Genomic DNA, 109,914 nt, shown 5'->3' on the forward strand with positions numbered 1-109,914 from the left:
TAACTTCGATCGACAAATATGTAAAGACTGCAGCAGAATGGGGACACAAAGCCATCGCGGTAAGTGATCATGGCGGTGTACAAGTATATCCGGAAGCATCCAAAGCGGCCAAGAAAAACGGAATTAAGATGATCTACGGCCTTGAGGCCAATGTAGTGAACGATTCAGTTGCTGTTGTTATGTCACCGCAGCCGTTGGAACTGAAATCTGCCACATATATCGTCTTTGATATCGAGACCACAGGTCTGTCTGTGACCCAGAACAAGATCATCGAGATTGCGGCAGTGAAGATGGAAGACGGTAAAGAGGTTGACCGTTTTGCTACGTTTGTAAATCCGCATGAGCGCATTCCATATAACATTCAGCAATTGACTAACATTAACGATGAAATGGTGAAGGATGCACCTGAGCTGGAGCCGGTTATCCATGATTTTGTGAAATTTGCCGGAGACGGCGTATTAGTTGCGCATAATGCGCGATTCGATATGGGATTTATTCAGGCGTCGCTCAAACAGCTGGGTCTGCCGGAGCTTCCGAACCCTGTCCTCGATACATTGGAACTGGCACGGTTGTTATATCCAAAAATGAAGAACCACCGTCTGAATACGCTGGCGGATAAATATAAAGTAGCACTGGAAAGTCATCACCGGGCGATCGACGATACGATCGCTCTCGCAGGCATACTGAATGGATTGATTAATGATGCTGCCCAGATGAAAGGCCTGACCATGCTGGATCGGCTGAATGATTATGTTGGGGTTGATCTCTCGAATACGCGTCCATTTCATTGCGGAATCTATGCTTTGAACGATGTCGGCAAAAAGAATCTATATAAACTGGTGTCGCTTTCCCATACGGAGCACTTCAAACGAGTGCCTTGTATTCCAAAATCGAAGCTCATCAATTTGCGTGAAGGCCTCATTATTTTATCCGGATGTGAAAAAGGTGAGTTTTTCGAGGCTGTCCTCAATAAATCGCTTGAAGAGGCGGAAGAGATAGCGCATTTCTATGACATTCTGGAGATCCAGCCTCTGACGATGTATATGCATTTGGTGGACAAAGGGCTGGTGGCTACACCTGAAGAGTTGAAGCTTGCTGTCCGTAAAGTAGTCGACATTGGTGAAAAATTGGGGAAACCGGTAATTGCCACAGGCAACGTGCATTATCTGGAACCGCGCGACAAGCTATATCGGGATATCACCATTCACGGAATTACAGGTTTCAGCCCGCTTAAAGATCAACGTAAACCGGATGCTCACCTAAGAACGACCGATGAAATGCTGGAAGAGTTCCAGTACCTGGGTCAAGATAAAGCCTACGAGGTTGTCGTTACGAATACGGTTGAATTGGCGGATCGATTCGAGGAAATCAAACTGTTCCCGGACAAGCTGTTCACCCCGATTCTGGAAGGTGCGGACGATGAGATCCGTAATACCTGCTATAATACGGCCAAGTCGATTTATGGTGAGGAACTGCCGGAAGTCATTGTGGCACGACTTGAGAAAGAATTGAAGCCAATTATCAAATACGGTTTCTCTGCCAACTACCTGATCTCGGAACGCCTGGTTAAAAAATCGAACCAGGACGGTTATCTTGTCGGCTCCCGGGGATCGGTTGGCTCGTCTGTTGTTGCTACTTTCCTGGGCATTTCCGAGGTTAACCCGCTGCCTGCTCACTATATTTGTGTGAATCCGGAGTGTAAGCACAGTGAGTGGTTCCTGGACGGCAGCGTGCCGAGTGGATTTGACCTTCCTGAGAAAGAATGTCCTGATTGTGGAGGGCGATTAAAAGGTGAAGGGCAAGATATTCCGTTTGAGACCTTCCTTGGTTTCAAAGGGGACAAAGTTCCCGATATCGACTTGAACTTCTCGGGTGATTATCAACCGCATGCCCATAACTATACGAAGGTGCTTTTCAGTGAAAAGAGTGTATTCCGTGCGGGGACGATTGGTACGGTCGCTGAGAAGACGGCGTTTGGTTTTGCCAAGAAATATGAGGAAGAACATCATAAGAAATGGCGCGGGGCTGAGCTGAACCGTCTGGCTTCCGGTTGTACCGGGGTTAAACGTAGTACAGGGCAGCATCCCGGTGGTATTGTCGTTGTTCCGGACTATATTGAAGTGGAAGATGTAACGCCCGTACAGTTCCCTGCGGATGACGTTAACGCAGAGTGGAAAACAACACACTTTGACTATCACGCCTTCGAAGAGAATTTGCTGAAACTGGATATTTTGGGTCATGATGATCCAACCATGATGCGGATGCTGCAAGATTTGACGGGTGTTGATCCAACGACCATTCCGATGAATGATCCTAAAGTTATGAGTATGTTCAACTCGACGGAGGCGCTGGGTGTTACGCCAGAGCAGATTCGTTCGCCAGTAGCAACTTTTGGTGTACCGGAGATGGGGACAAAGTTCGTACGTCAGATGCTTGTCGAATCTCAGCCTTCCTCTTTTGCCGATCTGCTTCAGATCTCTGGATTGTCTCATGGTACGGGGGTATGGCTCGGCAACGCACAAGATCTAATCAAAAATGGAACGTGTAACATCAAAACGGTGATTGGTTGCCGGGATGATATCATGCTGTTCCTGATCTATAAGGCAGGCATGGACGCCAGTCTTGCCTTTAAAATTACAGAAAGCGTACGTAAGGGGCGCGGTTTGCCGCAAGAATGGATTGATGAGATGAAAAATTGCAAGGTGCCGCAATGGTACATTGATTCCTGTCTGAAAATCCAGTACATGTTCCCGAAGGCCCACGCGGCCGCTTATGTTATCTCGGCAGTACGTACAGCGTACTTTAAGCTGTATCACCCGATTGAATATTATGCGACATATTTCACAGTCCGCGCAGATGAGTTTGACATTGAACTGGTATGTCAGGGATACGAGCCCATCTATCGGAAGATCGTTGAGATTGAGCAATTAGGTTTCCAGGCACCACCAAAAGAAAAAAATATGCTTCCTGTTCTTGAGATGGCTCTGGAAATGGCAGCGCGCGGATTCTCGCTCAAACCGATTGATCTGTATCGTTCGGAAGCGACGAAGTTTATCGTTGACGGAAACTCACTTATTCCTCCGTTCTCTGCATTGGGGGGAATCGGGGATAATGCTGCACGCAATATCGCTGCGGCAAGAGAGCATGGAGAGTTTCTGTCGATTGAAGATTTCCAGCAGAAGTCCAAAGCAAGTAAAACAATTGTAGAATTGCTGACGGGCATGGGATGCTTCCGTGGTTTGCCGGAAAGCAATCAATTATCACTGTTCTAAAATGGTAAATGGAGTAACCAGTCAGGGTTTGTCATTTGAATACGTAAATTTTTCTTCATTAGTGGTTAAAATAGCAGAGTGATCGCTTACTTGTCACTATTACCAGACTATGTTATAATTTTTGAAGTGAACGAGATAGTACGAATTTCTAAAGAGTGGGGAAACCCACTCTTTAGTCTTTGGTATACAAGAATCTTGGGTAATGAAGAATTTGCCAGTCATTTTTGCTGGTGTAACCTAAGTTGGAGGTTATCGGTTTTGAGCACAACGAACATTAAATCTACCGTGGAAGAAATGATCCAACCCTACTTGAATGAACAAGGCTTCGAGCTGGTTGACATCGAATACGTCAAAGAAGGCAGCAACTGGTTTTTACGGGTGTATGTCGACAAAGAGGGTGGCATCGACATCGATGATTGCGTCTTGATCAGCGAAAAGCTGAGTGCCAAGCTGGATGAGAACGATCCGATCCCGACCATCTATTTCCTTGAAGTGTCTTCTCCCGGTGCGGAGCGTCCACTGAAAAAACCGGAGGATGTTGCCAAATCCGTAGGCAAAAACGTGTTTGTTACGACCTACGAGCCGGTAAATGGAATAAAGGAATTTGAAGGCAAGCTGCTTTCTTTTGATGACGGGGAACTTGTGATCGAAGCAGGCAAGAAACAGCATGCCATTCTTTATGATAAGGTAGCGAGTGCGCGCCTAGCCATACTGTTTTAAGTGCCTTGTTCACTTTATTAATGAAAAAGACACATCTCACGATAACGGCAAGGTGCTCATGAGTTCAGAGCCTTTCGCCGTTTTACGTATGAGATGCCATGTTTGAAAGGGGGATCAACATTCATGAGTATGGATTTTATTGAAGCAATGAATGAATTGGAGCGGGAAAAAGGGATCAGCAAGGATGTGCTGTTTGAAGCGATCGAGGCGGCATTAATCTCCAGCTACAAGCGTAATTTCAACACCGCCCAGAATGTGCGTGTTGATATGAATCGCAATACGGGAGTTATCCGGGTATATGCCCGTAAATTGATCGTGGAAGAAGTCCTGGATTCACGTACCGAAATTTCATTGCCTGCTGCACGGGAGATCAACCCACACTTCCAGCTGGAAGATATTGCGGAGATTGAAGTTACGCCGCGTGATTTCGGACGTATCGCCGCACAAACTGCCAAACAGGTAGTTACCCAGCGGATTCGTGAAGCCGAACGCGGCCTGATCTACAACGCTTTCGTAGATAAGGAAGAAGACATCGTTACGGGAGTGGTGCAGCGTCAGGATTTGCGCAATATCTACATCGATCTGGGCAAAATCGAAGCGGCTTTGCCGCTGACCGAATTGATGCCGAACGAGAAGTTTGTTCATGGTGACCGCATTAAGGCGTACATCACCAAGGTCGAGAATACGACCAAAGGGCCGCAAATCATTCTGTCCCGTACTCATCCGGGCTTGTTGAAACGTCTCTTTGAACTGGAAGTACCTGAGATTTTTGACGGTGTAGTTGAGATTCGCTCCGTCGCACGTGAAGCGGGTTTCCGCTCCAAGATTGCCGTTCATTCCCGCAATGAGGAAGTCGATCCGGTTGGATCATGTGTAGGTCCGAAGGGAATGCGCGTGCAGACCATTGTGGGTGAGCTGCGCGGTGAAAAAATTGACATCGTTCGTTTTTCCGACCAGGTAGACGAATATGTGGCTAATGCACTTAGTCCTTCCAAAGTGTTGGAAGTTCAAGTATTCGAGGAAGAAAAGATGGCTCGGGTTATTGTTCCCGACTATCAGCTGTCCCTCGCCATTGGGATCAAAGGCCAGAATGCCCGGTTGGCAGCCAAATTGACCGGCTGGAAAATCGACATTAAGAGCGAGAGCCAGGCGGAACAGGAATTCGGCAGAGAGAAAGATTCTTCTTCGGAAATGCATCAAGATTCCGTCTCCGTCGACTAAAGTAAAGCACGGGGGGCGCTAACGTATGAAAACCAAAAAAGTGCCGTTACGCAAATGTGTGGCGTGTCAGGAAATGATGCCCAAAAAGCAGCTGATCCGTATCGTCAAAACGCCAGAGGATGAAGTGCTGATTGATTTAACTGGCAAAAAGTCCGGACGTGGTGCTTATTTATGCGGCAAAGAGTCCTGTTTTAAACTTGCACTCAAAAACCGGTCTCTGGATCGGGCGCTGAAGGGCAAGGTCTCACCGGAAATTTATGAGCAATTGGCTGCTGATTTCATTAAGGTAGAGGATGAATTCAAAGCTGCGCAGGAGCGTGAAGATGATGAATAATAAAACTCTGTCTTATCTGGGACTTTCTATGCGTGCAGGCAAACTTGTAACAGGTGAAGAAATTGTGCTTAAAGCGATCCGTTCTTCCGAAGCTAAAATGGTTATTGTTGCGGGCGACGCCTCGGCCAATACACAAAAGAAATTTCGCGACAAATGCGGAACATATAAAGTTCCACTGGTAATCGGATTTGACCGGGATAGTCTGGGTTCAAGTATCGGTAAAGAAACGCGGGTTGTTCTTGCAGTAACGGATCGAGGGTTTGCAAAAATGATCTCCAAGCAAGTCGGGATAATGTCGGAGGTGGAGTATATTGAGTAAACAGGAAAACAAGGATAAATTGCGGGTTTATGAATATGCGAAGTCCCTTAATATGAGTAGTAAAGAAATTATAACCATTCTTAAAAAGCTGGAAATTCCCGTAAACAATCATATGAGTGTCATGGAGAATGGTTCAGTCGGTAAGGTGGAACAATTTTTTAAAGATATAAAATCCACTGCAGCATCCAAACAAAGCAGCGAAGCAAAATCCGTTGCTACATCGTCAGTGCGCAGTGACAAAACAGTGGACAGCAACAAACCGGCCGGCGGAGCGAACACGCCGAAGAGCAGCAACACATCCGGTAGTCCCGTACAAACAAAAATACAACAGGAAAAGCAGGTAGGTATGAACAATAGACCAAATTCCAACAATAACAACGGCTCCCAAAGACCTAGCGGCCAAGACAGTCGCAACAGAACAAACTCTTCCCAAGGCTCAAGCCAAGGAGGACAATCCAGTAATCGTCCAAGACCAGCTCAAGGTGGACAAAGCAGTACAGCATCCCGTCCGCAAAGTACGGGACAACGTCCAACGAACAGTGGTGGTGGTCAAACAAGAAGTGCAGGCCCGAACAGCGGTGGAAACACAGGCACTGGCGGCAACCGTACTGGTGGCCAAGGACAGAGCTCAGGACAAGGCCAACGCAGAGGCGGCCCAGGCAATTCCGGCAATAACAACAACAGTGGCAACCGTTCGAACAGCGGTGGCGGTGGACGTCGTTATGACGACAACCGTGGCGGCAACTTCCGCGGTAATCGTGGCGGCAAGAACAATCGCAACAGAAATCAACAACAGTACCAACAACGTGAGAAAATTGATAACACACCTAAGAAAATTATCGTACGTGGTGACATGACGGTTGGTGAAACAGCGAAGCTGCTTCATAAAGATGCCTCCGAAGTAATCAAAAAACTCATCGCAATGGGTGTTATGGCAACGATTAACCAAGAGCTTGATATCGAAACTATTCTGCTGCTTGCTGGAGAATTCGGTGTTGAGGTCGAAGTGAAAATTGTTCTTGAAGATGACCGCTTCGAAACACTGGAAGAGAATGATGATCCTGCAGATTTGCAATCTCGTCCACCGGTAGTTACGATCATGGGTCACGTTGACCACGGTAAAACAACATTGCTTGATGCGATTCGCTCAACGAATGTAACGGGCGGAGAAGCAGGCGGTATTACTCAGCATATCGGTGCTTATCAAGTTGAAATTAACAATAAAAAGATCACGTTCCTGGATACACCGGGGCACGAAGCGTTTACCGCTATGCGTGCACGTGGAGCACAGGTTACGGATATTACAATTATTGTTGTAGCGGCAGATGACGGTGTTATGCCACAAACCGTTGAGGCGATTAACCATGCCAAAGCTGCTGGGCTGCCAATTATCGTAGCTGTCAACAAAATTGATAAGCCGGGTGCAGATCCGGATAAAGTAAAACAGGAATTGACAAACTATGAACTCGTTCCCGAAGAGTGGGGCGGAGATACCATCTTTGTTAACGTTTCAGCGAAGCAAAGAATGGGTCTGGAAGGTCTGCTTGAAATGATTCTGCTCGTTGCAGAAGTGAACGAGTACAAAGCGAACCCGGACAAACGTGCCCGTGGTACAGTTATCGAAGCCGAGCTGGATAAAGGACGTGGCCCAGTTGCCCGTATTCTCGTACAGCACGGTACACTGAAAGTCGGAGATGCTTTTGTTGCAGGTAACTGCTTCGGTCGCGTACGTGCGATGGTGAACGACAAAGGTCGCCGTTTAAAAGAAGCTGGACCTTCAACACCTGTAGAAATTACGGGTCTGACTGAGGTTCCAGGGGCGGGAGATCCGTTCATGGTGTTTGAAGATGAGCGCAAAGCGCGTTCCATCGCAGACAAACGTGCCATCACTCAACGTGAATCCGATCTGGGTACAAACACACGTGTGACACTGGACGATCTGTTCCAACACATCAAAGACGGTGAAATCAAAGACCTGAACGTAATCATCAAAGGTGACGTACAAGGTTCGGTTGAAGCATTGAAAGGTTCCCTTGCAAAGATCGAAGTTGAAGGTGTACGCGTGAAAATTATTCATAGCGGCGCTGGTGCAATCACAGAGTCCGACATCATTTTGGCTGCAGCATCCAATGCCATCGTGATTGGCTTCAACGTGCGTCCTGATAATCAGGCGAAAGCGACTGCAGATCAAGAGCAAGTAGACATTCGTCTGCATCGGGTTATCTACAGTGTTATCGAAGAAATTGAACAAGCAATGAAAGGTATGCTTGATCCGATTTACAAAGAAAAAGTAATCGGTCATGCTGAAGTTCGGAGCACGTTCTCCATTAGTAAAGTGGGTACCATTGCTGGATGTATGGTTACTTCGGGTAAAATTACGCGTTCCGCGGAAGCACGCCTGATTCGTGATGGCATTGTCCTTTACGAAGGCAAGCTGGATTCCCTGAAACGGTACAAAGATGATGCCAAAGAAGTAGCTCAAGGCTACGAGTGCGGTATCACGCTGGATAAATACAACGATCTCAAAGAGGGCGACGTGATTGAAGCTTTCATTATGGAGACCGTACAACGATAAGCAAGGAAGCATGAGGTGAACAACAATGGCCAAGATTCGTACAGGTAGAGTGGGCGAGCAGATTAAGAAAGAATTAAGTCTGCTCATCCAGTCTGAACTGAAAGATCCTCGTATCGGCTTTATTACCGTAACGGGAGTCGAAGTGACAGGCGACTTGTCGCAAGCCAAGGTTTATCTGAGTGTCTTCGGTGAACAGGAACAAAAGGATAATTCGCTTAAAGCGCTGGCAAAAGCAAATGGATTTTTGCGTTCTGAACTGGGCAAGCGTATTAGATTTCGTCATGTACCCGAGTTGATATTCAAGATTGATGAATCGATCGCATATGGCAGCCGAATTGAGAAGCTGCTTGGCGATATCGGTACCGACAAGAACGAATCCGAGTAACAGAATAAAGGAGACGGCAATGCACACTTATGAACAGGCGCTTCAGGACGGAAAGCAATTTCTGTTGGAGCATGATGATTACCTGGTCGTGTCGCATGTACAGCCGGACGGTGACGCAGTCAGCTCGACGGTAACGGTGGGCTGGCTGCTGTCATGTCTGGGCAAGACATTCACGATGATTAATGAAGGAGAAATTCCACAGCGCATGCATTTTTTGTGGGAATCTGGCAAGATCGTGAACATGACCGAACAACCACCGGAACGGAAATATAAAGCGATAATCTGTGTGGATTGTGCAGACTTTTCCAGAGTAGGCCTGACTCGTCATTATTTCGAAGAAGATGCTTTCATTTTAAATATTGATCATCATCCGACAAATGACGCGTACGGTACAGTAAACATCATTAAGCCGGACGCTGCGGCAACAGCTGAAATTCTGTTTGATTTCCTTAATCTTTTCCCGTTGACATGGAACAAAGATGTAGCTACAGCAGTCTATACGGGATTGCTAACAGATACAGGCGGATTCCGCTATGCCAATACGAGTCCTAATGTGATGACCACCGCTTCCAAATTGCTTGAACATGGTGTGGATGGACCTTATCTCGCACAGATTTTGCTTGAACAGGTGACGCTTCCCCAAGTCCGTATATTGAATAAGGCACTCTCAAGTCTGCAAATGACTGATGATGGCAAGATTGCTTGGGTAGTCATTACACCAGAAGATATGATTGCTTGTGGTGCGGCCAACGAAGATCTTGAAGGGGTAGTCAATTACCCGCGTAACATTCAAGGTGTGGAAGTGGGCATCTTTTTTAAAGTGATCAACGACAATGCGGTGAAAGTATCTCTTCGGTCAGCTGGCAAGGTTGATGTTGCCGCGCTTGCACAGAACTTTGGTGGAGGCGGACATGTACTTGCAGCCGGATGTCGCTTGGAGGGCAAGTTGGAAGATATCGTCGAACTAGTGCTGAAGCAGGTGAATGCTCAATGGTAAAACCATTTGAAGGGGTACTTCCGGTGTACAAGCCAGCGGGATTTACTTCTCATGATGTTGTGGCCAAGATGCGTCGTATTCTCAAAATGAAACGTATTGGTCATACAGGTACATTGGACCCGCAAGTTACTGGTGTACTTCCGCTCTGCCTTGGACGTGCAACACGTGTGGTGGAGTACATGCAGGAGCTTCCCAAGGAATATCTGGCAACGCTACGACTGGGTCTGTCTACAGACACGGAGGATATGACAGGTGAGGTTATTGAGCGGTCGGAGACGGCTGTTGAGGTGACACAGGAGCAGGTTCAGCAGGTGCTGGAACAATTCCTGGGTACTATCTCACAGGTTCCGCCTATGTATTCTGCAGTCAAAGTGGACGGAAAACGTCTCTACGAGCTTGCTCGTGAAGGCAAAACGGTAGAGCGTAAGAGTCGTGAAGTTACGATCTATGAGCTGGAATTAACAGGCATCGAGAAGCAGGGTGACACTACGGATATATCGTTCCGTGCTTTGTGTTCCAAAGGGACTTATATTCGAACATTATGTGTAGATATCGGTAGAAAATTGGGATATCCATCCACGATGCTACAACTGGAGAGAACGATATCGGCGGGGATCTCCGCTGATCGCTGTCTTCGCTTTGAAGAAGTGGAACAACGTATGATCGATGGAACGCTAGCTGAGGTTTTGATTCCAGTGGATGAAGCCATCGCTTCGATTCCGGCACATACGGTTGGGGCTGAACAGGCTAAGGGAGCGCTTCAGGGCCAGAAATTATCGGCTCGGTTGCTCGAACCGCCTGCGGAGCAACCTGGTCTACTGCGCTTATATGCTCAGGACGGAACATTCCTGGGAATATTTGAGCGGGATGACTTGAAAGCAACGGTAAGAGCTGTTAAAGTCTTTTTGCCGGAATAAAGAGGTCCCGGGTTTGAGTGGCGTTGGTGCTCAGCTTGGCCCTATCAAGTGAAATGCAGGTGAATGATTGTGAAAACCGTAATGCTAACCTATCCGCAGACGTTGCATTCGGCCGATCTGAGCACACTTCCCCAAGTGCTCGCGATTGGTCAATTTGACGGGCTGCATCTCGGACATGCAAGCGTCATTTTGTCAGCTGTCCGCATTGCACGCGAAACGGGCATGCAGTCAGCGGTGATGACCTTTCATCCTCATCCGAAGGAAGTTATGCGCAAAGGGGATTACGAGGGTTATTTGACTCCCTTGAGAGATAAAGAAGACATCCTTGCAGAAATGGGTGTAGACGTACTTTACGTAGTGGAATTCAATAAGGAATTCTCTAAGTTGACGCCGCAGCAATTTGTACATGATCTGTTACTACCGCTTCAGACTCGAACGGCAGTAGTCGGTTTTGACTTCCGTTTCGGTCACAAGGGAGCAGGAGATGAACAGCTTCTTCGTACATTGGGAGAAGGCGAAATGACAGTTGAGACCGTTCCTGCATTCCTGTTAAATGGCGAGAAAGTGAGCAGTTCTCTCATTCGTGGTCTGTTGAAGCGCGGGGAGATGGGTGAAGCCAGTCAATGGCTGGGTCGTCCGTACAGCATCAGAGGAACTGTTATACACGGTGAGAAACGTGGACGGACCATTGGTTTTCCAACTGCGAACCTTGAACTCACGGATCATTACGTTACACCAGCGAAAGGCGTTTACGCTGTTCGGGTCCAGTATGGAGAGCAGGAACTGCGTGGGGTCATGAATCTTGGTGTGAAACCTACCTTTCATGAAAACGGGATGAAACCTACGTTTGAGGTGCACTTGCTTGATTTTGATGGACAAATATATGATGAGGAATTAAAGGTTGAGCTTGTTCACTATATTCGTGCAGAACGAAAATTTGACTCGATTGATGCATTGATCAGCCAGATTCGTGAAGATGCTTTAACTGCAGCACGCCTGTTATCTTGAAGCTCAGACAAAATACAGGTTTACATTTACTTTATCCGGGCAATTATGATATAATGTACTACGTTGTCGATTGAGACAACAGACAACCTTGGCTTGGTTGCTTGCTCTCACCGGCGGCGACGAGGCTAATGGCGATTATAATGAAGGAGGTGAATAGGATGGCATTGACTCAAGAACGTAAACAACAACTGATCGACGAGCACAAAACTCATGAGTCCGATACTGGATCACCTGAGGTGCAAGTTGCTATCCTTACGGAAAACATCAGAAGTTTGACAGACCACTTGCGTACGCATAAGAAAGACCACCACTCACGTCGTGGACTTTTGAAAATGGTAGGTCAACGTCGTAAGCTTTTGGCTTACGTGAAAAACAAAGATGTTAAACGTTACAGCGCACTGATCGAAAAACTCGGATTGCGTCGTTAATTATCGTACATGTTTTCTAAATCAACCTGGCTGTTATCCGTCGTTCTTTTGTCTAAAAGGACAAGCGGAGCTTACAGCCGGGTTGTTTTGTAGATGAACATGTTGCCATATATTTGTAGATGATAGCTCCGCAAGGAGCTTTTGTTTTGCGAGTTAGCATGTTGCAAGATACATAGCTAATGAATGCAGGAGAAGCAGGAAATACTGTGAGAATGCAGAATCCATTGTGTTAGGAACGAATAAAAGGAGGGATTTCATGGAACAGCGTGTTGAAATGCAGCTTGGTGGAAGAACGCTTACGCTTGAAACAGGGCGTTTAGCCAAGCAGGCTAATGCTGCCGTTAAGGTAACGTACGGGGATACCGTTGTATTGTGTACGGTGACTGCATCGAGTGAGCCAAAAGATCTGGACTTTTTCCCATTAACGGTAAACTATGAAGAAAGATTGTACGCCGTAGGTAAAATTCCAGGTGGATTTATTAAACGTGAAGGCAGACCGAGTGAGAAAGCAATTCTTTCGAGTCGTTTGACAGACCGTCCGATTCGTCCTTTGTTCCCGGAAGGTTTCCGGAATGATGTACAAGTTCTGAATATCGTTATGAGTGTGGATCAGGACTGTGAACCGCAGATTGCTGCCATGATCGGTACATCGGCTGCACTGAGCATTTCGGATGTTCCATTTAGCGGACCGATTGGTGGCGTAAAAGTTGGACGTATTGATGGCGAGTTCATCATCAATCCAACAATTGCACAACTTGAGGTAAGCGAGATTGAGCTGGTTGTTGCAGGAACCAAAGATGCCATCATGATGGTTGAAGCGGAAGCGAACGAAGTACCGGAAGAAGTAATGCTTGAAGCCATCATGTTCGGACATGACGAGATCAAGAACATTGTTGCAGTAATTGAACAACTCGTACAAGTGGCTGGCAAAGAAAAAATGGCTGTGAAACTGCATGCCGTTAATGCTGAAGTCAACAGCAGTGTGCGCGAATTCGCGAGCGCTCGTCTGGTTGAGGCAGTTAAAATTGCTGAGAAGCATGCCCGTCAGGATGCCATTGATGCTGTGAATGACGAAACGGTTGCTCACTTCGAAGAGAAGTATATTGAGACTCCTGAACTGCTCAAAGATGTGAAGGAAGTCCTGCACGATATCGTCAAAGAAGAAGTGCGTCGTCTTATCACGCACGACAAAGTTCGTCCGGATGGACGTGGACTCGCTGAGATCCGTCCAATTGAATGTGATACATCGCTGCTGCCACGTACTCACGGTTCTGGTCTGTTCACTCGTGGTCAAACTCAGGCCCTTAGCGTTTGTACACTTGGTGCACTGGGTGATGTTCAAATTTTGGACGGAATCAGCCTGGAAGAAACAAAACGTTTCATGCATCACTATAACTTCCCGCCATTCAGCGTAGGTGAAGCTCGTCCACTTCGTGCGCCAGGTCGTCGCGAAATCGGTCACGGTGCTTTGGGTGAGCGTGCGCTTTCCAAAGTTATTCCTTCCGAAACGGACTTCCCATACACGATTCGTCTGGTATCTGAAGTACTGGAATCCAACGGTTCCACGTCCCAGGCAAGTATTTGTGCAAGCACGCTGGCAATGATGGATGCAGGTGTACCGATCAAAGCACCAGTAGCAGGTGTAGCTATGGGTCTGATCAAAGATGGAGATCATGTTTCCATTCTGAGTGACATTCAAGGTATGGAAGATCACCTGGGTGACATGGACTTCAAAGTAGCAGGAACACCTGATGGTGTAACCGCTATTCAGATGGACATCAAAATTGACGGTATCGATCGTCAAATCTTGTCCGAAGCTCTGGCTCAAGCCAAAGAAGGTCGTATGCACATCTTGGGCAAAATGACCGAAGTAATGAAAACTCCACGTGAGCAGTTGTCACAATACGCGCCTAAAATTACAACGATGCATATCAATCCGGACAAAATCCGTGATGTTATTGGTGCAGGTGGTAAGATTATCAATAAAATCATCGAGGAAACCGGTGTTAAAATTGATATTGAACAGGATGGACGTGTCTTTATCGCTTCTTCCAACCAGGAAATGAATGATAAAGCTAAATCGATCATCGAAGGCATCGTGCGTGAAGTACTGGTCGGCGAGATCTATGTAGGTAAAGTAAAACGTGTTGAGAAGTTTGGTGCTTTCGTTGAAGTGCTCCCGAACAAAGAAGGTCTGGTTCACATCTCACAATTGTCCACTGAACGTGTTGCCAAAGTGGAAGATGTTGTTGCCATTGGTGATTCCATTACGGTTAAAGTAACGGAAATTGACCCACAAGGCCGAATCAACCTGTCCCGCAAAGCTGTATTGACTGCCGAAGCTCCGGCTCAATCCTAGGCTGCGTGCCACCATTTTTTTGAAAAGAAATATTGAATGAAGAGACAGAATGTGAATTTCTGGCTCTTTTTTTAACGTTTAAATATCTTGTTTAATTTGCTGTTCTATCCCTTAAAACCTTTATTCCAGCTTTGGAGATACTTCACATGAACAGCTTGTTTTTATTCATATTCTTGCCCTTGTCCTCATATGATGGGGACAAAGACGGCGGGAGGATGGAGCTGTGGGAAACCAATCCAAAAAGCTGGCGGCTGTTCTTGTCGGTGTGGCAGCAGTCATACTGGTGGGACAAGTGGGCAGTGTACGTACATACATTACGGAAATCCGTGATGGGCCAGGCACGCAAAATGCATTTGATATGTTCAAGGAGGCAACCGGGGAAGAGCAGCTGTTGTCGGCGATCCGGGATAAAGCGGCTGAAACGAAAATCGCTCCAGTAAATGCCAGAGTGGATCGGGTCTGGAAAGCAATACCCGGGTATAACGGACTAGAGATTGATGTGGAAGCCACGTATCGCAAAGCACTTGGTGGGACGTTGAGTACCAAGATAGCGTATGTATATCGACAAACTGAACCTGAGATTCAACTTAAGGATTTGGGTGCACACCCGATTTACCGGGGAAATGCCGAAAAACCAATGGTTTCTTTCATGATTAATGTTGCCTGGGGTAATGAATACATTATCCCGATGCTAGATACGCTGGATGCGGAAAAGGTCAAAGCAACTTTTTTTCTGGATGGAAGCTGGTTAAGTAAAAACGAGGAACTGGCTAAAGAAATTCAAAAGCGCGGACATGAGTTATCGAATCATGCCTATTCCCATCCTAATATGAGTCGATTGAGTACGGAACGGGCCAAGCTGGAGATCAGTAAAACCCAGGACTTGCTCAAAGAAAAGTTGGGCGTTGAAAATCACTGGTTTGCTCCACCTTCCGGCGATTTTAATCAGCAGACAGTTGATATTGCTTCCCGCATGGGACTGCAAACCGTGCTGTGGACACTGGATACGGTGGATTGGCGCAAACCGAGTTCTGAATCGGTTGTAGTGAAAATCGCCAAAAATGTGGAGGCCGGCACATTAATTCTAATGCATCCAACGGCGGCTTCTTCTGGAGCCCTAAAAGGAATGATTGATTCTATACGCGCCAAGGGTTTGATGCTGGGAACGGTAAGCGAAACCCTGTCATCTGAGCGTGTAAAGGCTTCAGCGGTTGAGTGAACGATGTTTTTTTGTTAATATCAAACAGTTGGAACCAAATGTCGATTTCAATGTCGTTTTGAGATCAGGGCAATTATAGAGATGTAGGAGGGCCAACCGTGAAAAAAATTCAGCTGGGCAATGGCCTCAGAGTTGTCATGGAACAGATTCCGACCTGTCGTTCCGTGTCATTCGGTATATGGGTCAAGACAGGTTCTCGTAATGAGCAGCCTGCAAGCAACGGAGTGTCACATTTTATTGAACACATGCTGTTCAAGGGAACGGATCGTTACGATGCAAAGGCGATTGCGGAGCAATTCGATGCGATCGGTGGTAACGTAAACGCGTTCACTTCGAAAGAATACACATGCTATTACGCCAAAGTATTGGATGAACATCTGCCAATAGCTGTTGATGTATTGTCCGATATGTTTTTCCGTTCCAAAATGGATGATGGTGAGCTGATCAAGGAGAAAAACGTCATTTTGGAAGAAATATCAATGTATGAAGATACGCCGGATGACATGGTCCATGATCTTATGGCTTTGGCCGCTTATGGAGAACACCCGCTCGCTTATCCAATCCTGGGTACCGAAGAGCGGCTCAAGGCGATGGATTCAAGCCATCTGCGTGCATATATGAAGGAGCACTATACGATTGAAAACACGGTTATTAGTATTGCAGGTAACATTGATGACAGTGTGATCGATTTGATGGAAAAGCATTTTGGTGCATTTGATGTTAACGGTGTGGCTGAGCAGGTTACCATGCCTGCATTCCAGAGCGGACAGCTCTTCCATAAGAAGAAAACGGAACAGAATCATATCTGTATCTCATTTCCAGGATGTAAAATCGGAGATCCGCTCCAATTCGCCATGGTTGTGTTGAATAATGCAATAGGCGGAGGAATGAGCTCTAGATTGTTCCAGGAGATTCGGGAAAAACGCGGTCTGGCTTATTCCGTTTATTCGTACCATAGTTCCCATGCGGATAGTGGACTCTTCACGATATACGCAGGCACAGCGCCAAAACAGACAAAGGAAGTACTGGATCTGACCAAAGAGGTTCTGCACGACCTGGCGGTAAACGGACTGTCTGAGGATGAGCTACGCAAAGGTAAAGAACAACTGAAGGGCAGCCTAATCCTTAGTTTGGAAAGTACGGGCAGCCGGATGAACCGCCTGGGTAAAAACGAACTGATGCTGGGCAGACATCATACGCTGGACGAAATGATTGCCAAAATTGAACAAGTAACGATGGATGATGTCAATGCTGTACTGGACCTGATGTTTGCAGAGCCGTTTGCGCTCGCTATGGTCGGTGCTTCGGATCGTACCATCGCTGGATTAAGAAGGGATGATTTTGTTGCATTACGTTCAAATTCAAAAGTTACCGGGCAATGAAGATATTAAGTTGCCCCAAAAAATGTCAGAGCTGGCGTCCGGTTTTGACGTAGTTGCAGCACTGCAGGAAGAGGTTGTATTGCAGCCTGGTCAGCGTTCTTTGATACCTACCGGACTTGCCATGGCTATGCCAGCAGGATTGGAGGCGCAAGTTCGCCCGCGCAGCGGCTTGGCTTTCAAACACGGAATCACCTGTCTGAACACACCGGGTACCATTGATGCCGATTATCGCGGTGAGGTTAAGGTTCTGTTGATCAATCTGGGTCAGGAGCCGTTTACGATTGTGCGTGGGGAGCGTATCGCCCAAATCGTGTTTCAAACGGTTCCAGCAGTAGAATTAACAGAGGTAACTGAACTATCGGAAACCGTGCGCGGAGAAGGCGGGTTTGGTCATACCGGTAAATAACGGGTCCCATTTCCGCAGCAAGCTGTCTAAGCATCCTTTGTAACCGAAGATATAACAATTTAATAACAGATTATGTTTTCATGAGTCGTTCCGAAGGGACGGCTCTTTTTGCTGTTTCATGGTAAGAGAAATCTGAATTCAAGCAATGTAGCAAGTTCAATTGTTTCACCCCCCTGTGGGCCACTGCATACGATAAGGCATACATGTGGTGAAAGGAGTGACGTCCCGATGCTGACCGGTGTCCGGATTATAGTCCTGGGCGGAGATGCGCGGCAGCTTGAAGTCATTCAAAAATGCGCAGAGCTGGATGCTACGGTAAGTGTGGTGGGTTTCGACAAGTTGCAGCGCTCCATTCCGGGTATCGAACATCAGGAAATGGTGGATGAAGTGTTCGCTTCGGCAGATGTATTGGTGCTCCCCGTGGTCGGGTGTGATGATCAGGGGAAAGTGAGTACATCGTTCAGTGATACACCGATCTTTTTAAAAAAAGAACATGTTGCAGCATTGCCTGAACATTGTACTGTGTTCACCGGCATGGCAAAGCCGTTTTTACGCGATCTTTGCAGGGAAAATGGTCTACGGCTTGTTGAAGTACTTGATCGTGATGATATCGCACTTTATAACTCCATTCCGACAGCCGAGGGGGCTATCGCCATGGCTATTCGGGAGACGGACTTCACGATCCACGGTTCGGAATGCATGGTGCTTGGCTTGGGTCGAACAGGGTTTACAATGGCCAAAACGCTCCAGGGACTTGGGGCAAATGTACGGGTAGGAATCAGGCGCGGAGAGGATGCTGCGCGCGCTGCCATCATGGGCTGGAAGCCTTTCATGACAACGGATTTGGCCGCTCAAACCGGGGAAGTTGACTTGCTTTTTAATACAATACCGACTATGATAATCACAGCACAAATCCTGTCCAGAATGCCGCAAAAAGCAGTGATTATCGACCTTGCATCCGCTCCTGGCGGCTGTGATTTCAGGTATGCCGAAAAACGCGGTATCAAAGCGCTGCTTGCACCTGGCCTTCCCGGCATTGTTGCTCCAAAAACGGCTGGCGGCATTATTGCCGACGCGTTAATCCGTTTGCTTTTGGAAGAACAAAACGCACGGGAGGTTGAACAATGAACTGGCAGGGAAAAACGGTAGGTTATGCAATTACAGGTTCTCATTGTACGTTTGAAGAGGTTATGCCGGTGATTAGTCGATTTGTGGCTGAAGGTGCCAATGTCGTTCCGATTATATCCAATTCGGTTCTGACTACGGATACACGCTTCGGGACTGCGCAAAATTGGCAAAAACAGTTGAAAGACATAACGGGGAATGATATCATTTCTACAATTGTTGAGGCAGAGCCGTTAGGACCTTCCAAGCTGCTGGATGTGCTCGTAATCGCTCCATGCACAGGCAACACGACGAGCAAGCTGGCTAACGCGATGACCGACAGTCCTGTTTTGATGGCAGCCAAAGCACAGATGCGCAATCAGCGTCCGTTGGTGCTCGCCATTTCTACGAATGACGGTTTGGGGTTGAATGCAGCGAATATTGCCAAACTGCTTGTGGCCAAATATTTGTATTTTGTGCCGTTTGGGCAGGATGATCCGGTAAAAAAACCGAACTCGTTAGTCGCCAAAATGGAGCTGATTCCGGAGGCATGCTGGAGTGCGCTTGAAGGGAAGCAGTTGCAGCCCATGATTGTGCAGCGTTTTGCACAAGCTTGATATTTGAGCTTTGTCTTTCAGCAGGTTGTGTCAGATAAGGTGCTGCAATGGCTTAGTATGGGATAACGGTTACACGCTTGAAGAATGAATAGGGTTGGAGAGACAAAGAAAATCATGGGGACGATATGCTGGGATAAACAGTTTACCTGTGTCCGTGTTCCTTTCATTAAAGGACACTCCTGCTTGCAGCGAAAGCCTGGCAAGCGGGATGTGTGAATGGGGAATGTGCACGTCGTGATCTCGATAACAACCGCGGCCTTTATTGGGATTGTCTGGCACAGTCTTCAAGAGGAGCGGCATAAAATGCCGTATACATTGCTGAAATTATCGCATCGGAACGCTCCCTAGGTAATCCATTTGTTGATTTAAACCATGTCCAGTCTTCTTGCGTACACAAATGGAGGAATAAAGATGCGCATCATGGTACAGAAATTTGGAGGCACGTCTCTCTCCACCGTTCAGGCGAGAGAGCATGTGCTCCGTCATGTTAAACGTGAACTTGAAGCAGGATTAAGTCTGGTCGTCGTTGTGTCAGCGATGGGTCGCCGCGGTGAGCCCTATGCGACAGATACGTTGCTGGACTGGACTGCACAGAACGGAAATGCACTATCTGCACGGGAAAAGGATTTACTGCTGTGCTGTGGTGAAATTATATCTGCGACGACTCTGAGCAGTTTGCTCGAACATGAAGGCATTCCAACTACAGTGCTGACCGGTGCACAAGCGGGTTTTGTGACGGACGACAATTTCGGGAATGCCCGAATTTTGGATGTCCGTCCTATTCGTGTGCTGGAACAGCTACAGAGCGGGCGTGTTGTCATTGTTACAGGCTTCCAGGGTCAGACCGAGAATGGTGACTTTACGACGCTTGGTCGTGGGGGAAGCGATACGTCAGCAACAGCGCTTGGTGCAGCTTTACAGGCTGAGATGGTGGACATTTATACGGATGTGAATGGGATATTGACGGCAGATCCACGCATCGTTGAGGATGCTCGTCCGCTGACTGTGGTGAGTTATGCCGAGATATGCAACATGGCCCATCAAGGGGCCAAGGTCATTCATCCCCGTGCTGTCGAGATTGCGATGCAATCCCAGATTCCAGTTCGTGTAAGGTCTACTTTCGACGATAGTGAAGGGACGTTGGTCACGCATCCAGAAGGATTCCAGGATGTGCAGACAGGCATAGTTGATCGATATGTTACCGGAATCGCCTATGTAAGTAATGTTACGCAAATAACGGTGGAAGTGCCGGGTGGCGCAGATCGGCTGCAGCTGAAAGTGTTCAAAACGATGGCTGAAAATTCGATTAGTGTAGATTTTATAAATGTTACCCCCTCGGGAGTGGTTTATACTGTTTTCGACAGTGATTCCGAGAAAGCCATACATGTATTGCAGGAAATTGGTCTCAAACCGCAAAGTCTTTCTGGCTGTGCCAAAGTTTCCGTCATCGGTGGAGGCATTAACGGAGTGCCAGGCATTATGGCACGGATCGTTGAATCCTTGACACTGGCGGACATCCAGATCCTGCAATCTGCAGATTCCAATACAACGATTTGGGTACTTGTAAAAAAAGAAGATATGGTTCAAGCTCTGAGGGCGCTTCACGCCTCTTTCGAACTTCATTTGTAGCAAGGTGAAGTCAGCGGAGCCTGACCTGTTTTGAAGGAGGAATCGAATTGGACTTTGGAAGATTGATTACAGCAATGGTCACTCCGTTCAACGAGCAAGGGGAGATTCATTGGGAGGCAACTGCACGTCTGATCGACTATCTGATTGTAGATCAAAAGTCTGAAACACTCGTTGTTTCTGGAACAACAGGAGAATCTCCCACGCTTAGTGACAAAGAAAAAGTAGAACTATTCGAATTCGCAGTGAAACATGCGGCAGGACGGTGCAAAATTATTGCCGGAACAGGCAGCAATAATACCGCCCACTCCATCCATCTGACTCAGGACGCTGAACGTGCTGGTGTAGATGGTGTTTTGCTGGTTGTTCCTTATTACAACAAACCAAGCCAAGAGGGAATGTTTAGACATTTTGAAGCCATTGCGAGCGCGACGAACTTGCCGGTTATGTTGTATAACGTTCCTGGGCGTACGGCGGCAAGTCTTTCGCCAGCAACTACGCTTCGTTTGGCACAGATTCCTAATATTGTAGCTACAAAGGAATGTGTATCGTTGGAGCAAGTCACGCAGATTGCGGCAGGTGCACCGGAACATTTCAGGGTGTATTCGGGTGACGACGCTTCGGGCTTGCCTGCTATTGCAGTAGGTGCTTATGGTATCGTTAGCGTCGCAAGCCATGTCGTAGGCGCTGAGATGAAACAAATGATTGATGCCTTCTTCAGTGGTGTGCCTGTACAGGCGTCTCAGATCCATCAGCAGCTGTTTCCGGTATTCAAAGGTCTGTTTGAGTGCCCGCAGCCTCTGCCGAACCCTGTAGCGGTGAAATATGCTCTGACATTACGTGGACTGAACGTAGGATCTGTACGCTTGCCACTGATTCCTCCAACAGAGGATGAGCAAACATTTATTCGTGGCTTGTTTAGCTAATAACATACGATTATGGCATTATATTGTTAACTTTTATAAACCCATAGAAATTACTGAAGAATCGCTCCTCCACCAAGAGGATGCGGTTCTTTTTTTTACGGTGATTGTGAGATTTCTTTCCACAACTGGAGGCAAACGTACAGGTTAACAAGAGAGTGACTTGTTTTTTTTGTTTTTAATCATGTATAATGATGTCAAGTGACTGGGTGCGGTATTTTTTTGAAATTGAAAGCGACATCGTTTCTTGGTGTGGCTTTATGGTGAAAAAGGAAGGAACGGCTAAGAAGGATCATTTCAAATCCAACTAGTTGGTAAAGGGGAATAACTTCGAAGAACTTCTTCCAAATATCGTGAATAAAGGTGCTCTTTTGCATTCATCCCTATTTACGGGCATGAGTGTAATGGACTGCTTTTCTTAACTTACAATAAAATAATAAGGTACGACGTCCAACTACCATAGGAGGTTTAGATTCATTTGTCTAAGAAAAATAACAACGATAAACTGATGATTTTTGCTTTGGGCGGCGTAGGCGAGATTGGTAAAAATATGTACGTCATCCAATACGCTAACGACATTGTAGTCGTAGATGCTGGTCTTAAATTCCCGGAAGAAGATATGCTTGGAATCGACATTGTCATTCCTGACATTTCTTACTTGACTGAAAACCGTGACAAAGTAAGAGGAATTATTTTGACTCACGGACATGAGGATCATATTGGTGGTCTGCCATATGTTCTGAAACACCTGAACGTTCCCGTTTACGGAACAAGACTTACGCTCGGACTTGTGGAGAACAAGCTCAAAGAGGCCAATTTGCTCGGTGAAACCAAACGCATCCTGATTGATGCCGATTCCGAGATCCAACTCGGCTCTGTATTGAAAGCAACGTTCTTCGCTACTAACCATAGTATTCCGGATTCCGTCGGCGTATGTGTCGAAACACCTGAAGGCGCAGTTGTTCATACTGGTGACTTCAAATTTGACCACACTCCAGTCAATGGTCAATATGCAGATCTCCAGCGTATGGCCCAGATCGGTACGAATGGCGTACTTGCTCTCTTGTCCGATAGTACCAACGCAGAGAAACCTGGATTTACACCTTCGGAGAAAAATGTGGGTATCGTTCTGGAAGATATTTTCCGCAAAGCAAGCCAACGTGTCGTTGTCGCAACATTTGCTTCCAACGTACACCGGATTCAGCAGGTTATCAATGCAGCTGAAGTAACTGGACGTAAAGTCGCAGTTATTGGTCGCAGTATGGTAAATGTGGTCGGTATTGCTTCTGAACTGGGTTACCTTGAGATTCCAGACGGTATGATCATTGAGCCGGAAGAAGTAGGCAAAATGGCTGCTGACCGTGTAGTAATTCTCTGCACAGGTAGCCAAGGCGAGCCGATGTCAGCATTGACACGTATGGCTCGTTCAACTCACCGTAAGGTGGATATTTTGCCAGGTGATACAGTCATTATCGCAGCAACACCAGTTCCAGGTAATGAGAAATATGTCGGCCGTACGATTGATGAACTGTTCCGTTTGGGTGCCAATGTGCATTACAGCGGTGCAAATAGTGGTGTTCACGTATCTGGTCACGGTAGCCAGGAAGAGCTGAAATTGATGCTTAACCTGATGAAACCGAAATACTTCTTGCCGATTCACGGTGAATTCCGTATGCAGCGCCGCCACGCGGTACTGGCTGAATCTGTAGGTATTGATCCGGACAACATCTTCATTACGGATATCGGTGAAGTGGTAGAGATTCAAGGCGGAGCAGCACGCAAGGCAGGTAAAGTTACTGCAGGTAACGTGTTGATTGACGGTTTGGGTGTAGGCGATGTAGGTAACATCGTATTGCGTGATCGTAAGTTGTTGTCACAGGATGGTATTCTGGTTGTCGTGGTAACACTGAGCAAACAGGATGGCAAAATTGTTTCCGGTCCGGACATCATCTCCCGTGGATTTGTCTATGTACGTGAATCGGAAGGACTGCTTGATGAAGCCAATCGCATCGTCAGCAGCACATTGCAGAAGTTGATGAGTGAGAACGTTAACGAATGGGCTTCACTCAAAACCAATGTTAAAGATGCACTCGGACGCTTCTTGTATGAGCAAACTCGTCGCAGACCGATGATTTTGCCAATCATTATGGAAGTTTAAAATATAACTAACAAAAACATATATTCAGGCACACAGTCGCCTCTTCTCTACGAGTAATATTGGACGGTTCCTCGTAGAGAAGGGGCTTTTTTTGCTTTTTTCCGGCCAGACATCAGTTGATGGAGAATTTGATGATTATTCGGGTATAAGGCTGATGGAACATTCCCCATACTAAGGAAATACATTAAATGTTTCTGGAGAAGGGGATAAATGGAATGAATGAACACATGAATAACAAGCAGACATCGAAATCGAATCAGCCGGAAGTAGAAGTACCGGATATGCCTGGACAGGAAGAAAAGGCCATGTCTCCGGTGACAGAGGCAATCCAGCAATTTGGACAAACACAATCACCGGCAGGGGAATCCAACATCTTCTGTATGACCATTATCGGTCAGGTGGAAGGACATTTAATTTTACCTCCGCAAAATAAAACGACAAAGTACGAACACATCATTCCACAACTGGTTGCAGCTGAGCAGAACCAGCGTATTGAAGGCATTTTGATTATTTTGAACACGGTGGGAGGAGATGTGGAGGCTGGTTTGGCTATTGCCGAAATGATTGCTTCGCTTAGTAAACCAACGGTTACAGTCGTTATTGGAGGTGGACACAGCATTGGGGTTCCAATTGCGGTTGCCTCTACCTATTCTCTGATCGCGGGAAGTGCAACCATGACCATTCATCCAATTCGTATGAACGGGCTAGTCATCGGTGTTCCACAGACTTTTGAATATATGGAGAAGATGCAGGAACGGGTTGTAAGATTTGTGACATCACATTCGAATATTTCCGAGGATATGTTCAAGGAACTCATGTTTAAGACAGGTGAACTCAACCGGGATATCGGTACAGCTGTGGGAAGTGCAGATGCGGTTAAATACGGATTAATGGATGCCGTAGGCGGGATAGGCCAGGCCATCGCTCAGTTAAATCAGCTCATAGGGGACAAAAGACAGACGCTGCAGGCAGGAGGTTATACCCAATGACACTCTATACAGTGATGCCGCCTGAACAATTGTGGTCAGGGATGTGGAAAGAGGCAGAAGACACCCGGGAGATCAAAATGAACGGATTATTGATGCAGGTCAGACCTGTAAATGAAAATGAAGCTGTCATTGTACGTTTGCTCGATTGCCCACTGGAAGCTTATCTGAATCCTGCAAATATGCCTGGTTCTACTGTTCCTCTTTCAGGTAACCCGGGGCCAACATAACGTGACGAAATAAGACAAATTGAGCAGGAAAAGAACATATGTACGGATTATATTTGTATGGTATAATATTCTTCTGGGGGTGACCTGATTTTGGCCAGAAGAAAAAAGAGGAAAAAAAAGGCCGCAGCCTTTAGCGGCGTTTTAAAATATGAAATTTACGGGATTGTGCTTATTACCCTTGCTGTCATTGCTTTGTCGGGTGAAGCGACCGTAGGACGTTCGCTGTCCAAGATGTTTGGATTGATGCTTGGCAAGTTCTATTTTGCGATTCCGCTTATAGGAATTTACTATGGTCTAATGGTGATGATTCATCGGAAATGGCCAAGCGGTTGGACAACGCGGAAGACAGGGCTTGTATTGCTGGTGTTTGCCCTGACCATGATGAGTACGGTCTCTGCCATGCACCAGAAGCTTATTCCGGTCGGTGCGCTTGAGCCTGGTGCCGTAATTACGCAGATACATAATGATATGCAAACCGAGTTGCTCACGCCTGCTGCACCAGGAGAACGGGATTCCATGCTCAATAAGGATATCAGCGGCGGTTATATTGGAGCAGCGCAGTTTGCTTTGTTCCTGTGGCTGTTTGGCAGTTTGGGGGCACGATTGATTATGATCGTCATGTTCATTATCAGTTTCATGCTGGTTACCAATCTTTCCTATGTCGATCTGATTCGAATATTCCGAACCAAGGTATGGGATGCTGGAAGTGCAATGTACAAGAAGCTGGAGTCTAGACCGGCAGCACGCACTGTACCTAGTTCTGCGGGCAAGAAGAACGGAAACACCCGTAAAGTGGTCCCTGTTCCGGTGGATGATTATGAAGAGGATGAAGAAGACATGCCAGATCAGCATCTGCCCAAACGGAAAGCGCCAATATTTTTCCAGCTTTTCGGCAAATGGGGTTCTGATCGGGAACAGGCTAAAGCGGAACGGGAATTGGATCAGGAAAATGATGCTTTGCACTCTGAGCAGGTCGTATATCGTGCTGATCAAGATAAGCTTGCTGATTCGTGGCATGATGAGCCGATTGTCGCATCCGACGCAACGGCTCCCGCAGCCATTCCTGTACAATCGAGGCCCAATTCAGCTCCAATTATCCGTGATTTCTTTGAACATGTCAGAGCCGAGGATGCAAGTAAAGAGGATGACTTGGACGATGCCTATCCTTTCCCGGATGATCTGACGGATAATATGCATGGAGACGAGCCTCCAATCAAGGTTTCAGATGAACTGGTGGATACCAATGAGTGGTCTGGAGCGGGACATACCGGGACAGATGTGATGGACGCTATCGAGGGTGCTATGGATGAAGAATCCACCCTGAGCAATGCCGCTAAAGAAGCTGGCGTTCCGGATGCAGAGGGGCAGGAAATACAGCCTGTGAAGCCACCGCCACCACCTCCTAAACCGTATAAGCTTCCCTCGTTCCGCCTGCTTTCCAAGCCGAACAATGGAGGCAAGGGAGGGGACCAAAAGGATTATATGCAGACCGCACGCAAGCTGGAAGCGACGCTCGAGAGCTTCGGTGTTCGCGCCAAAGTGCTAGAAGTAGTTAGAGGTCCTGCGGTTACACGTTATGAAATTCAACCTGATATTGGTGTGAAGGTTAGCAGAATAGTAAGTTTGACAGACGATATTGCATTAGCCTTGGCGGCTAAAGATATTCGGATGGAAGCGCCGATTCCTGGTAAATCTGCGATCGGTATCGAGGTGCCCAATGGAGAGGTATCTGTCGTAACGATGCGGGAAGTCATGGAGACAGCCACATTCCAGGATGCGGAGTCCAAAGTAACCATTGCATTTGGACGAGATATCTCCGGGCAGACGATTATCGGTAATTTGGCTCGTATGCCCCATTTGCTGGTAGCTGGTGCTACGGGTTCAGGTAAATCAGTTTGTATCAACGGTATTATTACCAGCATCCTTTACAAAGCGAAACCGGATGAAGTGAAATTTCTGATGGTCGATCCCAAAATGGTCGAACTTAACGTATATAATGGGATTCCGCATCTGATGGCACCGGTCGTTACGGATCCCAAAAGAGCTTCGTTGGCTCTCAAAAAGATTGTTGTTGAGATGGAGAAAAGGTATGAGTTGTTCTCCAAATCGGGTACACGTAATGTGGAAGGTTACAACAACCTGATGAAAGATAATCCTGCAGCAGTTTTGCCTTACATCGTTGTTATCGTGGACGAGTTGGCCGACCTGATGATGGTCGCGGCAGGTGATGTGGAAGATGCGATCGCTCGTTTGGCTCAGATGGCGCGTGCAGCTGGCATTCATCTGATCATTGCTACACAGCGCCCATCTGTGGACGTTATTACCGGCGTTATTAAAGCTAATATTCCGTCCCGAATTGCCTTCGGTGTATCATCACAAGTCGATTCTCGAACCATTCTGGATATGGGTGGGGCCGAGAAACTGTTGGGTCGTGGGGATATGTTGTTCATGCCAATGGGAGCTTCGAAGCCTGTTCGTGTTCAGGGAGCTTTCATGAGTGATGAGGAAGTTGAAAATATTGTGAATTATGTGCGTGGACAAGGGGAAGCGCAGTATGACGAATCCATCGTGCCTGAGGTGGATGATTCCATTCAAGCGGCAGATGAAGTACAGGATGAGTTGTATGAACAGGCGGTACAGATTATTTTGGAGGCTAAACAAGCATCTGTCTCTCTGCTGCAACGTCGAATGCGGGTCGGTTATACACGTGCAGCGCGTCTGATTGACTCTATGGAAGCCAGGGGCGTAATTGGTCCTTACGAGGGCAGCAAACCAAGGGAAGTGCTGGTCTCCTTGGAGCAGTACCAGCAGAACAAAATAAGTTCTTAATACACATGTATATGCACAAGATTGAGTCCTCAACCATATTGGTTGGGGGCTTTTTGCATGCCAGAGGACTGAAGTTTTACCATGATGTCCAATGATCGGATGATTTGGTGCATAGGAACGAAGTGTGCTTGTCATAATAACGTTAGCGATTCTGTTAATCCCACAAGAGAAAGGTAGAGCACAGTCGATGCGAAAAATGAACATATGGCTTTTCACTGCTATTTTGCTGATGTCCGCATTGGGAATTCGTTATTTGCTTCCTGGGAATACAGCAACTGAAAGTCCGAACCAGAATACCCCGCAGGTTGAGGAAAACTCCCTGCCCACCTTTAGTACCAACGCCGTGAAATACGGAAGTTATGGTCAGGATGTATATGAGTTGCAAGGGCGGCTGAAGTATTTGGGATTTTACAATGGTAAAATCGATAGCAATTTTGGCAGCAGTACACTGAAATCGGTAAAATGGTTTCAATCTGAATTTGGCATGAAGGCAGATGGAGTGGTTGGAGCCAAAACCAAGCTGAAACTGTACAATGCTTCCAAACAGTGGTCGCCAACAGAAACGCCGCTGCACAAAGATCAAGCTTCAGGAGATGGCGGCAATAACAATAATGCAGACAAAGAGCAAGACAACATGGGTTCAGCGAATTCCATGGGTTTGTCTGAGAACGAAATCAAAATTATGGCTAATGCCGTATATGGTGAATCTCGCGGAGAACCCTTTGAAGGCCAAGTGGCAGTTGCAGCAGTTATTCTGAATCGCGTTAAATCACCAAGTTTTCCGAATACACCTTCAGGCGTTATCTTCCAGCCGGGTGCATTTACAGCTGTAGCAGACGGCCAGATCTATCTGGAGCCGAATGCACAGGCCAAAAAAGCTGTTGAACAGGCAATGAATGGTTGGGACCCATCTGGTGGTTGCCTCTATTATTTTAATCCGAAGACCGCAACTTCCAAATGGATCTGGACACGTCCTCAGGTGAAAACAATCGGGCAGCATATATTCTGTATGTGATGATCTTGGAAGCAACCAGAAGGCGTGACTTCGGTTGCTTCTTGCCTTTTGATTGGGTTAAAATGGTTGTTACGTTTACGCTTCACCATTATCGCATGACAAATGACGCCGTAAAGGGGTTTTGACTTTTGAATACATCAGGATTCGAACGAGGCAGCCGAAAAGAGTTCCGCATACATGTTCTTCCTACGAAACGCTTCAAGACATTTGCAATATCACTTTACGCAGGGGTACCTCTGCGGGAAGATACGGTTACCAAAGTAGCCTTAACGCCTTTTGTGCTTCGACGTGGGACCGAATCGTATCCGGAAACGACACAATTTCGAGAACAGTTGGAGCATTTGTATGGAGCGGGGTTTGGTTTTGATGTCTACAAGCGTGGGGATTACCAAATCGTACAGTTCCGCATGGATACGATCAATGATTCGTTTGTTGGTGGGGATGAGCAATTATTGGATCGCTCTTTTGCCTTTTTGGGAGAAGTGCTTACACGTCCTGCACAGGAGGATGGGCATTTCCGCACATCTTATGTACAAGCTGAACGGGAAACTGTCCGCAAAAAGCTAGAATCCATCGTAAATGATAAAATGCGCTATGCAGCCGAACGCAGCATTGAGGAAATGTGCAAAAACGAACCTTACCGCTTGCACCCATTGGGTGAGCGCAAGGATTTGCCCGGCATAGAACCAGATACACTGACCGCTTCATATCAGGAATGGTTGCAGCAGGCGAGTATGGACCTTTATGTGGTAGGTGACACCACGCTGGAAGAGGTAGAAGACCTGGTCCAACGCTATTTTGATGTGGATCGTGCTTCTACTGTCAATTATAAGACCCAGAAAGCCGTTCGCGGGGACAAAGAAGTGGAAACAGTCGTGGAACGTTTGAATGTTAGCCAGGGCAAGCTTAACATGGGATTGCGTACGTCAATCACTTATGGGGACCAACAGTATGCAGCTGCATTAATGTATAACGGTATTCTTGGGGGATATCCTCATTCGAAGCTGTTCGTTAATGTCCGTGAGAAAGAAAGTCTGGCGTATTACGCATCCTCCCGTTATGACGGTCATAAGGGAATTGCGACCATCCAATCCGGTATTGAAATCCCTAATTACGAAAAAGCTGTCAAGATCATCAAGCAGCAGCTGGATGAAATGAAAAATGGCATGATTAGTGACCTTGAGATGTCCCAGACCAAAGCGATGATTCGTAATTTGCTTAAGGAAATGCAGGATTCTGCATTTGAGATGATTGCGTATGATTTTAACCGCCAGTTATCTGGAAAAGAGCGGACGGCCGAAGAACTGCTGGCTCAGGTAGAACAAATCAGCAAAGAAAATGTTCGTGAGGCGGCAGAACAATTCCGTCTGGATACGATTTATTTCTTGCGTGACGAGAAGGAGGAATAATCGGTGGAGAGCATAAAATACGATCGTTTGCAGGAAACGCTGTATTATGAAGTGATGGATAACGGGCTGCATGTTTATATTTTGCCAAAACCGGGATTTCAGAAAACATATGCCACATTTGCAACCAAATACGGCTCAGTCGACAATCATTTTCAGGTGGAAGGACAGGAAGAAGTAAAGGTTCCGGACGGAATTGCGCATTTTCTGGAACACAAAATGTTTGAAGAACCGACAGGTGATATCTTCGCCACGTTTGCTTCTCATGGTGCATCTGCCAATGCATTTACCAGTTTTGATCAGACCGTTTATTTGTTTTCAGCAACGGAATTTGTGAATGAAAATATACAAACATTAGTTGATTTTGTGCAAAATCCGTACTTCACCGATCAGAATGTGGAAAAGGAAAAAGGGATTATTGCTCAGGAAATTAATATGTATGCGGACAATCCGGATTGGCGTGTTTACTTTGGCCTGATCGAAGCGATGTATCAGAAACATCCGGTGCATATTGATATCGCTGGAACCGTTGAATCCATTGGCACCATTACCAAAGAAACGTTGTATTCGTGCTATAACTCTTTTTATCACCCGAGCAACATGCTTCTGTTCGTCGTGGGTGGAGTAGATCCGCAGGAAGTAGTGGATATGGTTCGTTCGAACCAGGCGAAGAAAAACTACGAGCCTCAAGGGCAAATCAAGCGGATATTTGAACCGGAACCCGATCAAGTGGGAGAAGCCAGACGTGAAGCAAAGTTGGCAGTTTCCCTTCCCAAATGTCTGTTTGGTTTCAAAGAAACGGATGTGGGACTTACCGGAGAAGGCCTGTTACGCCGGGATATAACAACCAAGCTAATGATGGATTTGCTGTTTGGTTCCAGTACTCCGTTGTTTCAGAAACTGTATGATGAAGATCTGATTTCGGACAGTTTTGGATATGAGTATAACAGTTCGCCTCAATATGCTTTTTCTGCAATTGGCGGGGACACCAAAGACCCGGATCAATTACTTGCCCGCATCCGAGAAGAAGTTGATGTTATGGTCCAAAAAGGATTTGATGTCACTGACTTTGAGCGCGCACGCAAAAAGAAAATAGGTGGATATTTGCGTATGCTCAATTCTCCGGAAAACATTGCGCATGAATTCACACGTCAACAATTCCGTGGTGGTGATTTTTTCAACATGCTCCCGTTGTACGAGTCGCTTACCCTGGAAGAAGTAAATCGCAGATTGAAAGAGCATATTCGCTGGGATCAGCTGGCAATATCGCTTGTCGTGAGTCCTTGATATGGAGAGGGGAACAGGACAATTGAAGCCAATTAAGGAAATGACAGTACTTGTAACGGGCGCGAGTGGAGGCATTGGAGCAGCCATTGCTGAGCGCTTTGCGAAGGTGGGCATGAATGTAGTCATCCACTACATGAAATCACATGAAGCAGCCAATGAGGCAGCGAGAAGATGCATGGAACAAGGTAGTGGTAAAGTGATGACGGTATCGGCGGATCTTCGGAGCCGGGAACAAATTGAACGTATGCGTGAGAAGTTGGAATCCCATGGGCTTATGCCGGATATTCTGGTCAATAACGCGGGAATTTCACATTATGGAATGCTGTCTGATGTTACGGAAGAAATCTGGGATGAAGTCATGGCAATTAACCTGAAAGGCATGTTTATGTGTACGCAGGAAATGATGCAGCATATGATCTCACAAAGATACGGTCGAATTATAAACGTGTCATCTATTTGGGGACTGTCGGGTGCCTCTTGTGAGGTGTTGTATTCCACAACCAAGGGCGGGGTAAATGCATTCACCAAAGCTTTAGCCAAGGAGCTGGCTCCATCTGGTGTAACGGTTAATGCCGTTGCTCCAGGTGCTGTTCAGACATCCATGTTGAATCATTTGGATCAAAGCGAACTGAAAATGCTGGAAGAGGAAATTCCGGCGGGCAGACTAGCCCAGCCTGATGAAATATCTTCACTGGTGTACTTTCTTGCATTGCCCGAGTCCGGGTACATTAATGGGCAGATTATAAGTCCGAATGGTGGCTGGCTCACCTAATAAATATTGGTTCGGAGTCCTTTATGAGTGTATGTTCGGGAAACTGCTCCTGCTGAATCTGCTGGTTAAAGTCAATCTTCAATTACTTTAAAATTGCTTGTATATAAAATGTTCAGAAAGCACATATTACAACTGTTGATTTTAAATCTCATGCTTCAGCTAAGGAGGATTTATCATGTCAACAGAAAAAACAGTGCTCTCAAGTTTTGACACATGGAAGAAGTTTTTGGGTGACCGCGTGAAGCAAGCAGAAAAGATGGGGATGAATGAAGAAACCATCAACAAACTTGCATACGAAATCGGTGACTTTCTGGATGAGAAAGTGGATCCAGCGAACCATTCCAACCGGGCATTGAAAGAAATATGGGATGTCGGCGATGCAGAAGAGCGTCGTACGATTGCGCGCCTGATGGTCAAACTGGCCAAACAAAACGCATAAGCTGCACCGATGGAAAGCTCCCGCAAGGGGGCTTTTCTCTAATGATTACAAACGGATTACAGAGCTGTTCTTGTAATTCATTTTCATTTTATATATCATTAACGTGACCCATTTTTAGAAGATGTCTCAGATTGCCGTCCAGTGGATGCGTTCTGTTGCTGTCGAATAATGTGGAATAATGCTTTACGGGGTGTTGAAATGGAATCTAAACAATGGTACATGGAATATAAAATACATAAGAACAGACCCGGTCTGCTAGGGGATATTGCCTCTATGCTGGGGATGCTTGAAGTGAATATATTGACCATCAACGGTGTCGAGGGCAAAACCCGGGGCATGCTGCTGGAATCGGATGATGATGAGAAGATTCGTCTGCTGGGTGAAATGCTTGGCAAAGTGAACAGTATAACGGTTTCTGCTTTGCGTCAACCAAAGCTGGTAGATATTTTGGCTGTTCGGCATGGTCGCTATATTGACCGTGATTCGGACGACCGCAAGACGTTTCGTTTCACACGGGACGAACTTGGGTTACTTGTGGACTTTTTGGGTGAAGTATTTAAAAGGGAAGGCAATCAGGTTATCGGACTGCGGGGGATGCCGCGTGTCGGCAAAACGGAATCCATAATTGCGGGCAGCGTATGTGCGATGAAACGCTGGACGTTTGTTTCTTCCACTTTACTTCGTCAAACCATAAGGAGCCAACTATCGGAGGACGAATTGAACCCAAACAATGTATTTATCATTGATGGGATTGTCAGTACCATTCGTTCAAGTGAACGGCATTATAATTTGTTACAGGATATTATGACGATGCCTAGCACCAAAGTCATTGAACATCCGGACATTTTTGTCCAGGAGTCCGAATATGATTTTAACGATTTTGACATTATTATCGAACTTCGCAACAATCCAAATGAAGAAATTATTTATGATACGTTTACGGGCAGCTACACCGACGAACTGTAACGCTCCGTACGGAATCATGGAATACACAAGCAACAAGCAACAACTTAAGAGATAAACATAAGGAGGAGATGGCATGTCTGAACTGGGTCAGCAGTTAAGAGAGGCCCGGCTGCAAAAAGGGATGAGTCTTGACGATGTACAGGAAATGACTAAAATTCGCAAGAGGTATTTGGAGGCCATAGAAGCAGGAGACTATAAAGTGCTGCCTGGCAGCTTCTATGTGCGTGCTTTTATCAAAACCTATGCGGAAACGGTGGGACTGAATCCTGATGAGCTGCTGGAGGGACATAAAAAAGATGTACCTGCAGAGGAAACGGAAGCAACAATGGAACCGGTTATTCAGAAGCGTTCAAGTCGTCCGGTTGAACGCAGTAACCGTTGGATGTCCGTTGCATTAATGTGGACATTTCCGATTTTAATTCTTGTGCTGTTGTATGTGTATGTCGTGATGAACAAGGATGATTCGGATACACAAGGGCTGGATGAGACCAAGATTACAGACAGCCAGCAGCAACCTCAGGATAAACCGGATAAGCCTGTAGATAATGGCCAGGCTTCTAATCCTCCAGCTGATGAATCAGGAAGCGGGCAAACCAATGAAGGTAAGGCCGGCGGTAACGGTGGCGGAACTACAGATGGACAGACAGAAGGACAGACAGATGGGCAGACGGACGGACAAACGGACGGGGGAACGCCGGATGAGAATGAAGATAACCCGACGGATAACCAAACAGAAAACCCGTCATCTGCTGTAACCGTCGCTGAAGACGGGAAATCAGGCAACATTACGAACTTTAAAGTGAACGGCAGTGCGGGTAAGCCTGTAACGGTTACGATTAAAGCAACAGGAAATAGCTGGCTGGAAGTATATAAAGGCGAAAACTCTAGCGGAGAGAAGTTGGAGTATGGCAATACCGCTGACGGTGACAGCTATACGTTTGAATTGGACAGTACAGGAATGTACATTAAGTCCGGTTACGCTGCAGCGACCACCATTGAGGTTGGTGGTCAGGTCGTAACAGATGGGAAGGCGACGAACCGAATCCGTTTAAAACTTGGGGATGACACGGGAAGTACGGCTACTTCCACTGGACTTGAAGGCAATACTAGTAATAGCACAGAAGGATCAACCGACGGCTCCACCACTGGAGGCGAATAACCAAGTCGACTGCGGGAGACAATAATTTTGTCTTAACTTGCAGTCAACTTTTGGTGAAGTGAGGTGGATGGCTGTGACAGTCAGCTGGATCGTAACAGGTTTAGGGATCATTGTCAGCCTCCTGGGTTATTACTTGACCCCATCTGCCTGGGGCTACGGAATTTTGGGCTTTGGGCTTGCGCATATCCTTCTGGGTGTGCTCGATATGTTTAGACAACCCAATCGCAGCCGTTATTAGAAAGGCAGTTGTATGACGAGCATTTTTGGCAACCACTTGAAGTGGCGCCAAAAATGCTTTTTATTTTGAAATACCTCGTAAAATTAGACTTTTACTTGACCTATCCTCTATAATGTTACAGTACATACGATTAACTGAAAGGGTGACTGGTTTTGAGTTCAGAAAATTCATTTGATATCGTGTCCAAAATGGACTTGCAGGAACTGACAAATGCCGTTACACAAACGGAAAAGGAAATTGGCACGCGTTATGACTTCAAGGGCAGCAAGAGCAGTCTGAAACTGGATAAGGATGCGTTAACGATCGTATCTGATGATGAGACCAAACTCAAGGCTGTCATTGACGTACTGCAATCCAAAATGGCTAAACGGGGTTTACCTTTAAAAAATATTGATTACGCTAAAGTAGAACCGGCTTCTTCGGGTACAGTCCGCCAGCGTTTGAATTTCAAACAGGGGATTGATCAGGATGTCGCCAAAAAAATCAATATTCTGATTCGCGACTCCAAGTTGAAAGTGAAAAGTCAGATTCAGGGTGACCAGCTCCGGGTAACAGGTAAAAGTAAAAATGATTTGCAAGCAGTCATGCAGCTGTTAAACGGTGCGAATCTGCCACTGGATTTGCAATATACAAATTTCAAATAATATAGCTTTTTGCAGCTCGTTTGTTTTTTTGACACTGCAATTGGCGTATATTATACTAAGTGTGCATTGCTGGCAGATAAGCATCAAAGCCCAGTCATCATCGTTTGCTGACTTTGTGAAAAGCAGTACATTTTCTGGAAGTCACCGGAACGTTTTAAACGGGTTTTGCGTTTGAGCGGTTGACTTTATTTTTTGCGTTTTTACATAGTGAGGGCACTGTAGTGCTGATTGACAGCGAAAATTGTAAATTCCTGTTCCGGATGATGAATACGGGATTAAGATGAATGTTTGGAGTATTGGAGGATAAGAGGGAGGGCGTCTTGTGAATTTACCCAACCGGATTACGCTTGCACGAATTTGCTTAATCCCTTTTTTAATGGTGTTCCTGCTCGTTGATTTTCCGTTTTATCCAGAACCGTTGCAATTGGGAAGTTTCTCGCTTCCATATAATCAAATGATTGCGGCTGTTATTTTTATCATTGCAGCCAGTACGGATGGAATTGATGGGTATCTGGCACGGAAAAATAATATGGTCACCAACCTGGGGAAATTGCTTGATCCGCTGGCTGACAAGCTGTTGGTTACGGCGGTGCTGATTTCACTTGTAGAAATGGGCAAGTTGGATTCCTGGATTGCTGTCGTAATTATAAGTCGTGAGTTTGCGGTTACCGGATTGCGTCAGATTGCACTTTTAGATGGGTCGGTTGTCGCGGCAAGTGCCTGGGGCAAGTTGAAGACTGTCGTGCAAATTGTAGCTATTGTGCTGCTATTACTGAATAATTTCCCGTTCTCATTCACGGGTGTTCACGTAGACGTTATTGCCGTTTGGGCTGCAGCGATTATTACCATCTGGTCAGGCATTGATTACTTTATCAAAAACAAAAATTTGCTCCATATATCAAAAGCGTAACTGTTTGAGGTAAAAATGGGTAATCATGAAGGAATCATTTGCACAAAGGGCAATAGGAAAACATCCTATTGCCCTTTGATCACTCACCATGAACAGGAGGATGTTGAATGAAGGCAGAAATCATTGCAGTTGGCACAGAGCTGCTGCTTGGACAAATTGTGAATACCAATGCCAGATATCTATCCCGTGAGTTGGCTGCGATCGGGATTGATGTATATTTCCAAACGGTGGTTGGTGATAATCTGAATCGACTTAGTGAAGCCATTCGCATCGCTCAGGGACGTGCAGACGTCATTTTATTTTCCGGGGGCATCGGTCCTACACAGGATGATCTGACCAAGGATGCAATCGCGGAGGTTTTGAACCGGAAGCTGCATATAGATCGAATGGCCATGGACAAAATTGAGAGCTTCTTCCGAGACCGCAACGTGGACATGACAGAAAATAATCGTCGTCAGGCGATCGTTATAGAGGGCGGAACACCGCTGGCGAACGAAACAGGTCTTGCCGCAGGTAATGCGATATCTGACAATGGCAAACATTATGTGGTAATGCCTGGCCCACCGAAAGAGCTCATTCCCATGTTTGAGCAGGAAGTCAAACCATGGTTGTTCCAGCATGTACTTACAGAAGAAATGCCGATCTATTCAAAAATGCTGAAGTTTGCAGGGATTGGCGAGTCAGCATTGGAAGACCGTCTCCTTGATCTCATTGATACACAGACAGACCCTACGATTGCCCCCTATGCAAGTGAGGGAGAAGTTACGGTACGGGTATCCACCAAGGCTCCGAGTGAGAGTGAGGCCAAGCTGAAGCTGGATGCCATGGAAGTTCAGATTCGGGAACGATTGCCAGAACATCTCTACGCGAACGAGGATGTGCCTATAGAGTACACTATTGTAACCATGATGTCTGATATGGGTCTGACTCTTAGCGCGGCGGAGAGCTGCACAGGAGGGCTTGTCATGCAGAGCCTGACTTCAGTTCCTGGCAGTGCCTCCATGCTTAAGGGCGGAATTGTATGTTATTCCAATGAGATCAAGGAAAAGTTGCTCCATGTGCCGCATGACTATCTGGAAGGTGAAGATGCACCTGGCGCAGTAAGCCCGGAAGTTGCCAAAGTGCTTGCAGAGCAAATCCGCATGATCGGGGATGCAGATTTTGGTCTGTCTGTTACAGGTGTCGCTGGGCCGGGGTATTCGGAACGGAAACCGCCAGGACTTGTTTTTATTGCGCTCGCTGAACGTGGAAAAGAAACAGAAATTCATGAACTGCGCATTAATGGAAATCGGGAGACGGTTCGCATCCGTTCAGCAAAAGCGATTCTCTACCGTTTGTGGCGTAAACTTGTGGAAAGGGACTAAAGCACCCCGGATTGCATTTGCGGGTGGAAGCAAGTATACTTAAAAAAGACGGAAGAACCGTAGAATCAGGCTTTAGAGCCTTGTTTACGGTTCTTTTTTCTGTTTATTGGAAAGTTTCCCTGAGGAAGAGGCGCCTCGGCCTTCACAAAAAAAAACGAATGTATGTTCGAAAAAAAGCTTGGCAAACGTGTAAAAACAAGGTATCATTATCTTATAAACAGTAAAGGGTGTGAGCTTATTGTCAGACCGTCGTGCCGCGCTTGATATGGCGCTCCGTCAAATAGAGAAGCAATTTGGTAAAGGATCCATCATGAAACTGGGTGAGTCGACTCACATGAATGTGGAAATTATACCCAGCGGTTCCTTGGCTTTGGATATTGCATTAGGAACAGGCGGCTTGCCTAAAGGCCGTATTGTTGAAATATATGGACCTGAATCCTCTGGTAAAACAACTGTAGCATTGCATGCGATTGCTGAAGTACAACGAGTGGGTGGACAAGCTGCATTTATTGATGCCGAGCACGCTCTTGACCCACAATATGCAAGTAAACTTGGGGTTAACATTGACGAATTGCTTCTGTCTCAGCCAGATACGGGTGAGCAAGGGCTTGAAATTGCAGAAGCTCTTGTACGTAGTGGCGCTGTGGATATTGTCGTTATTGACTCTGTGGCTGCACTGGTACCAAAAGCAGAAATTGAAGGTGAGATGGGTGATTCCCATGTCGGTTTGCAAGCGCGTTTGATGTCTCAAGCGTTACGTAAGTTGTCTGGGGCAATCAGCAAATCCAAAACAATTGCGATCTTTATCAACCAACTTCGTGAAAAAGTCGGTGTAATGTTTGGTAACCCAGAGACGACACCTGGGGGTCGTGCCCTGAAATTTTACTCCACGGTACGTCTGGATGTACGCCGTATTGAGAGTATCAAATCAGGAAATGACATGATTGGTAACCGTACACGTATTAAAGTCGTGAAAAACAAAGTTGCACCTCCGTTTAAACAAGCGGAAGTGGATATCATGTACGGTGAAGGCATTTCGAGAGAAGGCAGTATCATTGACATTGGTACAGAGCTGGATATCGTTAATAAAAGTGGTGCTTGGTACTCCTACGAAGGCGAGCGTTTAGGCCAAGGCCGTGAGAATGCGAAGCAGTTCATGAAAGAGCATAAAGAGATTGCTGAAATCATTGAACAAAAAATTCGTGAAGCCAGCAACCTGACAACTGCTGTTCCTGCGCCAACGACTGAAGATCAACAAAAAGAAGCGGCAGAAGAACAAGAATTATTTGAAATTAACGAGTAACCCTCTGGACTCCGAAGCTTGTTTAATTGAGCCTGGCTTGATCTAGCTGCTAAGGTAACCGGTATGTACTCGCGCTGTCCAACAGCCTCTGTCCGAATGGGCAGGGGCTGTTGGCACGCTTATTATTAGTGAAAGGCCGGACACTGTTTCCGGCCTTTTGTATTAGCCGGATGTCTTCTGTCAGATACATTAAGCGTACTTTAGTGAAGCCGCTTGGTCTCAAGCAAGATGTGCTATGTTTATTATTTTAAGAAGTCTTTTGTTTGGCTGTGTGCTTTGAGAAGGACATGCAGTCCAGCACCAAGCGATGTGGAAGGGGAGAACTGAATGGATCAACATGATGAGGATTTATATGAAGAAGCAGAGTTTGAGGGAATCTCTCAATTCCCGGATAACGAAGAACTTACCATCACACGGGTTGAACGTACAAAGAGCAGAGAAGCTCGTTACCGAATTACTTTTGGTTTATATTCAATCACGGTTCTTGAAGATGTGATGATTAAATACAGGATGACCCGAGGCAATACGTTTATGAAGAAGGACTTGGAAGATATCATTGTAGCTGACGAGCGTCAACGGACGTATGTGCAGTCTTTGCGATATCTTGAACATAAACCACGCACACGCCACGAATTAAGTCAGAAGCTTCGTCAGAAGGAGTTTGCTGCACCTTTGATTGAAGAGGCGCTGGATCGGCTTGAGAGGGAGGATTTGGTCGATGATGAACAGTTCGCGAAGGAATGGACCAGACAGCGTATGGAGGGCCAGCGGAAGGGAAAACTGTGGATAAGGCAAGAGCTGCGTCAAAAGGGCATTGCCAGTGAGCTCATTGCGGAAGCGTTGGAAGGTGTAAGTGCGGATGCGGAATTTGAGACTGCTTTGACCGCAGGACGCAAAAAATGGAATCAGGTCAAAGGAGATATCAAGGAAAAGAAACGTAAAACGCTTCCCTTCTTGATGCGGCGGGGTTTTTCCATGGATATGGTGCGCCGGGTCGTGAATTGTTTAATTGAAGAAGACGAGGCGGGGGACCCCGAAGATGACGAAGCTTTGTTATGGGATTAGCAGAGAGGACTCTCTATACTGCATTCTCTTGACAATTTCTTTCGTCAAATACTAAAATGGACATGAGTCTGTAAGAAATGGACAACCCTTTTTCCTTCCAAAAAAGCGGTTTCTGTTTTTAAAGATTTATACCATTCATGATTATGGGTTCGCTGGAAACGGTGAATAGTACATGGAAGCATGTACATGTGAAATGAGAATCGGCGGGGGATCGCCGTGAGTATTCGTTATTCCCACACATATGTAAGGTTTGAAAACCGCAAATTGACCCAAGGAGTGCCTTGGAGGAACCAACGAGGAGGTGAACAGTATGGACATCGTAATCACGATCGTTCTCGTTGTGGCCGCGCTCGTTATTGGGTTCGGAGTAGGGTATTTTATTCGCAAATCTCTTGCAGAGGCTAAAATCTCCAGTGCGGAACAAGCTGCCGTGCAAATCGTGGAGAACGCGAAGAAAGAGGCAGAAGCACTGAAGAAAGAAACGGTGCTGGAAGCGAAGGATGAAATTCATCGCATTCGCGCCGAAGCTGAAAAAGACACTCGTGAACGTCGGAACGAAATTCAACGACAAGAAAGACGATTGTTGCAAAAAGAAGAGTCGCTGGATAAAAAATTGGAATCACTCGAACGTAAAGAAGAGCAAGTGGCTAACAAAGAGAAACGAATTGATGAGACACAGCAGCAGATCGAGATGATCTACAAAAACCAGGTGACGGAACTGGAGCGCATATCCAACCTCACCATGGAAGATGCACGCAGTATCATACTGTCCAACGTAGAACAGGAAGTTCGTCATGAGACGGCTCAAATGATCAAGGACATTGAACAGCAAGCGAAGGAAGAGGCGGACAAAAAGTCCCGCGAGATTATTACACTCGCCATCCAACGCTGTGCGGCTGATCACGTGGCGGAGACAACGGTATCCGTTGTTACTTTGCCAAATGAAGAAATGAAAGGCCGGATTATCGGTCGTGAAGGACGTAACATCCGTGCGCTTGAAACCCTTACCGGGATTGACCTCATTATCGATGATACGCCAGAAGCTGTTATTCTGTCGGGCTTTGACCCGATTCGCCGTGAAATCGCCCGTACTGCCCTCGAAAAACTGGTGGCTGATGGACGTATTCACCCGGCACGGATTGAAGAGATGGTCGAGAAATCCCGCAAAGAAGTGGATGAGCGTATCCGTGAATACGGTGAGCAAGCTACCTTTGAAGTGGGCGTGCATGGTCTGCATCCGGACTTGATTAAAATTCTGGGCCGGTTGAAGTTCCGTACAAGCTATGGTCAAAACGTCTTGAAACATTCGATGGAAGTCGCTTATCTGGCTGGATTGATGGCTGGCGAACTCGGCGAAGACGTAACCCTGGCAAGACGTGCAGGTCTATTGCATGACATCGGTAAAGCGCTGGATCACGAAGTGGAAGGATCACACGTCGAAATCGGCGTGGAACTGGCGAAGAAATACAAAGAACATCCGGTTGTAATCAACAGTATCGCGTCCCATCACGGGGATTGCGAAGCGACTTCGGTTATTGCCATGTTGGTCGGCGCAGCAGATGCGCTTTCCGCAGCAAGACCAGGCGCACGCCGCGAAACACTGGAAACGTATATCAAACGACTGGAGAAGCTGGAAGAAATTTCAGAATCGTTCGAAGGTGTAGAGAAATCGTACGCCATTCAGGCCGGACGCGAAGTGCGCGTTATGGTACAACCTGAGAAAATCGACGATGCTGAAGCATTCCGCCTCGCCCGTGACATCACGAAGATGATCGAGAATGAACTTGATTATCCGGGTCACATTAAGGTCACCGTCATCCGGGAAACCCGTGCGGTTGAATACGCAAAATAGAGCATTACGGAAAAGTGGCCGCAGTAGCGGGCCACTTTTCCTGTTGATAGCCTGTATAAGGTATGTCCATAACAAAAACATCTTGAACATGTGATAGAGGTCCTGCGAAGCTGTGGATGCTTTGAAGAAGGCTGCTTGGTAGGGATTAAGGAGGCAGTAACAATGAAAGTTTTGTTTATTGGTGATATTGTGGGTAACGTGGGGCGCAAGGCATTAAAGGAAAACCTTCCCTATCTCAAAACGAAGTATAAGCCGCATGTGGTCATTGTAAATGGTGAAAATGCAGCAGCAGGCCGAGGAATTACTGGCGCAATAGCGAATGAGTTTTTCAACTGGGGTGTGCATGGGATCACCCTTGGTAACCATACCTGGGACAATAAGGACATATTTGATTTCATAGATGATGAACCACGCATGATTCGTCCTGCGAACTTTCCGCCAGGAACACCAGGCCGAGGATACACAGTAGTCAAAGGTGAAGGCAAGGAGCTGGCGATTGTTAATTTGCAAGGACGGACGTTCCTGCCTGCTTTGGATTGTCCATTCCGCGTTGCCGATGAAATTGTGGACGAGCTCCGTCAAGACCATAAATGCATTCTGGTCGACATGCATGCTGAAGCAACGTCAGAGAAGATCGCCATGGGCTGGCATCTGGATGGACGTGCTTCGCTGGTCGTAGGTACACATACACATGTGCAGAGCAACGATGATCGTATTTTGCCAGGAGGAACGGCTTATTTAACCGATGCGGGCATGGTAGGGCCGCGTGACGGCATATTGGGCATGGAGCGTGAAGCTGTGCTGCGGAAATTCTACACTCAGCTTCCAGTACGGTTTGTTGTTGACGATGGCAAGTGGCATTTCCACGGTGTTTTTGTGGAGATTGATGAAGCCACAGGCGCTGCAACACGCATAGAGAAAATTCGTCTCATGGAGGATGAGTGGCGCATGGAATAGGGGTATTGTCCCATTTTGCTGGGAAACCCGACTAAAAAGAAGGAATTTTTTTGCCTCCCGCGAATAACATCTAGTAAGTGGAAACAAACATTCAACATTCCCAGGGAGGTACTTACCATGGAAGTATTAAAAGTTTCAGCAAAGTCCAATCCCAATTCCGTAGCCGGCGCTCTTGCAGGTGTTCTTCGTGAACGTGGAAATGCTGAACTGCAGGCAATTGGAGCGGGAGCACTGAACCAAGCCATTAAAGCGGTAGCGATAGCCCGGGGATTTGTAGCACCAAGCGGAGTTGACTTGATTTGTATTCCAGCTTTTACAGACATTGTGATCGACGGCGAGGACCGAACGGCCATTAAGCTGATTGTGGAGCCCAGATAATACATGCACTTATGCATTGAACCTGTTTACGAAGTAGACAGGTTTTTTTGCGTTTTATTGCATAACATAACGTGTAGAAGGAGAGATTGTGATGCACAACTGGCGTGTAGCCGATTTTCATTGTGATGCTTTAAGTAAAATGCTGATGGACCCTGCGCTTCCTTTTGAACATGCACCAAAGCTGGATGTGAACCTGGAACGCATGAGAGAAGGCGGCCTTGGTTTACAGGCCTTTGCGATCTATTTGCCTGAGGTGCTGGGCAGAGGCAAGTTTGAACATGTGATGGGGCAGTTGGATATCTACCGCAAGCGAGTTCAGGTAAGCAAAGATCGCTCTGAAGGCATACATACCCTATTATGGCGGGAACAGCTCACACAGGTGGGGCAGTTGGACCAAACATGGGGACTGCTTACACTGGAAGGGGTCGATGGACTGGAAGGTAATCTATTTTATCTTGAGTTGTGTTATCAAATGGGGGTACGGATCGTTGGGCTTACCTGGAACTATGCCAATTGGGCAGCCGATGGAGTGCTCGAAAAACGCGGGGCTGGACTGACGGAAAAAGGCAGGGAACTGGTTCACCTGTGTAACCAAATCGGCATGCTGCTGGATGTTTCGCATCTCACCGAAAAGGGATTTTGGGAACTGGCCGATCTGAGCGAGCGTCCTTTTATCGCTTCGCATTCCAACAGTTATACGGTTTGTCCCCATGTGCGCAATCTGAAGGATGATCAGATTCGAGCCATTATTGCCCGGGATGGGCGTATCGGATTAACTTTTGTACCCTGGTTTGTAAAACAGGAAGGTGAAGTCCATATTGAAGATCTGTTGCCACATATTGAGCAGGTTTGCTCCCTGGGTGGGGAGCGGCATCTGATGATGGGTTCTGATTTTGACGGAATATCTACGTATATTCAAGGTCTCGAACATACAGGACATTACCCGCGACTTATGGACTCGTTGCTTAAATATTATGACGAGCATCTGGTAAGAGGATGGATGTGGGATAATGCGATGAGTTATCTGGGGCAGCACTTGCCGGAGAGCCATCCGAGTATGACATTCAAATAGCAGCAGGCTCAAGTCTACCCATTCCAGGCGAATGAACCAATTGAAGGAAAATGTTGTATGGAAAATAAGTGTATTTCATGAATTTTCAACAGTTCGTTTTCATTTCACTCCAAAAAGGGGTATAATACCATAGGATTGTTAAGAGCCTGGCTGCAGGCCATAGATAAACAAGGAGTGAAATTCGCGATGAGTAAAACAGTATCTGTGGGCGTATCTGCCCGTCACATTCATGTATCCCAAGAACACGTTGAAATTTTGTTTGGTAAAGGCTATGAATTAACCGAGTTTAAACCTCTGTCCCAACCAGGACAATATGCCGCTAACGAAACAGTAGCGGTCATTGGTTCGAAAGGGCAGTTTGATAAAGTGCGTATTCTTGGACCGGTTCGTCCGGAAACACAACTGGAAATCTCGATGACAGACTCTTTCGCCATTGGTGTTAAGGCACCTGTACGTGAGTCTGGGAGCATCGAAGGTACTCCAGGTATTACGATTAAAGGACCAGCTGGTGAAGTCACCATTGATAAAGGTGTAATCGTTGCTGCCCGTCACATCCACTTCCATACTTCCGATGCTGCTAAATGGGGTATTGAGGATAAACAAATGCTGAAAGTACGCCTGGGCGGAGATCGTGGTCTCGTACTGGAAAATGTATTGGCTCGTGTATCGGATTCCTTTGCACTGGACATGCATATTGATACAGATGAAGCTAATGCAGCTGGCGCTCGTAACGGCGATACTGCTGAAATCATCGACTAATGACGTGAAACAGTCATCAGCCGTGATCCTGGCGGGTTGATTGAATGAACTTATAAACCTGAGTAGATCCTCAATGTCGATTGACTCGACCTGGGGGGATGCTCAGGTTTTGTGTATTTCGGGATATTGAGCAGACCTGCTTCAGATTTTGGAATCGACGAAGGACAGCGGCTTTGGATGTGGAACTACAGCCCAATTCATGTTATAATTTGCTGTAATGCTCTTTTGATGTATAAAGCGTGCAAATCATGCGAAACAAGATGAAATAACGATTTTTTATTAATAGAGGCTGTAAGGAGTGACCGAAGGAAATGGCTAAAGACTCAAAAAAGGATTACTCCCAATATTTTGATTTCTCCGATGCCAAAGTAATTTCGCAAGATGAATTCAGCAAAAAGATAAGAATCCGGGGCCGGGAGATTAATATCAAGTCGGAACCCAATCATCGTCAGGAGAAACAACGGGGCAAGGAAGACGTCCAGGTACTTTACGAAACAGCCGTTCCCGATGAACTGAAAAACGTGGGGAAAGGTAAACACTATATCGTATATACGTATGGATGCCAGATGAACGAGCATGATTCGGAGACGATCAAAGGGTTGCTTGAATCGATGGGGTATCAGGCTACCGAGGATCGCAAAGAAGCAGATATCATTCTGTTAAACACATGTGCGATTCGTGAAAATGCGGAAGATAAAGTGTTTGGTGAGCTGGGTCATCTGAAAACCCTGAAAACCGAACGTCCAGGCTTATTGCTGGGTGTGTGTGGTTGTATGTCGCAGGAAGAAGGTGTCGTGAACCGGATCATGCAGAAGCATGGCTTTGTGGATATGATTTTTGGTACACACAACGTACATCGATTGCCACATCTGATTCAGGAAGCGCTGTTCAGTAAGGAAATGGTTGTTGAGGTATGGTCCAAGGAAGGCGACATCATTGAGAACCTGCCGAAAAAACGTGAGGGCATGCGCGGCTGGGTGAACATTATGTATGGTTGCGACAAGTTCTGTACATATTGCATCGTTCCGTTCACAAGGGGAAAAGAGCGCAGTCGTCGTCCGGAGGATGTCATTGCTGAAGTTCGTGAGCTGGCCAGACAAGGATTTAAGGAAATTACATTGCTCGGTCAGAATGTGAATGCCTATGGCAAAGACTTCACGGATCTGAAGTACAGCTTCGGTGACCTGATGGATGATATTCGCAAAATCGATATTCCACGGGTTCGGTTTACAACCAGTCATCCACGTGACTTCGATGATCATCTGATTGAAGTACTTGCCAAGGGTGGAAACCTGGTGGAACACATTCATCTCCCCGTGCAGTCGGGCAGCACAGAAGTACTAAAACGTATGAGCCGCAAGTACAGTCGGGAACACTATTTGAAGCTTGCTGACAAAATTAAAAAGGCAATTCCAGATGTCGTGTTAACCACTGATATAATCGTTGGTTTCCCGGGTGAGACGGAAGAACAGTTTGAAGATACGCTGTCACTGGTCAGGGAAGTCGGCTACGACTTTGCTTATACATTCATCTATTCTCCGCGTGAAGGCACCCCTGCTGCGGTGATGGAGGACAATGTGCCGATGGACGTGAAGAAAGAACGTTTGAAACGCCTGAACGAGACAATTAACGCATACAGCCATAGCAGCAATGAAAAGCAGCGCGGCAAGGTTGTTGAAGTGCTTGTCGAAGGCGAAAGCAAACGGAATTCCAATGTTCTGGCGGGGCGTACACGCAGCAACAAGCTGGTGCATTTTGAAGGACCTAAAGAATTGATCGGTACTTTTGTACATGTAGAAATCACCGATCCAATGACTTTCTATATTCGTGGTAATCTGCTCTCAGAGCCAGTAGCCGCCAATCAGTAATACACAAACCTAATAAGATGGATTTGGATTTTAGATATCAGGGTTTGGATGGCGTAAGCGAACGTAGCGAAGGAGACGGAATCGATTCTGTAGAAGCGATAGCGTTCGCCTTTGTCTCCGAATTTTAACCTTGAATCATTTCAATCAGGAAAATTTGGAGACAACAGCGATCGAAAGAACGATCCGTAACCGCAGCGGTCATGGAGCCGTCGTCCGTCTGGAATATCATTCGTCCAGTCCATCTTATATCATCTCATAGAATGGAGCGATTTCGAGTGGCGCAGGAAGAAGTGCAGTACAACCATTATGGAATGCCTACCTACGATACGCGCAATCTGGTCATACGCGACGACATTATGGGAAAAGCCAAAGAATTGGCTGAAATGCTTGGAACGAGTGAGGAAGTGAAACAGTTCCAACAGGCGGAATCCAAAATTCGTGATCATGAACGCATCCAGCAATTAATTGCAACGATCAAGAAAAAGCAAAAAGAAATCGTTGCTTTTGAAAGCTTCAAAAATGCCGAGATGGTCAGCAAAATTGAACAAGAAATTGAAGATCTGCAGGACGAGTTGGACAGCATTCCACTGGTTACGGAATTCCAGCAAAGTCAAAGTGATATCAATTATTTGCTCCAGCTTGTGATCTCTGTAATTCGGGATACTGTCTCCGAGAAAGTAAATGTGGAGGCAGGTACGGATTCACCTCCGACCAGTTGCGGGTAAAATGAACGGAAGGGTGCGGACGCAGTCCGCGCCCTTTTTGCTCATATCCGAAAAGGTGAAGCTTCGGAATATTACCTTCGGATACGATAAAGAAACCGTACGTAGCTTCAATCAGGAAATGGCCCGAAAACCTTGAGGATTCGCTCGTATGGCAGGCTCCACATTGTGGGGTTATTTGGTGTGGTAGTCCTTTCATCACAACTTTGCTGGATAAGACCTCGTCCGTAAGAGCAGGCTTAATATAATAATAAGGCACTTTAGATCACCTACAAAAGGACCAATGCTGGGAAAATTATCATCAACAACATACATCAAGGCTTTATACTTAAAGTGCACTAAAGGGGAAATCAATAATGAGTATCTTGGACAAAATGGTTGCAGATGGAAACGGGAGATTTTGGGGTTTTCTCGGTTGTCGTTTTATAAAAGGCGACGGAAAAGAAGTACAGATCGCACTGACAGCGGAGGAACACCACACCAACTCCATGGGAATTATTCATGGCGGTGTGCTAACATCTCTGATGGATCAGGCGATGGGTATGGTGGCTACAGCAGCAATGGAAGTAGACAGTTGTGTGACGACCAATCTGAATGTACATTTTCTCGCACCCATGAAGCAAGGTGAGTTAACCGTGAAGTCAACGATCCTGCATCAGGCGGGACGTAGTGTAACTGCACAATCCGAGGTACGCGATGCATCTGGCACGCTAGGGTGCATGGCAACAGCTACCTTCCGTATAGCACGAGTAAAAAAGGAAAGTACAGAATCCAAAGGTTGACAAAAGATATTATTCTGTCATAATGAAAATATCAAAATGAGAATAGTCGGTGGTGCCCATGAGCGAAAACTACGAACAATTCAATGCTGAAAGCGATGAGCAGGCAGCACGTGCCTATAGTTCCAAGAAATATCGTACGCCCGATGGTGTTCCCGCGGATATCGTCATGTTCACCTTGACCAAGCGGGAGCGCAAGACGGTGACCAAGACCCTCCCCATACGGGAGCTGAAGGTAATGCTGATCAAACGCAAAGGTTGGCCTTTTGCGGGAAGATGGGCTCTGCCAGGTGGTTTTTGTCAGGAAAATGAATCCATCTATGGTGCTGCAAAGCGCGAATTGATGGAGGAGACAGGTGTGGACGGTGGGCATCTGGAGTATTTGAATGTATATAGTCAGCCTGGGCGTGACCCCAGAGGATGGATTATCTCACATGCGTTTTTTGCACTGGTAGAGGAATGGATGCTGGAACACCGTCAGGCGGCGGATGATGCCGAGGATGTTGGATTGTTTACGATTCAGGAAGCCTTGCAGGAGCTCGAGCTTGCCTTTGATCACCGCACGATTATAGAAGATGCGTATCGGCGCATTCAGCAGCAAATGCTGGAAACGACGATTGCAAGACAGTTCCTGCCTCGTGATTTTACTCTAAGCGAGTTATACCAAGTGATTCAGAGTGTTGTCCCTGACTTTGAAGAACCGAATTTCATTCGGAAGATTACTTCAACACGCAGCCGCAAAGGCATTGTGGAAGAGGTTCGGGATGAGGAGGGCAATCTGCTAAGCTCCAATCAGTACTCACAGCGTCCGGCTCAGCTTTACCGTTTCACGGAGCTGGTCCCTCGTCTATCCATCTACACGTAATGCGCAAGCGAATCATGATGGAGTGAATCAGTATCAACCTTATTCTCAAAAGGGAGTGTGGACGATGAAAGCACTGATTGTCATTGATTTTACACGTGATTTTGTGACAGGTTCGTTGCCAGTAGGTCAGCCTGCTGTAGAGATTGAAGAGACGATTGCAGCGATAACGGAAGCTTATTGCAATAACAAGCATGAAGTGATTATGGCAGTGGATTTGCATGAAGAGAGTGATCCTTATCACCCGGAAACAGCTCTTTTTCCGCCCCATAACATCAGGGATACTGAAGGAAGGCAGCTTTATGGGCGCCTGGCTCGGGTTATGGAAGAACGGGAAGCGCAAATTCGCTGGATGGATAAAACAAGATACAGCGCATTCTGCGGCACAGATCTGGAGCTGCGACTGCGTGAACGTGGAATAACAGACATTGCACTGATCGGTGTATGTACGGATATTTGCGTACTGCATACAGCAGTGGATGCTTATAATAAAGGTTTTCACATTACGGTATATGAAGATGCGGTAGCAAGCTTTAATCAAGCGGGGCATGAGTGGGCGTTAGGGCACTTTCGTTCCAGTCTTGGGGCTCAGGTGATTAAAGCGAGCGATACCGTTCTCACAGGCTTGAACCTGTAAACGAACCTGTGATCATATCCTGCTCAATGAGTGTTATGTTGCTGGGTAATATGGTGAATAGGATAAATCGGAGACTTATGCAATGGTATGTTTACCAGAAATAGATCATGAGCGATGAGTCTCCACATGTTGACCCGTGTCTGCAGGCTGGACCTGCGGGCACAAGCGGAAGTCAGAGAGGATGAGACAAATGCAGACGACTAGCCTGGCTTTACATACGGATAAATATCAAATCAATATGATGTACGCCCACTGGGTGAATGGAACTCACAAGCGGAAAGCGGTGTTTGAAGCCTATTTCCGTAAGCTTCCTTTTGGCAACGGATATGCTGTATTTGCCGGTTTGGAGCGGATTGTGAATTACATCAGCCAGCTTCGTTTCACGATGGAGGACATCAAATATTTATCCAAACAAGAGGAAAATTACGATCCGGTCTTTCTTGAAGAGTTGCTCCAGTTTTCATTTCAGGGGACAATTCACTCCATGAAGGAAGGGGCAGTTGTTTTTCCTGACGAACCGCTCATTCGGGTAGAAGGCTCCATTATGGAGACACAACTGGTGGAGACGGCGATACTTAACTTCATGAATTATCAGACGTTAATTGCAACGAAAGCATCGCGAATCAAACAGGTGGCGAGTCAGGACACGTTACTTGAATTTGGAACAAGACGGGCACAGGAAGCGGATGCGGCCATTTGGGGCGCACGTGCTTCGTATGTGGCAGGATTCCATGCAACGTCCAATATGCTGGCTGGAGAGCGGTTTGGAATTCCGACAGCAGGGACACATGCCCATTCATGGGTGCAGAGCTTTATGAGTGAGCAAGAGGCATTTGACGTCTATGCCAAAGTGCTGCCAGATCAAGTGACACTATTGGTGGATACCTTTGATACATTGAACAGTGGTGTTCCCCATGCAATCAAAACGGCCAAGAAGCTTGAAAGCCAAGGCAAAAAGATGAATGCTATTCGGTTGGATAGCGGAGACCTTGCATATCTGTCCATTCAAGCCCGGCAGATGCTGGACGATGCGGGACTGGACTACGTCAAGATTGTAGCTTCCAACGACCTGGATGAAAATACGATTTTCAACCTCAAGGCGCAAGGGGCTCGCATTGATATATGGGGCGTAGGCACGCAGCTAATTACCGCTTCCGACCAACCCTCTTTGGGTGGCGTGTACAAATTGGTGGAGCGCGAAGTGGACGGGGTTATGCTGCCTACGATCAAAATTTCGGCCAATCCCGAAAAAGTATCCACACCTGGCAAAAAAGAAGTCTTCCGGATTATTGATCCGAAACATGGCAAGGCGATTGCAGATTACATCTGTTATCCAGGAGAAGAGCAGCCGCTACAAGGCGGGCCGCTCAAGCTGTTCAACCCGCTACACCCTTATCTGAAGAAGACGGTGACCCGCTATGAAGCAGTGAACATGCTGGAACCGATCTTTGTGAACGGGCGCAAAGTGTATGAACTGCCTACCCTGGATGAAATTCGCAGTTATCATCTTGAGCAGATGGATCTGTTTTGGCCGGAATACCAGCGTAAACTCAATCCGGAGATTTACCGTGTAAATATCAGCCCTGCAGCGTGGAATATGAAGCAGAAGCTCATTGCTGAACATGTGCAATCTACCGAAGATTAATGAAATAAAAGGGGCATAACCGGGAAGCAAACATACCGTGTTATGCCTTTTTGCTTCTCTTCTCTTTGCTGCCTATGTTGTCCAGGACGACCGACTGTGTGTGAAACATCATGGACAGATCGCCTGTGCAGCGCGGTATACTGAACCTTCAACAGCAGTGAATCACAGAGGGATGAAACCATTATTTCTCGGGAAAGCGCAGGAGTCGCCAAATCCCGCATCTTTCAGCGTTTCTTTTTCGACATGATCCATTTCGGATACTGTTTCAAGTGCACCTTGCCCGGGGATGAAAGGAAGAAGAGGGTGCAAGCATGAGATGGATTATAACCCTAATCTGGGTCGTCTTTATTGCGTATGCCTGGTTCTGGGTACCGGGAAAACCTCTTGGAAGTGATCCTGTGTTTAAAGAGCTGCTTACACTGCGAACAATTCATCAGATGAATGGAAATATGTAAAATATTAATAAGGAGAGGATATCAAATGGAAAATACGTTTCCTGCCTATGTCGTGCGTAAAGAAGAACAGGGTGGCGTGAAGGCCGCTATGGAGCAGTTAAAGAAAGAGGATCTGCCTAACGGTGACGTAACCGTACAGGTTCAATATTCAAGTGTGAATTATAAAGACGGTCTCGCTTCCATAGAAAAGGGCGGTGTCGTTCGAGAGTATCCGATCGTTCCGGGGATCGATCTTGCAGGAATTGTAGAGGAATCCGTGAGTGGGCGATTTGCACCGGGGGATCGAGTCATCAGCACAGGCTTCGAGCCAGGCGTATCTCATTTTGGTGGATATAGTCAATATGCGCGTCTGCGCAGCGAATGGCTCGTCCCTCTGCCGCATGGACTCAGTGAGAAGGAAGCGATGGCGATCGGAACGGCAGGTTTCACAGCAGCCCTTTCGGTAGATGCTTTGCTTCGGGCTGGAGTGACTCCGGAGATGGGCAACATTCTGGTTACAGGAGCAACCGGAGGCGTAGGCAGTATGGCGGTAGCTATTCTGGCGAAGCTGGGTTTTGAAGTAACGGCTAGTACGGGGAAAAAGGATCGACAGGAGCAGCTGCTTCGAGATCTGGGCGCCTCACATGTCATTTCACGCGAAGAAGCGGATGCACCAGCCAATGGTGCAATGGGGAAACAGCTCTGGGCTGGCGTTATTGATCCGGCAGCAGGCCCGGCACTGGCCGAACGTCTGAAACAGATCCAATACGGAGGTGCTGTCGCTGTATCAGGCTTAACCGGGGGACCTTCGTTTGAGTCCACAGTATTTCCGTTTATTTTGCGGGGCATTCAATTGATCGGGATTGATTCAGTCTATTGCCCGATGGAACAGCGGGAACGGATATGGAAGCTGCTTGGCGGCGAATGGAAGCCGGATCGGGCATTGCAACTCGGGATTCAGGAAATTTCATGGGCACAACTGCCCCAGACACTGGAAACGATCCTCAAGGGCGGTGCTGTAGGTCGTACTGTAGTCAATACGATGTCGGGAACGTCTGCCGAATAAGATTCTTTTCTCCAAGACATGCTAACTCTACCTGAGAGTGTCACGGTGTATGTGGCAGGAAAGGAAGGATGAGTATGCGTGTTAACGAAAAAGGATTGCACTATAGATTTGGACGTGTGAAGCCTGTACGGGTCAGTTTAATTATGACGCTGTGTGTATTATCCCTCGTAGCTTGTTCAGCATCATCTATTGAGCAGGAGCGGAAAATATATACAAGAGAAGCGACAGATGAAGGCATGGATCGGGCAAAGAGCCAAGGCCACGGGTTAAACGGTCCACTGATTCAGGAGCTGGATGACGGTTTTGCTGCAAAAGGCATCAAGTTGATGAACAATATGTCTGCAGATGATGGTGAAGGCGGAATCTCGTATATGTATCTGTTGAATGGAAGTGGCAGACATATTGTCAGAGTCCATATTTTTAGTGATGTCCCTACACGAGTAACCCGTATGAACGAAATGTATGGTAATGGTGGCGATGAGGCTGTGATGGAAAATGGACTTGGCAAAACAACGATTCGCAGTAAAGCTTATGTATCTCTGGTGTATACGGCTTCAGGGGGAGAGAAGGACGACTACGAAGAGGACGTCATGCAGGTATTCCAGCATGTGCTTGAGCAATTGAAGTAATGGACTCGCCTCACATAAATCCGAAAAACCCGTCTGTCATTCAGACGGGTTTATATATTTCTCGCATCACATGCCTCAGTTCTGGCAAAATGAGTTTTTCCATGGCCAGCTTGACAGCTCCCTTGGAGCCTGGCATGGAGAATACGGCTGTACGTCCGATCGTTCCGGCTACCGCCCGGCTAAGAATCGCAGCAGAGCCAATGTCCTCGGTATAACTGAGGAAGCGGAAGATTTCACCAAAGCCTGGCAGCTCCTTATCGAGTAGTGAAGACACTGCTTCGTATGTCGTATCACGGGGGGCAATTCCCGTCCCGCCGCTGAGCAGCACGGCTTCGATATCGTCACGAACCGCTGCGTCTTGCAGGATACTTTGAATGGTTTCGGTCTCATCCGGTGTAATGATATATTCGATGATCTGGTAGCCTGATTCAGTGAGCAGCTTATGCATAAGCTGTCCGCTTGTATCGGTGTCTTTGGTGCGGGTATCCGATACGGTTACAATCATGCAGGATACCGTGTCAGGGGCTTCCTGACGATGTTGCTCCACTGAATTGGTCATATGACATCCTCCTACAATCAACATGTCCTCATAGCATAGACCATTCAGTGGAATGAGGCAATGGACGTACCAATAGAAGGTCAGGATTGCGCAACGAATGCAGGATAGTGTACACTCGCTAGGATAGAGATAGACCCGTTCTATGGATAAACAGAGAGGTGAACTATGATGAGTGAATTAAAAGTAAATGAATCATCCATACCTGTATATATATTGTCAGGCTTTCTCGGCAGTGGCAAAACGACACTGCTTGTTCAACTGATTGAACACTGGCAGCAGCAAGGTCTCCGGCCCGCAGTGGTCATGAATGAATTGGGCGAAGTGAATCTGGATGGTCAGATTGTGGATGCTTCCGTGCCAATGACGGAAATGTTAGGGGGGTGCATCTGCTGTACCGTGCGCGGTGACTTGGGGTTGCAGCTTGCGGATCTTGTGCAAGAGGAATCGCCTGATGTCATCGTCATCGAAGCAACGGGAGCGGCGAACCCGATGGAGATTCTGGATGCAGTAACGGAAACTTCCCTCTACATGCGATTGGAGCTGAAAAGCCTGATTACCGTGGTGGATGCCGCACATCTGTCAGGGCTGTACCAGGAGCAGAAGGGACAAACCTTCAAGCTGATGCAGGAACAGATTCGCTGTGCGTCTGTACTTCTCCTAAACAAAACGGATCGTGTGAATGAGCAGCAATTGGCGGATCTGAGGGACTTGTTGGCACGATGGAATGGTTTTGCTACCGTAATGCCTACGGTGAAGTGTGAAGTCGACATGGATGTGCTGCTTCGTAGCGGAGACAATGTCCATGCTTATCAATCTGTTGAGGGTACGATTAAACACGAGGATAAGGAACATCACGTGCACTCCGAAGCTTGTGCAGAGCATGGATGCAGCCATAATCATGTCGATCCCCATCCCCATGCTTCTCATGAGCATGTCATGGTGTATACGCACTATTTCACCCAGCCGGTGAACAGTGAGGCCTTTGAGCGTTTAATAGCTGAGTTACCACGCGACGTGTACCGGGCAAAAGGAATTTTATCCTTTAGCGATACGTCCAGTCGGTTCTGGTTCCAATATGCCTATCGGGAATCGGATTATATGAAGATCACGCCTCAGGGGGATGTGCCTAACGTAGCTGTGTTTATCGGTGAGCATTTCGATCAGTCGGTCATTCGCAACCAATTGCTGGAATTAGAGGCGATAAATCAGGCTTAATGATTCAAGGTTCCTCCAGACGGGGTATTAAGAAGCATAGCAAACTTAGTCTGGGAGGTAACTTTAGATGACACAACAACAATATCAACAATGTATCGATGCTTGCCTGGAGTGTATGAATGCTTGCAACGTATGTTACATATCGAGTCTGAAGGAATATGATCTGGCTATGCTGCGTGATTGCATTCGTTTGGATCGGGAATGTGCAGAAATCTGCAGTTTTGCTGCTCAAGCCATGACACGAGGAAGTGATTTCATCGCCGAAATTTGCGAACTGTGTGTAAAAGCATGTGAAGCTTGTGGCGCCGAGTGTGGCAAACATGAACATGATCACTGCCAGGCTTGTGCAGAAGCTTGCCGCAAATGTGCAGAGGCTTGCCGCTTGATGGCCGCAGTAGCGTAAATATAACTCCATTGAAATGAAAAATAAAAAGCCTAGGTAATCTACAAAGATGCCAGGCTAATCCCTTCACAGAAGACAACGTAATAAGACATCTGATAAGATGTACTTCAGCGTTGACTGCTGGAGGGGATTTTTTGGATTCAGCATAGTAACGTTCTTCACCATCAGCAGTCGAGAACTTCCATTACCAGCAGGTCCTCCATTGGGAAATGCATGTAACAGGTTGCCAAAGCAGAGCTGGATCTGTATAATGATGGCAATGAATTGAAACGATGAATATCCGTGATCGGGAGAGTAGCCAGAATCCATGCATGACAGCGAGCCGGGGCAGGTGGAAGCCGGTATGACATGACCTGAGTGAAGCGCACCCGTGAGATGGTTGTCCGAAGACATGCGTACATCTGTGAAAAGGTGCAGAGCATGGACTGTAGGGCGATCCGGCAGGCGGCCGTTAATCGCACCGAGCGGAGCAGGCTGTGAATGTGCTTTGATGTGCATTTATAATCTGCTCACCAAGAGTGGTACCGCGGGAACTGTTAAATCAGCTCTCGTCTCTGAATATAGAGACGAGAGCTTTTTTGTTTTTGTATTATGACTAATACGATAATGACTAGGAGTGTTCAACATGTGGATGAATCAGGCAGCAGCGCATATTGCTCCCTTAACGGGATCGGAACAAGACGAGGTGTTGAGATTATTGGAGATTCCGCCACAGGCGGAGATGGGAGATGCGGCGTTCCCCTGCTTTGTACTGGCCAAGTCGTTGAAAAAAGCACCCGCGATCATCGCCGCGGATATCGCAGCCGAATTACAGACTGTTGGGCTGGATGCATCACCAGCAGGACCCTATGTGAATATACGTTTCAATCGGGCAGATCTGGCGCCGAAGCTGCTGCAAGAACTGGAACATAAAGAATTTGGGAAGCTGCAACTGGGTGCGGGTTCACGTGTAGTGATCGACATGTCGTCACCCAACATTGCCAAGCCATTCGGAATCGGCCATCTGCGCTCCACCGTGATTGGGGCAGCACTGTATCGATTATATAACGAGGCAGGCTATACTTCGGTCAGTGTGAATCATCTGGGGGATTGGGGAACACAGTTCGGCAAGCAGATAGCAGCCTACAAACGTTGGGGGAATGATGAAGCACTAAAGGCTGAGCCGATTCGTACATCATTGGAGCTGTATGTGCGTTTTCACGATGAGGCGGAGAATGATCCATCTTTGGAGATCGAGGCACGGGATTGGTTCCGCAAACTGGAGCAAGGGGATGAAGAGGCACAGCGATTATGGGCGTTTTTTGTAGAAGTGAGCATGAAAGAATTCGACCGGATGTATGAGCGTCTGAATGTACAGTTTGACCATACGCTGGGTGAGAGCTTTTATAATGACAAGATGGGTGCTGTGGTTGAAGAACTAAAGGGAAAAGGATTGCTGGAAGAGAGTGAAGGCGCATTGGTGGTACGATTGGAGGATGAAAATATGCCACCTTGCCTGATTATCAAAAAGGATGGAACAACCATCTATCCAACACGGGATTTGGCAACAGCCGTTTATCGTCATGATGTAATGAAGGCGGATAAAATGCTGTACGTGGTCGGAGGGGAGCAGAAGCTTCATTTCCGTCAGGTATTTGCGGTATTATCCCGGATGGGGTATGCGTGGTCTGAGAATTGTGAACATATTCCGTTTGGTTTAATGCGTTTCGAAGGACGGAAGATGTCTACCCGCCGGGGGAAAGTCGTCTTTTTACAGGAGGTACTGGACGAGGCGGTTGCTCGGGCATTCCAGATTATTCAGGAGAAGAATCCAAATCTGCCGAATTCGCAGGAGGTTGCGGAAGCGGTTGGTGTAGGTGCGATTGTATTCGGTGATCTGCGCAATAACCGGTTGAACGACGTCGATTTCTCGCTTGAAGATGCGGTGAGCTTTGAAGGGGAGACAGGACCTTATGTGCAATACACCCATGCCCGGATTAACAGTGTGCTTGCGAAGGCAGCAGAGGCAGGGTATTTGAAAAATGAAAATCAATTGGACCAAGACCATATTAGTAGTATCAATGCTGCGGCCAACACAGAGAACAAACCGATCATGGTCGGTGACACTTCATGGGCATTGCTGAAACTGCTCGCGGATTATCCGCAGCATCTGGAAAAAGCAATTCATCGCAATGAGCCTTCAGTCATTGCCAAATATGCGATAGATGTTGCCCAAGCGTTCAACCGCTTCTATCATGCGGAACGGATTGCAGATGCGCCGGCTGACGTAAAACCCTTCCGGGTGGCGTTAACAGAACGTACCGCAGAGCGTCTTGCCTACAGCCTTTATTTACTTGGCGTTCAGGCTCCTGAACGGATGTGATTCCATGGGATGGAGGTCAAGTGGATTCTTCGGTATAGCAGGAAAAACAGCAGCAGACTCAAACGGACGTATCATATCGCTTCAACGGGTGAGCAAACGACTTGGGGCTGTGCATGTATTGAGTGATATCAATCTGGAAGTAGATCAGAGGGAGTGTATCGTCTTGGTGGGCAGGAATGGCTCAGGCAAAAGCACGCTGCTGCGTGTGCTGGCGGGCATGTTACTGCCTGAATCCGGATTGCTGCGCAAGCCCAGGCATGGGCGGATAATGTATGCACTGGATGGATTGCCACGCCTGCCCTTCACCTCAAGAGAGTACCTGTGGGAAATGGGACGCATTCGCGGCATGCGCCCTGAAATATTGCGTCAACGGATAGGCGAATTATGTGAGCTGTTATTCTTGGGCACGGCGCTGGATCAGAACCTGTCACAACTGTCCAAAGGTACTTTGCAGAAGGTGAATTTGATTCAGGCTTTGCTGCCTGGCCCTGATGGATTATTACTGCTTGATGAACCATTGTCCGGTCTGGACGTTCCGGCCCAGGAAGCAATTGTAGCTTTGCTCAGACAGTGGAAACAGGAAGGAAGTCAAATCGTTACAGCTTGCCATGAGCCCCTGCTGATTGAACACCTCGCGGATCAGGTCATCGTGTTACAGAAGGGAAAGGTGCTGCGTCGCTGGAGTCAGAAAGATTTGCAGGAAGCAGGTGAGCCCGCTGTGAGTATTCAAAGTGTGATGGAAGGGCAGGGAAAATCCGTTGTCGATGCGTTTGTTGAACAACCTGGAATCATTGCATGCCATCGCAGCTTGGTTCGTCAGGATTATGGACGGGAAGTATGGGATTGGAAGGTGTCACGCAGTTCAGCAGATCGGATTATTGGAATGATTTTGGCTGCCGGCGGTTCCATCGTGTCTGTGCAGCCGGACAAGAGCCGATTAAATATGGAAGAATTGATGGAGGGGAGACACCCCGGTGAATCCATAATCAAGGAAGCGGCAGAGCTCCTTTCATCCACGTCTCCTGAAGGAGGCGACCTCCCATAGTTTACTTGACGCGTTACTTGTTAAAACATTACATACGTTCACAGAAATATGTTGCGCCGGTGATCTTTTATATCATTACGATGCTGCTCATCTATTCCTACAAACCTAATCCGGTTGCGGACAGTTACAGTGTTACGGCCATGCTGCTCTTTTTTGGTGCGGCCTGGCTGGGCTTAACGGTAATGAATACGGAACCTGCGGGGCAGTATCAATTGCTTGTTCTGCATGCCGGAAGCAAACGAAAGGTTGTCTTCTCACAATTGATCTGTGCATTAATCATGCTGTTCGGCCTGACTGCAATTACCGTGTTATATCCGGTTGTCACCGGCATGTTTGGAAGGCTGCCAAGTGCTGGGGAGTGGATCATGGCTTGGGCCGGGCATCTGGCGTTGTCGCTCCTGGGTCTGGGTCTCAGTGTTTATTTTCAAAAATCATACATTCCTATGCTGAGTCGCAGTATGCCGCCTTTCATTGTTGTATTGTTATTATCGTTTGTCCAAGGTTCATTAAGCGGACGTTTGCCTGAATCCATACAGTGGGTTGTCAAAGTTCTGCCTCCGGCATTTTATCTGGTTCGTGAGATGATGCTGTTTGAAGCATCCGAGTTGGGGCCAGTTGTTTTGACGACAGTGTGGGCTGTACTTTATGCCATCGTTCTACTCATCACTCATATATGGTTATCGGGAAGAAGGGACTTGCGAAGTTAGAAGTTATTATTTTGCAAAACTTGAATGTTCGTGTACGTTTCGTTACCATAGAAGGACGTTAGAATGGAACGCATTGTACGGAAATAAAGGGGGCGCTCGTTTATGCATAATTCAGACATGCAGCGTGGTGACATGCTGGACAGCGAACACTCCAGAGAATTGTTTGCCTATTACGGATTGGCTGTATATTATGGACAAGCGCTGGAACAGCAACTGGTCAATCTGATTCTATTGATGAAAATGTCTCAAGGGAAGGCCGTTTCCGAAGAAGATCTGGAAGATCTGTATGAACGGAAGATGGGCAGTTCACTGGGGCAGCTCATTCATGAAGTGCGCCATCATTTCACCTTTTCAGAGGAAGAGACTCGTCAGTTAAATGAATTATGGAAGCAGCGCAATAGCATTGTACATCACTATTTCAAGGAACGAATTCATGAGACATTCAGTCCTGAAGGGCGATCGCGCATGATCAAGGAACTGGAAGATTTCAAAGACCGTGCACAGGAACTGGAGATTAGTCTTCAGCAGTACGTCGTTGCCTGGATTGCAGAGCTGGGACTGGATGATGAATCCGCAGCAGCGCTGCAGACCCTCGAACGTATGCATGCAGAGTGTGTACACGCCCGGGCACTGGAAGAGGATGAATCATTGTGATGGAAGGCAAGTCACGGATACGTAAAATAAAAAGCAGACACTGGCTTGGAATCTCTATTGCATCGCTCGTGTTGATTGGGATCATATGGACGATAACTACCGCCTGGCTCATCTGGGCGTATATCGATGAATATTCCCCGAGACAGAGTGATGCAGCCATTATCCTCGGTGCAGCCGTAGAAGGAGATAACCCCTCACCCGTATTTCGCGAACGTATTGAGCATGCCATTTTATTATATCGTCAGGGGACGATTAGCCATCTGATCTTTACTGGTGGTTCTGGCAGTATAGGAGAGCGTCCCGAAGCTGAAGTTGGACGAGATTATGCCGTTGCACATGGCGTAGATCCGGCAGATATTCATATGGAGACGGAATCGAGAATTACGGAGGAGAATCTGGTGAATTCGCTTAGCGTCGGAGAACAGGCGGGGTTTAACACCTATACGATTGTAAGTGACCCGTTACACATGAAACGGGCGATGAAGCTCGCTAGCGGGCTCGGCATGGATGCTGTTCCGTCCCCGACACAAACGACGGCTTACCAGACTTGGCGCAGCCAATTTCCTTTTCTGGCACGAGAGACGATATTATATATGGGATACACGATTAAAGGATGGATAGACAATCCGCAGCAGCACGAAGAGTGACTGACTGCGAGATTGTCTTTTTATATGGAGGAATTATTACGTTGTATGCAACCTAACGGATCATCGATGACTGTATAAATGAAATAACCGATCTGCCTCGCAGACCAGGGGGTCCGGGGGCAGATCGGTAGGTTGCTGATTATAATTTTATTCATAGCGCCTATCCATTCTATTTACACGCTGCCTCCCGCAAAGGAGGATGAGGTACGAATAGGCTCGCCCAATGGATTGTTTCCATTCATGTCCGGTGCTGCTTGGGCTCCTTGCTGCAGCTGATACATTTGATAATAGCGTCCTTTAAGTTGCATTAGTTCATCATGTGCACCTTGTTCAACAATACGTCCGCGATGCAGGACCAGGATCTGGTCTGCTGAACGAATGGTAGAGAGACGGTGAGCGATGATGAAAGTCGTGCGTCCTTTTTTGAGGACTTCGAGCGCATTTTGAATTAATGCTTCCGTTTCAGTATCGATATTCGCCGTAGCTTCATCGAGAATCAGGATAGCCGGATCGAATGCCAGCGCACGAGCGAAGGAGATCAACTGCCGTTGTCCGGCAGATAACGTGCTTCCTTTTTCGATAACCGGCTCGTCGAATCCTTGCGGGAGATGGGCAAGAATTCGCTCAGCACCTACGTCGCGCAGCGCCTGTTCAATCTGGGCACGAGTAATCTTCGCGTCTCCGAGACTGACATTGGACGCCACGGTACCCGTGAACAGGTACGGATCTTGCAATACGATGCCCATATGTTCGCGAATCCACTGTTTGGGCAGATCCTTGACGTTCTGACCGTCGATCGTAATCTTGCCTTTCTGTGGATCGTAGAAACGGAAGAGCAGGTTGATGATCGAACTTTTGCCGGAACCGGTATGGCCTACGAGGGCGACTGTTTGACCTTGTGATGCTTTGAACGAGATGTTGTTCAGCACATAATCTTTTTTATAAGCAAAGGATACATCGTCAAACACGACATTCCCCTTGTATCTTGGCATCGAGCCATCGGTTACCGGTTCACCTGGTTCATCCATCAGTTCAAATACACGTCCAGCGGATACCAGTGAGGAATCCAGGTTCGCGAGTTGGTTCACCATACCCGTAATCGGCTGGAACAAACGTCCGAGAACGTCAACGAATGCATATAACACACCCAACGAGATAATACTCGTGCCGTCCAGCACACTGGAGCCAAAGTACCACAGAACAACTGCAAAAGCCATATTCCGTAATACGTTAACCAGGTTGTGAGAGGTGAAAGCGTTCAGGTTGAGCATTTTGTTTTGGTGTTTCATATAATCATCATTCAGATCCTCGAATTCCTGTTTGGTCTGTTTCTGATGACGGAATACCCGGATAATCGACATCCCCTGAATGGATTCGTTAATAATTGCATTAATCTCGCTCAGGCGTGAACGAATAATGGTATTGTACCGCGTAGCGATTTTACGATAGAGCACAATCCACAGAACCAGCATCGGTACAACGAACAGCGAGATCAATCCGAGGCGGAAATCCAGCAGGAAGAGCGCAACATACACACCCGTAATCGTAATGATCCCTGAGAAAAAGTTGGACAGAACTGCAACGAACAGATCCTTGACGGCTTCCGTATCGTTGGTGACCCGGGAGACCACTTTACCTGCGGGCAGGTTGTCAAAAAAGTGTACCGGCAATCGCTGGATGTGCGCATACACATCATTACGCAGTCTTTGAATGACTTTGTTGGCAGAAGATTGCAGCCAGTATGTTTTACCAAATTCCATAATGACCGAGATGACTAGGAAGATCATGTAATACACAATCAGTTGATAGATGCTTGGCATTTCCGGTTTGTAAAAGGCAAAGAGTTCACCAGCGGATAAAGGCACCGCCGCATATTGACCCATCACTTCGCCTGCGCGTGTTACTGTCAGTGTTCCATTCGCATAGGTTCGATCCCCATCGGGGGCACTAACGGGTTCATTCACAAAATAAAAACTTCTTCCGGCTTGCAGTACGCGTACCTCGGTACCCTTCGTTTCATCCGCTTCAAACCGGCCTTCACGTTTATAATTCTTTCCATTATAGACGGCCGCTTCGCTTGAAGCTGTGGTCTCATAGAAAGGCTGCTCAATGGCGAGCAAATGATTGTCGATCATGGACTTGGCGATGAAAGGGCCGGCCAGCTCAGCCGCAACACCAATCGTAAGCATAATTAAAGCGGCAATAAACGTACCTTTGGCTTTCAGGGCGTATTGAAGCAGCCGTTTGCCTGTATTAGACTTCAAAGCATTGACCTCCTACGTGGACAAATTAGACTCCACCTGTTGCCGTTCATACTGTTCACGGTACCAGCCGTTCATAGCAAGCAGTTCCTGATGGGTTCCTTCTTCCGTAATTTTTCCGTGCTCAAGTACGATGATTCGGTCAGCATGTTCAATAGCAGACAGGCGATGAGTCGAGATCAGCGTCGTTTTGCCAGAGCGTTTGTTGCGTATATTTTCAATAATTTTGGCTTCGGTTCGTGCATCGACGGCAGATAGAGCATCATCCAGAATGAGAATATCCGGGTCGGCGATAAAGGCACGGGCCAGTGATACCCGCTGTTTCTGTCCACCAGACAGCGCGATCCCTTTTTCACCAACGAGGGTGTCCAGACCATCGGATAATGTGCCCAGATCCCCATCAAAGGCTGCGGTACGAATCGCTTCCATAATCACGCTGTCGTCCGCACCCGGTTTACCGAATTGAATGTTCTGACGAACCGATTTGGAGAACAGCACCTGTTCCTGCGGAACGTATCCAATCCAGCTGTGCAGGTCGTCTTTGGCGATATCCTGAATCGGATGTCCGGAGATGCTTAACTTGCCTGATCCGGCAGGGTATTCATGCAGCAATTGTTTCAGCAGGGTTGACTTGCCACTACCTGTACGTCCCACGATACCCAGAGTCTGCCCGCGACGAAGCGAAAAGCTGACATGGCTGAGATTGTCGACGGTAGAACTAGGATAACGGAAGGTGACGTCCTGCATCGCGATCTCTTCCGGGTTGGTAATGTGAGCAGGTTGCTCAATATCTTTTACAGCAGGTTCTACAGATAAAGTCTCATTAACACGATCCAGTGATGCACTACCACGCTGCATCAGGTTTATCAGTTCACCGATGGCAAACATCGGCCAGATCATCATCCCCAGGTACATATTGAACGATACGAGATCCCCCAGGGTAATTTCATTATGGAAAACAAGATAAATACCATAGGCAAGTGCAATCACATAACTGAGTCCGACACATAACCGGATCGTGGGTTCGAACAATGCATCCATCTTGGCCACGGCCAGGTTTTTGCGGTATACATCTTCCGTGACATCAGCGAACCGTTTTTGGTCCATACGTTCCTGAACATAGGCACGCACGACTCGAATACCGGCAATAGATTCAAGCACCTGATCATTCATGTCTCCGAATGCATCCTGTGCCAGTGTATATCGCTGATGCACAGCTTTACCATAGATCATCATGGCGATGGCGATAAAGGGCAGTGGAAGGATTGCGGCCAAGGTTAATTTCCAGCTGACCAGAAATCCCATGGCGAATAATACGGTTGCCAGAAAGGCAGTGGAGTCGGTTAACGTCAGCATGCCGAAGCCTGCTGTGGTAGCAATGGAACGAAGATCATTCGTGGCACGTGCCATCAGATCGCCGGTTCTGTTTTTCTCAAAAAAAGGCGGGGTCATTCGCAGCAAATGGTCCATAAAACGTGACCGAAGCAAGCGTTCAACCAGATTGGCACCGCCAAACAGTTTGTGCATCCATATGTACGTTGTAAGATAGATGATAATAACCGTTCCTAAAATAAGTAGGATATAGCGTGTGAGGGAGGCGCCAGTGATGGAACCGCGTACAATCTCGTCAATGGCATTACCCAGAAGACGAGGAGGCAGCAGTTCGGCTATGCCTACCAGAATAAGCAGGATGACACCGATGAGGTATCGTTTGCGTTCCAGCCGGAAAAACCAGGCCAGATTTTTAAGTACAGAGAACAAGTGGTATCCCTTCCTTTCAAGTTCGTGAAATGCATGTTCCGTTCATGTGCAGCCGTTTGAACCCACAAAAAAAGACATACCGCACGCAGGCGGTATGTCTTGGGTATCATTCATACGGCAGCATGGCTCCGAGAGCAGAGCCACCACCGTTAGATAAAGTTCGATTGTGAGAAGCAAAACAGCAAACCTATTCAGAGGCTTCTGTGATGCGGACTTATGAACGAAATAACGATTTCATGGGTGCTCCGGTATTTAGTTGTGTGCTAAATTGATGTAGATCGTCATTGTTAAACACCGTAACCACCCTTTCTTTTTTGGTAATAAATTGCATGTGGATCTCGTATGTTTGCATCTTAACATCGAATTTTACAATCTGTCAAACGTTTTTCAAAAACGAAATATCTAATGATTAGTAACGGGCTAACTCCGTAATGATGAACTTTTATTGCATATTTGCGGTGTGGAAGGTTTGTAATCGAGCCACTGTAGCGATATGATGTAACATATATATAGAGAAGGAGTTGTCACCAAATGAGTACCCTACATGTATCTGAGCGAGCTGCTCGCTGGTATAAGGAAGAACTGAATTTGAATGAAGGAGACAGCATTCGATTCTTCGCCCGTTATAGCTCTGGCGGAGGACTTCATCCCGGTTTCTCACTGGGGATCGCTGTAGAGGAACCGAGACATCCTGCGGACCAAACCAACGTATCGGGGATTCAATTTTTTATGGAGGATCATGATTACTGGTATCTGAAGGGGCATCAACTTCACGTAGATGTAGTTGAGGAAGGACAGGATATCGAATATCGCTACACAGAGATTTAACGTGATACATCTGCGTATATAGAATGGCACATCACCGGTCGCACCGATTTTCGAACAGGAGGAGATACGAAGTGAATCCGCCAGCCCGAGATTTGGCCCAGTATATCGCGAACCGCTCTTATATTGTTGTAAAGGCTGCGGTTCGGGCCGAGAATGAACAAGGTGAATTGTTATTGATTCAGCATGCTGAACACGGTCATTGGCGTATTCCTGTGGGACAGATGCGCCCGGGAGAAGCCATTGAGGACACCGCGCACAGAGAACTCTGGGAGGAGACGGGGTGGACTACCCATCATATGACACTTGAGGGTTTGCATTCCGGTCCGAATATGAGACATTTACATGCCAGTGGAGATGAAGAATATTACGTCATCGCGATGTTTAGAGCCCAGATTGTTCAGGATTCGCTTGTAGAGTCGCGAGTGAATAGTGAAGCAGGTCTGAAGTTCTTTGATCCAAAATCATTGCCCAAGCTGAATGATCTTAGCCGGATATTGCTAAAGTATCCCCGAATGGAATAAATAAACGAAGAAAGAAGCCTTTCCGGCCGGGAAGGCTTCTTCTTGTCGTGTTCTATATGAGATGGAGCCAGGTTAAGAAGCAGGGGCGTTGTTCCTCATAAATGACGGGTTTCAACAACTAGACTAGACTTGATCAAGTGGTTCTTCATCGTCCATTGCAAAATCAAAGTCGTCAATATCGAATACCCGTACAGGAGATGCCGATTCGATAATACGTGCAATTAATTCAACCTGATCGGTCAGTATAGGGATATCCAGACGCTGTGAAGTGAGCAGCAGTTCAGTCTCAATGGGATCGAAATATTCACCGAATTGAGCGGTATCAACCGCATTAATGATAGCGATGGATACCTGGTCACCAAAAAGAATAGACGGACTTTTGGCCCAGGGAATAGCCAGGGCGCGCTCTATTTTTTTCTTATTCAGCGGTTCTTCAAAATAAGAAATGATTTCGTTGATTTTGGATTTCACATGTTGGTCATCTGCCGGATTATCCATCAAAGGGTCAGGGCTGGTCTGAAATTCATATAACTCAAGGATGGTGGTATAAGGAACAATATATTCAACCGGCGCCGGGGGCGCGAGTAATTGACCGTAAATTGCCACCATCACGGCTTCGGTAACAAATTGACGTGACATGGGTTCCTGAATCCTCCTGCGGCCATTTAATAGTTGCGAGTTGAATCAATGATATGGACTGGAAGATCATCCAATTGATTCCTCTGCTATGGACTTGACTTGGTGCTTAATTGCATGAATAGAAGTATATCATACAACGGTGGGAAAAACAGCCAGTCAGCAGAAGGATGTCAAGTCCCAACTTTTCTCATGATTTTCCTAAGAGTAAAGACAGAATTCCTGCGGCAATCAGGGGGCCGACGGGTACACCCTTGAACAAGGCAACCCCAAGAACAGTACCAATAAGCAGTCCGGCAACGACGGTAGGCTGTGTACTCATCAGCGTAGCTCCACGTCCACCCAGATGGGCGACTAGTAAACCGACCCCAATGGCAAGCAGTGATTTCCAGTGCAGAAAAGACTCTCCAATCGTCTGCAAACTGATTTTGCCGCTGGCAAGAGGTGCCATAACACCAATGGTCAGGATGATGATACCGACCGTAAGACCATACTTTTCCAGCCAGGGAAAAGCCTGATTTAGGTTCAGCACCCGCAGCAGCAACAGAAATACCATGGCTACGGTTACGGGTGTGTTACTGCTGATAATACCTAGCGCGGCAAACACGAGCAACAGCAGTGAGGTCATATCCATCGCTTTCATTCCCCTTCGATCTGCCCGCGATGACGACTTACGATATGTTCTGCAATATATCTTCCATGCCAGCGGCCTGATTCAATAAATACTTCATTGGCATTACGCCCTGAAGCGATAACTCCACCAACGTATATGCCGGGCACACTACTCTCCATCGTTTGCGGGTCATATACCGGTTTATCCATATCCTCAGACATCTCGACACCTATGGAAGAAAGCAGCTTGCGGTCGGGACGGAAACCGGTTAAGGCCAGCACAAAGTCATTATCGAGTTCACTTGTTGAGCCATCTGAATGGACCAAACGAACAGAATCATCCAATATTTCAGTCACACGTGAGCCCAGATGAAGTGAGATTCTGCCTTTCTGCACCATGCTTTCGAATAATGGACGAACCCATGGTTTAATGTGTTCCGAAACACCACTCCCGCGATAGACCATATCAATATGCACACCAACACGAACCAGTTCCATGGCGGCATCGACCGCAGAATTGCTTCCTCCAATGATGGCGACACGTGTACGGGTGTACGGATGAGCTTCCCGGAAATAATGAGTGACTTTATCCTTGTCTTCGCCAGGGATGCCAAGATAGTTGGGGTGGTCAAAATAACCTGTTGCAACAACGACATTTCGTCCTTCATGAACGATTGCCTGACCGCGACGATTTACCGTATGTACTTCGAACGTGCCATCGTCCTTGCGCTTAATTTCACGGGCTTCCTCATAGTTATGAACGCGCAGACCGAAGTGTTCGGCTACCTTGCGATAATAGGCGAGTGCCTCGTAACGAAAAGGTTTGTCGTTCGGTGTGCTGAACGGAACGTTCCCAATCTCAAGCAATTCCGCTGTACTGAAAAACTGCATATGGGTTGGATACAGATAAATAGATTGGACGATATTGTACTTCTCAACAATTACAGCTGATAGTCCCAGCCGCTCGCATTCAATGGCAGCTGATAGACCGCATGGGCCGCCGCCGATAATAATGACATCTTCCATGTTCTTAATCCTCCTTATTTCAAGCACTATAATCCTACCGTAAATACGGCCCTAATGCCAGTTTAAGAAGGGGTCCAACACAAAGAATTGATCCAGAAGCAGGAATTTGACTTGGAATAGAGAAAAGATTAGTATCAAATTAGATATTCATCTAAACGAAAGCGAGCTGAGCGATAATGCAACTGGAGAAGATTGTGGCCTACCACAAGGCCCTGGCTGATCCGACCCGGCTTCGGATGCTGCTGTTGTTGTCCCAGGGAGAACTTCATGGTCAAGCGCTTGCTGACAAACTCAACCTGTCACAGCCAACGGTTACACATCATGCATCCAAGCTAAGAGAAGCTGCGTTAATCAAGGAACGCAGAGAGAAAAACACGGTGTTTTTCTCTCTTAATCCTTCTTTTATTCGAGAGCATGCGCAGGCCTCAGTTGATTTTATTTTTAAAAGAGAGGAGGTTGCTGATATGAGTGATGTGAATGAAACGTTGAAAGCATCCGTCATGCGAAATTTTTTCTCCAAAGATGGACGGTTGCGCCAAATCCCTGCTCAGTACAAAAAAAAGCTGATTGTACTTGGTCATCTGGTCGAGCAGCTTGAATTTGGACGGAAATATACGGAGAAGGAAATCAATACATTTATTCAAACCTATCATGAGGATTTTGCCACCATTCGTCGGGAGTTCATCATGCACCAGTTCATGTACCGGGAAGATGGGATTTATGAACTGAATCCGAAGGAAATGTGGACACGGTGGGATCAAGTGAGATAAGTTTTGGGAAATAAACTTGACAAAAGCAGACGAAGCTGTGTAACATGATGGATAATTCTACAAGGGAGGCGATGTTAAATGACAAATCTAATGGCAGTATACGTTAATTTGAATATGAACAGCGTCTCCGGAACGGATCAATGCATGTAATTTTACGGCAGTTGGGCAGTATTGTTCGCAATACGGTCCATATGTACGTAAAAAGTAACATGCACAAATGAAGCCGCGGGTGACGTACCCGTGGCTTTTTTGTATGCCGAAATGGGGTTGTTTCTGGATAACGAGTACCGGATTGTCGTCTTGATGCGTCCGATATGAATGCCATATTAACAACCATTCGTTCGGCTAACTTCTTATTGCCGCGGGTGCAGTACTGCTCGTGGCTTATTTGGTTTGATGCCGGACCGGAGTGTTCATTGTTGATCGTTGTTAATGGCCTTGAAGGAAACACACTATTGATCGGGAGGAATTTTTATTTTGAATAACCTATTGGAGAAGTACGGCTGGTCTGCAAAATGGCAGGAGCTATGGAATCTGTCTGGAATGGAAGAACTGTTAAGAAAACCGGCAAGAATTATTGCAGATCATGGACAATTGCTTCGCCTGATGACGGCAGATGGAGAATGCTGGGGGCGGGTATCTGGACGGATGCGTCACGATCATGTGGAAACGGGTATTGTGCCTGCCGTTGGGGATTGGGTCGCTGTCTCGGGACAGACTGGAGAAGAAGCGATCATTCACAGTATTTTGCCACGTCAGAGCAGGGTATCCAGACAAGCTGCGGGTCCTGTGACGAAAGAGCAACTGATCGCATCGAATGTGGATACATTGCTGATTGTGGCCGCTCTCAATCATGATTTTAATCTGCGACGGCTGGAAAGGTACATTATGATGGCCTGGAATGGCGGGGTCAGACCCGTCATCATTCTAAGCAAAAGCGATCTGTGCGAGAATGTGGAGAAACAAATTTCACTGGTGGAAGGGATTGCTCCAGGTATTGAAGTGCTGGCACTGTCAGCTGTTCAGGACCAGGGCAAATCGTTGCTTGAGAAATTTCTGACTTCGGGCACAACGGTGGCCTTGACGGGTTCTTCCGGTAGTGGCAAATCTACTCTGGTGAACTGGATGATGGGTGAGAGTGTACAGCTCACACAGTCCGTTCGTGAGGACGACAGCCGTGGACGACATACAACTACCCATCGGGAGATGTTTGTATTGCCGCAGGGAGCTGTATTGATTGATACACCGGGCATGCGAGAGCTAAATTTGTGGGATGAAGGACAGGATGGGTTATCCCACGCATTTGGCGAAATTGAGCAGCTTGCTGCGGAATGCAGGTTCCAGGATTGCACGCATACCCGGGAAGCTGGTTGCGCTGTGAAAGAAGCCATTCAGGCTGGTTCATTGGATGAAAAAAGGCTGGGCAACTACTTGAAAATGCAGAAGGAACTGAAATTTCAGCAGCGCAAGGAAGAGGCAGCATCCAAACGACGGACCGCTTCAAGCAAACCGGTAAATTCCCGCAAACCCAAACATGTCCGCAGTACAAAAGACTGGGAAGAAGCCTGAAATCGGGTGGGCATCCCACTGTATCCTGCATAAGATAGGTCAGGAGGGATGTCATTATGCCGGATTATAGCATTATCGTGGACTTGTCAGACCACATGTTATATCTTTTGGATGGCTCACAAGTGGTTAAGGGCTATCCTGTCGCTACAGGCAAGATGCTTACGCAAACGCCTAACGGCGTGTTTACGATTATTAACAAACAAGAGAATCCTGGAGGGCCATTTGGTGCTCTGTGGATGGGGTTGTCAGCGCCGCATTACGGGATTCATGGAACCAATGATCCTTCATCCATTGGTAAATCTGTTTCTCATGGCTGCATACGCATGTACAACTCGGATGTGCTGGATCTGTCTTCCAAAGTGTCCGTAGGCACACAGGTAACGATCCGGCCCTAGGGCCGGATTTTTTACTCCAAACCATAGAGCGCATAGATAGCCAAAGCGAAAATCAAGCTTCCCATTGACCAATAAATCGGAATGGCGAAGGAAAGGGAGTGTTGACATGCGGATTAGACCAGCTCGTGAAGGGGACGCGGAAGCAGTAGCTCATGTACATACAGAGAGTTGGAAGACGACATATCGAGGGATTGTGCCTGATAATTTTTTGGATAATCTGACGAAGGAATCAAGGTTGCCGCAATGGGAGCGAAATATCCGCGCTGGCGAAAAGGATCAAATTCTGGTGGTGGCTGAACAGGCTAACGGGGAAATTGTCGGATTTGCTTGCGGCGGCAAGGAACGTGAAGGCAAGTTGCCATACGATGCTGAGCTGTATGCTATATATTTACTGAAAGAAGTGCAGCAAACGGGTATCGGCCAGCAATTGGCAAGACACGTCGTTCATTATCTCGATTCCCTGGACATGAGGAGCCTGTTGATCTGGGCATTGGAGCGAAATTCGGCTTGTCGGTTCTATGAAAAGATGGGTGGGGTCCCTGTTCAAACACAGCAAATCCGGATTGGCGGCCAAGATCTGCTAGAGGTTGCTTATGGTTGGGAGGACTTGACTCTTTTTGGAGAGAAGACGGTGCCTGGTAGTTGAATAAATAAAGGCTGAATTTGCTGAGCAATGAGGAACATCTTCCCATCAGAGGATGAAAGGATAACAAGGTTAATGAACTACTATACCGCTTTTTTGCGGATGTAAAACCAGAACAGCATATCGTGCAGCAGGAACTGTTCGGACCTGTTGCGGTAGTAATGAAAGCACAGGATGAGCAGGAGGCTGTACGTTTGGCAAATGATACGCCTTATGGATTAAGCGGTTCGGTCTTCACCGGAAATCTGGAAAGAGGGTATCAAGTTGCCCGGCAGATTGAAGCGGGTATGATTCATGTGAATGATCAATCCGTGAACGATGAAGCTCATGTCATGTTTGGTGGTGAAAAATCTTCTGGTATTGGCCTTTTCGGAGGCGATTGGGCTATTGAGAAATTCACGCGGACACGCTGGATCAGCATTCAGCATCAATATCGGGATTATCCTGGAGTGCAATAGTTCGACAGAGAACGCGGATTAGGAATAATTCTGTTTTATAATCAGATAGACTTCGGGAAAGAATGACAAAGATTGCGATGAGTCCGCCTTAAGCTGGATGGGGCGGGCTTTTGCATGTTTTTACATCCTGTAAAAATAGGCGAGGGAATGATGTGAAAAAGCTGTTTGGTGCACCAGTAATCTGGTTATTTATGGATACACGGTAAGAACAGATCCGTAAATCCACTAGGTAAAGGGGCCTGAACTTCATGTCCATTGACCGTTTTATTCTGAGGAAGTTGAATACTTGTCAGGAAGAAAATACACGTGATAATCTGGTTCGGTTGTTTGTCATTCGAATCCAAAAGGCTGAGATGGATGAAGAGCATGAGACTGCCTATGTCGTCAGCAGATTGCATTAGAATAGATAAAAGGATTCGGTACACAAAAAAGGAAGCTTGTCCTTAACGGCAAGCTTCCTTTTCCTTATGTTCGCGAATAAATGAATTCGCCGTTTCCATGTTGATGTAAACAACTGACCCATCTTAATAAAGGGATAAGGCGAGGGAGTCATTCTCGCTGCGGCTGTGAAGAATGGCTTCACCACCGACAATCTCAATACTAATCAATGATTGCAGACATTTCTGTAAAGCGCGTTTACCATTGCTAATCTTATGCTCAAGGGCACTGCTAAGCAATCGTAGTGTCTTTTGCACAGGTTGTTTGTTTTCTTGATTGAAATATACAGGGATTGATTTGTTTTGAAAAGTTATTAGTGTTCTCACTAGAAATCACCTCACGAGAGTTATTTCTTACTCGCTATATTAAGTTCCAATGCTTAAAATTACCTTAAAATCAGCTTATGAAATCATAAAGGTGGGCAATGTTTGAAAAGTGTTCACAATTCAATTGTGGGCGAAGCAATAAAAAGTCCCGAAAAGGCAGCTTGTAACTTCCATTTATATGGAATAAATCGACGTGGTTTCGCATCCTCGCAACAATTAACGTGAACAATGCCTCAAAAGTTCTGAGTCCATTGGACGATATTTTAATATTCATGTGGGTCATATGTAACAAAAATACAGGTTGTACATTGCAAACAGGGTGTTAATGTAAGAAAATAGGGTTGGAATAGCAATTCACCCGCATATTTTTGATTTAATTTGACATTAGGACAATTTACATATGAGACCATGGGAGGGATTATGATGATTCTTACCGTGTATTCCGGCCGGGAGGAAGGCGAGTGGTTCGATATTGAAGTCCCGGATGAGTGTACGATCGAACATTTGAAGACATTGCTGGGGGTGCGGATATTCGGGCAGGCACCTGGTGATGGCATTCAATACATCCTTGAAGCGAAATTCCCCGAAGGTTTGTGGTTCTCTCCGCAGAACTCCCAACAACTGATGGAAACGGGCCTGCGGCAAGGCAGCTGTGTACGGGTTCAGCGGGCATTCTCCACCACTACAGAAGAAGCGCCAGTGTACGGAAGACGTTCATTATTTCAGCAGGACAGCAACGAATGAGGCTTCTTGACGTATACACTCATTATCGAACCCATTATAAGGAGGTCTTCTCTTCGTGAATGTGTTATATCAACGTTCTCCAAGAATGACACCGGTTCTTAAGGAAGAAAGGCTGGAAATTCTCAGACCTCCAACAGAACCGAGCAAACCTACGTTTTCAATGATTTCTATTATTATACCGATCATGATGACGATGGTCAGCATCGGATTCTATGTATATATCAACATGACGGGCAAAATGGGCAACCCCAACTATATGATGTTTCAGATGATGACCGTCATGATGATGCTTACGTCATATACGATTCCGTTTTTTGTGTATTTGAGTAACAAAAAGACGTATCGCAAAAAAATTGAAGAGCGGAAGGCCATGTACCGCGCCCAACTGGATAAGCACCGTGAAGAGCTTAAGGAAGCTCAGGCCGAGCAGGTCAAGAGCCTGTACGAGATCCATGGTGATCCCAATGTTTGTCTGCAAGTCGTAAAGAATCGTAACAGTTCCCTGTGGGAACGTTCACCGGAAGATGACGATTTTCTGCAGGTGCGAATCGGTACGGGAGAAATTCCGTTTCGGATCAAACTGCAGGTTCCGCGAGTGGATGGTTATGAAAAAGATGAACTGATCGAGGCGGCTCATGAACTTGCCGCAGAATTTGAGACGGTACCCGATGCTTCCATTACACTGCCACTGTTTCAGTCGAAAGTTATGGGATTGGTAGGGAATCGTGAGGAAGTGCTTGCTTCCCTGCGCGTCATCATTTCGCAACTCTCGGTTCGGCATTCACCCGATGAATTGAAAATTGCGGCTTTTTATGAAGAAAAAGAAGCGAAGGAATGGGACTGGCTCCGCTGGTTACCCCATATCTGGGATGAAGATCAGGGACAACGCTATATGGCCGACAGGCACAGCGGTGCGCATCAATTGGCGGACAGCTTGTTTTCCGTGTTGAACCGTCGTCGGAACAACAAGGAGGACCGGTACAAAAAAAGTGTGCAAACGCCGTGTTACGTCGTTGTTCTCTCAGATACCCAACTCATTGAAGAAGAGCCTCTTCTTCCATTATTGTTGGAATCTGCACAGGAGATTGATGTATGCACCATTATTCTGGCAAACCGCAAGGAGTCACTTCCTATGCATTGTCAACTGATCATGGAGGCCTCCAAAGGCAAGGGAGTGTACATCAAAAAAACGGAAGATGCTGACGTGGTACAGCAGACGTACACACCAGATGTGATATCGAAAGAGACGGCTGAGGCGCTTTCGCGTTACATGTCACCAATTCGTCTGAAACGTTCATCCGCTTCAGACATCCCCCAAATCCTCCCGTTGTTCGATATGCTGAGCACTTCACGAGTGGAAGAATTGGACGTGATTAACCGTTGGGCCCAGACGCGATACCCTGATACGCTTCCCGTTCCTATGGGTGTACGGGCGGGCGGCAAGAAAATATCCATTAACCTGCACGATAAAATCGAACGCCAGGGCCATGGCCCGCACGGTCTGATCGCAGGCACAACCGGTTCAGGTAAAAGTGAAGTTATTCAGTCCATTGTGGCCTCGCTGGCTGCTGAATTCCATCCCCATGATCTGGCCTTTATGCTGATTGACTACAAGGGTGGCGGGATGTCGAATACGTTCGTGGGCTTGCCTCACGTGGTAGGTACGATTACCAACCTCGACGGCAACCTGATTGAGCGAGCCAATATATCACTTCGAGCCGAGCTGGTCAGAAGGCAGAAGATATTGAATGATGCCGGTAACCTCCAGCACATTGATGAATATTACAAAATTTTACGTTCCAGACATGAACAGCCGCTGCCGCATTTAGTGATCATCATCGACGAGTTTGCTCAATTGAAGAGGGATCAGCCGGAGTTCATGGATGAATTAATCAGCATAGCGGCCATCGGTCGGACACTGGGTGTACATCTTATATTGGCAACCCAAAAGCCCGCGGGCGTTGTCGATGATAAAATCTGGAGTAATTCCCGTTTCCGCATCTGTCTTCGCGTTCAAAGCGAAGGGGACAGTCGCGATATGATCAAAATTCCAAATGCAGCCTGGATCACGAAGCCGGGTCGCGGATATTTCCAGGTGGGCAGTGATGAAGTGTTTGAGGAAATGCAATTTGCCTGGAGTGGAGCACCGTACAATCAGCAGGAAGATACGACCACAGTACTCCCTGTCATGGAGGTGCGCTTAAACGGGAAGCGGGAGCCGCTCTTGACTGGTGAGCGCAGAGCTGTGCTCAAGGGCGAGGATGTGCCCAAGCAGCTCCAGGTGTTCATAGATTATGTGGCGAAAGAAGCAGCCGAGGCAGGGATTACGCGATTACCGGGTCCTTGGTTGCCGCCTCTGCCTGAGACACTGGAATGGGAAAGCCTACACTACTGGCAGGAAGAAGACAACCGCGAGGCATTGCTTGACGGTGGAGCGAGCGGACTGAAACCGCTGGTGGGTCTGCTGGATGATTTGCCTAATCAGCGACAGCAACCACTCGCGCTTCCGGTAGATCAGGGACATTTGGTTGTTTATGGTATGCCTGGTCTGGGGAAAACGACCTTTGTGCAAACCTTGCTGATGTCATTGGCCCGCTCCAGTCGAACTGAGCCTTGGCATGGCTATATTATTGATATGGGCCGCATGATGAAAGATTTCGCAGGCTTGCCTCAGATCGGTGCAGTAATGATGTCCGAAGAAGAGGATCGGATCAAGCGGTTATTCCGATACATCCTGAAACTGTCTGCACAACGTAAAGACATGATCTCGGAAGCAGGGGTTAAAACAATTTCGGCTTACCGGCGAACGGCTCATGCAGCTGTGCCACAGATTGTGGTTGTCATAGACGGTTATCTTTCTTTCCGTAATGCATATCCAGAGGAGAATGAACTTCTGGAAACAATCCTTCGCGAAGGTGGAAGTTTGGGTATCACATTTATTCTCACAGCTAACCGGGTAACCGATGTGTTTGAGAAGTTCAGAAGCAACATTCCCAATGCCGTTTCATTTGAACTGTCCGACCCAAGCGATTATTATTACGCAGTGGGACGGCCGTCCAAGGCACCAAGTCAGCTTCCGCCAGGCAGAGGGCTGGTCAAGGGACAGGTCCCGCCATTGATGTTCCAGGCGGCGCTGCCGTCATCCGGAGAAGATGAGGGCAAGCGTTCGTCCGCTCTGCGCCATACGATTGCAGAGATTAGGGACAGTTGGAGCGGAGAAGAAGCTCCACAGATTGCGCCACTACCGGAAGAAGTCAAGCTTAGAGATGTACTTATTCGGACAGGCACGTTCGGAAAAGTCGGAGACGTATCTTCCTTAACGGTACCCGTAGGTTTACTGACTGATGATCTGGAGCCGTTCCAGCTTAACCTGCGCGAGGGCCCGCATTTCATGGTTACGAGTCCGATGGAAGGTGGGAAAACGACATTTTTGCTTACATGGATGTTGTCACTTGCTTATCATGCGTCTCCTGAAGACATGCAAATATACACGGTAGATATGCGCTATGGTTCGGGAGGACTGGGCGAAATCAGCAGTTTACCCCATGTCCGTGGACATGTATCCCGTGAAGAACAGCTTGCACCTGTGATCCAACAGTTGTACGATGAAGTTCTAAAAAGAGGCGACTTAACCGGTGGACCGGAGATCGTTCTCATCATCGACGATGCGGATACACTGGCCAAACAGTTGAATGATTTTAATGTGAAGGATCAATTGGGAGCGATTGTTCGTCAAGGCAGGGATCGAGGTATACATGTGATTCTGTCAGGTGTTCCTGCAGATTTCCCAACCTTTGGATCGGACTGGGTGAACGATGTGAAGGCTTCCCAGAGCGGATTGTTGTTCGGGACTTTAGACCCTAATGATCTCTCGTTCTTCCGTATACCTTATTCCGAATCCGGGGGGGGCACGAATGGGCTTAAGGTACTGCCTCCGGGTCAAGGTTATTATGTGAAACGTAAATATTCCAGGGTTAAAGGTGCAGTTCCATGTGATGGAAGCTGGAAAATGACCGATTGGATTTCTGAAATTCGTGACCGATGGCATGTTGTAGTTTGAGGGGAGGTGGCTCATAATGTTGACGGTTCATGATTCCAAGCAAAAGGTAGTCACTCTGCAAAAAAAAGAACTTTTTTTCCTGGCCGGTATTCTCGGTTCAGACCGATTGCTTGGCGTGGAGGATCCGTTCCGCGGGTATATGGCGGAAGACATTGCTTTGGAGTGGGAGAGCGTAAAAACGTCTCTGCTCGACAAGGGATATCTGATTCAGGATCAGGACAGTAATGAGCTGATCATGACACCGACCGTTTTCTCCAGGGTAGCCATTGCGGGACTGTCCGACAGGGCTTGCTGGATTCGCTACACGCACAGCGGCAAGTCGTATGAAAGTTATGTGCATTGCACGGATGAACGTGTCGTGGAAGTATCCCGTGTTGCTGACGAGCCGGACTCCTTCCGGCTCAGTGATCTGGGGAATGTTCGTGAAGCTATTGATGATCTGATTCAAAGGATGAAATGGAGTGGGCATTCTCCGGCGGAAAAGCCGGCGCTAATGTGCTCGAAGAAAAAATTCTATGATGTCATGAACGATCTGAAGAACAAAGAGTTACAGGAAGTGACGGATGAGTTGATGCAGGAAACGAGTGATCCCGAGGGGTCGCTTGCGCTCGCACGCTGTCTGATGAGCAAGGAGTCGGAGGGTGAACTGCGGTTGCTCGTATGGAACGGAGAAGGTTGGAAATCACAGTCTGCAGCTTTCGCAGCAAGCACGGTTTCCAACTGGTTGTTTCGCATGAGCACTGCTGCTTCAGATGATTGGCTTGTCGCAGCACTGACGACTAGAGAACAGTTTCACGAGATGCTGCTGGACTGGCTTAAACAGCCTGCAGGGGAAGAGGAAAGGTGATGGTAAATGCGCATTCGTGTGGAACCGGATGTGCTTCGGGCACTGAGCAGGCAGATTCAGTATGCGGCGGAGCAAATACAGCAAAAGATGACAGTATTGGATCAGGCTATTCATTCGCTGGAGTGGGATCTTGAAGCCCGTGCAGCGGTTATGAATGAATGGGATCACAGCAAGCGACTCTGCGAGTCTGCGGTACGTCGTTTTATGGACTTGAGCGTACAGCTGGGACGCAAGGCCTTGTTATTCCAGCAGGTGGACATGGAGTATCGTACCGTGTTGAGTCATGTGAACACGGCCTATGGCAATGCGGTCAATATGTTGAATGTTCTTCAGGCGGAGCGTACAGGAGAGATTATGCCTGTGCACTCAGCAACCACTGCTGTTGTATCCGATCCATTTTCCGCGGTAGCAGCCGTGTACCGTGTACAGGATGCCGTACCGCCTGATGGCTCACCAGCGACTCTGATCCAGGCCATGCAGCCTGAGCCTGTGGCGTGGAGATTCACAGATCCATCCTATCGGGGAAGAAGAGGAACAGAACCTGTGGTCTCCTGAGCGCATGAGTTACAGGGCTGAATAAGCAAGACAGCAGAAAGTGAATTTTTATGTATATAGTCTGTTAGGGGAAGTTTCATTGGCTGAAAATGGGGTAAATAGGATTAGGTCCTTCGGCTTTTGTCCGATCGATCCTGGTATAGTACAATTTGAACAAGACAAAATTTAATTGCACAAACCAAGGAGGAATTTACAATGGCAGGACGTATTTTAGTTACCCCAGAGCAGCTTGATCAGGTTTCCAACCAATTCAAACAAAGCGGTGAGCAAAGTCAGCAAATCGTATCTACATTGACTCAATCCATCACTAGCATGGAAGGACAATGGGAAGGTATGACCAAACAGCGCTTCTTCCAGGAATTCCAGGAAGCCAGCAAACAAATGCAATCTTTCGTTCAAACGCTGAATAGCATCAGCGCGGAACTGACGGCTATCGCCAACAAATTCCGTACTGCTGACCAAGCTCGCTAATCTGCGATACATAATTCGGGCAGGTTTGATATTTGAATTCGCCCAGAATCAAAGGCAGGCAGCAAGCTGAAGCTTTACAACTACAGCAAAAACCGGGCGTTGTCACAGCACCCGGTTTTTGCTGCACTATGACAGAATGACAGAGAGAGGGATAAGCATGTCTTTTCAACCAAATCCCGGGGATGAAGTGGTGATTAACGACATTGCCTATACGATTGGGCAGCATCCGGCTGCACCTGGACTGGCTTATGCCCAAGCCGGAAGGCAGGGTATTGTCTACCAATTGTTACCCCGTAATGGTTCCATAAGTGGGGCCAAAGCACTAAAAGTGTTTTTTCCTAAATTTCGTATCCCGGCTATGGTGTATCAGTCTGAGCATATGGAGTCTTATAGTGAACTGCCAGGTTTGCAGGTATGCAAGCGTGATGTGCTCACTCCGGAAAGAAACGGAGCACTCATTGGAGAACATCCTGATCTGTTGTATGCGGTGTTGATGCCATGGGTACAGGGTCTGACCTGGTTCGATGTAATCAGTGATCAGAAACAGCTGACAGCGGAGGAAAGTCTAAAGCTGGCTCGAGCCCTTGCCGGGACCGGTTCGGCCATGGAACAGCGCGGATTGGCCCATTGTGATTTGTCCGCACCCAATGTGATGATTCCGTTTTTTTCCGAAGTGGAGAACCTGAGAGGGGGTTCAGCCGTTGAATTGGTAGATGTAGAGCAGATGTACGGTTCCAAAATGGACCGTCCGGATGCTCTGCTTGCTGGTTCACCTGGTTATGCAGCTCATCGTACAGTGCACAGCGGTTTGTGGAGTGCATATGCCGACCGTTTTGCCGGAGCAGTCATTATTGCTGAGATGTTAAGCTGGTCCGATGCCGCGATTGTGGAAAAGGCCTGGGGAGAAAGTTATTTCGACCAACACGAAATGCAGACCGTAAGTGAACGTTACTATGCGATGCGGGAGTCGCTTCAAAAGCGCTGGGGCTCCAAAGTATCCGATCTGTTCATTCGTGCCTGGGAAAGTCATGATCTCAGCAGCTGCCCGACATTTGGCGAGTGGTTTGTAGCGCTGGCATCAGCTGATACTCAACTGGCAGGTACTGCAGTTGTTCCAGAATCCGAATCAAAAGATGAAGATCTGCTGGATGCAATCGATACGAGCCGGATTAAAGGGGCGGAAGCAGCAGAAGGAATGGCGGATAAGCAGGCGCTCCCGGATCCAAGCTTGTCCTTGGCGCCACCTTCACCGGGTCAGGAAGCGGTTGTAAACCGCTTGTTTCTTCAGGCTAGAGCGCTGGAGGATGAAGGCAAACCCGCGGCAGCTCTGGAAGTGTATCGTTCGCTGCATCATTTTATTCCACATAACAGCGCGATGCAGATGGAAGTAGAGGCGGCGATCCAGGAGCTGGACACCAAGCTTAACCCCAAGGATGATTCTGCGGGTCAACTGGTGAAGCTTCCGTTTTACCGTTCCAAAAAATTTATGATTTCGTCAGCGGTGTTAATCGTTCTGTTGGCTGGAAGTGTGCCGACAGTTAAAATACTGGCCGATCAGGCTGAGGTCAAACAGAAGGAGCAGGAGGCGGCTGCCAAACAGGCAGAGCTTAAGGCTGCTCAGGATGCCGAGGCATCAAAAGCGGCTGCCTTGAAACAGCAGGAGGAAGAGAAGAAACAAAAAGAGGCAGAAGCAGCAAAGCTTGATGCTGAGCAAAAGAAAAAGCTTGCCGAAGCCAAGAAGAAGGAAGCAGAGCGTAAGGCGTTACAGGCCAAGTACGACAAACAGGCCCAATATGAGGCATACCTTGCCAAGCAGAAACAACAGAAGCTTGAAGCAGCCAGAAAGGCACAACAGGAAAAGTATGACAAGCAGGCGAAATATGAAGCCTACTTGGTATGGAAGAAAGAAAATGATGCCAGGATTGCAAAGCAGGAAGCCGAACGTAAGGCAGCAGCCGAGGCACAGCGCAGGCAGGAGGCGGCCCAGAAGGCTGCGCTTAAGAAAAAGCGTGCTCAGAACGTAGTCACACTGATCGCTCACTATAACAAAACGTATAATGCGCAAAAAGGCAATAATATGGAGAATGCCGAAGCATACGCGCGTGATTTCAAAAATCTGTACAACAGCGATGCGGCTTATTTCAAAGGTGTAGGTAAAGTGGCAGCACGAATGAATGCGATCAACAAATTCCTGAGCAATACCGATTATGCATTGCCTAACTTGTAAAATAACGTGAACAACGGAGGTGGCTCATCCCAGATGAACTACACGATTCAAGCATCCCAGCGCACACCCGCACTTATTATTTATTTGATTGATATTAGCGCCTCCATGAATATGGTTCTGGAAAATCGTCGTCGGATCGATGTAGTCTATGATGCCTTGTCGCTGGCGATTCGCCAAATGGTATTTCGCTCGACGAAGGGAAACCGATTGACCCCCCGGTACAGAATTGCCATTCTGGCATACAGCGATGATGTGTATGATCTGTTGAACGGAATTAAGGGTATCGACGAGATTGCTGCGGTAGGTTCACTGCCTGATTTGACACCAAAAAGATTCTCGGATTCAGCGAAGGCTTTTTTGCAGGCAGAGAAGATTTTGCAGGCTGAAATTCCAAACATGCAGGATTGTCCTGCGCCGTTGGTCTGTCATATGACCGACGGGGTAGCAACAGGGGAAGATCCGGAGCCTATTGCCAAAAGAATTATGGGCATGAGTGTGCCAGATGGCAATGTACTGGTCGAGAATATTTTTATATCGGACCATCTACTCGAAGGACCTATTGCAGAACCGAGAAGATGGAAAGGCATATCCCAGGAGACGGTGCTTCAGGATGAACATGGGGAGAAGCTGCGCAATATGTCTTCGGTTCTGCCGGAAAGTTACCGTGAGATGCTTGTAGAGGCCGATTATTTGCTTTCACCTGGGGCACTCATGATGCTTCCGGGTACATGTGCAGAACTGGTATCCATCGGATTTCAGATGTCTGCTGCTACGCCGGTGAGATAGGAGGGGAACCATGAGAGCCATGCGTTTGGCAACATTGTCTGCTGGAGATAAGGGAAGCCATGCCAAGCAACATCCCGGCAGCTTTCGTTATGCCAGTGTCCAGACTGGAGAACAGCCGTTGACTCGTTACCAGGGCACTTTCAAGTGTCGTTATGGGTATGGGAGAGCGGCGGAGACGGTGAATCAGGGAGACACGGGACAGGACTTTGCTGCTGTTCGCATCAATGGGAATGTCTGTACCTTCGTGTTATGTGATGGGGTTGGCATGAGTTACCTGGGCGACTTTGCAGCACGTTTTCTGGGGAATGCTTTGTTGGAATGGCTGGATAGGGATCAGCATCCTTCTTCAGAGTCAATGGAACGTCTGCTTCACGACCTGACTGTTCCAGCATCTGAACAGCTAGAGAAATTGCAGCCTTTGGACAACTCGCCTGTACTTCTGCGGGAAGTGCTGATGGAGAAGCGAAGCAGAGGAAGTCAGGCTATGTACGTGTGTGGACGCATCGAGCTCTCGGGAGGTGCCCGCAAAAGCCGACTGTGGCTCGCCTGGCAGGGAGACTCTCGCATCCGTCTGTGGCGTGGTGGACAGGAGCAGTCGGGAGCTTTTCAGCTGCACTGTCGCACGAATGAGCGTTGGTCTACACTCGATGGTCCGGTTGGTGGCAAACCCCATACTTATGAGGCCAAATTGTCCTCAAGTGAATCCATCCGTCTTCAACTGTATACAGATGGCCTGAATGATCTGGATGCGATCCAGGCGTATATTCCGGATGAACAGATTCAGGTGCTGCTGGATGCCAGACATACCGGAGGGCTTGAAGATGATGCCGCTTTCATTGAACTGGAATGGTGAATGTTGTTTGAAGCATTTCAAGGCGTTCTGATCTCCGTGCTGCGAAGGTGAGGGTTATCTGTGAAAAAACTTGCCCGTGTTGATTTAAAAGCCACTCTTTTTGGGTAATCTTGTGAAGAATCTACTTACAGATAGTACATGAACGTACATTCTTACATAATTGCTGAGGAGAAGGAGTGGAATGGATAATGACACAGCATAATGGCAAGTCACGGTTCGAAGGCAAAGTAGCCATAATTACGGGAGCAGGCTCCGGGATTGGGAAGGCAGCCGCCCTTAAATTAGCTAGTGAGGGTGCGCGTGTTGCATTGCTCGATCTGGTCAATGATCGGATCTCGGAGACGGAAGCAGAAATTAATAAGCTGCATGCAGGTGCGGCAAGAGCCTTTGATGTAGACATCTCCAATCCTGCCCGGGTGGAGAAGGCTGTTCTGGAGACCATCGAATTGTTCGGTGGCCTGGATATCGTTTTTGCCAATGCAGGCATTAATGGCGTATCGGCGCCGATTGAAGAGATTCAGGTTGAGGATTGGCAGCAGATTATTACGACGAACCTGAACGGGACTTTTTTCACGATCAAGTATGCACTTCCTCATCTGAAAAAACGTGGTGGAGGCAGCATCATTATTACCAGCTCCATTAATGGTAATCAGCGCTTCTCCAGCTTTGGCATGTCGGCGTATAGTACGTCGAAGGCGGGACAGGTTGCTTTTGCGAAGATGGCTGCGCTGGAACTGGCCAAGTTCAAAATTCGTGTCAATGTCATCTGTCCGGGAGCGATTGCGACGAATATTGACCAAAGTACGGTCAAAACGGATGAATTGCAGCAAATCGTTATTCCGATGGAATTTCCTGAAGGCCAGCAGCCGCTTGCGGATGGGCCTGGTCAGCCTGAACACGTGGCTGATCTGGTAGCGTTCCTGGCTTCTGCAGAATCCAGACACATTACGGGTGCAGAAATCGTCATTGACGGTGCGGAATCGTTGTTAAGCTAATGAGCTTTTTGGATCAATCCATAGAGCGCTTGTTGTACCCGAGAGTACGTTAAACTGTATGATGGAAAATGCTGAAATCGAATATATCTTTGATGGTCGTTCCTCTGGAACGGCTTTTTTTGTTATAATGCTAACATTCGAATAGACGTGTGCTACATCAATTAGGAGAGATGAGATGAAGACGGATTTACCAATACAACAGATTATCCCCGAGCTGAGACGGCTATTTCAGGCTGAGGATACAGGTGTGTTAATTGCTGAACCGGGTGCGGGTAAAACAACCGTTGTCCCACTGGCTCTGCTGGATGAGCCATGGGTAGGCGGACGAAAAATCATTATGCTGGAACCCCGCAGACTCGCCGCTCGCTCGGCAGCTGCGCGGATGGCGGCTTCCCTTGGTGAAAAGGCGGGACAGACCGTAGGATATCGGGTGCGGATGGATACTCGTGTAAGCAAGGCTACTCGCATTGAAGTGGTGACAGAAGGTGTTTTAACCCGAATGCTTCAGCAGGATCAGGGACTGGATGATGCGGCGATGATTATCTTTGATGAGTTTCATGAGCGGCATTTACAGGGTGATCTTGGTTTGGCGCTTGCGCTTGAATCCCGGGCTATGCTGCGTCCTGATCTGAAGCTGCTGGTGATGTCGGCAACGCTGGACCCGGCTCCTGTCTGTGCCTTGCTGGGGCAGGGAACCCGATGGATCGATTGCCCTGGGCGAACGTTTCCGGTGGAAACCCGATATCTATCCAAACCGGTATCCGAACAGCTGGAGACTTTTACAGCTCAGGCGGTTGTCAAGGTACTGTCGGAACAGGAGGGAGATGTGCTGGTTTTCCTTCCGGGTGCAAAAGAAATCCATCGCACAGAGCGAGAGTTATCCAATCTCATGCTTCCTGCTCATGTTCAGATTCATTCCTTGTATGGCAGCATGCCGATAGAAAGGCAGGATGAGGCTGTACGCCCTGCAGAAGCAGGCAAACGCAAGGTGGTGCTGTCTACATCCATTGCCGAATCCAGTCTTACCTTGGCTGGAGTCAAGGTTGTGGTGGATGCGGGGTTGAGTCGGGCGTCGGTATTCTCGCCCCGGACCGGCATGAGCCGGTTGGTCACCCTGCCGGTGTCCAAGGCGTCAGCCGATCAGCGGCGGGGACGCGCGGGGCGGATTGCACCGGGCGTGTGTTACCGGCTGTGGAGCGAAGAGGCCCATGGCGCGCTGCCGGATGCAGCAAAGCCGGAGATTGCCTCCGCGGATCTTGCGCCGCTGGCGCTGGAGCTTGCCGCCTGGGGTGTCCAGACTCCTGCGGAGCTGCAGTGGCTGGACACCCCGCCTGCCGCAGCCTACGGCCAGGCACAGGCGCTGCTGCGCCAGCTGGGCGGCCTGGACGACGCAGGCCGCATCACGCCCTTCGGGCGGCGGATGAACACGCTTGGCGTGCATCCGCGACTGGCCAGCATGCTGCTCCGCGCGGCGGAGCTTGGGCTGGCCAGCTACGCCAGCATGCTGGCGGCACTGCTGCAGGAGCCTGCCGGCCTCCGCAGCAGTGGCAGTGCCGGCGCGGGCACCGACTTGCGCCCGCGCGTGGAAGCGCTGCTGACCGCGGACAGCAGCGGCATGCTGCAAGCGGCAGCGTCTGTCGCAGACGGCGCTGCCGTGCGGCGCATGCTCCAGGAGAGCCGCCAGCTGCGCGCGGCGCTCGGCCCGGCGGCCGATCCGGTACAGCCGGATGAGGACAGCTGCGGATGGCTGCTGTCCTTTGCCTATCCGGACCGGATCGGGCAACGCCGGGAGGACGGCCGCTATCTGCTGAGCAGCGGCCGCGGGGTACGGCTCGCAGCGACAGAATCGCTGAGCCGTTCAGCCTATCTGGTCGCAGCCGAGGCCGACGACCAGGGCGCGGATGCGCGCATCCTGCTGGCTGCGCCGGTGCAGGAGAAGAGATTGCTGGACCTTGGTCCAGATATGCTGCACGAAGAGGTGCAGGTGGCCTGGGACCGCGGCACCCGAAGTGTGCGTGCGCATAGAAGGCTGCGAATCGGAGCCATTACGTTGAAAGAGAGGAGTATTGCACAGCCGCCCGAAGACCAGGTGATCGAAGCATTACTCTCAGGAATACGGATCGAAGGGCTGGATGGTCTGCCCTGGACAAAATCATCGCGACAGCTGGCGGACAGAATGCGATTTTTGCATTATCATCTGCCGGAATGGCCGGATCTTAGCGAAGATCATCTGACCGAAGAACTGGCAGATCACCTCCGTCCGTTTCTGACAGGCATGCGATCTGCTGCAGATCTCAAGAGATTGTCGATGCAGGATGTGTTGTTGGGCGGACTGAGCTGGGAACAGCGACAGCAATTGGATCGGGAAGCTCCTACACATATTCAGGTACCCAGTGGCTCGCGCATTCCGGTAGATTACAGCCGACCTGAAGATCCTACGCTAGCGGTTAGACTGCAAGAGATGTTTGGACAGCAGGAGACCCCCCGTATTGGCGGCGGCCGAGTACCTCTGACCATTCATTTGCTGTCCCCGGCGCAGCGGCCTGTACAGGTCACACGAGATCTGGCCAATTTTTGGCGGGAGACTTATTTTGAGGTCAAGAAAGACTTGAAAGGCCGTTATCCCAAGCATTATTGGCCGGATAATCCCCTCGAAGCAGTAGCGACTAACCGGACCAAACCGCGAGTTTAGCTAGGAGTTGTCTTCAAACCTCGGTCTGACAGATGGACCTGAACGCGATCTGAACGGGCGAGTGTGTGATTGCGGATTAGAACGTCAGAGTGCTTACGAACCTGAGACGTGTTATATGGCTGGGGGAGCGTTAGGAGAAGGATAAGCGAACCTGAGACATGTTATATACAAAATTAAGGGCATTTGCTTCATTTTTTAGGGCGTTCTAGGGGAATAACGTGTCGGGTGCTCCTTACGATTGGAAAATGAGAGATTAAGGGCCAAATAAGACTCCTGTGTTCCTTAGAAAAAAGCTGCTAAGTCCACGTGACCCCTCCGGCCCGAATGCTCCGGCATGGGAGTCCACACCAGGTCAGGTTTGGCATATCCACGGTTTCTGCATGTGTTCAACTTCGTTTCGCACCGCGTGCAGCACCCAGTGCAGCACCCAGTGCGGTGCCCTGCCATATATCCGTGGTCGTCAGCCACCTAGGTCTTTCAAGATGCGATATATCGATTGAAGCGTTTGAAAGAAAACAGGGCGGGTAATAACATAGCGAACCACTCAATTCGATGAGGAGGGATTACTATGCAGAAGAAAATCGTAGGTGTGTTTAATACAGAACGTGAGGCATCATCAGCAATCGAGGGACTGAAAGCGCAAGGGTTCACCTCAGACGAAATTTCGGTAGTCACACAGGATCGGGATGAACTGAAGGCCATCCGCGAAGAAACGGGTACAAAAGCTCCCGAAGGTGTAGCTGCAGGTGCAGCAACAGGCGGAGTGCTGGGCGGAGTAACAGGTTTGCTCGCAGGGATCGGGGCGCTCGCGATTCCGGGCATAGGTCCTATACTGGCAGCTGGCCCCATTGCGGCAGCATTTACGGGTGCTGCTGTGGGCGCAGGAGCAGGCGGGCTGGTAGGTGGACTCGTCGGTCTCGGTATCCCGGAAGAAGATGCCAGACAGTATGAGGAATATGTGCAAAATGGCAAAATCCTGTTACTCGTGGATTCGACGGATCGGGACACGGATGTTTACCACGTGTTCAGTACGAACAGATATGTGAACCGGGACAGCAGTGATGTGCCTCGCGAAGATGTGCCTGCCGAGCGCCCGGATCTGGATATGGAAGAGCGCAGACTGGAAGCCCAGAATAAGGCGGCTCGATTTGGCAACAATACTTTTCTATAATTAGGTCACCAAGGAATGCTTCTTCAACTGGAATGATATATTTGATCCATCAGGTGGTCATCAGCCGGTTTCCTTACAGGAAGCCGGCTTTTGTACCTCTGAATCATTCCTGAATGGACATCAGCAGGTCCAGGTGTTAATCCTGCCAGTCAGGGAATAACAATACATACAGTAGTACGGCAAGAGCGAGTCCGATCACCAGCAGCATCCATGTCAGGAATCGGATTAAACCGGTGGAGGCCTGAAACGTCTGCGAATTGATCTGATTGCGTTTTCGATGGTAAGCGGAAGCAGAGCACAGGATGATCGATATACCGCTGACCAGGGAGGTAACACCGATGATGATTGCCGCAATATGAGCCATCCGGTCATAGGCTGTGGAACTAAAGCCGAATCCGGATGCAAGAAAGCCGATTCCGACCATGGCAATGCCGGTACGCACCCAGGCCAGAAAGGTCCGTTCGTTAGCCAGATGCTGTTGTACATATTTGGAGTCCATGGTGGTTAGATCTTGGTCTGTATCTGAGATGTGAATCACCCCGTTTATCAATGTATGGTTTATTGTACGTCGTTTTCATGGCAAAACCAAGAAAGGAGGCTGGTTGATATGCCTCGTAAAGAACGAATTGCAGAAATTGAAAGTCTGAGGGGAGTTGCTTTTGCGGCAGTTGTCCTTCAGCATTCCATCGCTCATTATTCCCTGGTTCCTGAAGCCGGACTGCAAGACGGTGTAGTGCTCGCAATTCTGCTGATGTTGTCCAAATTTGCTGTCCCCCTGTTTATTTTTATCACAGGCATGGTACTTTTCTATAATACAGGAGACAAGCTCCACTATGGACGCTTCATGCAAAAGCGATTAACGGATGTCATCGTCCCTTATATCATCTGGTCACTGATCTATTTCACACTGGCGCCCCGCGGCTGGAGCGGATTTGGTTGGGGAAATATCCCTGATCTTGGATTGAAATTATTGACAGGCAAAACGTCCTCACATTTTTGGTACATCATCATGCTAATTCAGTTTTATCTGCTGTTTCCCGTGTTCTTGCGGGCAATTCGATATGTATACAATCGGTACGAGCCTAAGGGGCGCGTGATTGCTCTTCTAATCTCTGGTGTGGTCTATCTTGTACTTGCGGATCAATTAAGAAATATCGCTAAGTTCATGCAGGGGTTGAATATCCCGGTCCTGACGGATGCCTTTACGACGTATGCGGATCGAAATTTTGTGTATTTCTTTTTTTATTTTGTGCTTGGTGCGGCAGCCGGGCTATCGGTCCAACACTGGAATGAATGGATTCATCGTTTACGCTGGGTGTATTGGTCTGTGTTTATGGTTCTTGGTCTACGGTTTATATATATGTTAATGCTTGAATTCCAGAAGCCGGAGGGCATCCAGATTACGTTCTATACCGTTAGTCTCATCCGTCCGGATATGATATTATTCCTGATCGCTTCGATCATGGTGATGTACCAGCTGGCCGGCAAGCTCCATAATGTCAGGGGATTGCGTTTGCTCGCGTGGATGGGCGGGGTTTCGTACGGGGGCTACCTGATGCATATGCTGGTGTTGCGCTACAGTTATATTCCAGATGAACAGTTTTATGTGGCAATGGGGTTAAACCCGGTCGTCCGCATGATCATCACCTGGTTGCTGGCTCTTGCATTATCCTGTGTACTTACATGGCTCATCTCTCGCGCTAGCTGGAGCAAGTGGATTGTGGGAACTGTACCGAAATCAAAGTCGAAGTCTATTAAGTAAGTGAATACATCATTATATGAAAAATTCACAATAATCGACTCAAATAATTGATGCAAATGAATGCAAAAATATCACGACCTGCACCGTATGAATTCGTACAAATCGATTGAAGTGTACACATGTGAAATGAATTTCGAAATTTCATTATATGAAAAATTCACAACAGAAATCCTCCGATCCTGCTCTAGCTTACGTCTCTGTTATCCATTCATGTTCTCTCCAGCTCTCTTCCGCCCAAGGATTAAAGGAAGAACGACGGATAAAGATGGCAGAAGGGGAACATAAGTTTTATAATACTAGATATACAGGGCTGACAGGAGGGGATCGAACGTGGCTTTTATGATTGCGCAGCGTGCATTTATCAAGTTGTATCTAATTACGATGGTCGAACAGCATAGGGGATATGGCTATGAAATGCTGGAGGCAATGAAGCAGGAATTCAAAGCCTACGGCTATGTACCCCCCCAGAGCGAAATATACCGGGCGCTGCACGAATTGGTTCAACAGGGAGTCTTTTATCGGACAAAGAAACTGAAAGGCAGTGATCCCAAAGTCGATTTTCAGGAAATCGTTTTATATCACTTCACGGATGATGGAGCGGAGAAAGCCGAATTATATAAAAAACAGGTCAAAGCCGATCTTGATCGTTGTCTCGGCATGTTACACAAGGCAGAAGAGGACAATTACGGAGCGAAAGGAAGATAAGCATGAACAGACACTTACAGTGGGGTGTGCTTGGTACATCCACCATCGCGAAAAATGCAGTCATTCCGGCGATCCAGCAATCCGAACGTGGTGAGGTCCTGGCGATAGCCAGCCGCAGCAAAGGGAAAGCTGAAGCTCTTGCGAGTGAACTCGACATTGCCAGAGCCTATGGCAGCTATGATGAACTCATTGCCGATCCGGATATTGAAGCAGTCTATATTCCTCTGCCGAACCACCTGCACAAGGAGTGGACGATCAAGGCTGCGCAAGCTGGAAAGCATGTACTATGTGAGAAACCAGCGGCTTTGAATGCAGATGAAGCGGCGGAAATGGTTGATGCATGTCAGCAGTACGGTGTTCTTTTTGCAGAAGCGATCATGTATCGGTATCATCCGAAGCATAGACGTGTGCAAGAGATTATAGCCAGTGGGGAGATTGGTGCTGTCAGAGCGATTCATGGCAACTTCACCTGTAATACAGCGGACGATAAAGAGAATGTCAGGTTCAAAAGAGAGATGGGCGGAGGATCCTTGTTTGATCTTGGCGTATATCCGATTTCGGCAGCCCGTATGTATCTGGGACAGGAGCCGGAAGCTGTAACGGTACACGCTTTATTCTCGGAAGAGCATGACGGGGTCGATATGATGGCTTCAGGACTTGTGGAATTTCCGAATTCGGTAGCGTTAACCTTTGACTGTGGCATGTGGGCCTCTGGACGAGCTGAGATGGAGATTCTGGGTACGGATGGACGGATTGAACTGCCCAAAGTGTTCGGCTGGGAGAACAGTGATATTCCACCGCAAATTATTGTACATACCGATTCCGTCAGCCGTGAGGAACGTGTATCGGTGTCCAACTCCTATGTTTTGCAGGCGGAGACATTTGCAGCCGCGGTGCTTGAAGGAGAAGCGCTGCCCTTCAGTCCGCAAAATACGATTCAGAATATGCGAGTCATTGATGCTTGCCTGGAATCGGCCCGAACCCGTCAACGGGTGCAACTAGTAAAGTAAAGCAGCGACGATCATAACAGGAAATGATTGAAATGGTAGACTCCTTCCTTCGGGATGTGAGTCTTTTTTTGTATTTAAATGTTATATTTATATATTTTTACAAAAATAATGATTGAATTTTATATTTCTTCCAAAATGATGTGATATAAATAGTCAATAGATGGCTTGTTCACTATAATCTAGCAGAACGTACATCCTCACAGCTTGCTGACCTCATATCACTTATATAGTGGCAACGTTCATCGATTTTGTGCTATCGGGAGGCTGGATTTATGAAAAAGTTTTTGTCCACAGCTTTGCTCGCGGTTATGTTAACGTTGGTCTTCTTCACGGGTTCACAGATGACAGCGGTGGGACAGCAGAAGGCTTCAGCTGCATCATGTACCATCATTAACACATTCACTGGTGTGGCCAACTATCTCAGTGCCAACGGAAAACTGCCATGCAACTACATTACCAAAGCACAGGCAACGGCACTGGGTTGGGTATCGTCCCAAGGGAACCTCGCTACGGTTGCTCCAGGCAAAAGTATCGGCGGAGATGTGTTCAGCAACCGGGAAGGCTTGATTCCAGCAGCCAGTGGCCGTACATGGCGCGAAGCGGATATCAACTACACTTCCGGCTTCCGTAATTCTGACCGCATTCTGTATTCCAATGATGGCTTGATTTACAAAACGACAGACCATTATGCATCATTTACCCGGTTGAAATAAGGAAGGACATAACAACATGAAAAAGGTAATCATAAACGGTGAAGACTTCTCCAGCACGGCAGAACTGCATGAGCTATTGAAGCAAAAGCTTGAACTGCCAGACTTTTATGGTGGAAATCTGGATGCTTTGTGGGACTGCCTTACAGGCATGATTGAGCTGCCGTTTGAATTAACCTGGACGAACTACCAGATCAGCAAGGAACGGCTGGGAAATGGAGCTGAGAAGGTACTCCAGTTAATGCTGGAGGCGGAAGCAGAGGGAACAGGGCTCCAGCTGAGAGTGGAGAACTAGTAGAGCAAGTAGACAGGTTTATAGGAAGACTAATCAGAACAGGCCCCTAAGGTGGTCTGTTTTTTTCTTTTTATTCATAAACAAACACAACGTTAAAAATATTTTCACGAAAGGGTTGATTTTCGCAGTTCATGCGTTAAAATAAAATTAACATTAAAAATATTTTCACGTTGAGAGGCGGAGTAATCATGAGCGAAGGTAAAGTCGAACGCAAACAAGGAATCGGGGAATTAATTCGGATCAGACCTTATGTGCAGTTTATGCTGAGCAAGGTCGTATCGAGATTTGGCGATTCGATTGATTCCATTGCCTATAGCTGGATGGTGTACATTTTGACAGGTTCAAAGCTGCTGATGGGAACATTGCTGGCTGTTAACTTTTTGCCGAGTATCTTTCTGGGGCTGTTTGTCGGCGCACTGGTGGATCGCATGTCGCCCAAAAAGGTGATTGTGCTCACGAATATCGGTCGAGGACTATTTGTTGGCATTACAGCACTGTTGTTTGGCCTGGGTGAGCTGCAAGTCTGGCATCTGTTCGTCATCACCATTCTGAATTCCCTTCTGGAATGTTTCGCGTCACCCGCAGAGGTATCCACTGTACCGCGATTACTTCCCAAATCAATGCTGCTGTCCGGTAATGCCATGTCCTCTTCTGTAACCCGGGTCGCAGAACTCGCAGGACTTGCAGTGGCGGGAACGTTAATTGCAACGGCAGGGATCACGTGGACGATATGGATCGATGCCGGCTTGTTTGCCTTAAGTGCACTTCTGATGAGTCGTGTGGGTTACCCGAAAACTTCAACATCATCTAACAATGAAAATACACCATTAAAATCATCTGGTTCTCCTCCAGCAAGAAAAAGTATATTCTCTGAAATGACAGAAGCCTTTCAATTTATGCGTAAACATGTGTTGTTACTGATCGTCTCCATTCTGTTTGCCTTCGTTAACTTCTGTCTGATGCCGTTCAATGTCCTTCGCACGCCATATGTCATTGAAACGTTGCACGCCGGAGCGGGAGGATTAAGTCTGCTCAGTGGGCTGATTGTGGCAGGCATGGTACTGAGCGGCTTGTGGCTGTCACACCGAGGATCGAATTACCGTAAAAGTGTGCTGGTCATTGTAGGCATTGTCATGTTGGGGCTCAGTTATGCCATGACTGCACTCCCGGCTTACATGACGTCCTACCAGCTGCCTGTAGCTGCTGTCTTTTGTTTGATGATGGGCATGGGGATTCCACTCGCTACAACACCCCTTGCATCCTATCTCATGGAAGTTACACCTTCCGAGATGCTTGGCAGAGTGTATGCCCTTCAAGGTATGCTGGTTGTGAGTGTTGCTCCATTAGGTAGCTTGGTTTCAGGAGCGCTTGCGGATTGGGTGGCATTACCGATTCTGTTTATTGTGTTTGGTGTTTTACTTGCCATGTCAGCCGCTCTGGTGCTTCTGAGCAAGACTTTCCGCACCGTTCTATAATAAGGCTTCCTGGAGCCTGTTATCTTCAGCCTGTTTTGACCGAAACCCTGTTCGAACGGTATAATATACACATGATGGGCAACAGGTACCCCGGAAATGAGGATACAGGTATGCAGCGCAAAGTACTTTCAACGATTGAAGAAATCAAGGTCTACTCCGATCCGTATCGGATACAGATCCTGAATATGTTTAATAAACAGGGAAGACCCTCTACGGTCAAAGAGATCGCAGACCAGATGGGCGAGGTGCCAGCCAAGGTACATTATCATGTGAAAAAACTGGAGAAAATCGGTCTGCTCACCATCGTATCCACTCGTGAAATTAATGGAATCATCGCCAAATATTATGAGCCCTTCAAAGGAGAAATTCAGCTCCGTAACGAAGATGAAGAGAATTCACCTCTGAAGGAGGTATTTCGTTCCGAAACCTTCAAATTGTTAAATGAAATGTTTGAGCAGAGCCGTCGGCGATTTATGAATCAGGCGGAGAACGGGGACCGTATGTTCATCTCGGATATGACGTTGTATGGTAGCCGGGAAGAAGTTGAGCAGCTGTACAACAATATTACGAAGATGTGTGAACCTTATTTAACGAAAGATAAGCATAATGAGGACAAGGAGGTCTTTCATTTATTCAGTTCCCTGTCTAAAGATACGGTGAATAAGCCCGCTTCGGAAACCGCTGAGAAATTGAAAAAGAAGGATTCACCCGATAAGGGCAAGTCCATTGCAAAGGCGTCAAGACCTGCTAAAAAGCAGAAGAAATCCTCGTCTGGTGGTCAGGCGGAAGAGTAATTGAAGCATATTCATCGGCATTATTGAAGTTTCGTCTGTGTAAAGATGATATGCTCTGCCAAGAAAAAAGCCGCCAATGGCGGCTTTTTCATGCGTAATTTGGGATGATGGAAGACATGTACCTATTTTAGCGTAAACGATCTTAATTCGTTCATAAACTACATGTTTTCATCATAATCTTTCACGTCACGTTTGGCTGCGGTTGCGGGAGAGTTCGATGTGCCATACTCCTCGACGGCTTCCCAGGCGTCAGCGTTATCGAACTTGCCAGCATTGCGCTGTCTTACTTCTCCGGCACCGGTTGGCGGCATGGTCATGACCTCCTCTTCAACGGGCCGTTCGTTGCTTAACTCGCGGTTAGGCGTATCATCGATACAGTAGGCTGTGTAAGGGATTGCCTCAAGTCGTTCGAAGGGAATATCTTTACCACAGGTCACACAGGTGCCATACGTTCCCTGATCGATTCGCTCCAACGCTTCGTTTACCTGATTGAACTCGTCGGTTAACGTATCATCGATCGCCAAGTCACGGCTTCGCTCAAACGTTTCCGTACCGGCGTCTGCCGGGTGATTATCGTATGATGACAGTTCGCCTGTTGAATCTTTCAGGGATTCGGCGGGAGCACCGTCTTCCATGCTGGATTCAAAATGGCGCTGTAGGTTTTCGCGTTGTTCCAAAAGAGCGTTTTTTAGTTGTTGAAGTTGATCTTTGTTTAATGTACTCATAAGAACATGCTCCTTTCCCGCAATGGGGTTGTAGTCAGTCCTTACCCGAATTTCACAAAAAGCAATCAGTTTCGCGTATAAAGAGGGGCTTACGATTTTATATCTGACGGATAATGTGTTATAAAAAATAGAGAGAGAAAATGCGGCGGTATCTGCGATCCTACCGATGCATACCGCGGCGCGTTTGATAATGGAGGGTTGCCAATATGGATGAGCATATGAAACGAAGATTGGACAAACAAAGACAATTATTCAAGCAATTGGGCGTGCAGCTCGACGCCTTATCCATTCATGAAAAACAATTCAACTATAAACTTCGTGGTTATGATCCGGATGAGGTGGATGCCTATCTGGATTTGGTTATTAAGGATTACGAACGTTTCTATGCCAATATAGCGGATCTGATGGACAAGTGGCAAGAACAGCAGTTAACGATTCGGGATCTGAAATCAACGGCGAAGCCTGTAGAAGATCCAACGAAGATTGATCGCAAACAACTGGATGATATTGTGAAACAACTGGAATACAGTGTTCGGCAATTAAAAATTAGGGCTCGCCCTGAGCAGGACCTGTTCTCGGAGTAAAATACACATCTGGGATGATATAAAATTAGCATTTTGCATCATTCGATTATTATCGCTACGGGTACAAGATATAAACGAATAGAATCCTTTCGATCTATATTTTGCTGATTGGAAGGCGCTCTTTGGGATTGATGCAAAATGCAATAAAAGGTGGTTAATCATGAGTACTCATTTTTCGGTCAGTGTGCATTGTTTGTTGTTGTTGTCTTTCAGCGCGCCTGAGCGAGTCACTTCGGCACTGATTGCTGGCAGTGTGAATACCAACCCTGTCGTGGTCAGACGTATTCTGGGCGGGTTGAAAAAGGCAGGACTTGTTGACTCCTCACCAGGAACAAGAGGATTCTATCTTGCCAAGCCTTCAAGCGAAATCACATTAGCGATGATCTATCAGGCTGCCAAGGATGAAGGCCCATTGTTTCCGATTCACGGTAACTGCAATCCAAATTGTGATGTGGGCCTTCGGATCGATAGTCTTCTGACCAATCTGTACCAGGTTGCCGAATCCAAGGTGGAACAGTTCTTCGCATCCATCACCCTTGAAGATATGGAGCGTTCCTGTTCCCAGATGGAAGTTGCTGCATCGCCTGCCGAGTAAAGCATAATGTAAGGGAAAGGGAAGGTGTGCTGTACTATGAAAATTATTGTCATCTCGGACACTCATTTACCTCGAAGAGCACGTAAATTACCCGATCCCCTGCTTGAGGCGCTATCTGATGCCGATCTGATTCTCCACGCAGGTGACTGGTCGGACTGGAGTGTATATAAGCTGCTCAGCGCTTATGGGCCCGTTGAAGGTGTAGCAGGCAATACGGACCCACCTGAAATAGGTCAAAAACTAGGGTTCTCCCGCATCGTTGAGGCGGACGGTTTGCGTCTTGGTCTGGTACATGGCCATCTCGGAACAAAGTCTACCGAGCAGAATGCGATCCATACCTTTGCAGGGCAGCAGGTGGATGCCGTGATTTTTGGACACTCGCACATTCCGGTGATGCATACGGTCAATGATGTGCTGATATTTAATCCGGGTTCTCCTACGGATCGGCGGCGTCAGCCGCAGTATTCCTTTGGTATCATGACGACACATATGGGGAAATTGCAGGCGGAACATGTTTATTTTGATGCAAAATAGTAGTTGAAAACCAGGCATCTCGAATCAGAAGGATCTTCTGTTATTCGGGATGCTTTTTGCTGTGTGTGTTCAAAAGGGTACTTCAAGTTATCTCTGAATGGGGAATATGGCCTGCCGTTTATCTGTCGTTCATCTCTTCGCGTTCACCCCTATGGAGGCATTCGTATGAATGATACAATGCGTTTACAATCATAAATTGAATACGTTTACATAAGGAGATGAGTGTTGATGAAATTATCTGTGTTCACTGTAGCCACACCGGACTTGACGGCAGAAGAATTGGCTTCTGCCGCAGCCGCAGCAGGCATCGAGGGAATCGAATGGAGATATCGCGGAATACCGGCGGATGCTTCATCCGAGGAACCTTCTTATTGGAGACATAATCGTTGCTCGATCGATCCAGACCAGTGGGAGGAACAGGTGCCCGTATTTCGTGACGCGGCAAAAAAACATGACAGACAATCGATTGCATTGGTACCGTATCTGAGTAGCGGAGATCTGCTTGCTACAGAGCAGGCGTTTCAAGCGGCTCAAGCCTTGGGGGCATCCATGATGCGTGTTGGAGTTCCCGGCTATGATCGCACCACCCGCTATCCTGAATTGTACAAACAAGCGGTGCATTATCTGAGCGAGGTTCAAGAGATGGCCCAACAATATAAGGTAAAAGCTGTAGTGGAAACCCATCATCAGACGATCGCACCTACTGCATCACTGGCTTATCGGCTCGTGCAATCGCTCGATTCACAACATGTAGGCGTATTGTATGACCCAGGCAATATGGTCCATGAAGGGTATGAGAATTATCGCATGGGGCTGGAGTTACTGGGGCCTTATCTGGCGCATGTGCATGTGAAGAATGCGGCTTGGTTTAAGGATACATCAAACCTGAATTCGAATTCCAGTGCGAATGAACAAAATGCTGAAATCTCGCTAAAATCAAACTGGCATTGTCAGTGGGCCCCCCTGACCGAGGGCGTGGTGAACTGGTTGCAAGTATTCCGTGACCTCAAATCCGTTGGATATGATGGATATTACGGGATTGAAGATTTTAGCGGAGTCTTGGAATCGAAGGCGATGTTACAGCATTTTGCAGATGTTTTTGCCGAAATTGAACGTCGTGTGGACGAGGAGGTACAGGTATGAGTTTGGTTCGAGTAGCTGTCATTGGAATTGGGAATATGGGTGCTGCCCATGCCAGAACGCTGGTAGCAGGAGAAGTACCTGGTGCAGAACTGGTGGCTGTGTGTGATGTGAGACAAGAAATGGAGAGCTGGGTATCCGGCAACCTGCCGGCTTCAGTCACCTATTGGCAGGATGCGGAGCAGATGATGTCATCCGGGACGATTGATGCGGTTATTATAGCCACCCCGCATTATGACCATCCCGAAAAGGCCATTCAGGCGTTTCAGTATGGCTTGCATGTCATGATCGAGAAACCTGCCGGAGTATATACCAAACAGGTACGCAAGATGAATGAAGCGGCTGCTGCCAGTGGCAAAGTGTTTTCCATGATGTATAATCAGCGAACCAACCCTTTATATATCAAGCTGAGGGATCTGATTGCCTCGGGAGAACTGGGTGAGGTACGGCGCACCAACTGGATTATTACGAACTGGTATCGCTCTCAGAGTTATTATGATTCAGGCGGCTGGCGGGCAACGTGGGCTGGTGAAGGGGGCGGGGTGCTGATCAATCAGGACCCTCATCAACTGGATCTGTGGCAATGGACGATTGGCATGATGCCCATTCGTATGCGGGCTTTCTGTTCATTCGGCAAATACCGGAACATTGAAGTGGAAGATGACGTAACGGCATATGTTGAATATGAAAATGGAGCAACGGGTGTATTCGTGACCACGACGGGTGAAGCACCAGGCACCAATCGATTCGAAGTCAATGGGGATCGCGGCAAAATTGTCATTGAAGATGGTCAGTTGACCTTCTGGCGTCTTCGTGAACCTGAGCCTGAGTTCAATCAGAGATTTACCGGAGGATTCGGACAGCCGGAATGCTGGAAGTGCGAGGTGCCGATTACCGGTGTGGAAACCGGACACCCTGGTCTGATTCGGAACTGGATCGATGCCATCCTGAACGGAACCCCGCTCATTGCTCCCGGAGAAGAGGGTATCCATGGTTTAACATTATCCAATGCGATGCTGCTGTCGACCTGGACGGATAACTGGGTGGATCTTCCTATCAATGAGGATTTGTTCTATGAGCATTTGCAGCAGCGAATTGCGAGTTCCAATACAAAGAAAGACAAGGCGGCGAGCAGTCAGCCTGCAGATCTGTCACAGACATTTAAATAGTGTTAATTTGCACAAATGCAGAATCCGGAGACTCATTTTCCATACGTAATCATATAAGGCACAAATTCAAATGCTCATAAGGGAAGGTTGGATAAGACATGGCAAAAGACGGAATGTTCTATGCTCCAAAGAGTCTGAAAAAAGAGGTAGTATGTGGTCCAGGTGAATTCACCATTGCTGCTGTGGCGTTGGACCATGGGCATATCTACGGCATGGTTGGCGGGCTGGTGGAGGCCGGAGCAACGCTCAAATGGGTGTATGATCCGGATCAGGCAAAGGTGGAGGCTTTTCTGAAAAAGTTCCCGCAAGCCCAGGCAGCGGCATCTGAAGCAGACGTACTTGCCGACGATGAAGTGCAGCTCGTAGCCGGAGCCGCGATTACTTCCGAGCGCGCGCCGCTCGGCATGAGAGTTCTGGCCGCAGGCAAGGATTATTTTACGGACAAAGCGCCCTTTACCACACTGGATCAATTGTCGCTTGCACGTGAAGAAGTTAAACGTACGGGGAAGAAGTATATGGTCTATTACAGTGAGCGTCTGCATGTGGAAAGTGCGATCTATGCCGGACAACTGATCGAACAGGGAGCCATCGGCAAAGTTGTTCAGGTTATGGGGACGGGGCCGCATCGATTGAATGCGGGTGGTCGGCCTGAATGGTTCTTCCAGCATGAAAAGTATGGCGGCATCCTCTGTGATATTGGAAGTCATCAGATCGAGCAGTTTCTGACCTTTGCCTCGTGTACGGATGCAGAGGTGGCGTTCAGTCGGGTGAACAACTTCAATCATCCACAATTCCCGGAACTGGAGGACTTTGGCGAAGCATCACTAATCGGCAACAACGGGGCTTCCGGTTACTTCCGGGTAGACTGGTTTACACCGGATGGTCTGGGTACATGGGGCGATGGGCGAACGGTTATTTTGGGAACGGACGGATACATTGAACTGCGTAAGTATATCGACGTGGCGAGAGAGCCTGAAGGCGATCAGGTGTACCTGGTTAACCATGAAGGAGAATACCGTTATAGCGTCAAAGGACAGGTAGGTTATCCGTTCTTCGGTGAACTAATCCGAGATTGTCTTGCCCGAACAGAAATCGCTATGACACAGGAGCATGCGTTTAAGGCGGCAGAACTCTGCTTGATTGCACAGCATAAGGCGATGAGTGAGAGAGTGGTATGGAGTAGTGGTGCGAAGTAAACGGTTTTATTTGGAATTGTAATAGAATATGTAGGGGGAGAGCAGCCTGGTGTAATGGCTGCTCTTTGGTTTGCTGTAGTCACTTCGCAAATGGAACAATATGGTTTATTATGTATGTAGTACGTAAATGGAGTGGAATGTGTAGTGTTTACGAAGTACATAAATTGGATGTTAGATGAAATTACGATGCAAGTTCTTATCAAAATCAAAAACTATGAGGTGCATAATGCCAAGACTAATTACATTGGCTGATGGAAGATCAGTAGAAGTTGAATGTGTAAGCTGCGCATTGACAAGTGGTTTGATTTCTTCAACAGGTGGAGTAATTTTTGAATCAAGCAACTTTCATGTCCATCAAGATATTGCTTACCCAATTAAAGGGTTAGTTATATTAGCTTCAAAGAGGCATTTCTACTGCATGGATGAATTAACAGATGAAGAGCGATTAGAATTTATTTCGTTAATCCATAAGCTCAGAAGTGAACAAAGAAAACGATTGGGAATTGATAAGGTCTATTATTTTTATAATGAAGATACAACACATCACTTTCATTTATGGATGGTTCCTAGATATGAATGGATGTACCAATTTGGAAATTCAGTAGAATCATTAAGACCGGCATTATTACATGCAAGGAATAATATGAATGACGATGAGAATATGAAGAGTGTAGAAGAAGGGGTTAGCATGCTAAGAGAGGGCATGAGGGATTTTGTGAGTAGCTCAAAGTAACCTCATCTAACACTGTTTTCACGCATCGGGCTGACGCCCTCGGTCTGGCAGAGGAGTAATCGGGGAAGTGGATGCAACCAGACAACCCTGCGAGGCTAAGTCTTCGACCCGGCTCCTGTTGGTCGCCTTAAGCCTCTCGGGTTCGTGAACACAAGAACGTTATATGAAAGATATTCAAATCAGAAGGGAAGTCAAACATAATGATCAGAGTCGATGTAGCTTATTCCTTAATTACTGATCCAACCAATTCCAAAATATTAATGGTAAGGAATGTAGATGAATCTAGTGACCGATGGTCACTTCCAGGCGGGGCTGTTGAAAGAGAAGAATCATTAGACCAAGCAGCAATAAGGGAAGCTAAAGAAGAAACAGGACTAGATATTAAAGTTCATGGAATAGTGGCAGTAAATGAATGTAAGTTTCCGAAAAAAGAAGAACATGTAATATTTATAACATTTAAAGGTGAGGTAATCGGTGGGAATGAAGAAATAGTTAGACCTAATGAAATTTCTGAAATAGCTTGGATTGATATAGAGGAGGCTGAACAATTAATGCCTTACTATAAAGATGGATTAAGAAGATTAATAGATGGATATGAAATAACATATTTTAACGAAGGCAATAAGTAATTTTTGTGAGTTGTTCGAAATGGCATATCCTTCATATAACAAAATATTCGCACTGCGGGCCATTCGTTCCTTGATCTGCCAGGAGTGTTTCGAGGAAGAAAAATCCGGCAGATACATCCATTCCCCTAAGATAAGAGCTATCTAAGGGGAATGGACGTCGCGAATACACCAACGTTATCAGAAATAAGTAAAAAATATAAAAAGGGGAAAATAACTTGACTCAGAGTAGAGAAGAGATATTAATGGTATTAGCCCAGAATTATTATGAATTCTTATGTTCTTTACCCTTCGAGAATAAATTATATATGATTGGTATAAATGAAGGGAAAAATAAATTTTTGACAATATTACATATCCACTTATTGAAAAAAAATATATCGATGAAGCCAGCAGATAAACACTTTACTACTGATTACATTTCACCATTAGCTTTAAAAGTTCTCAAATCTGGAAAAAGGTCAGGATTGCGCTATGAACACTTGGTTCCGAAACAAAAATATATTCAAAAACCATGTGAAGATCTAGCAAAGGAAAATAGATTAACAATTGAATTCATATACGACCAGTTAGAGAAATACCTTTGGACAGCAACCATTACTGAACAAGAAGAGAAGTTACTGACAAGAACTAATATGCCAAAAGAATGGGATAATATTGATATAAAAGCGAGATATTATGCAGTAGGAATTGAATTAATAGAACATCAAAGAGATTTTTATTTGTAACTCAATGATGGAACTTACTTCTGATAACATAATATTCACGCTGCGGCCGTTCGGCACTGGGTCTACCGTAGATAACTCGGGGGAAGCGGATGCATGCAGACAACCCCTACGGGGTTCTTGAATACAGGAAAGTTATAGGAAATCAGACAAAACATATTAAAACCACAAAAGATATCAAAAATCCATATTTACTGGGGGTATTTCTATGCAAGGGTACAATGTGCTAATGATTTATAACAAAGGTATGGATCAATTGCTTATGTGTAAACGATTAAAGAATCCCTATAAGGGATTGAATAATCTAGTTGGTGGAAAAATCGAAGACGGTGAATCAGGTATTCATGCTGCTTATCGGGAGTTATTAGAGGAAACCGGAATCTCAGATCAGGATATCATACTGCATCATTTGATGGACTTTAAGTATTACATTCAGAATTGCTATGTTGAAGTTTATGCTGGAAGACTAAAGCAAGATGTAATAATATCGGGGGATGAAAACGAACTATATTGGTCTGATCTAAATAAGGATTTTTTTGATACGTCTTTATTTGCTGGCGAAGGGAATATAGGACATATGATTGAGCAAGTGAAAATGAGTAAGGAACTATTATTAAGTGATTAGTAGGTATTCATAATACAAGAGTATTTTGTAAGCTATTCGAAGAAGGCTGACATCCTATAACAATGCTTTCAACGCTGCGCGGCTTTCGCCGCTTGGTCCGGGCCGAAGATGAGAAGCCAGGAAGCGAAATCAGCCGGACACATCCGACTTTGTCGGACGACGTGAATCCTGAACGTTATCGGAAATCGGAAAAACAAAAAAATTGATATAGGAGGACTGATGAAGAAATATTACATTTCAATATCTATTCTACTTGTAGTGATTATTGTTGCAATTAGTATTCTGTATTATCAAGATGAAAAAATGAATGAAGTTAAATCCGATATGGGATCTAGAATGATAGCTAGTAATATCATTCAACTCGAAGGTGCAATTATGTTTCAAATTCAAAATAATTGGAATGAGCCTAATAATGTAAATGAGAAAGTAGAGGATGTAATTGAAGGATTATACATGACTAGAAGTGTAGCAGATCGGTTCAATAAATTATCAAGTGAAGATGATGAGATACTAATGAGACTAATTCGATATTTCGAGAAATTCCGATCTTACTCAGGCTTTCCCAATTATTCAATCGATGAAAAAGAAATAAAAGCTTATGTAAAATTACGTGAGGATCTCAGAGACGTTGGTTGGGGAATGAATATAAGCTATTCGAGTAGTTGGCATGAATTAATAGAAAAAGCAAATAAATTAATGAGTATGTAATTCAAAGTAGTGCCGACATCCGATAACACCATTTCACGCATCGGGCATTCGCCCTCGGTCCGGCAGGAGATATTGGCAGGGGTGTTGAGTCAGCCGGACACATCCGACTTTGTCGGACGTCGCGAATATAAGAAACGTTATTGGAAATTTTCGTAAATATAAATCAAATAAACTCAAGGGGGATTGCGATGAAGAATCAAAAACCAGTAATTATTGAAGAATACAATGAAGAATGGCCAAAAGCATTCAATATAATAGAATCAATTTTATCAAATAAACTTAGTGGTCTAGCATTACGAATTGAGCACGTTGGAAGTACATCGGTACCGAATCTTGCAGCCAAGCCAATCATTGATATTGATGTAGTATTTGAATCTATGGAGTACCTACCAGGGGTAATCAAGAAGCTAGACGAACTGGGATATGTACACGAAGGTGATTTAGGAATTAAGAACAGAGAGGCATTTGCAAGAAAGGACGTTTATGTACCTTACAGTAGTGAAGGCTATGTGAAGCACGAACATCATCTATACGTATGCAATAGAGAAAGTGACGAACTAAAAAGACATATAATGTTTCGAGACATATTAAGAAAGTATCCCTTATTGGTATCTGAGTACACAAATTTGAAGATCAAACTGTCAAGTAAATTCAGAAACAATCGCAAAGCCTATACTGAAGGAAAGACAGAATTTGTTACGAGGATAATGAATGAGTACAAAGATGTTTTGTAGAGTATTTCAGGAAGACGAAGACATCCGATAACAAAGTGTTCCAACTTCTCGACTGTCGTCGCTCGGTCTGCCTGAGGAATTTTCATTGAAGCAGATTCAGGCAGACACATCGATTCCCCTAAGATAAGAGCTATCTAAGGGAAATCGACGTCAGGAACACAAAAACGTTAGCCGAAAGAAGTTCTTAGTTTAGGAGGAGTCTATATGATATTAGAAAAAGTTATAAATAGAATTGTAATACAAAGTGAATATAAGGATTTTGTTGATAAGTATATAGATAACATACTTACCGAATTTAAAGGTAAGATTCATAGCATTTATATGTGTGGCTCGATTCCAAAAGGAACTGCTAAACCTTTTAAGTCAGATGCAGACTTTACTATTGTATGTGTAAATCCCAAAGATATTGATTACGAAAGATTGTCAAATATTAAAGACAGGCTTTTGGAAGAATATCCAGTAGTAACTAAGATTGATACGATAATTTGCTCGATTGACGATGTATTAAGTAAACCGAATGAGTGGGGTTTTTGGGTTAAGATAATTTGTGTTTGCATATATGGTCATGACGTTGGTGAAAAAGTACCACCGATAATTATTTCTCCAGAGTTCATTGTAGACTTAAATACAGAGACCAAGGAGGAAGTAGATCGTATACATCGTTTACTTTCTAATGCTAGTGATAACACAATGAAAACTAGATATATTAAAGGTTATTCGAAGAGATTAATTCGTGCATTATACTCTTTGGTTTTAGAAGATACAGGTGTATGGCAAGATGACATTATTAAGATGAAGAATGCCATATTAAACTATTGCGAGATTGACTCCGCTTTAGTTGATTATCTGTATACTTGTTACTTGGATAGTAATGTACTTGTTGAAGAGTTTCTGGGAATTGCAGATGAAGTATATAGCTATTTTGAGAACGCCTTAAATACAATGGCTGCTTCCAGAAATTCCTTTGGCTAACAACATATTGACGCTCGTAGTCACTCTGAGAAGCGAGTGACCACATCCAGCCCCCTAAGCCCGTCGGGACGTCACTGCATTAGGTGTTCGGCAAGCCTCACAACTATAAGCAGCGACTCTAAGGGGCCAGGACGTCGTCAATACAAAACGTTATGTGAAATATTACAAAGATAAATATATAGGAGAATCTCATGGCTGAATTGTGGAAAAGGATAACGAAAGAGAATCATTTTTTTGAAATTTTATTGATTATTCTAATACCGTTATATTCTTACAAGTTCTTTTATGAAGATAGATTTAATGATTTAATACAACTAATAAAATCGAAATTTAAAGAAATTGAAGTAATTATCGAGTTTGTTTTTTACATGTTTTTCTTCTATTCATTTGTCATTTTAGCAGTGTGTCTGTTTTTAGCATTAATATATAAACCAGTAGGTTTGATTTACTCATACAAATTTAAGAACAACGAAAAAAGTGGAGAATATTTTATAGAAAATTATTTTAGTTTGTTTTATGGATCACAAAACAGAGCAAGCTTTGTATTTAGATGGTTATTGCTTATTATGGGGTATTTGTACATTATTAATCCCAAATCTATTATTGAACTATGGGACTCAATTTTAATTAAGTATGAGTCACTAAACTGGATCATGGAAATTATTATATTTATACCAATAATGTTTTATGGATTACTTATTTTCATTGCATTATTAGGTTCTTATCAAATGTTAGCGAATAAATTTTTGAAAACTCAAAAAGAACAAAGTCATACTCAAGCTAATCAATAAGCGTGGTAATTCACCTAACATTATATCCACGCTTCGGAATCTTACGATTCCTCGGTCCGCCCGAAGAGAATAGCAAGGAAGCGGAATCAGGCGGACACATCCGCACCGACTAACCGCATCGCGGCCGTTCCTGTTGGTCGCTTAAGTCGGTGGGACGCCGTGAATACGAGAACGTTATGAGAAATCACTCTAAATAATATAAATCAGTAATTGTATGTTGCAATTTGTTTCCATTTTTTATAACAAATTAGTTTAACTAAAAAAATTTAGGGGATGATTATGTTGCAGATCAGACGAGCTACGATTAATGACGCTGAAGGAATTGCAAAAGTTCATGTGGATAGTTGGAGAACTACATACAAGGATATTATTCCAGAGGAATTCTTAACCAATCTATCATATAAACAAAGAACTGAATTATGGATTAAAAATATCGGAAAAACAGACAATTTTGTGATATTAGCAGAGAACAAGGAAGGGGAAATCATTGGATTTGCAGATTGTTGGAAGAGAGAGACAAATACGGAGCCCGACTCAGGTGATTTGACTTCAATTTACATACTTAAGGAATATCAAGGTATAGGATTAGGAAAGGAATTACTTAAAGTTATATTTTCTCGATTCAATTCATTGGGTTATCAGAAGATATTTGTTAATGTTCTAGAGGATAACAAGGCGCGCTATTTTTATGAGTATTATGGTGCACACTTATGTAAATCAGTTCAAATAAAAATTGGAGGAAAAGCCCTAAATGAATTAATTTATGAATGGGATAACATTGAAGGAGTATTAGCAAGATTAACTAAAACTAATTAATAAATTAATTGTATTTCCATGGGGTCGGTTATCTCACAACAATATGTTCATGCTTCAGGGCATTCGCCCCTCGGCCCGGCTGAAGTTAGAAGTGGACTCGAAAATGAGCATTTCAGCAGCAAAGAAGGAATTCAGCCGGACACATCCGCACCACCTAACCGCGTCTCGGCCAGTCCCATACGCTCCTTTAAGGTGGTGCAACCTCATGAACACAAGAACGTTATGTGAAATCAGCTTAAATAAGAGAGAGAAAGAGTGGGATAGATGATTCAAAGTAGATATTTATTTGTATCCCGTGAAGGCAAAGTTGTAAAGATCGCTCGGCCTAAAGATCATAAGTATAAATCTGTTCCTCAATTAGCAGGTGAGGACGTACTTGAGGTGATCTTATATTACAGGAATAAAGATAGGAAGCCGCATAAACTGCTTATGGTGGAATTTGATAGATTCCATTTGGATTCTCACGGAAATTATAAACAGACAGAAGAAGATAGAAAACGAGCTATTCATAATTTTCTTTCTTTTGGGATGGCTGATGCTGAGAAAAGATCATTATACGATTACATAAATGAGAAGCTACCCAGTTTTTCAGATGATGCTCCCAATGTAGTAGAAAGTAAAATTAAAGCTCCTAAAGAGAAGCATGAAGATTTCAAAAGCATGGCAAAGAAATCAAAAAAAGCTGTATAAGTAGTTCGAAGAAGAAGCTGACATCACATAACATAATATTCACGCATCGGCCATCCGTCCTCGGTCCGGCATTCGCCGGACTCTCAGCATACGCTGAGTCGTGAATACAGGAACGTTATCAGAAATTATTGCAATTTATAAAAAAGGAGTCTCTTAAATGATTAATATTCAAGGTATTCTGCCTCATAGGTATCCATTTTTGTTAATTGATAAAGTACTGGAAGTCGAAAAAAACAAATGGGCTAAGGGATATAAAAATGTTTCAAGTAATGAGTGGTATATGAATGAACGGAATGCTGTTATTCCTAGTACATTGATAA

The 109,914-nt window shown here is 46.7% G+C and carries 108 protein-coding genes and 2 pseudogenes (1 of these 110 cut by a window edge); 101 read left to right on the top strand and 9 right to left on the bottom strand.

The annotated features are described in order from the left end of the window. From PPA03S_RS21765 to PPA03S_RS22000, 51 genes are all read left to right on the top strand, one after another. Positions 1-3,272: the 3' portion of a PolC-type DNA polymerase III gene (locus PPA03S_RS21765; RefSeq protein ID WP_062326085.1), read on the top strand. Its footprint begins 1,048 nt before the window's first position; 3,272 of the gene's 4,320 nt are visible here — the last part of the coding sequence; its start codon lies off the left edge, out of view; the stop codon is at positions 3,270-3,272. Positions 3,273-3,530: 258 nt separating this feature from the next. Beyond that, positions 3,531-3,992, top strand: coding sequence for a ribosome maturation factor RimP (gene rimP, locus PPA03S_RS21770; protein ID WP_062326086.1), 462 nt, complete (start codon positions 3,531-3,533; stop codon positions 3,990-3,992). Between the two features lie 123 nt (positions 3,993-4,115). Further along, the gene (gene nusA, locus PPA03S_RS21775; protein ID WP_062326087.1) at positions 4,116-5,213 is read left to right on the top strand and encodes a transcription termination factor NusA; all 1,098 of its coding nucleotides are present in this window, start codon (positions 4,116-4,118) and stop codon (positions 5,211-5,213) included. Positions 5,214-5,238: 25 nt separating this feature from the next. Continuing rightward, positions 5,239-5,547, top strand: a complete 309-nt coding sequence (gene rnpM / locus PPA03S_RS21780) for an RNase P modulator RnpM (protein ID WP_062326088.1) — start codon at positions 5,239-5,241, stop codon at positions 5,545-5,547. Further along, positions 5,537-5,866 (top strand): YlxQ family RNA-binding protein, encoded by a 330-nt coding sequence (locus tag PPA03S_RS21785; protein WP_029880929.1) that lies wholly within the window; start codon positions 5,537-5,539, stop codon positions 5,864-5,866. The genes rnpM and PPA03S_RS21785 overlap by 11 nt, the downstream gene beginning before the upstream one ends. Further along, the gene (gene infB, locus PPA03S_RS21790) at positions 5,859-8,441 is read left to right on the top strand and encodes a translation initiation factor IF-2 (protein ID WP_062326090.1); all 2,583 of its coding nucleotides are present in this window, start codon (positions 5,859-5,861) and stop codon (positions 8,439-8,441) included. Before PPA03S_RS21785 ends, infB begins: the two co-directional genes overlap by 8 nt. Positions 8,442-8,466: 25 nt before the next feature. After that, on the top strand, positions 8,467-8,826 hold the full coding sequence (gene rbfA, locus PPA03S_RS21795) for a 30S ribosome-binding factor RbfA (RefSeq protein ID WP_062326091.1): 360 nt from the start codon (positions 8,467-8,469) through the stop codon (positions 8,824-8,826). A 19-nt stretch (positions 8,827-8,845) separates the two neighbouring features. Next, the gene (locus PPA03S_RS21800) at positions 8,846-9,823 is read left to right on the top strand and encodes a DHH family phosphoesterase (protein ID WP_062326092.1); all 978 of its coding nucleotides are present in this window, start codon (positions 8,846-8,848) and stop codon (positions 9,821-9,823) included. Continuing rightward, a complete protein-coding gene (gene truB, locus PPA03S_RS21805) occupies positions 9,817-10,740 on the top strand; it encodes a tRNA pseudouridine(55) synthase TruB (protein ID WP_062326093.1) in 924 nt (307 codons plus the stop codon). The genes PPA03S_RS21800 and truB overlap by 7 nt, the downstream gene beginning before the upstream one ends. Before the next feature lie 69 nt (positions 10,741-10,809). Next, positions 10,810-11,748 carry a bifunctional riboflavin kinase/FAD synthetase gene (locus PPA03S_RS21810; protein WP_062326178.1) on the top strand — a complete coding sequence of 313 codons (939 nt, stop codon included), beginning with the start codon at positions 10,810-10,812 and terminating at the stop codon, positions 11,746-11,748. Positions 11,749-11,906: 158 nt separating this feature from the next. Next, the gene (gene rpsO / locus PPA03S_RS21815) at positions 11,907-12,176 is read left to right on the top strand and encodes a 30S ribosomal protein S15 (RefSeq protein ID WP_056700672.1); all 270 of its coding nucleotides are present in this window, start codon (positions 11,907-11,909) and stop codon (positions 12,174-12,176) included. A 256-nt stretch (positions 12,177-12,432) separates the two neighbouring features. Next, the gene (gene pnp, locus PPA03S_RS21820) at positions 12,433-14,535 is read left to right on the top strand and encodes a polyribonucleotide nucleotidyltransferase (protein WP_062326094.1); all 2,103 of its coding nucleotides are present in this window, start codon (positions 12,433-12,435) and stop codon (positions 14,533-14,535) included. A gap of 223 nt (positions 14,536-14,758) precedes the next feature. Then, positions 14,759-15,754: a polysaccharide deacetylase family protein gene (locus PPA03S_RS21825; RefSeq protein ID WP_062326095.1), complete on the top strand. Its 996-nt coding sequence runs from the start codon at positions 14,759-14,761 to the stop codon at positions 15,752-15,754. A 98-nt stretch (positions 15,755-15,852) separates the two neighbouring features. Beyond that, positions 15,853-17,136, top strand: a complete 1,284-nt coding sequence (locus PPA03S_RS21830; protein WP_062326096.1) for a M16 family metallopeptidase — start codon at positions 15,853-15,855, stop codon at positions 17,134-17,136. Next, a complete protein-coding gene (gene dut, locus PPA03S_RS21835; protein WP_174532152.1) occupies positions 17,096-17,542 on the top strand; it encodes a dUTP diphosphatase in 447 nt (148 codons plus the stop codon). The genes PPA03S_RS21830 and dut overlap by 41 nt, the downstream gene beginning before the upstream one ends. Before the next feature lie 228 nt (positions 17,543-17,770). Then, positions 17,771-18,670 carry a dipicolinate synthase subunit DpsA gene (gene dpsA / locus PPA03S_RS21840; protein WP_062326097.1) on the top strand — a complete coding sequence of 300 codons (900 nt, stop codon included), beginning with the start codon at positions 17,771-17,773 and terminating at the stop codon, positions 18,668-18,670. After that, the gene (locus tag PPA03S_RS21845) at positions 18,667-19,263 is read left to right on the top strand and encodes a dipicolinate synthase subunit B (RefSeq protein WP_062326098.1); all 597 of its coding nucleotides are present in this window, start codon (positions 18,667-18,669) and stop codon (positions 19,261-19,263) included. The genes dpsA and PPA03S_RS21845 overlap by 4 nt, the downstream gene beginning before the upstream one ends. A gap of 411 nt (positions 19,264-19,674) precedes the next feature. Beyond that, positions 19,675-20,892, top strand: coding sequence for an aspartate kinase (gene dapG, locus PPA03S_RS21850; RefSeq protein WP_062326099.1), 1,218 nt, complete (start codon positions 19,675-19,677; stop codon positions 20,890-20,892). Between the two features lie 47 nt (positions 20,893-20,939). After that, a complete protein-coding gene (dapA, locus tag PPA03S_RS21855) occupies positions 20,940-21,815 on the top strand; it encodes a 4-hydroxy-tetrahydrodipicolinate synthase (protein ID WP_062326100.1) in 876 nt (291 codons plus the stop codon). A 475-nt stretch (positions 21,816-22,290) separates the two neighbouring features. Then, the gene (locus tag PPA03S_RS21860) at positions 22,291-23,970 is read left to right on the top strand and encodes a ribonuclease J (RefSeq protein WP_024630273.1); all 1,680 of its coding nucleotides are present in this window, start codon (positions 22,291-22,293) and stop codon (positions 23,968-23,970) included. Between the two features lie 281 nt (positions 23,971-24,251). Then, a complete protein-coding gene (locus PPA03S_RS21865; protein ID WP_245683701.1) occupies positions 24,252-24,959 on the top strand; it encodes a ClpP family protease in 708 nt (235 codons plus the stop codon). After that, the gene (locus PPA03S_RS21870; protein ID WP_062326101.1) at positions 24,956-25,186 is read left to right on the top strand and encodes a YlzJ-like family protein; all 231 of its coding nucleotides are present in this window, start codon (positions 24,956-24,958) and stop codon (positions 25,184-25,186) included. The genes PPA03S_RS21865 and PPA03S_RS21870 overlap by 4 nt, the downstream gene beginning before the upstream one ends. A gap of 90 nt (positions 25,187-25,276) precedes the next feature. Continuing rightward, positions 25,277-28,015, top strand: coding sequence for an FtsK/SpoIIIE family DNA translocase (locus PPA03S_RS21875; protein WP_062326102.1), 2,739 nt, complete (start codon positions 25,277-25,279; stop codon positions 28,013-28,015). Between the two features lie 187 nt (positions 28,016-28,202). Then, on the top strand, positions 28,203-29,030 hold the full coding sequence (gene sleB / locus PPA03S_RS21880) for a spore cortex-lytic enzyme (protein WP_062326103.1): 828 nt from the start codon (positions 28,203-28,205) through the stop codon (positions 29,028-29,030). 128 nt (positions 29,031-29,158) lie between these two features. Further along, on the top strand, positions 29,159-30,439 hold the full coding sequence (gene yfmF / locus PPA03S_RS21885; RefSeq protein ID WP_062326104.1) for an EF-P 5-aminopentanol modification-associated protein YfmF: 1,281 nt from the start codon (positions 29,159-29,161) through the stop codon (positions 30,437-30,439). Between the two features lie 3 nt (positions 30,440-30,442). Next, positions 30,443-31,723: an EF-P 5-aminopentanol modification-associated protein YfmH gene (gene yfmH, locus PPA03S_RS21890; RefSeq protein ID WP_062326105.1), complete on the top strand. Its 1,281-nt coding sequence runs from the start codon at positions 30,443-30,445 to the stop codon at positions 31,721-31,723. A gap of 1 nt (position 31,724) precedes the next feature. Next, positions 31,725-32,495, top strand: a complete 771-nt coding sequence (gene ymfI / locus PPA03S_RS21895) for an elongation factor P 5-aminopentanone reductase (protein WP_062326106.1) — start codon at positions 31,725-31,727, stop codon at positions 32,493-32,495. A 175-nt stretch (positions 32,496-32,670) separates the two neighbouring features. Then, the gene (locus PPA03S_RS21900; RefSeq protein WP_062326107.1) at positions 32,671-32,934 is read left to right on the top strand and encodes a DUF3243 domain-containing protein; all 264 of its coding nucleotides are present in this window, start codon (positions 32,671-32,673) and stop codon (positions 32,932-32,934) included. Between the two features lie 198 nt (positions 32,935-33,132). Continuing rightward, positions 33,133-33,900, top strand: a complete 768-nt coding sequence (locus tag PPA03S_RS21905) for a DUF3388 domain-containing protein (RefSeq protein ID WP_062326108.1) — start codon at positions 33,133-33,135, stop codon at positions 33,898-33,900. Between the two features lie 73 nt (positions 33,901-33,973). Further along, positions 33,974-35,059 carry a helix-turn-helix domain-containing protein gene (locus PPA03S_RS21910; protein WP_062326109.1) on the top strand — a complete coding sequence of 362 codons (1,086 nt, stop codon included), beginning with the start codon at positions 33,974-33,976 and terminating at the stop codon, positions 35,057-35,059. Between the two features lie 73 nt (positions 35,060-35,132). Then, the gene (locus PPA03S_RS33400) at positions 35,133-35,297 is read left to right on the top strand and encodes a hypothetical protein (RefSeq protein ID WP_167666083.1); all 165 of its coding nucleotides are present in this window, start codon (positions 35,133-35,135) and stop codon (positions 35,295-35,297) included. Positions 35,298-35,449: 152 nt separating this feature from the next. Beyond that, entirely contained in the window at positions 35,450-35,941 is a 492-nt protein-coding gene (locus PPA03S_RS21915; RefSeq protein ID WP_062326110.1) for a YajQ family cyclic di-GMP-binding protein, read from the top strand. A 322-nt stretch (positions 35,942-36,263) separates the two neighbouring features. After that, the gene (gene pgsA, locus PPA03S_RS21920; RefSeq protein ID WP_062326111.1) at positions 36,264-36,851 is read left to right on the top strand and encodes a CDP-diacylglycerol--glycerol-3-phosphate 3-phosphatidyltransferase; all 588 of its coding nucleotides are present in this window, start codon (positions 36,264-36,266) and stop codon (positions 36,849-36,851) included. A gap of 107 nt (positions 36,852-36,958) precedes the next feature. Then, positions 36,959-38,215 (top strand): competence/damage-inducible protein A, encoded by a 1,257-nt coding sequence (locus PPA03S_RS21925; protein ID WP_062326112.1) that lies wholly within the window; start codon positions 36,959-36,961, stop codon positions 38,213-38,215. Positions 38,216-38,453: 238 nt separating this feature from the next. Beyond that, complete coding sequence (gene recA, locus PPA03S_RS21930; protein WP_062326113.1) at positions 38,454-39,518, top strand: recombinase RecA; 1,065 nt, start codon at positions 38,454-38,456, stop codon at positions 39,516-39,518. A 327-nt stretch (positions 39,519-39,845) separates the two neighbouring features. Next, the gene (locus PPA03S_RS21935; protein WP_062326114.1) at positions 39,846-40,583 is read left to right on the top strand and encodes a regulatory protein RecX; all 738 of its coding nucleotides are present in this window, start codon (positions 39,846-39,848) and stop codon (positions 40,581-40,583) included. Positions 40,584-40,893: 310 nt separating this feature from the next. Then, positions 40,894-42,435, top strand: a complete 1,542-nt coding sequence (gene rny, locus PPA03S_RS21940) for a ribonuclease Y (protein ID WP_062326115.1) — start codon at positions 40,894-40,896, stop codon at positions 42,433-42,435. 162 nt (positions 42,436-42,597) lie between these two features. Beyond that, a complete protein-coding gene (locus PPA03S_RS21945; protein ID WP_024630289.1) occupies positions 42,598-43,392 on the top strand; it encodes a TIGR00282 family metallophosphoesterase in 795 nt (264 codons plus the stop codon). Positions 43,393-43,509: 117 nt separating this feature from the next. Then, entirely contained in the window at positions 43,510-43,770 is a 261-nt protein-coding gene (locus tag PPA03S_RS21950) for a stage V sporulation protein S (RefSeq protein ID WP_019005392.1), read from the top strand. 91 nt (positions 43,771-43,861) lie between these two features. Continuing rightward, positions 43,862-44,842: a dipeptidase gene (locus PPA03S_RS21955; protein ID WP_062326116.1), complete on the top strand. Its 981-nt coding sequence runs from the start codon at positions 43,862-43,864 to the stop codon at positions 44,840-44,842. A 186-nt stretch (positions 44,843-45,028) separates the two neighbouring features. Further along, positions 45,029-45,601 (top strand): phosphate propanoyltransferase, encoded by a 573-nt coding sequence (pduL, locus tag PPA03S_RS21960; protein WP_062326117.1) that lies wholly within the window; start codon positions 45,029-45,031, stop codon positions 45,599-45,601. Between the two features lie 311 nt (positions 45,602-45,912). After that, positions 45,913-47,469 (top strand): tRNA (N6-isopentenyl adenosine(37)-C2)-methylthiotransferase MiaB, encoded by a 1,557-nt coding sequence (miaB, locus tag PPA03S_RS21965; RefSeq protein WP_062326118.1) that lies wholly within the window; start codon positions 45,913-45,915, stop codon positions 47,467-47,469. Positions 47,470-47,599: 130 nt separating this feature from the next. Beyond that, the gene (locus PPA03S_RS34285) at positions 47,600-47,728 is read left to right on the top strand and encodes a hypothetical protein (RefSeq protein WP_281189080.1); all 129 of its coding nucleotides are present in this window, start codon (positions 47,600-47,602) and stop codon (positions 47,726-47,728) included. A 1-nt stretch (position 47,729) separates the two neighbouring features. Further along, positions 47,730-48,194 carry a YlbF/YmcA family competence regulator gene (locus PPA03S_RS21970; protein ID WP_379378566.1) on the top strand — a complete coding sequence of 155 codons (465 nt, stop codon included), beginning with the start codon at positions 47,730-47,732 and terminating at the stop codon, positions 48,192-48,194. A 353-nt stretch (positions 48,195-48,547) separates the two neighbouring features. Next, on the top strand, positions 48,548-48,973 hold the full coding sequence (locus PPA03S_RS21975; protein WP_062326120.1) for a PaaI family thioesterase: 426 nt from the start codon (positions 48,548-48,550) through the stop codon (positions 48,971-48,973). 58 nt (positions 48,974-49,031) lie between these two features. Beyond that, entirely contained in the window at positions 49,032-49,835 is an 804-nt protein-coding gene (locus PPA03S_RS21980; RefSeq protein ID WP_062326181.1) for an NUDIX hydrolase, read from the top strand. A 64-nt stretch (positions 49,836-49,899) separates the two neighbouring features. Then, entirely contained in the window at positions 49,900-50,469 is a 570-nt protein-coding gene (locus PPA03S_RS21985; RefSeq protein ID WP_062326121.1) for a cysteine hydrolase family protein, read from the top strand. A gap of 190 nt (positions 50,470-50,659) precedes the next feature. Next, the gene (locus tag PPA03S_RS21990) at positions 50,660-52,114 is read left to right on the top strand and encodes a nicotinate phosphoribosyltransferase (protein WP_062326122.1); all 1,455 of its coding nucleotides are present in this window, start codon (positions 50,660-50,662) and stop codon (positions 52,112-52,114) included. A 311-nt stretch (positions 52,115-52,425) separates the two neighbouring features. Further along, entirely contained in the window at positions 52,426-52,569 is a 144-nt protein-coding gene (locus PPA03S_RS33010; protein WP_157284316.1) for a hypothetical protein, read from the top strand. 25 nt (positions 52,570-52,594) lie between these two features. Further along, the gene (locus tag PPA03S_RS21995) at positions 52,595-53,614 is read left to right on the top strand and encodes an acrylyl-CoA reductase family protein (RefSeq protein WP_062326123.1); all 1,020 of its coding nucleotides are present in this window, start codon (positions 52,595-52,597) and stop codon (positions 53,612-53,614) included. A 68-nt stretch (positions 53,615-53,682) separates the two neighbouring features. Then, complete coding sequence (locus PPA03S_RS22000; protein WP_167666084.1) at positions 53,683-54,243, top strand: hypothetical protein; 561 nt, start codon at positions 53,683-53,685, stop codon at positions 54,241-54,243. A gap of 40 nt (positions 54,244-54,283) precedes the next feature. On the opposite strand, the gene PPA03S_RS22005 is transcribed toward PPA03S_RS22000, so the two are convergent. Beyond that, complete coding sequence (locus PPA03S_RS22005; RefSeq protein WP_062326125.1) at positions 54,284-54,802, bottom strand: MogA/MoaB family molybdenum cofactor biosynthesis protein; 519 nt, start codon at positions 54,800-54,802, stop codon at positions 54,284-54,286. A gap of 168 nt (positions 54,803-54,970) precedes the next feature. Between PPA03S_RS22005 and PPA03S_RS22010 the strand changes: the two genes are divergently transcribed. The 7 genes from PPA03S_RS22010 (at position 54,971) to PPA03S_RS22045 (ending at position 61,835) form a co-directional block, all read left to right on the top strand. Further along, a complete protein-coding gene (locus PPA03S_RS22010) occupies positions 54,971-56,017 on the top strand; it encodes a CobW family GTP-binding protein (protein WP_062326126.1) in 1,047 nt (348 codons plus the stop codon). A gap of 67 nt (positions 56,018-56,084) precedes the next feature. After that, positions 56,085-56,420, top strand: coding sequence for a four-helix bundle copper-binding protein (locus tag PPA03S_RS22015; RefSeq protein WP_062326127.1), 336 nt, complete (start codon positions 56,085-56,087; stop codon positions 56,418-56,420). Between the two features lie 625 nt (positions 56,421-57,045). Further along, on the top strand, positions 57,046-58,782 hold the full coding sequence (gene argS, locus PPA03S_RS22025; protein ID WP_062326129.1) for an arginine--tRNA ligase: 1,737 nt from the start codon (positions 57,046-57,048) through the stop codon (positions 58,780-58,782). Between the two features lie 4 nt (positions 58,783-58,786). Further along, positions 58,787-59,827: an ATP-binding cassette domain-containing protein gene (locus tag PPA03S_RS22030; protein ID WP_062326130.1), complete on the top strand. Its 1,041-nt coding sequence runs from the start codon at positions 58,787-58,789 to the stop codon at positions 59,825-59,827. Between the two features lie 17 nt (positions 59,828-59,844). Further along, the gene (locus tag PPA03S_RS22035; protein ID WP_062326131.1) at positions 59,845-60,534 is read left to right on the top strand and encodes a hypothetical protein; all 690 of its coding nucleotides are present in this window, start codon (positions 59,845-59,847) and stop codon (positions 60,532-60,534) included. A gap of 102 nt (positions 60,535-60,636) precedes the next feature. Beyond that, complete coding sequence (locus tag PPA03S_RS22040; RefSeq protein WP_062326132.1) at positions 60,637-61,188, top strand: hypothetical protein; 552 nt, start codon at positions 60,637-60,639, stop codon at positions 61,186-61,188. Beyond that, positions 61,188-61,835 (top strand): YdcF family protein, encoded by a 648-nt coding sequence (locus PPA03S_RS22045; protein ID WP_062326133.1) that lies wholly within the window; start codon positions 61,188-61,190, stop codon positions 61,833-61,835. Before PPA03S_RS22040 ends, PPA03S_RS22045 begins: the two co-directional genes overlap by 1 nt. Positions 61,836-62,008: 173 nt before the next feature. Here the strand turns inward: PPA03S_RS22045 and PPA03S_RS22050 are convergent, their stop codons facing one another. Both PPA03S_RS22050 and PPA03S_RS22055 read right to left on the bottom strand, forming a co-directional pair. Beyond that, positions 62,009-64,099: an ABC transporter ATP-binding protein gene (locus PPA03S_RS22050; protein WP_062326134.1), complete on the bottom strand. Its 2,091-nt coding sequence runs from the start codon at positions 64,097-64,099 to the stop codon at positions 62,009-62,011. A gap of 12 nt (positions 64,100-64,111) precedes the next feature. Then, entirely contained in the window at positions 64,112-65,857 is a 1,746-nt protein-coding gene (locus PPA03S_RS22055) for an ABC transporter ATP-binding protein (protein WP_062326135.1), read from the bottom strand. A gap of 531 nt (positions 65,858-66,388) precedes the next feature. Between PPA03S_RS22055 and PPA03S_RS22060 the strand changes: the two genes are divergently transcribed. Further along, positions 66,389-66,685 carry a HesB/YadR/YfhF family protein gene (locus PPA03S_RS22060; RefSeq protein ID WP_062326136.1) on the top strand — a complete coding sequence of 99 codons (297 nt, stop codon included), beginning with the start codon at positions 66,389-66,391 and terminating at the stop codon, positions 66,683-66,685. 71 nt (positions 66,686-66,756) lie between these two features. Next, positions 66,757-67,206 carry an NUDIX domain-containing protein gene (locus PPA03S_RS22065; protein WP_062326137.1) on the top strand — a complete coding sequence of 150 codons (450 nt, stop codon included), beginning with the start codon at positions 66,757-66,759 and terminating at the stop codon, positions 67,204-67,206. A 123-nt stretch (positions 67,207-67,329) separates the two neighbouring features. On the opposite strand, the gene PPA03S_RS22070 is transcribed toward PPA03S_RS22065, so the two are convergent. The 3 genes from PPA03S_RS22070 to PPA03S_RS22080 all read right to left on the bottom strand — a co-directional run bounded on the left by PPA03S_RS22070 (position 67,330) and on the right by PPA03S_RS22080 (position 69,480). Next, the gene (locus PPA03S_RS22070) at positions 67,330-67,845 is read right to left on the bottom strand and encodes a hypothetical protein (RefSeq protein WP_062326138.1); all 516 of its coding nucleotides are present in this window, start codon (positions 67,843-67,845) and stop codon (positions 67,330-67,332) included. Between the two features lie 187 nt (positions 67,846-68,032). Then, on the bottom strand, positions 68,033-68,476 hold the full coding sequence (locus PPA03S_RS22075; RefSeq protein ID WP_062326139.1) for a DUF441 domain-containing protein: 444 nt from the start codon (positions 68,474-68,476) through the stop codon (positions 68,033-68,035). Between the two features lie 5 nt (positions 68,477-68,481). After that, complete coding sequence (locus PPA03S_RS22080; RefSeq protein WP_062326140.1) at positions 68,482-69,480, bottom strand: YpdA family putative bacillithiol disulfide reductase; 999 nt, start codon at positions 69,478-69,480, stop codon at positions 68,482-68,484. 176 nt (positions 69,481-69,656) lie between these two features. Here PPA03S_RS22080 and PPA03S_RS22085 point away from each other — a divergent pair, with 176 nt between their 5' ends. The 6 genes and pseudogenes from PPA03S_RS22085 (at position 69,657) to PPA03S_RS33405 (ending at position 73,716) form a co-directional block, all read left to right on the top strand. After that, positions 69,657-70,250 (top strand): DUF2087 domain-containing protein, encoded by a 594-nt coding sequence (locus PPA03S_RS22085; protein WP_062326141.1) that lies wholly within the window; start codon positions 69,657-69,659, stop codon positions 70,248-70,250. A gap of 474 nt (positions 70,251-70,724) precedes the next feature. After that, positions 70,725-71,819, top strand: coding sequence for a ribosome small subunit-dependent GTPase A (gene rsgA, locus PPA03S_RS22090; RefSeq protein ID WP_411835244.1), 1,095 nt, complete (start codon positions 70,725-70,727; stop codon positions 71,817-71,819). Positions 71,820-71,875: 56 nt separating this feature from the next. Beyond that, complete coding sequence (locus PPA03S_RS22095; RefSeq protein WP_062326142.1) at positions 71,876-72,214, top strand: L,D-transpeptidase; 339 nt, start codon at positions 71,876-71,878, stop codon at positions 72,212-72,214. A 106-nt stretch (positions 72,215-72,320) separates the two neighbouring features. Beyond that, positions 72,321-72,860, top strand: a complete 540-nt coding sequence (locus PPA03S_RS22100) for a GNAT family N-acetyltransferase (protein ID WP_062326143.1) — start codon at positions 72,321-72,323, stop codon at positions 72,858-72,860. A 104-nt stretch (positions 72,861-72,964) separates the two neighbouring features. After that, positions 72,965-73,315, top strand: a pseudogene (locus PPA03S_RS22105) (aldehyde dehydrogenase family protein); the annotation flags it as partial. Positions 73,316-73,563: 248 nt separating this feature from the next. Further along, positions 73,564-73,716 (top strand): hypothetical protein, encoded by a 153-nt coding sequence (locus PPA03S_RS33405; RefSeq protein WP_167666085.1) that lies wholly within the window; start codon positions 73,564-73,566, stop codon positions 73,714-73,716. Between the two features lie 123 nt (positions 73,717-73,839). Here the strand turns inward: PPA03S_RS33405 and PPA03S_RS34045 are convergent, their stop codons facing one another. Beyond that, a complete protein-coding gene (locus PPA03S_RS34045) occupies positions 73,840-74,079 on the bottom strand; it encodes a hypothetical protein (RefSeq protein WP_024630323.1) in 240 nt (79 codons plus the stop codon). Between the two features lie 423 nt (positions 74,080-74,502). On the opposite strand from PPA03S_RS34045, the gene PPA03S_RS22115 reads away from it, so the two are divergent. From PPA03S_RS22115 to PPA03S_RS22165, 11 genes are all read left to right on the top strand, one after another. Continuing rightward, positions 74,503-74,823 carry a hypothetical protein gene (locus PPA03S_RS22115; protein ID WP_062326145.1) on the top strand — a complete coding sequence of 107 codons (321 nt, stop codon included), beginning with the start codon at positions 74,503-74,505 and terminating at the stop codon, positions 74,821-74,823. Between the two features lie 55 nt (positions 74,824-74,878). Then, positions 74,879-78,883 (top strand): type VII secretion protein EssC, encoded by a 4,005-nt coding sequence (gene essC, locus PPA03S_RS22120; protein WP_062326146.1) that lies wholly within the window; start codon positions 74,879-74,881, stop codon positions 78,881-78,883. 16 nt (positions 78,884-78,899) lie between these two features. Further along, positions 78,900-79,730 carry a hypothetical protein gene (locus PPA03S_RS22125; protein WP_062326147.1) on the top strand — a complete coding sequence of 277 codons (831 nt, stop codon included), beginning with the start codon at positions 78,900-78,902 and terminating at the stop codon, positions 79,728-79,730. A 6-nt stretch (positions 79,731-79,736) separates the two neighbouring features. Beyond that, positions 79,737-80,285, top strand: a complete 549-nt coding sequence (locus tag PPA03S_RS22130) for a WXG100 family type VII secretion target (RefSeq protein WP_062326148.1) — start codon at positions 79,737-79,739, stop codon at positions 80,283-80,285. 195 nt (positions 80,286-80,480) lie between these two features. Beyond that, entirely contained in the window at positions 80,481-80,756 is a 276-nt protein-coding gene (locus PPA03S_RS22135) for a WXG100 family type VII secretion target (protein WP_017689071.1), read from the top strand. 157 nt (positions 80,757-80,913) lie between these two features. After that, positions 80,914-82,983: a protein kinase family protein gene (locus PPA03S_RS22140; protein ID WP_062326149.1), complete on the top strand. Its 2,070-nt coding sequence runs from the start codon at positions 80,914-80,916 to the stop codon at positions 82,981-82,983. Between the two features lie 33 nt (positions 82,984-83,016). Continuing rightward, positions 83,017-83,769 carry a vWA domain-containing protein gene (locus tag PPA03S_RS22145; protein ID WP_062326150.1) on the top strand — a complete coding sequence of 251 codons (753 nt, stop codon included), beginning with the start codon at positions 83,017-83,019 and terminating at the stop codon, positions 83,767-83,769. A 10-nt stretch (positions 83,770-83,779) separates the two neighbouring features. After that, positions 83,780-84,622 (top strand): hypothetical protein, encoded by an 843-nt coding sequence (locus PPA03S_RS22150; RefSeq protein ID WP_062326151.1) that lies wholly within the window; start codon positions 83,780-83,782, stop codon positions 84,620-84,622. 188 nt (positions 84,623-84,810) lie between these two features. Beyond that, the gene (locus PPA03S_RS22155) at positions 84,811-85,617 is read left to right on the top strand and encodes an SDR family oxidoreductase (RefSeq protein WP_062326152.1); all 807 of its coding nucleotides are present in this window, start codon (positions 84,811-84,813) and stop codon (positions 85,615-85,617) included. 175 nt (positions 85,618-85,792) lie between these two features. After that, a complete protein-coding gene (gene hrpB / locus PPA03S_RS22160) occupies positions 85,793-88,309 on the top strand; it encodes an ATP-dependent helicase HrpB (protein ID WP_062326153.1) in 2,517 nt (838 codons plus the stop codon). Between the two features lie 568 nt (positions 88,310-88,877). Continuing rightward, positions 88,878-89,480, top strand: a complete 603-nt coding sequence (locus PPA03S_RS22165) for a general stress protein (protein WP_062326154.1) — start codon at positions 88,878-88,880, stop codon at positions 89,478-89,480. A 136-nt stretch (positions 89,481-89,616) separates the two neighbouring features. Here the strand turns inward: PPA03S_RS22165 and PPA03S_RS22170 are convergent, their stop codons facing one another. Continuing rightward, positions 89,617-89,979, bottom strand: a complete 363-nt coding sequence (locus PPA03S_RS22170; protein WP_062326155.1) for a YidH family protein — start codon at positions 89,977-89,979, stop codon at positions 89,617-89,619. Positions 89,980-90,087: 108 nt separating this feature from the next. Here PPA03S_RS22170 and PPA03S_RS22175 point away from each other — a divergent pair, with 108 nt between their 5' ends. The 7 genes from PPA03S_RS22175 (at position 90,088) to PPA03S_RS22205 (ending at position 96,231) form a co-directional block, all read left to right on the top strand. Beyond that, positions 90,088-91,242 carry an acyltransferase gene (locus tag PPA03S_RS22175; RefSeq protein ID WP_062326156.1) on the top strand — a complete coding sequence of 385 codons (1,155 nt, stop codon included), beginning with the start codon at positions 90,088-90,090 and terminating at the stop codon, positions 91,240-91,242. 330 nt (positions 91,243-91,572) lie between these two features. After that, positions 91,573-91,947, top strand: a complete 375-nt coding sequence (locus tag PPA03S_RS22180; protein WP_024630336.1) for a replication termination protein — start codon at positions 91,573-91,575, stop codon at positions 91,945-91,947. Between the two features lie 2 nt (positions 91,948-91,949). Next, the gene (locus tag PPA03S_RS22185; protein WP_062326157.1) at positions 91,950-92,957 is read left to right on the top strand and encodes a Gfo/Idh/MocA family protein; all 1,008 of its coding nucleotides are present in this window, start codon (positions 91,950-91,952) and stop codon (positions 92,955-92,957) included. Between the two features lie 272 nt (positions 92,958-93,229). Then, entirely contained in the window at positions 93,230-93,670 is a 441-nt protein-coding gene (locus PPA03S_RS22190) for a ribonuclease (protein ID WP_062326158.1), read from the top strand. A 16-nt stretch (positions 93,671-93,686) separates the two neighbouring features. Next, positions 93,687-93,962 (top strand): barstar family protein, encoded by a 276-nt coding sequence (locus PPA03S_RS22195; RefSeq protein ID WP_062326159.1) that lies wholly within the window; start codon positions 93,687-93,689, stop codon positions 93,960-93,962. Between the two features lie 188 nt (positions 93,963-94,150). Beyond that, complete coding sequence (locus PPA03S_RS22200) at positions 94,151-95,437, top strand: MFS transporter (protein ID WP_062326160.1); 1,287 nt, start codon at positions 94,151-94,153, stop codon at positions 95,435-95,437. A gap of 71 nt (positions 95,438-95,508) precedes the next feature. After that, positions 95,509-96,231, top strand: a complete 723-nt coding sequence (locus PPA03S_RS22205) for an ArsR/SmtB family transcription factor (RefSeq protein WP_245683699.1) — start codon at positions 95,509-95,511, stop codon at positions 96,229-96,231. A gap of 158 nt (positions 96,232-96,389) precedes the next feature. On the opposite strand, the gene PPA03S_RS22210 is transcribed toward PPA03S_RS22205, so the two are convergent. Then, complete coding sequence (locus PPA03S_RS22210; protein WP_062326162.1) at positions 96,390-96,956, bottom strand: TraR/DksA C4-type zinc finger protein; 567 nt, start codon at positions 96,954-96,956, stop codon at positions 96,390-96,392. A gap of 206 nt (positions 96,957-97,162) precedes the next feature. Here PPA03S_RS22210 and PPA03S_RS22215 point away from each other — a divergent pair, with 206 nt between their 5' ends. The 17 genes and pseudogenes from PPA03S_RS22215 to PPA03S_RS22295 all read left to right on the top strand — a co-directional run. Beyond that, the gene (locus PPA03S_RS22215; protein ID WP_062326163.1) at positions 97,163-97,540 is read left to right on the top strand and encodes a DivIVA domain-containing protein; all 378 of its coding nucleotides are present in this window, start codon (positions 97,163-97,165) and stop codon (positions 97,538-97,540) included. A 160-nt stretch (positions 97,541-97,700) separates the two neighbouring features. Next, on the top strand, positions 97,701-98,135 hold the full coding sequence (locus PPA03S_RS22220) for an Rrf2 family transcriptional regulator (RefSeq protein WP_062326164.1): 435 nt from the start codon (positions 97,701-97,703) through the stop codon (positions 98,133-98,135). Positions 98,136-98,171: 36 nt separating this feature from the next. Next, the gene (locus PPA03S_RS22225; protein ID WP_062326165.1) at positions 98,172-98,669 is read left to right on the top strand and encodes a metallophosphoesterase family protein; all 498 of its coding nucleotides are present in this window, start codon (positions 98,172-98,174) and stop codon (positions 98,667-98,669) included. Positions 98,670-98,897: 228 nt separating this feature from the next. Next, complete coding sequence (locus tag PPA03S_RS22230; RefSeq protein ID WP_062326166.1) at positions 98,898-99,812, top strand: sugar phosphate isomerase/epimerase family protein; 915 nt, start codon at positions 98,898-98,900, stop codon at positions 99,810-99,812. Then, the gene (locus PPA03S_RS22235; protein ID WP_062326167.1) at positions 99,809-100,978 is read left to right on the top strand and encodes a Gfo/Idh/MocA family protein; all 1,170 of its coding nucleotides are present in this window, start codon (positions 99,809-99,811) and stop codon (positions 100,976-100,978) included. The genes PPA03S_RS22230 and PPA03S_RS22235 overlap by 4 nt, the downstream gene beginning before the upstream one ends. Positions 100,979-101,076: 98 nt before the next feature. Then, positions 101,077-102,174 carry a Gfo/Idh/MocA family protein gene (locus PPA03S_RS22240; RefSeq protein WP_062326168.1) on the top strand — a complete coding sequence of 366 codons (1,098 nt, stop codon included), beginning with the start codon at positions 101,077-101,079 and terminating at the stop codon, positions 102,172-102,174. Between the two features lie 226 nt (positions 102,175-102,400). Further along, entirely contained in the window at positions 102,401-102,907 is a 507-nt protein-coding gene (locus tag PPA03S_RS22245) for an HIT family protein (RefSeq protein WP_062326169.1), read from the top strand. 200 nt (positions 102,908-103,107) lie between these two features. After that, positions 103,108-103,536, top strand: a complete 429-nt coding sequence (locus tag PPA03S_RS22250) for an NUDIX hydrolase (protein WP_062326170.1) — start codon at positions 103,108-103,110, stop codon at positions 103,534-103,536. 215 nt (positions 103,537-103,751) lie between these two features. Beyond that, positions 103,752-104,261, top strand: a complete 510-nt coding sequence (locus PPA03S_RS22255) for a hypothetical protein (protein ID WP_062326171.1) — start codon at positions 103,752-103,754, stop codon at positions 104,259-104,261. Positions 104,262-104,466: 205 nt separating this feature from the next. Continuing rightward, positions 104,467-104,883, top strand: coding sequence for an NUDIX hydrolase (locus PPA03S_RS22260; RefSeq protein WP_062326172.1), 417 nt, complete (start codon positions 104,467-104,469; stop codon positions 104,881-104,883). A gap of 219 nt (positions 104,884-105,102) precedes the next feature. Then, positions 105,103-105,591, top strand: coding sequence for a hypothetical protein (locus PPA03S_RS22265; protein ID WP_062326173.1), 489 nt, complete (start codon positions 105,103-105,105; stop codon positions 105,589-105,591). 188 nt (positions 105,592-105,779) lie between these two features. Then, positions 105,780-106,325, top strand: coding sequence for a GrpB family protein (locus PPA03S_RS22270; protein WP_062326174.1), 546 nt, complete (start codon positions 105,780-105,782; stop codon positions 106,323-106,325). Between the two features lie 204 nt (positions 106,326-106,529). Next, positions 106,530-107,297 (top strand): nucleotidyltransferase domain-containing protein, encoded by a 768-nt coding sequence (locus tag PPA03S_RS22275; RefSeq protein ID WP_062326175.1) that lies wholly within the window; start codon positions 106,530-106,532, stop codon positions 107,295-107,297. Positions 107,298-107,488: 191 nt separating this feature from the next. Further along, positions 107,489-108,088 carry a hypothetical protein gene (locus tag PPA03S_RS22280; protein ID WP_062326176.1) on the top strand — a complete coding sequence of 200 codons (600 nt, stop codon included), beginning with the start codon at positions 107,489-107,491 and terminating at the stop codon, positions 108,086-108,088. A gap of 282 nt (positions 108,089-108,370) precedes the next feature. After that, positions 108,371-108,904, top strand: a complete 534-nt coding sequence (locus PPA03S_RS22285; RefSeq protein WP_062326183.1) for a GNAT family N-acetyltransferase — start codon at positions 108,371-108,373, stop codon at positions 108,902-108,904. A 264-nt stretch (positions 108,905-109,168) separates the two neighbouring features. Beyond that, positions 109,169-109,594, top strand: a complete 426-nt coding sequence (locus PPA03S_RS22290; protein WP_062326177.1) for a hypothetical protein — start codon at positions 109,169-109,171, stop codon at positions 109,592-109,594. Between the two features lie 157 nt (positions 109,595-109,751). Beyond that, a pseudogene (locus PPA03S_RS22295) lies at positions 109,752-109,914 on the top strand (beta-hydroxyacyl-ACP dehydratase); the annotation flags it as partial.

The organism is Paenibacillus pabuli NBRC 13638 (assembly GCF_001514495.1).
In the GTDB taxonomy this organism is placed as follows: domain Bacteria; phylum Bacillota; class Bacilli; order Paenibacillales; family Paenibacillaceae; genus Paenibacillus; species Paenibacillus pabuli.

What these genes read in the sequence shown, in the direction of transcription:
- nusA (WP_062326087.1), top strand. Translation starts at nt 4,116, where the DNA reads ATGAGTATGGATTTTATTGAAGCAATGAATGAATTGGAGCGGGAAAAA.
- rnpM (WP_062326088.1), top strand. Translation starts at nt 5,239, where the DNA reads ATGAAAACCAAAAAAGTGCCGTTACGCAAATGTGTGGCGTGTCAGGAA.
- PPA03S_RS21785 (WP_029880929.1), top strand. Translation starts at nt 5,537, where the DNA reads ATGATGAATAATAAAACTCTGTCTTATCTGGGACTTTCTATGCGTGCA.
- rbfA (WP_062326091.1), top strand. Translation starts at nt 8,467, where the DNA reads ATGGCCAAGATTCGTACAGGTAGAGTGGGCGAGCAGATTAAGAAAGAA.
- PPA03S_RS21800 (WP_062326092.1), top strand. Translation starts at nt 8,846, where the DNA reads ATGCACACTTATGAACAGGCGCTTCAGGACGGAAAGCAATTTCTGTTG.
- truB (WP_062326093.1), top strand. Translation starts at nt 9,817, where the DNA reads ATGGTAAAACCATTTGAAGGGGTACTTCCGGTGTACAAGCCAGCGGGA.
- rpsO (WP_056700672.1), top strand. Translation starts at nt 11,907, where the DNA reads ATGGCATTGACTCAAGAACGTAAACAACAACTGATCGACGAGCACAAA.
- pnp (WP_062326094.1), top strand. Translation starts at nt 12,433, where the DNA reads ATGGAACAGCGTGTTGAAATGCAGCTTGGTGGAAGAACGCTTACGCTT.
- dpsA (WP_062326097.1), top strand. Translation starts at nt 17,771, where the DNA reads ATGCTGACCGGTGTCCGGATTATAGTCCTGGGCGGAGATGCGCGGCAG.
- PPA03S_RS21845 (WP_062326098.1), top strand. Translation starts at nt 18,667, where the DNA reads ATGAACTGGCAGGGAAAAACGGTAGGTTATGCAATTACAGGTTCTCAT.
- dapG (WP_062326099.1), top strand. Translation starts at nt 19,675, where the DNA reads ATGCGCATCATGGTACAGAAATTTGGAGGCACGTCTCTCTCCACCGTT.
- PPA03S_RS21865 (WP_245683701.1), top strand. Translation starts at nt 24,252, where the DNA reads ATGCCTGGACAGGAAGAAAAGGCCATGTCTCCGGTGACAGAGGCAATC.
- PPA03S_RS21870 (WP_062326101.1), top strand. Translation starts at nt 24,956, where the DNA reads ATGACACTCTATACAGTGATGCCGCCTGAACAATTGTGGTCAGGGATG.
- sleB (WP_062326103.1), top strand. Translation starts at nt 28,203, where the DNA reads ATGCGAAAAATGAACATATGGCTTTTCACTGCTATTTTGCTGATGTCC.
- ymfI (WP_062326106.1), top strand. Translation starts at nt 31,725, where the DNA reads ATGGAGAGGGGAACAGGACAATTGAAGCCAATTAAGGAAATGACAGTA.
- PPA03S_RS21900 (WP_062326107.1), top strand. Translation starts at nt 32,671, where the DNA reads ATGTCAACAGAAAAAACAGTGCTCTCAAGTTTTGACACATGGAAGAAG.
- PPA03S_RS21905 (WP_062326108.1), top strand. Translation starts at nt 33,133, where the DNA reads ATGGAATCTAAACAATGGTACATGGAATATAAAATACATAAGAACAGA.
- PPA03S_RS21910 (WP_062326109.1), top strand. Translation starts at nt 33,974, where the DNA reads ATGTCTGAACTGGGTCAGCAGTTAAGAGAGGCCCGGCTGCAAAAAGGG.
- PPA03S_RS21925 (WP_062326112.1), top strand. Translation starts at nt 36,959, where the DNA reads ATGAAGGCAGAAATCATTGCAGTTGGCACAGAGCTGCTGCTTGGACAA.
- PPA03S_RS21935 (WP_062326114.1), top strand. Translation starts at nt 39,846, where the DNA reads ATGGATCAACATGATGAGGATTTATATGAAGAAGCAGAGTTTGAGGGA.
- rny (WP_062326115.1), top strand. Translation starts at nt 40,894, where the DNA reads ATGGACATCGTAATCACGATCGTTCTCGTTGTGGCCGCGCTCGTTATT.
- PPA03S_RS21945 (WP_024630289.1), top strand. Translation starts at nt 42,598, where the DNA reads ATGAAAGTTTTGTTTATTGGTGATATTGTGGGTAACGTGGGGCGCAAG.
- PPA03S_RS21950 (WP_019005392.1), top strand. Translation starts at nt 43,510, where the DNA reads ATGGAAGTATTAAAAGTTTCAGCAAAGTCCAATCCCAATTCCGTAGCC.
- PPA03S_RS21955 (WP_062326116.1), top strand. Translation starts at nt 43,862, where the DNA reads ATGCACAACTGGCGTGTAGCCGATTTTCATTGTGATGCTTTAAGTAAA.
- pduL (WP_062326117.1), top strand. Translation starts at nt 45,029, where the DNA reads ATGAGTAAAACAGTATCTGTGGGCGTATCTGCCCGTCACATTCATGTA.
- miaB (WP_062326118.1), top strand. Translation starts at nt 45,913, where the DNA reads ATGGCTAAAGACTCAAAAAAGGATTACTCCCAATATTTTGATTTCTCC.
- PPA03S_RS21970 (WP_379378566.1), top strand. Translation starts at nt 47,730, where the DNA reads ATGGAGCGATTTCGAGTGGCGCAGGAAGAAGTGCAGTACAACCATTAT.
- PPA03S_RS21975 (WP_062326120.1), top strand. Translation starts at nt 48,548, where the DNA reads ATGAGTATCTTGGACAAAATGGTTGCAGATGGAAACGGGAGATTTTGG.
- PPA03S_RS21980 (WP_062326181.1), top strand. Translation starts at nt 49,032, where the DNA reads ATGAGCGAAAACTACGAACAATTCAATGCTGAAAGCGATGAGCAGGCA.
- PPA03S_RS21985 (WP_062326121.1), top strand. Translation starts at nt 49,900, where the DNA reads ATGAAAGCACTGATTGTCATTGATTTTACACGTGATTTTGTGACAGGT.
- PPA03S_RS21990 (WP_062326122.1), top strand. Translation starts at nt 50,660, where the DNA reads ATGCAGACGACTAGCCTGGCTTTACATACGGATAAATATCAAATCAAT.
- PPA03S_RS33010 (WP_157284316.1), top strand. Translation starts at nt 52,426, where the DNA reads ATGAGATGGATTATAACCCTAATCTGGGTCGTCTTTATTGCGTATGCC.
- PPA03S_RS21995 (WP_062326123.1), top strand. Translation starts at nt 52,595, where the DNA reads ATGGAAAATACGTTTCCTGCCTATGTCGTGCGTAAAGAAGAACAGGGT.
- PPA03S_RS22000 (WP_167666084.1), top strand. Translation starts at nt 53,683, where the DNA reads ATGAGTATGCGTGTTAACGAAAAAGGATTGCACTATAGATTTGGACGT.
- PPA03S_RS22005 (WP_062326125.1), bottom strand. Translation starts at nt 54,802, where the DNA reads ATGACCAATTCAGTGGAGCAACATCGTCAGGAAGCCCCTGACACGGTA.
- PPA03S_RS22010 (WP_062326126.1), top strand. Translation starts at nt 54,971, where the DNA reads ATGAGTGAATTAAAAGTAAATGAATCATCCATACCTGTATATATATTG.
- PPA03S_RS22015 (WP_062326127.1), top strand. Translation starts at nt 56,085, where the DNA reads ATGACACAACAACAATATCAACAATGTATCGATGCTTGCCTGGAGTGT.
- argS (WP_062326129.1), top strand. Translation starts at nt 57,046, where the DNA reads ATGTGGATGAATCAGGCAGCAGCGCATATTGCTCCCTTAACGGGATCG.
- PPA03S_RS22030 (WP_062326130.1), top strand. Translation starts at nt 58,787, where the DNA reads ATGGGATGGAGGTCAAGTGGATTCTTCGGTATAGCAGGAAAAACAGCA.
- PPA03S_RS22040 (WP_062326132.1), top strand. Translation starts at nt 60,637, where the DNA reads ATGCATAATTCAGACATGCAGCGTGGTGACATGCTGGACAGCGAACAC.
- PPA03S_RS22045 (WP_062326133.1), top strand. Translation starts at nt 61,188, where the DNA reads ATGGAAGGCAAGTCACGGATACGTAAAATAAAAAGCAGACACTGGCTT.
- PPA03S_RS22060 (WP_062326136.1), top strand. Translation starts at nt 66,389, where the DNA reads ATGAGTACCCTACATGTATCTGAGCGAGCTGCTCGCTGGTATAAGGAA.
- PPA03S_RS22070 (WP_062326138.1), bottom strand. Translation starts at nt 67,845, where the DNA reads ATGTCACGTCAATTTGTTACCGAAGCCGTGATGGTGGCAATTTACGGT.
- PPA03S_RS22075 (WP_062326139.1), bottom strand. Translation starts at nt 68,476, where the DNA reads ATGGATATGACCTCACTGCTGTTGCTCGTGTTTGCCGCGCTAGGTATT.
- PPA03S_RS22080 (WP_062326140.1), bottom strand. Translation starts at nt 69,480, where the DNA reads ATGGAAGATGTCATTATTATCGGCGGCGGCCCATGCGGTCTATCAGCT.
- PPA03S_RS22085 (WP_062326141.1), top strand. Translation starts at nt 69,657, where the DNA reads ATGCAACTGGAGAAGATTGTGGCCTACCACAAGGCCCTGGCTGATCCG.
- PPA03S_RS22095 (WP_062326142.1), top strand. Translation starts at nt 71,876, where the DNA reads ATGCCGGATTATAGCATTATCGTGGACTTGTCAGACCACATGTTATAT.
- PPA03S_RS22100 (WP_062326143.1), top strand. Translation starts at nt 72,321, where the DNA reads ATGCGGATTAGACCAGCTCGTGAAGGGGACGCGGAAGCAGTAGCTCAT.
- PPA03S_RS33405 (WP_167666085.1), top strand. Translation starts at nt 73,564, where the DNA reads ATGTCCATTGACCGTTTTATTCTGAGGAAGTTGAATACTTGTCAGGAA.
- PPA03S_RS22115 (WP_062326145.1), top strand. Translation starts at nt 74,503, where the DNA reads ATGATTCTTACCGTGTATTCCGGCCGGGAGGAAGGCGAGTGGTTCGAT.
- PPA03S_RS22125 (WP_062326147.1), top strand. Translation starts at nt 78,900, where the DNA reads ATGTTGACGGTTCATGATTCCAAGCAAAAGGTAGTCACTCTGCAAAAA.
- PPA03S_RS22130 (WP_062326148.1), top strand. Translation starts at nt 79,737, where the DNA reads ATGCGCATTCGTGTGGAACCGGATGTGCTTCGGGCACTGAGCAGGCAG.
- PPA03S_RS22135 (WP_017689071.1), top strand. Translation starts at nt 80,481, where the DNA reads ATGGCAGGACGTATTTTAGTTACCCCAGAGCAGCTTGATCAGGTTTCC.
- PPA03S_RS22140 (WP_062326149.1), top strand. Translation starts at nt 80,914, where the DNA reads ATGTCTTTTCAACCAAATCCCGGGGATGAAGTGGTGATTAACGACATT.
- PPA03S_RS22145 (WP_062326150.1), top strand. Translation starts at nt 83,017, where the DNA reads ATGAACTACACGATTCAAGCATCCCAGCGCACACCCGCACTTATTATT.
- PPA03S_RS22150 (WP_062326151.1), top strand. Translation starts at nt 83,780, where the DNA reads ATGAGAGCCATGCGTTTGGCAACATTGTCTGCTGGAGATAAGGGAAGC.
- PPA03S_RS22155 (WP_062326152.1), top strand. Translation starts at nt 84,811, where the DNA reads ATGACACAGCATAATGGCAAGTCACGGTTCGAAGGCAAAGTAGCCATA.
- hrpB (WP_062326153.1), top strand. Translation starts at nt 85,793, where the DNA reads ATGAAGACGGATTTACCAATACAACAGATTATCCCCGAGCTGAGACGG.
- PPA03S_RS22165 (WP_062326154.1), top strand. Translation starts at nt 88,878, where the DNA reads ATGCAGAAGAAAATCGTAGGTGTGTTTAATACAGAACGTGAGGCATCA.
- PPA03S_RS22170 (WP_062326155.1), bottom strand. Translation starts at nt 89,979, where the DNA reads ATGGACTCCAAATATGTACAACAGCATCTGGCTAACGAACGGACCTTT.
- PPA03S_RS22175 (WP_062326156.1), top strand. Translation starts at nt 90,088, where the DNA reads ATGCCTCGTAAAGAACGAATTGCAGAAATTGAAAGTCTGAGGGGAGTT.
- PPA03S_RS22185 (WP_062326157.1), top strand. Translation starts at nt 91,950, where the DNA reads ATGAACAGACACTTACAGTGGGGTGTGCTTGGTACATCCACCATCGCG.
- PPA03S_RS22190 (WP_062326158.1), top strand. Translation starts at nt 93,230, where the DNA reads ATGAAAAAGTTTTTGTCCACAGCTTTGCTCGCGGTTATGTTAACGTTG.
- PPA03S_RS22195 (WP_062326159.1), top strand. Translation starts at nt 93,687, where the DNA reads ATGAAAAAGGTAATCATAAACGGTGAAGACTTCTCCAGCACGGCAGAA.
- PPA03S_RS22200 (WP_062326160.1), top strand. Translation starts at nt 94,151, where the DNA reads ATGAGCGAAGGTAAAGTCGAACGCAAACAAGGAATCGGGGAATTAATT.
- PPA03S_RS22205 (WP_245683699.1), top strand. Translation starts at nt 95,509, where the DNA reads ATGATGGGCAACAGGTACCCCGGAAATGAGGATACAGGTATGCAGCGC.
- PPA03S_RS22210 (WP_062326162.1), bottom strand. Translation starts at nt 96,956, where the DNA reads ATGAGTACATTAAACAAAGATCAACTTCAACAACTAAAAAACGCTCTT.
- PPA03S_RS22215 (WP_062326163.1), top strand. Translation starts at nt 97,163, where the DNA reads ATGGATGAGCATATGAAACGAAGATTGGACAAACAAAGACAATTATTC.
- PPA03S_RS22220 (WP_062326164.1), top strand. Translation starts at nt 97,701, where the DNA reads ATGAGTACTCATTTTTCGGTCAGTGTGCATTGTTTGTTGTTGTTGTCT.
- PPA03S_RS22225 (WP_062326165.1), top strand. Translation starts at nt 98,172, where the DNA reads ATGAAAATTATTGTCATCTCGGACACTCATTTACCTCGAAGAGCACGT.
- PPA03S_RS22230 (WP_062326166.1), top strand. Translation starts at nt 98,898, where the DNA reads ATGAAATTATCTGTGTTCACTGTAGCCACACCGGACTTGACGGCAGAA.
- PPA03S_RS22235 (WP_062326167.1), top strand. Translation starts at nt 99,809, where the DNA reads ATGAGTTTGGTTCGAGTAGCTGTCATTGGAATTGGGAATATGGGTGCT.
- PPA03S_RS22240 (WP_062326168.1), top strand. Translation starts at nt 101,077, where the DNA reads ATGGCAAAAGACGGAATGTTCTATGCTCCAAAGAGTCTGAAAAAAGAG.
- PPA03S_RS22245 (WP_062326169.1), top strand. Translation starts at nt 102,401, where the DNA reads ATGCCAAGACTAATTACATTGGCTGATGGAAGATCAGTAGAAGTTGAA.
- PPA03S_RS22250 (WP_062326170.1), top strand. Translation starts at nt 103,108, where the DNA reads ATGATCAGAGTCGATGTAGCTTATTCCTTAATTACTGATCCAACCAAT.
- PPA03S_RS22260 (WP_062326172.1), top strand. Translation starts at nt 104,467, where the DNA reads ATGCAAGGGTACAATGTGCTAATGATTTATAACAAAGGTATGGATCAA.
- PPA03S_RS22265 (WP_062326173.1), top strand. Translation starts at nt 105,103, where the DNA reads ATGAAGAAATATTACATTTCAATATCTATTCTACTTGTAGTGATTATT.
- PPA03S_RS22270 (WP_062326174.1), top strand. Translation starts at nt 105,780, where the DNA reads ATGAAGAATCAAAAACCAGTAATTATTGAAGAATACAATGAAGAATGG.
- PPA03S_RS22275 (WP_062326175.1), top strand. Translation starts at nt 106,530, where the DNA reads ATGATATTAGAAAAAGTTATAAATAGAATTGTAATACAAAGTGAATAT.
- PPA03S_RS22280 (WP_062326176.1), top strand. Translation starts at nt 107,489, where the DNA reads ATGGCTGAATTGTGGAAAAGGATAACGAAAGAGAATCATTTTTTTGAA.
- PPA03S_RS22290 (WP_062326177.1), top strand. Translation starts at nt 109,169, where the DNA reads ATGATTCAAAGTAGATATTTATTTGTATCCCGTGAAGGCAAAGTTGTA.